Below are 97,206 nucleotides of genomic sequence, written 5' to 3'. Positions count from 1 at the left end.
TCCGGCCTTCCGGCGTTTCCGACTCTATCAGATCCTTTCGGGCCTGATTCCCAGTCAGAGGGGATTGTCTTTGCGGCTGTTGGGCCGTTCCGACGCTCAAACTCTAGCGGATTTCCCGGGCGACTCATAATCGAGTCAATCGAAATAAATTTCGGCATGCCGAAATTCTTCCCGAGTGGGAGATCGTGCTGAGTTGAGTTGCCGCATCAGCGGCGGGAGTGGCTGTCGCAGAACCGTTCCGGCCCCGCGACAACTCGGAGAACACTACGGATACGGGAGGGGTGTGTCAACCCCGGCTCTCCGTGCGGCCGCAGGGCCTGTCAGTCGAGGTCCGTGAGCCGGCCGCCCGCGTCCGGCTGGGTGTGTTCGACCCTGCGCAGGAGGCGGATCAGCATCTCGCCGAGGCCGCCGCGCTCCTCGCTCGTCAGGTCCTGGAGGAGCTCCTCCTCGAAGCCCGTCGCCATGCGCATCGCCTCGAGCCACTTCGAGCGGCCCTCGTCCGTCAGCTCCACGATCACCCGCACGCGGTTGCTCTCGTCGCGGTCGCGGGTGACCAGGCCCTCGCCCGCCATCCGGTCGATGCGGTGCGTCATCGCGGCCGGGGTGAGGCCCAGGCGCTTGGCCAGCTCGCCGGGGCCGAGGCGGTAGGGGGCGCCGGCCAGGACGAGGGTCTTGAGGACCTCCCACTCGGCGTTGCTGATGCCGAGGTCGGCGAGCTGGCGGCCGTACGCCACGTTCATCCGCCGGTTCAGCCGGCCGAGGGCGGAGACGACCTTCTCGACCTGGGGGTCGAGCTCGCGGTACTCGCGCTGGTAGGCCGCGATCTGTTCGTCGAGGCTCGGCTCGGGGGTGTCGGACATGCGGGGAGTATCCCACGGTCGCCGTTGGCATTGAAGTCCTTCCATGTGTACTGTTAACCATCGAACTTTAGTATTGAAGTCTTCAGGGCTCAGTCCTACAGGGCTGAAGCCCTCCTCTTGAAGTGGGTGGGTGTGACCAAGGCGATGGGTGCAGCGATGCGCCGGATCCAGGCAGGCAGCGCGCTGAGCGCGTTCGGACTCGGCTTCACCGTTCCGTACCTCTATGTGTATGTCGCTCAGGTGCGGGATCTGGGCGCGTCAACGGCGGGCATCGTGCTCGCCGTCTTCGCCCTGGCCGCACTCGTCGTCCTGCCCTTCAGCGGGCGCGCCATCGACCGGCGCGGCCCCGTCCCGGTTCTTCTGGTCGCCGCCGTCCTCGCGTCCCTCGGCGCTCTGGGCATGGGGCTCTCGGAGAGCGTGCCGGCCGCCGTCGGATCGGCCGCGCTGCTCGGTGCCGGTACCGCCGTGATGCAGCCGGCGCTCGCGACGATGATCGTCTGGTGCTCGGACCCGTCGACCCGTACGCGGTCCTTCGCCATGCAGTTCTTCCTGCAGAACCTGGGACTGGGCGTGGGTGGTCTGATCGGCGGCCAGCTCGTCGACGAGAGCCGGCCGGACAGCTTCCTCCTTCTCTTCTCGATCGAGGCGGCAATGTTCCTCGTGCTCGCCGGGGTCGTGGTGACCGTCCGGATGCCGGGCTCCCCCGCCCTGCGGAGCACGCGTCCGGCCGGCTCCCAGGGCGGCGGGCTGCGGTCGCTGCTCGGGCACAAGGCCATGGTCCAGCTGTGCGTCCTCGGCTTCGTGCTGTTCTTCGCCTGCTACGGGCAGTTCGAGTCGGGTCTCGCGGCGTACGGCACGGAGGCCGCGGGCATCCAGCCGTCGACGCTCGGGATCGCGCTGGCCGCCAACACGGCCGTCATCGTCGTCGCGCAGTTCGTGGTGCTGAGGTTCGTCGAGCGCCGTCGCCGCACGCGGGTGATCGCGGCCGTCGGTCTGATCTGGGCCGTGGCGTGGGTGATCGCCGGGTACGCGGGGCTCGGGCACGGCAGCCAGGCGATGGCGACCGCGGCCTTCATCTCCACGTACGCCCTCTTCGGGCTCGGTGAGGCGATGCTGTCGCCGACCGTGGCGCCGCTGGTGGCCGACCTGGCCCCGGAGTCGATGGTCGGGCAGTACAACTCGGCGTTCGCTCTGGTCAAGCAGCTCGCGCTGGCCGTCGGGCCGGCCGTGGGCGGGCCCATGGGGGCCTCGCTGCACGGACCGTACATCGTGACCTTCGTGCTCTTCTCGCTCGGGATCACGTTCCTTGCCCTGCGGCTCGGCAAGCAGCTCACGCCGGTGCAGGACCAGCCCTCGCTCGCCGCGAAGACCTCACGGGTCGTCGCGAGGCACCAGCCCGAGAAGGAGACCGCCGCCGCCTAGTCGGGCAGGGCGAACTCGCACCAGACCGCCTTGCCGCCCCCGGGCGTACGGCGGCTTCCCCAGGACGAGGCGATCGTCGCGATGATCGAGATCCCGCGGCCCGCCTCGTCCTCCGTCTCCGCCCTGCGGCGGCGCGGCAGATGGTCGTCTCCGTCCGTGACCTCGATGATCAGGCGCCGGTCGGTGCGACGCAGCCGCAGGCGCATCGGCGGGGTGCCGTGCTTGAGGGAGTTCGCCACCAGCTCGCTGGTGGCGAGAACGCCGAGGTCGCGCAGTTCGACCGGGAAGCGCCAGCTGGAGAGGACGCCTGTCGCGAAGGCACGCGCGCGAGGGGCGGCCTCCACTCCGCCGAGGAGCTCCAGGGCCGCGTTGTGGAAGAGCTCGGCGTCCGCGCCCTCGCGGGCCGGGTGCTGGACCACCAGGACCGCCACGTCGTCGTCGTGCTCGGCGGTGACGCCGAGCGAACGCAGCAGCCGGTCGCAGACGACCTGCGGAGTGCCGAGGGCGCCGGACAGGGCGCGCTCCAGCGCGGCGACGCCTTCGTCGATGTCCTCGCGGCGGCGTTCGACGAGACCGTCCGTATAGAGGACGGCGGTGGAGCCGGGGGGCAGGGCGATCGTGCCGGAGGTGTGCAGCCAGCCGCCGGTGCCGAGCGGGGGGCCGGTGGGGTCCTCGGCGCGGCGGACCGTGCCGTCCTCGTCCCTGACGAGGATCGGGAGGTGGCCGGCGGAGGCGTAGACGAGCCGGCCCTCGTTGGGGTCGTGGACCGCGTACACGCAGGTGGCGATCTGGCTGGCGTCGATCTCGGCGGCGAGGCCGTCGAGCAGCTGGAGCACTTCGTGCGGGGGCAGGTCGAGCCGGGCGTAGGCGCGGACGGCCGTACGGAGCTGGCCCATGACGGCTGCCGCGCGTACGCCGCGACCCATGACGTCGCCGATGACCAGCGCGGTGCGGCCGGCGCCGAGGGTGATGACGTCGTACCAGTCGCCGCCGACCGCCGCGTCCGTGCCGCCGGGCTGGTAAGTGGCGGCGATCCTGAGGTCGTCGGGCTGCTCCAGCTCCTGCGGGAGCAGGGAGCGCTGGAGCGTGACGGCGGTCTCGCGGTGCCGGCGCTCGCTGGCGCGCAGCCGCTCGGCCGCCTCCGCGTGGTCGGTGACGTCGGCCGCGTGGACGAGGACGGCGCCGCCCTCGAAGCGCGGGGAGTCCACGGGCAGGCAGGTGACCGTGTACGAGCCGCCTTCCTGGGTCTTGCGGGACTTGACCGTACGGGGTTTGCCGCTGCGCAGGACCTGGTCCATCAGCGGCAGCAGACCGAGCTCATGGGCCTCGGGGCAGGCGTCGGCGACGGTTGCCCCTGCCGGGCGGGGGCCGAAGGCGGCGGCGTAGGCGTCGTTGACGTACGCGATGCGGTGCTCGGGGCCGTGCACGAGCGCGACCAGACCGGGGAGGCGGCCGATGATCTCGCGTACGGAGAAGTCCTCCAGGGCGGGGACCTCGTCGGGGAGGTGCTCAGGCTGCTGCTCGTACTCCCCGCGGGCCGCGGGCACGGAGCCCTCGGTCCCCCGCGCCGCGGTGCGGCGCTGCGTGCCGGGGAGTCGGGCGCTCCAACGGGTGAAGTTCACGGATTCGTATGCCTCGGGGTGTCGTTGGCCGTGCTGAGTCACTCTGTGCAGGTGTGAGCCCACCTATGGTCACACGTCCAGTGTGACCGACCGCACTGACATCGGTGTCAGCGCGGCTTCGGGCCGTTCTCGGGGCTGCTCGGGGGGCCGTTCCTGGGGCCGTTCTTCGGGGGCGGGGGCGCGGCGGCGAGTTCGAACTCGGCGCGGGGGTGTTCCAGCGAGCCGAGCGAGACGATCTCCCGCTTGAACAGTCCGGACAGGGTCCACTCGGCCAGGACGCGGGCCTTCCGGTTGAAGGTCGGGACACGGCTGAGGTGGTAGGCGCGGTGCATGAACCAGGCCGGGTAGCCCTTGAGTTTGCGGCCGTAGACGTGTGCCACGCCCTTGTGGAGGCCGAGGGAGGCGACCGAGCCGGCGTACGTGTGGGCGTACTCCTTGAGCGGCTGTCCGCGCAGGGAGGCGGCGATGTTCTCGGCGAGCACCTTGGTCTGGCGCACGGCGTGCTGCGCGTTCGGCGCGCACTCCGCGCCCGGCTCCTCCGCCGTGATGTCGGGGACGGCCGCCGCGTCTCCCGCCGCCCAGGCGTGTTCGACTCCGTCGACGGTGAGCCGTGCGGTGCACCTGAGCCGGCCGCGTCCGTCGAGCGGCAGGTCGGTGGCGGCGAGGACCGGTGCGGGTTTGACGCCGGCCGTCCAGACGACCGTACGGGTCGGCAGGCGCGTGCCGTCGCTCAGGACGGCGACCCGGTCCTCGCAGGACTCCAGTCGGGTCTCCAGACGTACGTCGATGTTGCGGCCGCGCAGCTCGCGGATCGCGTACTTGCCCATCTTCTCGCCGACCTCGGGAAGGATCCGGTTCGAGGCCTCGACCAGGACCCACTTCAGGTCCTCCGGCTTGATGTTGTGGTAGTACCGCGCGGTGTAGCGGGCCATGTCCTCCAGCTCCCCGAGCGCCTCCACGCCCGCGTAGCCGCCGCCGACGAAGACGAAGGTGAGGGCGGCGTCGCGCAGGCCCGGGTCGCGGGTGGAGGAGGCGATGTCCATCTGCTCGATGACGTGGTTGCGCAGCCCGATGGCCTCTTCGACGGTCTTGAAACCGATGCCGTAGTCGGCGAGGCCGGGGACGGGGAGGGTGCGGGAGATCGAGCCGGGCGCGATGACCAGTTCGTCGTAACCGAGCTGGACGCTCCCGGTGCCCTCCTCCTCGGTGGCGAGGGTGGTGAGCGTCGCCGTCCGCTTCGCGTGGTCGACGGCGTGGACCTCTCCGATGACGATCCGGCACTTGTCGAGGACGCGGCGGAGCGGGACGACGACATGGCGCGGGGAGATGGAACCGGCCGCCGCCTCGGGGAGGAACGGCTGGTACGTCATGTACGGGTCGGGCGTGACCACCGTGATCTCGACCGCACCGCTTCTGAGCTCGGCCTTGAGCTGCCGCTGCAGGCGCAGCGCGGTGTACATCCCGACGTAGCCACCGCCGACAACGAGAATGCGCACAGGTTCGGTCACTGTCCCATGACGCAACGCCGTTCGGGGTTTGTCCACAGGCCCGGCAAATTGTGTGACCGGCCGGGCGTGGAGGCGTGGGGTGGCGTGCACGGTGTGTAGAGCGCCAAAAGCGCAGGTCAGGATAGGGGTGAAGGGTGGGTCGGGGGGTCAGAATCGGGAGAGTTCAGGCCCTTGCTCCGATCGGGGGGCGCACCGTACGGAACTCCCCCTTCTGAATTGACCCCGACTCAACTATGTTCGTACTTCGTCGGGGTGTCGGATCGCAGCGCGTGGACCAGAGCGTGGAACGGTCCGGAGATCCCGTGTCAGGGCGGGGAGTCTCCGGGGGGAGACATCATGAGCGGGGGAACGCTTATGCACATGCAGGATTCACGTTGGCAGGCCGTCGTCGGGGCGACGGACGGCTCGGTCAACGGACGGATGGGAACGACGGCGCCGGTCGGCCGCTCGGCGCCGCTGCGCGTGGACGCGCAGCGGAACCTGGAGCACGTCCTGCGCGCCGCGCGCGAGGTCTTCGGCGAACTGGGCTACGGGGCGCCGATGGAGGACGTGGCGCGCCGCGCCCGGGTCGGTGTGGGGACGGTCTACCGCCGCTTCCCCAGCAAGGACGTCCTGGTGCGCCGGATAGCCGAGGAGGAGACCGCCCGGCTGACCGAGCAGGCCCGCACGGCTCTCGGGCAGGAGGAGGAGCCCTGGTCGGCGCTCTCCCGGTTCCTGCGGACCTCGGTGGCCTCGGGCGCGGGACGGCTGCTGCCGCCGCAGATCCTCCGGGTGGGCGTGGACGCGGACGATCTGCTGCTGCCGTCGCAGGCGGCGGCGGGCGAGGCGCGGGTGCCGCACCAGCGGGGCTTCGCCCACCAGGCCGAGCAGCGGGTCGTCGGGCCGCGTGCGGTGCCGGACGCCGAGCAGGACGAGAACACCGGCGCGGCGGAGCTCCTGGAGGTCGTCGGCCGGCTGGTCGACCGAGCCCGTGAGGCGGGCGAGCTGCGTACGGACGTGACCGTGGCCGACGTCCTCCTCGTCATAGCCACGGCGGCGCCCGCGCTGCCCGACGCGGCGCAGCAGGCGGCGGCCTCGACCCGGCTCCTGGACATCCTCCTGGAGGGTCTGCGCTCGCGGTAGCGCGCCCTGGTCGGGTCGTCGAGTGGTCCGGGGCGGACCGTTGAGCATTCCACGCACGGGCGAGCGGTTACGCCCGGATACGGGAAGTCGCCCCGGACGAGTGGTAAGTGGACGCGCGGGTTCGGCGCGCCTGCGCTCTGTGGCACTCTTGTCCGGTGTTCGGGTCTGAGCGTGCATACGGGGCTTCCGCGATGAGCGGTGACGGTCGGGACGAGCCGCTGAACAACGGCGGTGCCACGGAGACCGGGGGCCTTTCGCCCCGGCAGGTGCCGAGCCAGGGCGGGCCGGGAGGCTCCTCGGGCGCGCCCGCGGGGGCACCGGCCGCCGGCGTGCCGGTCGCGGCGCCCGGCTCCGTACCGGGGCCCGCCGACCCGAGCGTGCCGCAGCAGCGTGAGGGCGGGGTCTTCCCGGTCCTCGACAGCGACGACGAGCCCGGCACCGTACTGCCGCCGCCGCTCGAACTCCCGCCGTCCGACGCCGACCTCGTCCAGCTGATGCGGGACGGCGACGACACCGCGTACGAAGAGCTGTTCCGCCGCCACTCCGAGGCCGTGCGGCGCTACGCCAGGACGTGCTGCCGCGACGCGCACACCGCCGACGACCTGACGGCGGAGGTGTTCGCCCGCACGCTCCAGGCGGTACGGGGCGGGGCAGGGCCCGAGCAGGCCGTCCGCGCCTACCTCCTGACCACCGTCCGGCGGGTGGCCGCGAACTGGACGCGGACACAGAAGCGGGAGCATCTGGTCGAGGACTTCGCGGTGTTCGCCGCGCAGGCCGCCCGCGGCTCCGAGGTGTCCGATCACGACACCCTGGATCTCGGGGCGGACGTCCTGGCCATGCACGAGGCCGAGCAGTCCCTGGCCATGCAGGCGTTCCGCTCGCTGCCCGAGCGCTGGCAGGCCGTGCTGTGGCACACCACCGTCGAGGAGGAGTCGCCGAGCGAGGTCGCGCCGCTGTTCGGCCTGACCGCCAACGCCACCGCCGTCCTCGCCAGCAGGGCCCGCGAGGGCCTCAAGCAGGCCTACCTCCAGGCCCACGTCAGCCAGTCCCTCACCACCGGCGGGGACTGCTCCCGCTACGCCGACCGGCTCGGCGCCTACGCGCGCGGCGGGCTGCGGATGCGGGCCGAGCGCGGGCTGCGCAAGCACCTGGAGGAGTGCGCCAAGTGCCGGCTCGCGGCCGGCGAGCTGGCGCACGTCAACGCCGGGATCCCGGCGCTGCTGCCGATCGCCGTCATCGGCTGGTTCGCCGCCGGGTACTCGCTCAAGGCCGCGGGCGTCGTGGCCGGCGGGGCGGCGGGCGCGGCCGGTGCCGGAGCGGCCGCCGCCGCGACGGGAGCCGGTTCGTCGACCACGGCCGGGGTGTCCTCCGCCGCCGTGGCCGAGGGGCTCGGCGCCCCCGCGAAGGCTGGTATCGCCGCGGCCGTGGCCGTCGCGGCGACCGCGGGTCTGGTGTGGGCGCTGTCAGGGGACCCTCAGCCGGTCGCGAAGCCCGTACCGTCGCCGCCGACCGTCGCCCCCGCCGTACCGCCGGAGCCGGCCCCACCGCCGAAGCCGAAGCCGTCGCCCAAGCCCACTCCGCCGCCGGTCGTGCGCGTGCAGGCCCCGGAGCCGACACCGACGCCGAAGCCGCCCCCGCCGAAGCCCAGCCCCAAGCCGACCCCGAAGCCCGCCCCGCCCAAGCCGGCCCCGCCGAAGCCGAAGCCGAAGCCGACCGCGCCCAAGCTCCCGCCGCCGACCCCGCCCGCCGTCTACCAGGTCAACCGACTGGACTACGGCATCGCCGGCGACGGCACCAAGCCGGAGGTACGGCTCAGCGACAGCAGCTGGATGTGGCAGCGCGAGGGCCTGTCGATCGGCGGCACGCGGTACGCGCACGGCGTGAGCGTCCAGGCGCCGTCCTCGCTCACCATCGACCTCAACCGCCGGTGCGCCGGCTACGACGCGGTCGTCGGCATCGACGACCTGAGCGCGCCCCTCCGGGTCGGCGGCGTCCGCTTCTCCGTCTACGGAGACGGTGAGCGGCTCTGGCGCTCCGCCGTGGTCCGGCCCGGCGACCCGGCGATCCCGGTCCACGTCGGCATCGCCGGCCGTAAGACGATCCGCCTGGTGGTGGAGGAACACACCCCGTTCGGCCGGGTGGCGGTCGCGGACTGGGCCCAGTCGAGGATCAGCTGCGCCTGACCGGGCGGCGGCCACCCGTCCCGTACGGCTCCGCCGGGGCGGTCACCTCGCCGGTCGGATGACCCGGCCCGACTCCCGAGCCCGTTCCCGCAGCGATTCCGGGTCCGTCGCCGGGCCTCCGCCGTGCCCGGCGGCAGCGTGGCCTGCTCGGTGAGCATCCGCCGAGGAGCGCCGTGACGGGAGAGCGGCCCGCTCGTCCCCAGCCTGTGGACGGACCGGAGCCGGAGGAGAGCCCCGCGGCCCGGCTTCACGCCGACAGCGACCTCGTCGACGGCACCAGCGGTCCCACCACCGCCCGTTGCCGCGGGGGCGCCGCCGTGCCCGTCCAGCAGGTGCCGCGGCGGGCGAGGAGGCGGTGGAGCCAGAGTTCGGTGGAGACCAGGTCGGCGAGGCCGTCCAGCGGGACCGGCTCCCCCTCGGCGGCCGCCTGCAGGGCCTTGCGGACCACGCGGGCCTCGATCAGGCCCGCGTCCGCGAGGAGCGGGGCGGCGAAGAGCTCCATGAGGTCGGGGAGCGCGGCGCGCAGGCCCGCGCGGACGGCCGAGGCCGGGATCGCGGGGTTCGGCGTGCCCCAGCCCGGCGGGAGGTCGTGGATGCCCGCCCCCGCGAGGACCGTGCGCAGGACGGCCGCCCGGGCGCCGGGCTGGACCCGCAGCGGTTCGGGAAGGGCGCGGCAGGCCCGTACCACCTGGTTGTCGAGGAACGGGGCGTGGAGGCGCTGGCTGCGGATCTCCGCAGCCTGTTCGAGCACGCGGTGGTCCGCCGCCGCCCGGGCGAGCGCCGCACGCGCGCGTGCCTCTCCCGGCCGCTGCACCGATGTCGGCAGCGTCGCCGCCCGGGTCAGGCGAACCGATACTTCGGCCAGCGCCTCGCCCGTCAGCCAGCGCGCCGCGGGACCGGGACGCGACCAGGTCAGGGCGGAGAGGGACGCCTCTAGGGGGCCGAAGGCCCCGGGCCCCGGACGGTTCGCCTCCAGGAGCCGCGTCGCCGCCGCCTCCAGACCGGACCGGTAGGGGGTGCGGGCGAGCCGGCGCGCCGCCCGGTAGACCGTCAGCGGCACGAGCAGCGAGCCCGCCGACGGTCCCGTGGCCTTGGCGAGCGCCGCCACCGGGCGCACCAGCGACCTGCGCCGCCGGTCCATCAGCAGGTCGGCGAGGCGCGCCGGGTGCGCGTCCAGGACCTGACGGGCCCCCAGGCCCGTGAAGTGGTCCGCGCTGCCGCCCGCGAGGCGCCGCCGGTGCCTGCCGGCGACGACGAGCGAGGGACCCGGCTCGTCGGTCAGCGGACCGTCCAGCTCCGCGTAGGGCAGCGCCTCCTCGCCCGCCGCCACGACCACATGGTGCAGCCGGGGGTTCGCGGCGATCGCCCGCGCCCGCTCCAGCTCGTCCTCCCGGCTCGGAGAACCGCCGGTCGCCAGGTCGTTGAAGGTGACGGCGAGCAGCCGCTCCCCGGCGCCCGTGCCGTGGCCGAGGATCGTGCCGGGGACGCCGGGCAGGCCGGCGGCCAGCAGGGCGAGCGTCCCGGACGCGCTGCCCCCGGAGAGGTCCGCGCCGATCCCGGGCGCCGGTCCGCCGCCCCGGGCGGCCCGCCGCTCGGCGGGCCCCATGCCGGGGACGGGCCCGGGGTCCGGCAGCGGAGCCTCCGGTGCGTGCCGGGGCGCGGTGAGCCGGGCCCGTACGGCGTCGACCAGTGCGTCCCGTACGCCCTCCACCGCCCGGCGCGGCTCGATCTCTGCGGCGGCGACCGCGAGCGAGGCCACCGGTTCGTACCCGGTGATCTCGCGCGAGCCCTCGCGCAGGATCAACGCGTGCCCGGGCGGCACTCGCTTGACCCCTTCGTACGGCGTGGAGTCGCGTAGCGCCTCCGGGGTCTCGGGGCAGGCGAGCAGCGCGGCCAGGTGCCCGATGTCGAGCTGGGCCTCGATGAGGTCCGCGAGGGGCAGGGCGGCGGTCGCGTACGCCGTGCCCTTCGCCCACGGGGTGTGGAACACGGGCCGGGCGCCCGCCAGATCACCCGTCACGGTGATCCGGCCGCCGACCCGCACGACGGCGGTGTAGCTGCCGGCCCAGGCGGTGAGATGACGCAGCGCGCCTCCGCGCGCGGTGAGCAGCCCGACCCTCAGCTCCTCGTCGCTCGCGGCGCAACACCCCAGTACGGCAAGGCGGGTGTGCGCGTCGACGCTGATCAGCCGCACCTCGTCCGGGCGCCAGTCGCCGACCGCCCACAGCGGATCGGGGTCGCTCCAGAGGAGTTGTGCGCCCACCGGCTGGACCGTGCGCCCCTCGGACGCCATGCCCCCCACGGCTCCGGCCGTACCCGTCGGGCCGAAGCTCGCGGCGACACTGCTCCAGCCCACCAGCCATCGCATCGGCGCCTCCACGTCGGTTCAGTGGAGGAACATGCTGCCACGACAACGGCGCACAGGAGGGGGTCCGGGGTCGCGCGCGCAAAGGCGAATGCGCCCCTGGCATGGGACAGTTGTGGCCGGTTCGCCCACGGTCGTCATTCGGCCATTCTCGACGGCGCGGAAACCGTCCGGCAGTCCGGGAGGCGCTGTTCGCCTCCCGGAGCCGTCCGCCGCCCGCGGGGAATGGGGCGACGGTGTCCCCCGGCCCACCGGTCCACAGCCGGTGGGCCGACCCACGCAGCACTCATGGAAGCGCTCCCCCGCCGACCGGGCGAGAGCGCACGGCCGGGCGCACGGCCACACCACCGGAGCACGCGCCCGGAGGCGCCCCACGCGCCCCGCCCGGGGCTTCCCGCGCCGACGCCACTACGCCATCCGGCCCCCATCCGTCTGTTCACACAACAATCCCGCCATACGGAACTCCGCCCCTTAACGGTAGGGATGCGGCGAACTACGCTGTGTTTACGAATGCCGCACGCCTATGCCCGGCGTCGTGGCGGCCGTCTTGGGTGTCGAGGGGTGGCGTCATGTCCAGGGAGCAACGCGGGCCGAACGAAAAGCTCGGCACGGTTCTCGCCCTCGCGGGAATCAGCAACGCCGGCCTCGCCCGGCGCGTCAACGACCTCGGTGCGCAGCGGGGGCTGACGCTTCGCTACGACAAGACCTCGGTGGCCCGGTGGGTGTCGAAGGGCATGGTGCCGCAGGGCGCCGCCCCGCATCTGATCGCCGCCGCGATCGGCCAGAAGCTCGGCCGGCCGGTGCCGCTGCACGAGATCGGCCTCGCCGACGCCGACCCGGCGCCGGAGGTGGGTCTCGCCTTCCCGCGCGACGTGGGCGAGGCGGTCCGCTCGGCGACGGAGCTGTACCGGCTGGACCTCGCCGGCCGGCGGGCGGGCGGCGGCGGGATCTGGCAGTCGCTGGCCGGATCCTTCGCGGTCAGCGCCTACGCGACCCCCGCCTCCCGATGGCTGATAACGCCCGCCGACTCCTCCGTGGAGCGGCTCCTCGACCCCGCCGGCGGGCCGGCGCCCGAAGGCCCGGAGACCGGCCCCCACGCGCGCGTGGGGCACAGCGATGTCGCCAAGCTCCGTGAGGCGGCCGAGGACGCGCGCCGCTGGGACTCCAAGTACGGCGGCGGCGACTGGCGTTCCTCCATGGTCCCGGAGTGCTTACGGGTCGATGCCGCCCCGCTGCTGCTCGGCTCGTACTCGGACGAGGTCGGCCGGGCCCTGTTCGGGGCGACGGCGGAGCTGACCCGGCTGGCCGGCTGGATGGCCTTCGACACCGGCCAGCAGGAGGCCGCCCAGCGCTACTACATCCAGGCGCTGCGCCTGGCGCGCGCCGCCGCCGACGTACCGCTCGGCGGGTACGTCCTCGCCTCGATGTCCCTCCAGGCCACCTACCGGGGCTTCGCCGACGAGGGCGTGGACCTCGCCCAGGCCGCCCTGGAGCGCAACCGCGGGCTCGCCACCGCCCGCACCATGTCCTTCTTCCGGCTCGTGGAGGCCCGGGCGCACGCCAAGGCCAACGACGGGGCGGCGGCCGCGGCCGCGCTCAAGGCGGCCGAGGGCTGGCTGGAGCGCTCGCGGGAGGGTGATCCGGACCCGACCTGGCTGGGCTTCTACTCGTACGACCGGTTCTGCGCCGACGCCGCCGAGTGCTACCGCGATCTGAAGGCCCCGCGCCAGGTGCGCCGCTTCACCGAGCAGGCGCTGTCCCGGCCGACGGAGGAGTTCGTCCGCTCGCACGGGCTGCGGCTCGTGGTGTCGGCGGTCGCCGAGCTCGAGTCGGGCAATCTGGACGCGGCCTGCGCGGCGGGCACGCGCGCGGTGGAGGTGGCGGGCCGGATCTCGTCCGCCCGGACCACGGAGTACGTACGGGACCTGCTGCACCGGCTGGAGCCGTACGGGGACGAGCCGAGGGTCATGGAGCTGCGGGAGCGGGCCCGTCCGCTGCTGATGGCCCCGGCGTGATCTTTGCGCCCCTTCGACGTGACGCGTGTCCCACCGGGTTTAACGGCATTGTCAGTGGGCCAGTGCACTATCGGGGTGGGAGGTGGCGCTGGTGTTGGACTGTGACGTGCTCGTGATCGGCGGCGGGATCGTCGGTCTGTCGACGGCGTACGCCCTGACCCGCGCCGCGCCCGGCACCCGTGTCACGGTCCTGGAGAAGGAGCACGGCCCGGCCCGCCACCAGACGGGGCGCAACAGCGGGGTGATCCACAGCGGGATCTACTACCGCCCGGGGTCCCTGAAGGCACGGTTCGCGGTCGCGGGCGCGGCCGAGATGGTCAAGTTCTGCGCGGAGTACGGCCTGCCGTACGAGGTCACCGGCAAGCTCATCGTCGCGACGGGGCGCGACGAGCTGCCCCGGCTGCACGCGCTCGTGCAGCGTGGCCGGGAGAACGGCATCCCGGTGCGTGAACTGGGCCCGGCGCAGATCAGCGCGTACGAGCCGCGGGTGCGGGGCCTCGCCGCGATCCATGTCGGCACGACCGGGATCTGCGACTACGGAGCGGTGGCGGCGCAGCTCGCCGAGTCCTCCGGGGCGCGCATCCTGTACGGCTCCGCGGTCACCGCGATCGACCGGCGGCCCTGGGGCGTGGCCGTCCGCACGGCGGCCGGGACCGTGGTGCGGGGCCGGGTCCTGGTGAACTGCGCGGGGCTGCACTGCGACCGGGTGGCACGGCTGGCCGGTGACGAGCCGGGGATGCGGATCGTCCCCTTCCGTGGGGAGTACTACGAGCTGGCGGACCCCTCGCTGGTCCGCGGCCTGGTGTACCCGGTGCCGGACCCGGCCTTCCCCTTCCTCGGGGTCCATCTCACGCGGGGCGTCGACGGCGGCGTGCACGTGGGGCCGAACGCGGTGCCCGCGCTGGCCCGCGAGGGATACGGCTGGTCGGTCGTCCGGCCCGGCGACCTGGCGGGGACGCTCGCGTGGCCCGGCTCCTGGCAGATCGCCCGGGAGCACTGGCGGTACGGAGCGGGTGAGCTGCGCCGGTCGCTGTCGAAACGGGCCTTCACGGAGGCGGTGCGCAGGCTGCTGCCCGTGGTGGAGGAAACGGATCTGCGGCGGGCCCCGGCCGGGGTGCGGGCGCAGGCGGTGCTCCGGGACGGCACGCTCCTGGACGACTTCCTGATCCGGGAGGCCCCGAGGACGGTCCACGTCCTGAACGCGCCGAGCCCGGCGGCGACGGCGTCCCTCCCGATCGGGCGAGAGGTCGCGTCCAGGGCCCTGGCACTCCTGTAGCCGGCCGCTCTTCGTAGGGCCGCCTGTCCCGCATGAGGCTCCCCGGGGAGAGGGACGATCGCCACACGGGGCCGGGTCGCCGGGCCCCGTAGAATTGGCGCATTGTGTCTGAGTCCCGAGAAACCGCCACGCAGCCCGTCGCCGAGCCCTCCGCCCCGCCCGTCGTCTTCCAGCGGGGCAGTCAGAGGTTCGCCGCGGGGGAAGGGCCCCTGCCCGACCCCGCCGGCTCGCACCACGAGCGGCGCATCCGCAGCTTCCAGCCCCGTCGCAGCCGCGTCACCGCGGGTCAGGCCGAGGCGATGCTCAAGCGGTGGCCGGACTGGGGCCTGGACATCGACGGCAAGCGGATCCTCGATCTGAAGGAGATGTTCGGCGGTCTGCCCGTCGTCCTGGAGATCGGCTTCGGCATGGGCGAGGCCACGGCCCAGATGGCCGCCGCCGACCCCGGCACCGGCATCCTCGCCGTGGACGTCCACACCCCCGGCCAGGGCAACCTCCTCGGTCTCGCCGACCGGAACGGACTGGAGAACGTCCGGGTCGCCAACGGCGACGCGATCATCCTGCTCCGCGAGATGCTCGGCGCCGACTCCCTCGACGGCTGCCGCGTCTACTTCCCGGACCCGTGGCCCAAGAAGCGCCACCACAAGCGGCGCCTCATCCAGCCCGAGTTCCTCACCCTGCTCGCCACCCGGATGAAGCCCGGCGCCGTCCTGCACTGCGCCACCGACTGGGAGGAGTACGCCGAGCAGATGCTCGAGGTCCTCTCCGCCCACCCCGACTTCGAGAACACCCAGGCCGACGGCGGCTACGCGCCCCGCCCGGCCTTCCGCCCCCTCACCCGCTTCGAGGGGCAGGGCCTCGACAAGGGCCACGTCGTCCACGACCTGCTCTTCGCCAGGAAGTAGAAGGCCCGGGCGGAGAACGCCCGGAAGCAGAACGCCCGAGGAGAACGCCGGGAGCGGAACTCCCTCGCGGGGTGTCAGTCCACCTCGTTAGGGTCGCTCACGTGTCGAACCACGTTCCCGTCCCGGCCAGGGACACCGAGGAGCCGGACTTCCCGGCCGTGCCGGACCGCGCCCAGTGGCGCTACCGGCCCCGTCGCGCCTTCTGGCGCAGCAAGGTGGTCCGGATCGTCGCCGTGGCCACCCTGCTCGCGATCTGCGCGCTGGTGATCCTGGCGATGGTGCGGGAGCAGACCGGCACCGAGGGCTTCCTCGTCGGCCTGGGCCTGGCCGTCCTGCCCGTCCCTCTGCTCATCGCCGCGTTCCGCTGGCTCGACCGCGTCGAACCCGGCCCCTGGCGGAACCTGATCTTCGCGTTCTGCTGGGGCGCCTTCGCCGCCGCCCTCGTCGCGATCCTCGCGAACTCCTTCGCCGTCCGCTGGATAGCGACGGCCACCGCCGACCCGGCCTCCGCCGACACCCTCGGCGCCACGGTCGTGGCGCCGGTGGTGGAGGAGAGCGCCAAGGCGGCCGCCGTGCTGCTGATCTTCCTGCTGCGCCGCCGCGAGTTCACCGGTCTCGTCGACGGGGTCGTGATCGCCGGCCTCACCGCCAGCGGCTTCGCCTTCACCGAGAACATCCTCTATCTCGGCCGGGCTTTCGGCGAGGACCAGGAGATCGGCACGTCCGGCATCGGCGCGGTGACCGCCGGGACCTTCTTCGTACGGATCGTGATGTCGCCGTTCGCGCATCCGCTCTTCACCGTGCTCACCGGACTCGGTTTCGGCTTCGCCGCGCTCGCCGCCCGGCGTCAGCGCGTGCGGCGCGTCCTGCTGCCGGTGACCGGCCTCGTCCTGGCGATGGGCATGCACGCGCTGTGGAACAGCTCGGCGTCCGTCCTCGGGCCCTTGGGCTTCTTCGTGGTGTACGGCATGTTCATGGCGCCCGCCTTCGGTCTGCTGACCTGGCTGGCGATATGGAGCAGGCAGCGGGAGCTGCGCACGATATCCGGGCAGCTCCCGGCGTACGCGGCGGCCGGCTGGCTCTCCCCTGCCGAGCCCCTCGCGCTGTCCTCGATGCGGGCCCGGTCCGTCGCCCGCGACTTCGCCCGTCGTACGTACGGCGGGCCGGCGGCCACCGCGGTCGGGGAGTACGAGGCGTTCGCGACGACCCTCGCCTTCCTGCGCCACCGCGCGGAGCGCGGAGCGGCCGGCCCGGACTTCACCGCCCGCGAGCAGGAGCTCCTCCACCACCTGTGGCAGCGCAAGGCGGTCGCCTCGCCCGCGCTGACGTACGCGGCACGGGCCACCGGCCGCGTCTGGGCGCCGCCGCAGTACCTGGACTACGGCGGCTACAACCCGTACCGCAGCTAGGACGCCCGGGAGACGGCCGGCGACCCGGCCCGCCGACACCCGCCGGCGACCGAGACCGTCGGCGACCGAGGCCGCCTGCGACTCAGACCGACAGGCCCTTGTCGCGCAGCCAGGCCGCCGGGTCGATGCCGTCGCCACCCGAGGTGTGGACCTCCAGGTGCAGGTGCGGGCCGGTCACGTTGCCGGTCGCGCCGACGCGGCCGATCGTCTCGCCGGTGCCGACGGACTGGCCCACGCTCACCGTCATCGAGGACAGGTGCGCGTACCAGACCTCCGAACCGTCCTCCAGCTCCAGGACGATCCGGTAGCCGTAGGAGCCGGACCAGCCCGCCGAGGTGATGGTGCCGCCGTGCACCGCCTTGACCGGGGTGCCGGTGGGCGCCGCGAAGTCGAGGCCGGTGTGGTAGCCGGAGGACCACATGGAGCCGGACTGCCCGTACGTGGAGGTGAGGGTGTACGAGGAGGTGGGCAGGGCGTAGCTCGCGGCGAGCTTGGCCAGGCGCTCCGCCTCGGCCTTGGCCGCCGCTTCCTCCTCGGCCTTCCGCTTCGCCTCGGCCGCCGCCTTCTCGGCCGCGTCGGCCTTCACCGCCGCCTCGGCCGCGGCCTTCTCGACCGCCAGCCTCTCCGCCTCGGCCTTCGCGGCGGCGTCGGCGGATGCCTGCTGCTGCTCGGCCTGCTGGAGGATGCGCGCGCGCAGCGCCTCGCCGGCGTCGGCGGTGGCCTCGGACGCGGAGCCGCCGTCGGTCTGCGTGGCCGCGTCGGCTTCGGCCGGAACGGTGAGGGAGGCGGTGAGCGGCTGCGGGTTGTTCGTCCCGGAGCCCGTCCCCTGCGCGTCCTCGCCCCCGTCGGAGAGGAGCTCGCCGACGCCCGGCAGTTCGGAGGCGTCCGGGAGGTTCAGGTCGGGGAGGGATATGGAGACCGCGGGCTTGTCCTGGGCGGTGGCCATGCCACCCGCACCGACCGCCGCGATGACACCGACGCCGAGGACGGTGGACGAGCGGGCGAAGCCCGACCGCTGCTTCACGACCCGGTGGCGGCCACCGGAGCGGGACTGCTGACGGAGCGACTCCTCGGTGGGGTTCCACTCCCCCCAGGTCGTGGCGTCGTCGTCCGAACCGGCGGCAGCCGACGCGCCGAACGCTTGGAACCCGTCAAAAGTGTCTTCGGGGGCAGGGGTGTTGGACGCCACGGAGGCGCACTCCTTTCCTTCCTTACCGCCTACCGGGTTAGCTGACGGGTTCGGAGCAGGAAGGTCTCCTACCGGCACGGTCGCACGAGTGCGAAAGTGCCCGATTCACCCCAAGTAGTGGGTCCCCGGTTCCTTTTCAGGATTCGGCGCGTGCGCACGGTGCCGTCTCTTGCGACGGCTGAAACGACCGCGCTGCGTTATCGAACGTTAATAGACACGAGGGCCGGATTCCAAGCCGTTCCGGATGATCATTAACGGGATTGGACAGGTACGGGCCGATTTGGGCCCGCATCCTCGAACAACCAGCGAGACCCGCCAAACTGACGGTGTATCAATTGTTATCGGAGCGGTACGCCGCCACTACGCATGGTCACGGCACCACCGGCATCGTGCGCCGCCGCTCCGGCTGCCCCGCCGCCGGACGGCTCACCGCGAGCAGCGCCATGTCGTCCGTCGCGCCCCCGCCCGTGTACCGGCGGACGTCGTCGACGAGCGCGTCCAGAAGCTCCTCGGGCCCCGGGAAGATCCGCCCGGAGAGCCGCTCGGCGGGATCGTAGAAGTCCCCCGAGGCGTTGCGGGCCTCGGAGAGCCCGTCGGTGTAGAGGAGCAGCGTCGCGCCCGGCGGATACGCGGACTCGTCCGCCCGGTCCGGCCAGGCAGCCAACTCCCCCATGCCCAGCGGCAGCGCCGGCTCGGTCGGCTCCAGCAGCGTCACACCCCCGTCCGCGTACAGCAGCAGCGGCTCGGGATGACCGCGGTTCACCACCCGTACGCGACCGTCGCCGCGCGGGATCTCGGCCAGGACGGCGGTGGTGAACCCCTCGAAGGCGTCCAGGCCGTCACGGCGGGTCCCCTCCCGGGCCAGCGCCCGCTCCAGGCGCTGGGCGACGCCCTCCAGCGACGCCTCCTGCTCGGCCGCCTCCCGGAAGGCGCCGATGACGACGGCGACGGCCTCGACCGCGTCGAGCCCCTTGCCCCGTACGTCACCGACCACGAGCCGTACCCCGTACGGCGTGTCCTGTACGGCGAACAGGTCGCCGCCGATGAACGCGTCCGCCTGCGCCGCCTCGTAACGTGCCGCCACCTGCAGTCCGCCGATCCGCTCGGCCGGCGTCGGAAGGACCGCCTTCTGGGCGGTCTCCGCGATCACCCGGGCCGAGGCGAGGCGCTCGCCACTGCGCCGCACGACCCGGTTCACGAGCAGGGCGAGGGCGGCCACGGTGACGACGGTGAATGTCTCGGTGAGGGAGGGGACATCGGACGCGGTGCCGTTGTAGAGGTGGAGACCGACGCTGGCGAGGATCGCGGCGATGCCGGTGAGCAGCGTCGTCAGCGTCGAGAAGAGCGGGGCCGCGATCAGCGGCGCGGCCGAGAACATCGGGGCCGCCGTGTACGAGGGCGGGGTGGAGAGGTCGAAGACGACACCGCCGAGGATGACGAGCGGGGGCAGGGCGCGGATGAACCGGCGGGCCCGCTCGCCGCGCCGTCGGGGACGCCCGTTCCCCTCACCACCCGCTTCCAGCTGCCCCTGCCCCACCTGTGCTCTCCTGCCCGGTCCGTACACGGCGACGGACGGTACCGCGCCCTCCCCAGGGTGGCGGGAGCCGCGCCGCGTGGCGACCCCCGCTCGGCCGAGTGGGGGACCCGCTCGTCACCACCGCCCCGTCACCGCGTTCGCGACCGACCAGCTCCAGGGCGGGGCTGGACATGGCCCGCAGACGGGTCCATGCGCGCCACCGTCTCGTCACGCATCGTGCGCGTGACCTTACGCGCTACAGGTTCCGCTCCGCGTAGACCTTCATCGCGTCCCGGACGAGGACGGCGGAACCCTCACCGTGCTTGTCGTAGTTCTCGCCGAAGCGCGGGTCGTCGACGTACATCTGGCCGAGGCTGATCAGGTACTCCTTCGACGGCGTCGTGGTGGTCGACAGCCACGCGACGTGGCGCCGCGCGATCGCCTGGACCTCTTCGCTGTCGGCGGCGAGGCCGTTGCGCGCCGCCTGTCCGAAGTCGTGGGCGATGCCGGCCTGCTCGTCCTTGAACGCCTGCTTCCGCTCGGCGCTGAGCGAGCGCCACCAGCGATCGCCCTTCTCGTACGCCTCGCGGCCCCAGCGCGCGGTGACCTCCTCCTCGTACCGCGTGTGATCGAATCCGTCGAACATTTCTTCCGCCATGAGTTCTTCTCCGTTCTCCGTCTTGTGGAGAGTGGTCCGCACGGCCTCGATCTGCCGCCCGATCCGTTCCCGCTCCTGTTCCAGCAGGAGGAGATGGGTGTGCAGGGCGGTGGACGTGTCCCGCTGTCCTTCCAGGACCTCGGCGATGGCGGGCAGGGAGAGCCCGAGCTCGCGCAGCAGCAGGATGCGCTGCAGCCGCACGAGCGCCGCCTGGTCGTAGTACCGGTAACCGTTGGCGCCGATCCGGCTGGGTTCCAGCAGTCCGCGCTCTCCGTAGTGCCGGAGGGTGCGGCTGGTGGTACCGGCCTTCTTGGCGATCTCCTGGATCGACCACTCCATGGGGAAAACGCTAAATCTTGACGTTGCGTAAAGGTCAAGCGGACTTTTCGGGGAGACGACGAAGGCCCGGATCCAGTGAATGGATCCGGGCCTTCGTTGCTACTGAGTAGCGGGGACAGGATTTGAACCTGCGACCTCTGGGTTATGAGCCCAGCGAGCTACCGAGCTGCTCCACCCCGCGTCGGTGAATATGACCTTACGGCATGGTGAGCCGATCCCCTAATCGGTTTACCCGGCACGGGCTCAGCAGCCGCAGTCCTCGGCATCGACCGGGGCCGTCAGCGGGTCCGCCTCCTTCTTCGCGGGGCCCTCCCACGTCTCGTACGGGAAGCCCTCGCGCACCCAGTACTCGAAACCGCCGAGCATCTCCTTCACCTGGTAGCCCAGCTGGGCCAGCGCGAGCGCGGCGCGCGTCGCGCCGTTGCAGCCGGGGCCCCAGCAGTACGTGACCACCGGCACGGACCTGTCGAGCAGGTGCTCGGCCTGCTCGGCGATGAGCGCGGTCGGCAGGTGGATCGCGCCGGGGACGTGGCCCTGGTCCCAGGAGGCGGTGGAGCGCGAGTCGAGGACCACGAAGCCGGGGTCGCCGTCGGCGGCGATGGCGCTCGCGACATCGGAGACGTCGGCGTGGAAGGCGAGGCTGGCGGAGAAGTAGGCGGCCGCGGCGGCCGGGGCGGCGGGCGGGGTGCGAAGTACGGCGTTGACCTGCGCGGTTGTCGTCATGCATGAAAATCTACGGTCGAAGATCACGACGCTGAAGTGGCGATTCCCGGCGTTGGCGCCGATCGGCCGGGGAAATCCGGGCGTTCGGCGGGGGCTGGAAGGGATCTCACGCAGCGGACGGCCGCGGCTCAGGGAAGAGGCTCGTGGCGCCGTCCGGCCGTCACATGTCGCGCCCGTCATGCGTCATCACGATGACGGGCATCAACGAGGAGACACCGATGGACGAGAAGGACCTCCTGGCCGAGCGCTTCCAGGCCGACCGCACCCATCTGAAGGCGGTCGCCTACCGGATGCTGGGCTCGCTCAGCGAGGCCGAGGACGCCGTCCAGGAAGCGTGGCTCAAGCTCAGCCGCTCCGACATCGGCGAGGTGCGCAACCTCAGCGGCTGGCTCACGACGGTCGTCGGACGGGTCTGCCTGGACATGCTGCGCTCGCGCGCCTCGCGCCGGGAGGACCCGCTGGAGTACTACGTACCGGATCCGGTGGTCCGCAGCGGGGACGGCACCCGCGACCCCGAGGAGGAGGCGCTGCTCACCGACTCGGTGGGCCTTGCGCTGCTCGTGGTCCTGGAGACCCTCGGGCCGGCCGAGCGGCTGGCGTTCGTCCTGCACGACATGTTCGCCGTCTCCTTCGACGAGATCGCCCCCATCGTGGACCGCACGCCGGCCGCGACCCGCCAGCTCGCCAGCCGCGCCCGCCGCCGTGTCCACGGCGCGGCGCCGGGCCCCGCCCCGGACGTCACCCGCCAGCGCGAGGTGGTCGACGCCTTCATGGCGGCCTCCCAGGGCGGTGACTTCGAGGGTCTGCTCGCGGTCCTCGACCCGGACGTGGTCCTGCGGGCGGACGGCGGCAGGCTGCTCGCGGCGGCCTCGAAGCTGGTCCGCGGCGCCGAGGCGGTCGTCGACCAGGCGCTCACCTTCGCCCGCTTCCGCCGCGCGTACCGGACGGTGCTGGTCAACGGCGCCCCGGGCATCGTCTCCCTCGTCGACGGCCGGGCGGCGGGGCTCATGGCCTTCACCGTCGTGGAGGACCGCATCGTGGAGATCCAGATCATCGCGGACCCGGAACGGCTGGCGTCCCTGGGCGTCTGACGCCGGTCTATCGTCGGCCCATGACCACCACGGACGACGGCGGGGCCGACGGGGAGCCGGCGGACGAACAGCGCCGCCACTGGCAGGACACGTACACCGCACATCCGGAGATGTACGGGGAGGAACCCTCGGCCGCCGCCGTCCACGCCGCCGAGGTCTTCCGCCGACGCGGCGCCCGCGACGTCCTGGAACTCGGTGCGGGCCACGGTCGTGACGCGCTCCACTTCGCCCGCCGGGGCTTCACCGTCCGGGCCACCGACTTCAGCACGGCCGGACTCGACCGGCTGCGCGAGGCGGCCCGCGCGCAGGGGGTCGCGGACCGGCTCACCACCGCCGTCCAGGACGTCCGGCGCCCCCTGGCGGCCCCGGACGCCTCCGTCGACGCCGTGTTCGCCCACATGCTGATGTGCATGGCGCTGTCCACCCCGGAGATCCACGCCCTGGTACGCGAGGTCCACCGGGTCCTGCGCCCGGGCGGCGTCCTGGTCTACACGGTCCGCCACACCGGCGACGCGCACTACGGCACGGGCATCGCCCACGGCGACGACATCCACGAGCACGGCGGCTTCGCCGTCCACTTCTTCTCGCGCTCCCTGGTCGACGCCCTGACCGAGGGCTGGACCCTGGACGAGGTCCACGCCTTCGAGGAGGGCGAACTCCCCCGCCGCCTCTGGCGGATCACCCAGACGCGGGAAGACGGCCCCTTGGGCTGAACGCCGAAGCGCCCCACCCGGTGGGAACCGGGTGGGGCGCTTCGGTGGAGGTAGGCCGTGTGGGACTCGAACCCACAACCAACGGATTAAAAGTCCGCTGCTCTGCCAATTGAGCTAACGGCCCTCGGCAGGTCACCCCCGAGCATAGCCGCATAGATCCCCGGAGCCGATCGGGTATCCGACACGCCCCGTCCAGACGAAGGGCCCGTACGACACTCATGTGTCGTACGGGCCCTTCCGTGTCAGGTCACACGGTGTCAGCCGTTGCGCTTCCAGCGCGGCTTGTCGTCGCGGCGGCCGAAGGAGCCGCCGGTCGAGCCGGTGCCGCGGTGGTCGCCGCCGCGGTGGTCGTCACGACGGGCGTACGGGCGGTCGCTGCTGCCCGAGCGGAAGCCGCCCGAGGGGCGGTCGTCGCGGCGGTCGCGGTTGAACGGGCGGTCGCTGCCACGGTGGCCGCCGGTCGGGCGGTCGTCGCGGTTGAAGCCACCCGACGGACGGTCGTCGCGACGGAAGCCACCGGAGGGGCGGTCGTTGTCGCGGTTGAAGCCACCCGACGGACGGTCGTCACGGCGGAAGCCACCGGAGGGACGGTCGTTGTCGCGGCGGAAGCCACCACCGGACGGACGGTCGTTGTCACGACGCTCGAAGGAACGGCCACCACGGTCGTCGCGGTTGAAGCCACCCGACGGACGGTCGTCACGACGGAAGCCACCGGACGGACGGTCGTTGTCGCGGCGGAAGCCACCACCCGACGGACGGTCGTTGTCACGGCGGAAACCACCGGACGGACGGTCGTTGTCACGACGCTCGAAGGAACGGCCACCGCGGTCGTCACGGCGGTCGTCGCGGCGGAAGCCGCCACGGTCCCCACCGCGGTCGTCACGGCGGAAGCCACCACGGTCACCACCGCGGTCGCCACCACGGTCACGGCGCTCGTAGTTGCCCCGCTCGTCGCGGAACGCCGGCGTGCGCTCCTCGCGGCGCTCCTGCACCACCGGCTCGGACGCCACCAGGGCGGCGGCGACCTCGGCCTCGGCGGCCTCCGTCACCTCGGCGATCGCGGCCTCCGGGTCCTCGCCACGCTCACGCGCGGAACGGGCGACCAGACGGTCGGCCTCCTCGCGGAGCTCGACGGCGCGGCGGGTCAGACGCTCCAGCTGCTTGGTGAGGTCGGCGACCTCGCGCTCGGCCTGCTTGGCCGCGTTGTTCGCGGAGTCGGCCTGGACCTCGGTCAGCGAACGCGCACCGGTGATCTCGGCGACCTCCGGGTCGAACGCGCCCGCGCTCTGGATGATGTGGCGCGAGGCGTCGACGCCCGCGTCCTCCATCAGCCGGAAGATCTGGCGACGCTGGTGCGGCAGGGACAGCGACACGACGACGCCGGACTTGCCGGCACGGGCGGTACGGCCCGAGCGGTGCAGGTAGTCCTTGTGGTCGCCGGCCGGGTCCACGTTCAGGACCAGGTCGATGCCGTCGACGTGGATGCCGCGGGCGGCCACGTCGGTGGCGACGAGCGCGTTGACGTAGCCCTTCTTGAAGTCCTCGAGGACTCGGGTACGCGCACCCTGGGTCATGCCGCCGTGCAGCGCATCGGCCTTGACGCCCGACTCGCACAGCTGCTCGGCGATGCGGTCGGCGCCCAGCTGGGTGCGGACGAAGATGATCGTGCGGCCCTTGCGGGCGGCGATGGCGGCCGTGACCGGCGCCTTGTCCTTCGGCTTCACGACGAGGACGTGGTGGGTCATGGTCGTGACGTTGCCCTGGGCGCTGTCGACCTCGTGCGTGACCGGGTTGTTCAGGTAGCGCTTGACCAGCGTGCCGATCTCGTTCTCCATGGTCGCGGAGAAGAGCATGCGCTGACCGCCGACCGGGATCTGGTCGAACAGCTCGGTGACCTCGGGCAGGAAGCCCAGGTCGGACATCTGGTCGGCCTCGTCGAGGACCGCGACCTGGACGTTCTCGAGCGAGCAGGCGCCACGGTTGATGATGTCGCGCAGACGGCCCGGGGTGGCGACGAGGATGTCGACGCCGCGCTCCAGGGCGTAGATCTGGTTGCCCATGGACGTACCGCCACAGACGACCTTGATCTTCAGGCCGAGCACGTCGCCGTACGGCTGGAGGGCGTCCGCGACCTGCATCGCGAGTTCACGGGTCGGGGTGAGGATGACCGCGCGGGGCTTCTTCTTCTCGGTGTGGCCGCCGGCGAGCTGCGCCAGGGTGGGCAGACCGAAGGAGAGGGTCTTGCCGGAGCCGGTGCGGCCGCGGCCGAGGATGTCCTTGCCGGCCAGGGCGTCCGGGATGGTCGCCGCCTGGATCGGGAAGGGGGTGGTCACGCCGTTCTGCGCGAGCTTGCGCACGACGCCCTCGGGCAGGCCCAGGTCGCCGAAGGTGACGGTGGGCTCGGCGGCCTCGTCCTCGGAGGACTCGGAGGTGCCGGCGTCGGTGGCCTGAGCGGCCTCGGTCACGTCGGAGGCCTCGGTGGCGACGGTCTCGGTGGCCTCTACGGCCTCGACGATCTCGTCGTTCTCGGGCATGACGGCGTGGTCAGAACTGAAAATGGACATGCGAAATGCGAAACCTTCCGGAGTCTCGGCACGCGCCCGTCAACTCCGTGAAATTCGCAATCGACCGCCTCAATGCGGTCCAGCCACGGCTAGGGAGAGTACGCGCCACACGGCGCTCTTCTGTGTCGGCGCCGGGCAATGGGATCAAACGATCTACCACCATACGCACCCTCCCCCACCTATGGCAAACCGGGCTCCGTCACGCCGGTCCCACCTGCGGCGATGCCTCCGGCTCGGTCTGCCCGCCCGGCCCGTCCGCCGCCTTCATGGCACCCATGTGGGTGTCCGCCCCCGGCGTCGAGGTCGGCGGGTCGGACGGCTTGTCGGTGGGCTCGGCCGTGGGCTCGGAGGTCGGGGTCGGCTCCGGGCTCGGCGTGGGCGTCGGCTCCGGCGGATCAGCCGGCGGGGTGACCTCCCCACCCGGCGCACTGGGCCCGCCCGCCCCACCCGCCCCACCGGGCTCCTGGTCGGGCTTCGGCCTGCTCCCCGGACCCGCGGGCGCGTCCGCCGGAGGCTTCCCGGAGGGCGACGGAGACCCGCTCGGCACCGGCGAGGCCGAGCCGGCACCGTCCGCGTCCGGCCCGCCCTTCCCGGCCGAGCCCCCGACGGTCCCGCCGTGCCGGCCCGACACCCCGACCCCGCCGTCCGACTCGGCCGCCACGCCCTGCTTCCCCGCGGACTTGCTGGGCGCCGGCTTCACGCCCTCGTCACTCACACTCATACAGCCGCTCAGACCGGCGCAGGCGGCGACCGCCAGCGCGGCGGCGGCAGCGGCTCTCACACGGGTGGGCAAAGGGCGCACGGAGGGCACCTCCAGGACACAAGGGGCGGGAAAGCCGGGAAGGGAACGCGTTTCGCTGCCCAACTCCCTTTGTCCCGCGAGGGACACGCCCCCGCGGCAAGAGCCCGCCGAAGCCCTCCACCGGCCCGTCAGCCGTAGCCCAGCGCGTGCAGCCGCTCGTCGTCGATGCCGAAGTGGTGCGCGATCTCGTGCACGACCGTGATCTCCGTCTCCGCGACCACGTCCTCGCGCGACTCGCACATCCGCAGGGTCGGCCCCCGGTAGATCGTGATCCGGTCCGGCAGCACCCCCGCGTACCACTCGCCCCGGTCGGTCAGCGGAGTCCCCTCGTACAGACCGAGCAGGTCGGGGTCGTCCGGCGCGGGCTCGTCCTCGACGAACACCGCGACGTTGTCCATCAGCCGCGTCAGCTCAGGCGGGATCCGGTCCAAGGCCTCGGCGACAAGCTCCTCGAACTCCTCGCGCGTCATCTCCAGCACCCGGCCATTGTCCCCCCAGGGGAAACCGTTTTGGCGATAGCGGTCGGGATCCCATATGCTTCTCACGTCCCCGACGCGCTGAGAAGCGCGCAGGTGAGCCTCTAGCCCTCATCGTCTAGTGGCCCAGGACGCCGCCCTTTCAAGGCGGTAGCACGGGTTCGAATCCCGTTGGGGGCACGCAACATCTGTGCGAGACTGGTGTTCGCACATCGCAAGGTCCTGTGGAGCAGTTGGTTAGCTCGCCACCCTGTCAAGGTGGAGGTCGCGGGTTCAAGTCCCGTCAGGATCGCTGAGGTCAGAAATGATCTCGTGGCTGGGTAGCTCAGTTGGTACGAGCGATCGCCTGAAAAGCGATAGGTCGCCGGTTCGACCCCGGCCCCAGCCACAAACAGAAGGCCCCGTCCATCGGACGGGGCCTTCTTCGTTCTCCTGGACGAAGGCAAGGGGCGGGAGCAGTGGGCGGGCACCCGATCGGCGGAACCGGGTGCCCCCACCCTCAGGCCGTGCGGCTGCGGCCCCGCCATCCCCGTACCGCCAGCACCACCGCCACCACGGCGACCACCGCCACCAGCGCTGCCCAGTCGGGCACCGACCGGCTCACCGACGCCACGCGCTCCTCCACCGCGAACGAACCGTCCACCGACAGCAGCCCGGGCAGGGCCGTCGTGCCGTCGAAGACCAGGAAGAGCGTGCCGAGCACGACGAAGAAGAACCCGGACAGCAGCGAGGTCGTGTGCAGCTCGACGCGGCCGAACCGCAGAGTCCGGCCGCGCAGCCAGCGGCGCCGCCCCAGCTCGTACCGCTCCCAGAGCAGCGCGAGCGGGAAGAGCGGCACCGCCATCCCCAGCGCGTACACCGCGAGGAGCAGCCCGCCGTACGCCGGGCTTCCGCTCAGCGCCGCCACGGTCAGGACGCTGCCGAGGATCGGACCCGCGCAGAAGCCGGCGAGGCCGTAGACCAGGCCGAGGGCGAACACGGAGACCGCCGTCGTCGGGCGGATCCGGCCGGTGACCTCGGCGATACGGCGGGAGGCGAAGCCCATCCCGAGGATCTGCAGCACGCCGAGCACGATGATCACCCAGCCGCCGAGGGTCACGAGCAGGTCCCGGTGCCCGTAGAACAACCGTCCGGCGTACGACCCGGCCGCGCCGAGCGGGACGAGGGTGGTGGCCAGACCGGCGTAGAAGATTCCGGTACGGGCCAGGAGCCGGCTCGTCGAGTCGATCGAGTACGCGAAGAAGGCCGGGAGCAGCAGGGCGCTGCACGGGCTGAGCAGGGCGAGGAGGCCGCCGAGGAGGGCCGCCAGATAGCCGATGTCGGAGGTCATCGGCCGGCCTTCGCCGCCCCGGAGGCCCCGGACGTCCCGGACGTCCCGGACGCCTTCGCCGCCTTCGCCGCCGCGTCGATCGCCTTCGTGAAGGTCTCCATCGGCTGTGCGCCGGCGATCGGCCGGCCGTTGACCAGGAACGACGGGGTCGAGGTGGCCCCCAGCGAGTACCCCTGCTCCTGGTCCTTGCTCACCGCCGCCCGGGCCGCCGCGCCGTCCGTGTCCTTCGCGAACCGCGCGAGGTCAGGGACGCCCGCCTCCTTCGCGAGCGCGGTCAGACGCTCCGTGCCGAAGCCCTCCTCCTTCGCGCCCTCGGCGTACGCCGCCTTGTGGAACTCCCAGAACCGGCCCTGCTGCCCGGCCGCCCAGGACGCCCGGGCCACGGCCTCGGACTCCTCGCCGAAGATCGGGAAGTTCCGCCACTCGATGCGCAGGGTGCCGTTCCGTACGTACTTCTCCACCAGCTCGGGCTCGGTGTCGCGGGCGAACTTCCCGCAGTAGCCGCACTTGAAGTCGGCGTACTCGATCATGACGACGGGCGCGTCGGGCCGCCCCAGGGCCAGCTTGTCGGAGGCGTCGCGGCGGGCGTACGCCTCCAGCTCGGGGTAGACGCCGGCGGACGGGTCGGCGGAGACCTCCGCGACGGCCGACGGTCCGGACGAGCCGGACGACCCGGACGCGGGCTTGGTCGCGGTGTACGAGACGACCCCGAGCAGCACGGCGGCGAGGGCCACCCCGGAGACGATCACGATCGGCTTGGACTTGGACATGCGGAAACGCTCCTGGACGTGGAGGAAGAGGGGTCGGACGGCGACGGCGCTCGGCCCGCTACACGCGCAGGATCGACAGTTCGACAGGGGACGGCGGTACGAGTTCCGGCGGCTCCGGGCCGGGCGCCGGGTCCGTCAGGTCCACGTCCGCGCACCCGTCCCCGCCTGCCGCGCGCTCGCCTGCCAGGGCCGGCAGCAGCTCGCCGAAACCGTTCGGCCGGGGTGGTACGACGGGGCCCGCCGCTCCCTCGTCCCCCGGGTGCCCCTGACCGCAGCCCGGCGACGCGCCGGCCACGACCACGGGGGACGACACCGCCGTCGCCGCCGTACCCGCAGCGCACGCCAGGAATCCGAGCACCACACCCACCAGCGCGGCGAGCACCGCGAGCGCGCGGGCGGTGCGGGACATGGGCGGACACCTCTCGACTCGACGCGTCGGCTCGACGTGCCCGAAATATTACGGGTCGCGCTTCGGGAAATCGGTTCGCCCGTTCTCGGCCCGGGGTGCGATCCTGGATTCCGTATGTCTACTTCCTTCGCCGCCCTCCAGTCCGTCCTGGCCGAGGTCTCGCTGCGGGACGCCCACCGGCTCGGCCGCCGCCTCGAGGGCGCCCGCCGCATCCGCAAGCCCGAGGCCCGTGAGGCCGTCCTGGACGAGATCGCCGCCGAGGCCGGCAAGGCCAAGGAGCGCGTCGACGGGCGTGCCGCACGCGTGCCCGCGATCACGTACCCCGAGCAGCTGCCCGTCTCCCAGAAGAAGGACGCGATCCTGGAGGCGATACGTGACCACCAGGTCGTGATCGTCGCCGGTGAGACGGGTTCCGGAAAGACCACGCAGATCCCCAAGATCTGTCTGGAGCTGGGCCGGGGCGTCCGGGGCATGATCGGCCATACGCAGCCGCGCCGGCTCGCGGCCCGTACGGTCGCCGAGCGGGTCGCGGACGAGCTGAAGACCCCCCTCGGCGAGGCGGTCGGCTGGAAGGTCCGGTTCACCGACCAGGTGAACCCCGACGCGACCTTCGTGAAGCTGATGACCGACGGCATCCTGCTCGCCGAGATCCAGACGGACCGCGAGCTGCGCGCCTACGACACGATCATCATCGACGAGGCCCACGAGCGGTCCCTCAACATCGACTTCCTGCTCGGCTATCTGGCCCAGCTGCTGCCCAAGCGCCCCGACCTCAAGGTCGTCATCACCTCCGCGACCATCGACCCCGAGCGCTTCTCCCGCCACTTCGGCGAGGCGCCGATCGTCGAGGTCAGCGGTCGTACGTACCCGGTCGAGGTCCGCTACCGCCCGCTCCTCGAAGAAGACAGCGAGGAGTCGGACCGCGACCAGATCACGGCGATCTGCGACGCCGTCGACGAGCTCCAGTCCGAGGGCCCCGGCGACATCCTGGTCTTCCTCTCCGGCGAGCGCGAGATCCGCGACACCGCCGACGCGCTGCTGAAGAAGCAGCTCCGCAACACCGAGGTCCTCCCCCTCTACGCGCGCCTGAGCCATGCCGAGCAGCACCGCGTCTTCCAGGCGCACAGCGGCCGCCGGATCGTCCTCGCCACCAACGTGGCCGAGACCTCCCTGACCGTCCCCGGCATCAAGTACGTGATCGATCCGGGCACCGCCCGCATCTCGCGCTACTCCCACCGCACCAAGGTCCAGCGGCTGCCGATCGAGCCGGTCAGCCAGGCCAGCGCCAACCAGCGCAAGGGCCGCTGCGGCCGTACGTCGGACGGCATCTGCATCCGGCTCTACTCCGAGGACGACTTCCTCGCCCGCCCGGAGTTCACGGACGCCGAGATCCTCCGTACGAACCTGGCCTCCGTCATCCTGCAGATGACCGCCGCCGGCCTGGGCGAGATCGAGAAGTTCCCCTTCATCGATCCGCCGGACCACCGCAACATCCGCGACGGCGTGCAGCTCCTCCAGGAGCTCGGGGCGATCGACCCCGCCGAGAAGGATCCGAAGAAGCGGCTGACCCCGCAGGGGCGCAAGCTCTCCCAACTGCCGGTCGATCCCCGCCTGGCCCGCATGGTCCTGGAGGCCGAGCGGAACGGCTGTGTACGGGAAGTCATGGTGATCGCGGCCGCGCTCTCCATCCAGGACCCGCGCGAGCGCCCGGCCGAGAAGCAGGCCCAGGCCGACCAGCAGCACGCCCGCTTCAAGGACGAGACGAGCGACTTCCTCGCCTTCCTCAACCTCTGGCGCTACATCCGCGAGCAGCAGAAGGAGCGCGGCTCGTCCTCCTTCCGCCGGATGTGCAAGCAGGAGTACCTGAACTTCCTGCGCATCCGCGAGTGGCAGGACATCTACGCGCAGCTGCGGACCGTGGCCAAGCAGATGGGCATCCACCTCAACGAGGAGGACGCCCCCGAGCAGTCCGTGCACGTCTCCCTTCTCGCCGGTCTGCTCTCGCACATCGGCATGAAGGACATCAAGGAGGGCGCGAAGAACGAGTATCTGGGCGCCCGCAGCGCCAAGTTCGCGGTCTTCCCCGGTTCTGCGCTCTTCAAGAAGCCCCCGCGCTTCATCATGTCCGCCGAGCTGGTGGAGACCTCGCGCCTGTGGGCCCGGGTCAACGCGAAGATCGAGCCCGAATGGATCGAGCCGCTCGCCCAGCACCTGATCAAGAAGACGTACAGCGAGCCGCACTGGGAGAAGGACCAGGCGGCGGTCATGGCGATCGAGAAGGTGACGCTCTACGGCGTCCCGATCGTCACCGACCGCAAGGTGAACTACGGCCGGATCGACCCCGAGGCTTCCCGCGACCTGTTCATCCGCAACGCGCTCGTCGAGGGCGACTGGCGCACGCACCACAAGTTCTTCGCCGACAACCGCAGACTCCTCACCGAGGTCGAGGAGCTGGAGCATCGCGCCCGGCGCCGGGACATCCTCGTCGACGACGAGACGCTCTTCGACTTCTACGACAAGCGGGTGCCCGAACACATCGTGTCGGGCGCGCACTTCGACTCCTGGTGGAAGCACAAGCGCCGTGAGGAACCGGAGTTCCTCGACTTCGAGCGCGAGATGCTCATCAACGAGAAGGCCGCCGGGGTCACGAAGGACGACTATCCGGACTCCTGGCGGCAGGGGCCGCTGAAGTTCCGGGTGACGTACCAGTTCGAGCCGGGCGCGGACGCCGACGGCGTGACCGTCCACATCCCGCTCCAGGTCCTCAACCAGGTCACGGACGAGGGCTTCGACTGGCAGATCCCGGGCCTGCGGGAGGAGGTCGTCACGGAGCTGATCCGGTCGCTGCCCAAGCCGATCCGCCGCAACTACGTACCCGCCCCGAACTTCGCGACCCGCTTCCTGGACTCGGCCGTCCCCCGGCAGGAGCCGCTGCCGGTCACGCTCGCCCGCGAGCTGCACCGGATGGGCAGGGTCCCGGTCTCCCCGGACGACTTCGACCTCTCCCGCATCCCCGAGCACCTGAAGATCACCTTCCGGATCGTCGACGAGCGGCGCCGCAAGCTCGCGGAGGACAAGGACCTGGAGGCGCTGAAGCTGTCGCTGCGCCCGAAGGCCCGCCAGGCCCTCTCCAAGGCCGCCGCGGCGGCCACGGCGGGCCCGGACGGCTCCGGGCAGTCCCTGGAGCGCTCGGGGCTCACGGAGTGGACGATCGGCACCCTCACCAAGGTCTTCGAGACCAAGCGGGGCGGGCAGCCGGTCAAGGCGTACCCGGCGCTCGTGGACGAGGGCGACACTGTCGCCGTACGGCTCTTCGACACGGAGGCCGAGCAGGCGCAGGCGATGTGGCGGGGCACGCGGAAGCTGATCCTGCTGAACATCCCGGTGAACCCGGCGAAGTTCGCCTCGGACAAGCTGACCAACCAGCAGAAGCTGGCCCTGTCCCGTAACCCGCACGGCTCGATCCAGGCGCTCTTCGACGACTGCGCGACCGCGGCGGCGGACAAGCTGATCGCCGACCACGGCGGCCCGGTATGGGACGAGGAGTCGTTCCGGAAGCTGTACGACACGGTCCGCGCGGACCTCGTCGACACGACCGTCCGGACGGTGGGGCAGGTCCAGCAGATCCTGGCGGCCTGGCAGGCCTGTGAGCGGCGTCTGAAGGCCACCAACAGCCTGGCGCTGATGAAGAACCTGGCCGACGTCCGTGAGCAGCTGGCGTGGCTGATGCCGGCCGGCTTCGTGACCCGGACCGGGCTGCGGCGGCTGCCGGACCTCATGCGCTATCTGGTGGCCGTGGACCGGCGGCTGCAGCAGATGCCGACGGGCGTCCAGCGGGACACCACCCGTATGGAGAAGGTCCACGAGATGCAGGACGAGTACGCCTGGCTGCTCGAGCAGCTCCCGCAGGGACGGCCGGTGCCGCAGGAGGTCACCGACATCCGCTGGATGATCGAGGAGCTCCGGGTCAGCTATTTCGCGCATGCGCTGGGCACGGCGTACCCGGTCTCGGACAAGCGGATCGTGAAGGCGATCGACGCCGCCGCGCCGTAGCCGGGGCCGTCCCGCGGGGCGTCGCCTTGCGCCGGTTCGACCTGACCCTCTGACCTGCTGTACAGTCTTCCTCGCAGCCCCACACAGGCTGCGAGCATGGTCCTGTGGAGCAGTTGGTTAGCTCGCCACCCTGTCAAGGTGGAGGTCGCGGGTTCAAGTCCCGTCAGGATCGCTTTCAGAAGGCCCGCGCCGTTCGGTGCGGGCCTTCTTCGTTGTGTTCCCGTGTATTGACGCCGCCCGCCGGCCCCAGGTACCCAGGCATGAGGGACTCGGGGGCCCACAGGAGGTGGTCGCGCATGGCCGCGGCATCCGCAGCACGTGAGTCGAGGCATGAGATACGCGCCCTGCTGCGCGCCCATCTGGCGGCCGCGTCCCGCTACGGGCACCTCACCCGGCGGTGTTCCGTCTGTCACCGCCTCCTGGCGCTCGCCATCGAGCTGGAGCGCCGCGAGGACGAAGGTCCCACCGACCCATGACCAACGGCGGGTTGGAGCCCGTCCGGGGAGTGGCAGGCTGTTCCTTGGCAAGAGTTGGCCGGTGTGACGGGAGTCACCGAACGGGTTTTCCGAAGTGAGGTATTTAACCCCTCCCTACATGCGCCCCATTTAATATGTGCAATTGCACCGCCCTTCGGGGCGGGTACCGGGACACAAAAAAGATCGCGCTGGACCCGGCGGAGTCCAGCGCGATCGATGACGAAGAGCCTGTTGGGGCAGGCGCCCGTCGGCAGAGCTTGGGGTGGGCGATCCAGGTTGGGGGACCCGGAAATGCCCGGTGGAGCGGGGTGTTGCGCGTACCTCAGGCCTCGCTGCGCTGCTGCGGAATGCCCGCCAGCAGAGCGCGGACCTCAGCCTCGCGGTACCGGCGGTGTCCACCCAGCGTGCGGATGGACGTGAGCTTTCCTGCCTTCGCCCAACGGGTCACCGTCTTCGGGTCCACACGGAACATCGTGGCAACCTCAGCGGGGGTCAGCAGCGGCTCGGCATCAGGGGTGCGAGCGGTCATGAGCGGCCTCCTCGGGAGAACCGAACCTTCTCGGTTCTTTCCTCTAAATTCTGCACCTTGACCCGCGTTGCCCGAAATGGCGGACGCGAGCCGAGTCGGTTATAGGACGAACGGCTTGTCCTCGGCACTACAACTACACCATCCGTCCAGCCACGTCGGCCAAACCGATGGAATTGCCCTCGCAGGTGTTCATCAGCGGCGGAAGTCGATGGACCATGCCATAACGGACAGTCACGCCACTGTGACGATCAGTCACAGAGCGATCGGGAGTCCTCAGACCCCCCATAGAGTGCAATGTCGAGCGTTCCGCCCATAGATGGGCGGAAGGAACCCTCCCCGGACTCCTTGTCCTATTTTGGCACGAGGATGGGTGATGGACGCAAGAGCGCGGTAAGTGCTGTCCGTCACGCTTGAGCCAAAGGCCCGGATCGGGACCTACGTCCCACCGCGGACCACCGACGTCCCCCCAAGGACCCACCGAGGCCCCGCGGCACTCGATGATCATTCTGATCAGTCGGACCCGTCCTGTCGATGATCAATTGGCGAACTGCAGGTTCCGGATCTCCCGCCAGCGCTCCGCGAGCCGGCCGTACGCCTCGCTCGCGCCCTCCCCGTCGCCGTCCCGCAGCGCCGCGAGCCCCTCGGCCACGTCCGCCGCCGACCGGTCCTCCGCGAGCCGCTCCGGCGACAGCGCGTGCACCAGACCCCCGTAGTCCAGCTCCACCAGCGCCCGCGGATGGAACTCCTCCAGCCACCGGCCCACCTCGACCAGACCCTCGGTCAGCGGACCCTCGTCGACCGACTCCCGCAGCGCCCGCAACGCCCGGGCCAGCCGGCGGCGCGCCTGCACCATCGGCGTCCGGTAGCGGAACACCGGCGGCGCCCCCTCGCCCCCGGGGACGTACTCCCGCTCCTCGTCCGCGAAGAGCGTGAACCAGCGCACCGGCACCTGCCAGACCGCCGTACGGATCCACGGGCGGGCGTCCGGGTTCCGCTCCCGCCAGCGCTCATGGTCCGCCGCCACCTGGGCCCGCACCACCGGCGGCAGCATCACGTCGAGCACCGGAGCCGGCAGCGCCCGCTCCGGCCAGGTCCCTCGCGCCTGCCCCAGCTCCTCCAGCGCCAGCCAGCCCCGCAGCCGGGTCCGCCACGGGCAGACCACGACCACCCCGTCGACCTGGGCGACGAAGGCGTCACCGCTCTCGTGGACCGGCACCGGGACCGGCGGCGTCGGCAGCAGGTCCGCCAGCGAGCGACGCAGTTCGTCCTGGGCCGTCGGGACGTCCGCCCGGCGCGCGTACCGCGCCCAGTGCCCCCGTTCCGGCTCGGGGAAGGCCCCCAGCGGCTCGTAGACCCGCAGATAGGAGGCGTACGGGACGAGGACCGAAGAGGCGACCGACATGTCGCGAATCCTTCCACGCACGTACTCCGGGAGGGGGTGATCCTGCGCACTGCGGCGGATCTACGCACGCGTAGGACTTACTCTCTTGCCGAACCGGTCCCGCCACCACCCGCAGGGGGGACCGGCGTAACCGCCGCTTCGTACTTGGGAGTCACCACCGTGACCGATGTGACCGGCGTTCCTGCTGCTGACGTACTGCACACCCTGTTCCAGTCGGAACAGGGTGGCCACGAGCAAGTCGTGCTCTGCCAGGACCGCGCCTCCGGCCTCAAGGCCGTCATCGCCCTCCACTCCACCGCCCTGGGCCCCGCCCTCGGCGGCACCCGGTTCTACCCGTACGCCTCCGAGGCCGAGGCCGTCGCCGACGCGCTGAACCTCTCCCGGGGCATGTCGTACAAGAACGCCATGGCCGGCCTCGACCACGGCGGCGGCAAGGCCGTGATCATCGGGGACCCCGAGAAGATCAAGACGGAGGAGCTGCTGCTCGCCTACGGGCGCATGGTGGCCTCCCTCGGCGGCCGCTACGTCACGGCCTGCGACGTCGGCACGTACGTCGCCGACATGGACGTCGTGGCCCGCACCAACCGGTGGACCACCGGCCGCTCCCCCGAGAACGGCGGCGCCGGCGACTCCTCGGTCCTCACCGCCTTCGGCGTCTTCCAGGGGATGCGCGCCTCCGCGCAGACCCTCTGGGGCGACCCCACGCTGCGCGACCGCAAGGTCGGCGTCGCGGGCGTCGGCAAGGTCGGCCACTACCTCGTCGAGCACCTCCTGGCCGACGGCGCGCAGGTCTGCATCACCGACGTCCGCGAGGAGTCGGTGCGGCGGATCACGGACAGGTTCCCGCAGGTCACGGTCGTCGCCGACACCGACGCCCTGATCCGCGTGGAGGGCCTGGACATCTACGCCCCGTGCGCGCTCGGCGGCGCCCTGAACGACGACACCGTGCCGGTCCTCACCGCGAAGATCGTCTGCGGCGCGGCCAACAACCAGCTCGCGCACCCCGGCGTCGAGAAGGACGTCGCCGACCGCGGGATCGTCTACGCGCCCGACTACGTGGTCAACGCCGGTGGCGTGATCCAGGTCGCCGACGAGCTGCACGGCTTCGACTTCGACCGGTGCAAGGCCAAGGCCACGAAGATCTTCGACACGACTCTCGAGATCTTCGCTCGTGCGAAGTCGGACGGCATCCCGCCGGCCGCCGCCGCCGACCGGATCGCCGAGCAGCGGATGGCCGAAGCCCGCCGCGGCTGATTCCTGACAGGGCCGGCCCGCGGGGCGCTCGTGGGGCCCTCGTGCGGGTGAGCTTTGTAGGTTCACCCCAATCGAGAGATGACTCACCCCGGTCGGCGGGTCGGCCCTCAAGAAGAGGTTAAAATCGCGATTGACCAGCGAGGACGGGGCGCCTCTATGGTTCTGTACCGGGTCATGTGATGCGTGCGGCGTACCGTATGGCCACGGAAGCAGGTACCGTTGAAGCCCTACGGACCGGTCTCTCCACCGAGAGCCCGTTCCGAACCATGAACGCGTGTCAAGACTCTGGGGCCGTCGAGCCCCGTCACCGAGGGGGTCGAGCCATGGGGCGCGGCCGGGCAAAGGCCAAGCAGACGAAGGTCGCCCGCCAGCTGAAGTACAGCAGCGGCGGGACTGACCTGTCGCGTCTGGCCAGCGAGCTGGGCGCTTCGACTTCGAGTCAGCCGCCGAATGGCGAGCCGTTCGAGGACGACGACGAAGAAGACGACCCGTACGCGCAGTACGCGGATCTCTACAACACGGACGACGAGGACGAGGACGACGAGTCCGGTCCTGGCGCGTCGTCCCAGCGTCGCGCTTGACCTCTTAACAGAGCGCTGCTCAACACTGAACCCGGTCCGGGCTACCCGGACCGGGTTTCTGTGCGTGCCGAGTCGGTGGGCGGGCCGGAGCCCACCCACCGTCTCCGATCAGACCGCGTAGTCGCCGACCAGCTCCGCGCCGGTCGTGTGGTCGCCGCGCTCGATGATCTCGCCCGCGACCCATGCCTCGACGCCCCGGTCCTCCAGGGTCGCCAGGGCGACCCCCACGGACTCGGCCGGCACGACGGCCATCATGCCGACGCCCATGTTCAGGGTCTTCTCCAGCTCCAGCCGCTCGACCTGTCCGGCCTTGCCGACCAGGTCGAAGATCGCGCCCGGGGTCCAGGTCGACCGGTCGACCGTGGCGTGCAGCCCGTCCGGGATCACCCGGGCCAGGTTGGCGGCGAGGCCACCACCGGTGATGTGGCTGAAGGCGTGCACCTCGGCGGTCCGGGTGAGCGCCAGGCAGTCCAGCGAATAGATCTTGGTGGGCTCCAGGAGCTCCTCGCCCAGGGTCCGGCCGAGCTCCTCGACACGCTGGTCGAGGGTCATGCCGGCGCGGTCGAAGACCACGTGCCGGACGAGTGAGTACCCGTTGGAGTGAAGGCCGGAGGACTCCATCGCGATGACGGCGTCACCCGTACGGATGCGATCCGGGCCGAGCAGACGGTCCGCCTCCACCACGCCCGTACCGGCGCCGGCGACGTCGAAGTCGTCCGGGCCGAGGAGCCCGGGGTGCTCGGCGGTCTCGCCGCCGACCAGGGCGCAGCCGGCCAGGACGCAGCCCTCGGCGATGCCCTTGACGATCGAGGCGACCCGCTCGGGGTGGACCTTGCCGACGCAGATGTAGTCGGTCATGAAGAGCGGCTCGGCGCCGCAGACGACGATGTCGTCCATGACCATCGCGACCAGGTCGTGGCCGATGGTGTCGTACACGCCCATCTGACGGGCGATGTCGACCTTCGTGCCCACGCCGTCGGTGGCGGAGGCCAGCAGCGGACGCTCGTAGCGCTTGAAGGCGGAGGCGTCGAAGAGACCGGCGAAACCGCCGAGGCCGCCGAGGCCCGCGACCTCCGCGCGCTGCGTCTTCTTCACCCACTTCTTCATGAGCTCGACTGCGCGGTCGCCCGCTTCGATGTCGACGCCCGCGCTCGCGTAGCTGGCACCAGTGGTCTCAGTCATGTGGCTGAAGAACTTTCGTGTCGTACTGCGGGGTGTGCAGCGGGGTCTTACGGGCGGCGCAGGGCGTCGGAGGCCGCGGTCGCGGCGGGGCCGGCGGCCAGCTCGGTCTCCAGGAGCTGCTTGCCGAGCAGCTCGGGGTCCGGAAGCTCCATCGGGTACTCGCCGTCGAAGCAGGCCCGGCAGAGGTTCGGCTTCTGGATCGTGGTCGCCTCGATCATCCCGTCGAGGGAGATGTACGAGAGGGAGTCCGCGCCGAGCGACTTGCCGATCTCGTCGACCGACATGCCGTTGGCGATCAGCTCCGCGCGGGTGGCGAAGTCGATGCCGAAGAAGCACGGCCACTTCACGGGCGGGGAGGAGATCCGGATGTGGACCTCGGCGGCGCCCGCCTCGCGGAGCATCCGGACGAGGGCGCGCTGGGTGTTGCCGCGGACGATCGAGTCGTCGACGACCACGAGCTTCTTCCCCTTGATGACTTCCTTCAGGGGGTTCAGCTTCAGCCGGATGCCCAGCTGGCGGATGGTCTGGGAGGGCTGGATGAACGTACGTCCGACGTACGCGTTCTTCACCAGGCCCGCACCGAAGGGGATGCCGCTGGCCTCGGCGTAGCCGATCGCGGCCGGGGTGCCGGATTCCGGCGTCGCTATGACGAGATCCGCCTCGACCGGGGCCTCCTTGGCGAGGCGACGGCCCATCTCCACGCGGGAGAGGTAGACGTTGCGGCCGGCGATGTCCGTGTCCGGGCGGGCCAGGTACACGTACTCGAAGACACAGCCCTTGGGCTTCGCTTCCGCGAATCGCGAGGTGCGGATGCCGTTCTCGTCGATCGCGATCATCTCGCCCGGCTCGACCTCGCGGACGAAGCTGGCGCCGCAGATGTCGAGGGCGGCGGACTCGGAGGCGACGACCCAGCCGCGCTCGAGACGGCCGAGGACCAGCGGGCGGATGCCCTGCGGGTCGCGGGCCGCGTAGAGCGTGTGCTCGTCCATGAAGACGAGGGAGAAGGCGCCCTTGACCTCGGGGAGGATCTTCGCGGCGCCCTGCTCGATCGTGAGCGGCTTGCCGTCCTCGTCGACCTGGGCGGCGAGGAGCGCCGTCAGGAGGTCGGTGTCGTTGGTGGCCGCCACACGAGTGGTGCGGCCTTCCTGCTTCGGCAGGTCGGCGACCATCTCGGCGAGCTGAGCCGTGTTCACCAGGTTGCCGTTGTGGCCGAGCGCGATCGAGCCGTGGGCGGTCGCCCGGAACGTCGGCTGCGCGTTCTCCCACACGGAGGCCCCGGTGGTCGAGTAGCGGGCGTGACCGACCGCGATATGACCCTGGAGGGAACCGAGAGAGGTCTCGTCGAAGACCTGGGACACGAGGCCCATGTCCTTGAAGACGAGGATCTGGGAGCCGTTGCTGACCGCGATTCCCGCGGATTCCTGGCCCCGATGCTGGAGGGCGTAGAGCCCGAAGTACGTGAGCTTTGCGACCTCTTCACCCGGAGCCCAGACACCGAAGACGCCGCAAGCGTCCTGGGGGCCCTTCTCGCCGGGAAGCAGATCGTGATTGAGTCGACCGTCACCACGTGGCACGTCTCCGAGTGTAGGCGAGGTCGACCACTGGTCCGAATTGGGGAAATCCAGGACCCGTCCGAGTGGTGTGATCGCACAAACTGATCCAGTGACGTGCGTAGACACCCTTTCGCCTAGGCGGGACCGGGCCCCTGCCGACTTGGGCACCGACAAGCGCACGCTCGTACGGCACGGCCGGGAGCCGTTCAGTGTGACGCAGTTCGCACGGGATGCGCCCGCGGACCCCCTACTTCTTGGCGGCGGACGCGCTGGGAGCGGCGGTCGCGGCGAAGCCCTTGCCCTCGGCGTTGACGAGCGACAGGCCGCGGTGGCGCAGCTCGTACGTCGCCGATCCGCCGAAGACCTCGTACACCTGGGTCTCCAGGTCCATCTCCGGGCCACTGCACATCATGCGGGTGGTGGTGATCTGGCCGAAGGTCACCGTCCGGCCGGAGATCTCGGCCGTGGTGGAGAACCTGTTGCAGCCGAGGCTGCCCCTGACCTTGCCGTCCTTGTCGATGACGAAGTGCGCCTTGCCCTCCGTGCCCTTGGGCAGGGAGGCGGCGGTGTCGCCGGAGAGGAGGGAGTCGACGGTCCAGGTGGTGCCGTTCAGCGGAACGGGCGGAATGTTCGACAGGGCGACGACCGTCCTGCCGTCGGGGGCGGTGAGGGTGAGCGCGTCGCCGGCGAGCCTGGCCTTGAGCTTCCCCGTGAACGCCTTGTGGAAGGCCGTCTCGAAGTCCATGGCGTCGCAGGCCATCTCGGTGGTCTCGCCGAGGGCGACCTGAAGGGTGTCGCCGTCGACGGTGACCGTGCCGCCGAAGTGGTTGCAGCCGGAGTTGCCCTTCGCCCGGCCGCTCTTGTCGATCTCGACATAGGTGCCGGCGGGGGCCTGGGCCTTCCTGCCGTCGACGGTCAGACTGTCCACGGCCCAGTGGACCCCTGTGACCGGCACGTCCGGGGCGACCGTGCCCGCGCCGGTATCCGACCCGGCCTTCTCGGTGCCACAGGCGGCGAGGACGAGGAGCGAGGCCACGGCTGCGGTGGCTGCGGTGGTACGTGTCTTCAGCATGGGGATGGGACGGGCGAACGGTACGGGCGGTTCCGTACGGAGCCGGTCCGTCACCCCATCAGCGGCAGCAGGGCGGCGAGGTCCGCCCGCTCCCCGCTCGCGCCGACCCGGGCCGCGTCCAGCTCTTGCGCCCACCGCGCCCGGCCGGTCGCCAGCCGGATCCAGGTCAAGGGGTCCGTCTCGACGACGTTGGGCGGGGTGCCCCGGGTGTGCCGGGGGCCCTCCACGCACTGCACCACCGCGAAGGGCGGGACCCGCACCTCGACCGCCCCGCCCGGGGCCTTCACGGCGAGTGCGTCGGCGAGGAGGCGGGTGCAGGCGGCCAGGGCCTGCCGGTCGTACGGGATGTCGAGGCCGGTCGCCGCGTTCAGGTCGTCGGTGTGGACGATCAGCTCGACGGTGCGGGTGACCAGGTGGTCGCCGAGGCGCATGGCACCGAAGCGCGTCGGGACGAGGCGCTCGTCCGGCACGCCGGCGATCCGCTCCTCGAACCCCGCCGCCGTCCGCGCGTACAGGCCGGGCAGATCGCCCGTGTCGATCGCCCGGGTGTCCTCGTCGATCGTCGCGGCGGCCGTCGCGGTCGCCGCGGGCCAGTCCACCAGCGCGAGTTCGAGCTTCGCCGGCTCGGGTTCCGAGAGCTTGCGCACGACCGAGCCGAGCACCATCGTGATGTGCCCCGCGAGATCCCGTACGGTCCACTCCCCCAGCCGGGTCGGCCCGTCGAGCTGCTCGGGAGAGAGCGTCACCACCGCCTCCCGTACATGCTCGAACTGGGTGAGCACGGCGGCCCGGATCTTGGCGGAGTCGTAGCTGCGGGTGCGCTTCTTGGCCGGTGGCATGGGGGCGAGCGTAGTCGGAGACTGGAGAGGCGGGGCCGCGAGTACACCTACATCCAGGAGAGGGGTCGCAGCCATGGCTGAGCACCCTGACGCCGCCGTGATCCGCCGGAGCTACGAAGCGTTCACCAAGGGCGACATGGAGACCGTACGGTCGATGATGACCTCGGACTGCACCCATCACTCGCCGGGCAACAGCCGGATGTCCGGCCACTTCAAAGGCGCGGACAACGTCCTCGCCCATTTCGGGGAGCTCGTCGAACTCACCCACGGCACCTTCCGGGTCGAGCTGGAGGGCGTGTACCCGGACGGCCGGGGACATGTCATGGCCACCCACAAGTGGCATGCCGACCGCGGTGACCGGGGCATCGAGATGCGCGGCGGGATCTTCTTCACCATCGTCGGCGGCAAGGTCACCGACGGGGACGAGTGCGTCGAGGACATCGACGAGGCCGACGCCTTCTGGGACCAGGCGGAGTGAACGCGGACAGCCCCCGTCCGTGGACGGGGGCTGTCTCACGTAGGCACGAACGTCAGGCCAGCAGGCCCGGGATCGTCGCCTCGTGGACCGTGCGCAGCTCCTCCAGGGAGACGCTGAACTGGCCCTGCACGTCGATCACTTCGCCGTCCACGACGCCGATGCGGGTCGCGGGGAGGCCCCGCGCGCCGCACATGTCGGTGAAGCGGAGCTCCTCGCTGCGCGGGACGGCCACGACCGCACGGCCGGCCGACTCGCTGAAGAGGAAGGTGAAGGCGTCCAGGCCGTCCGGGACGACCAGGCGCGCGCCCGTGCCGCCGCGCAGGCAGGACTCGACGACCGCCTGGACGAGACCGCCGTCGGACAGGTCGTGCGCCGCGTCGATCATGCCGTCGCGGGAGGCCGAGATCAGGATCTCGCCGAGCAGCTTCTCCCGGTCGAGGTCCACGGTCGGCGGCATGCCGCCGAGGTGCTGGTGGATCACCTCGGACCAGGCCGAGCCGCCGAACTCCTCACGCGTGTCGCCCAGCAGGTAGAGGAGCTGGCCCTCTTCCGCGAAGGCGATCGGCGTACGGCGGTTCACGTCGTCGATCACACCGAGCACGGCCACGACCGGCGTCGGGTGGATGGCGACCTCGCCCGTCTGGTTGTAGAGCGACACGTTGCCGCCGGTGACCGGGGTGCCGAGCTGCAGGCAGCCGTCCGCGAGACCACGGGTGGCCTCGGCGAACTGCCACATCACGGCCGGGTCCTCGGGCGAACCGAAGTTCAGGCAGTCCGAGATCGCCAGCGGCTTGGCACCGGAGGCGGCGACATTGCGGTACGCCTCCGCGAGCGCGAGCTGCGCACCCGTGTACGGGTCGAGCTTCGCGTACCGGCCGTTGCCGTCGGTCGCCATGGCCACGCCGAGGTTCGTCTCCGCGTCGATGCGGACCATGCCCGCGTCCTCGGGCTGTGCGAGGACGGTGTTGCCCTGCACGAACCGGTCGTACTGGTCCGTGATCCACGCCTTCGACGCCTGGTTCGGGGAGGAGACCAGCTTCAGGACCTGGTCCTTCAGCTCCTCACCGGTCTGCGGCCGGGGCAGCTTGTTCGCGTCGTCGGCCTGGAGCGCGTCCTGCCACTCCGGACGGGCGTACGGCCGGTGGTAGGTCGGGCCCTCGTGGGCCACCGACCGCGGCGGTACGTCGACGATCTGCTCGCCGTGCCAGAAGATCTCCAGGCGCTCGCCCTCGGTCACCTCACCGATGACGGTGGCGATGACGTCCCACTTCTCGCAGATCTCCAGGAAGCGGTCGACGTGCTGGGGCTCGACGATCGCGCACATGCGTTCCTGCGACTCGCTCATGAGGATCTCCTCGGGCGAGAGCGTCGCGTCACGCAGGTGGACCCGGTCGAGCTCGACGCGCATGCCGCCGGAACCGGCGCTCGCGAGCTCGCTCGTCGCGCAGGAGAGTCCGGCACCACCCAGGTCCTGGATGCCCGCGACCAGCTTCTCCTTGAAGATCTCCAGGGTGCACTCGATGAGGAGCTTCTCCTGGAAGGGGTCGCCGACCTGGACCGCGGGGCGCTTGGTGGGCTTGGTGTCGTCGAAGGTCTCCGACGCGAGGACCGAGACGCCGCCGATGCCGTCGCCACCGGTACGGGCGCCGTAGAGGATGACCTTGTTGCCGGGGCCGGAGGCCTTGGCGAGGTGGATGTCCTCGTGCTTCATCACGCCGATGCAGCCGGCGTTGACCAGCGGGTTGCCCTGGTAGCACTCGTCGAAGACGACCTCGCCGCCGATGTTCGGCAGGCCCAGGCAGTTGCCGTAGCCGCCGATGCCCGCGACGACTCCGGGGAGCACGCGCTTGGTGTCGGGGTGGTCGGCCGCGCCGAAGCGCAGCGGGTCGACGACCGCGACCGGGCGGGCGCCCATGGCGAGGATGTCGCGGACGATGCCACCGACGCCGGTGGCCGCGCCCTGGTAGGGCTCGATGTAGCTCGGGTGGTTGTGCGACTCGACCTTGAAGGTGACCGCGTACCCCTGGCCGACGTCGACGACGCCCGCGTTCTCGCCGATGCCGACGAGCATGGCGTCGTTCTCGGGGGTCTTCTCGCCGAACTGCTTCAGGTGGACCTTGCTGCTCTTGTACGAGCAGTGCTCGGACCACATGACGGAGTACATGGCGAGCTCGGCACCGGTGGGACGGCGGCCGAGGATCTCGCGGATGCGCGCGTACTCGTCCTCCTTGAGGCCGAGCTCCTTCCACGGCTGCTCGCTGTCGGGCGTCTCACCCGCGTGCTTGACGGTGTCGAGAGTCATCAGGCGTTGACCAGCTTCTTCAGGATCGAGGTGAAGAATCCGAGCCCGTCGGTACGGCCGGTACCGACCAGCGGCTCGACGGCGTGCTCGGGGTGCGGCATGAGGCCGACCACGTTGCCCGCGGCGTTGGTGATGCCCGCGATGTCACGGAGCGAGCCGTTGGGGTTCATGTCCAGGTACCGGAAGGCGACCCGCCCCTCGGCCTCCAGCTCGTCGAGCACACGCTCGTCGGCGACGTACCGGCCGTCCATGTTCTTGAGCGGGACCTGGATCTCCTGGCCCTGCTCGTAGTCCACGGTCCACGCGGTGTCCGCGTTCTCCACCCGCAGCTTCTGGTCGCGGCAGATGAAGTGCAGGTGGTTGTTGCGCAGCATCGCGCCCGGCAGCAGATGGGCCTCGGTGAGGATCTGGAAGCCGTTGCAGATACCGAGGACGGGCATGCCCGCCTTCGCCTGCTCGATGATCGTCTCCATCACCGGCGAGAAGCGGGAGATGGCTCCGGCCCGCAGGTAGTCGCCGTAGGAGAAGCCGCCGGCCAGGACCACGGCGTCGACCTGCTTCAGGTCCTTGTCGCGGTGCCAGAGCGAGACGGGCTCGGCGCCCGCGAGGCGGGCGGCGCGCAGCGCGTCCTGGTCGTCGAGCGTTCCGGGGAACGTGACGACGCCGATGCGTGCGGTCACGACTCCACCTTCACGGTGAAGTCTTCGATCACGGTGTTGGCGAGGAAGGTTTCGGCCATCTCATGGATGCGGGCGAGGGCGGCCTCGTCGACCGGTCCCTCCACCTCCAGCTCGAAGCGCTTTCCCTGGCGGACATCGGCGATTCCGTCGAATCCCAGGCGGGGCAGTGCACGCTGCACCGCCTGCCCCTGAGGGTCGAGGATCTCCGGCTTGAGCATGACGTCGACTACGACGCGTGCCACTGGCACTCCCGGTGGTGTGTTGCGTGGGCGGTTCCCTCAGCGTACCTGCCTCCAAACTCTACGCGGGTAGAAGACTGGAGGACCCTACAAAGAGCACCAAAGACCCTCACGGAAAATTCAAGTGAAATATTGCGCGGCCCATTGCGGTGGGACACGCTGATGCAATTGGCTGGGCTTCACAATGCGACGCCTACCGCTGTACAAAGGAATACACAGGAAAGCAGCATTGCCCCGGGACAGCCGAAAAGCCGGTGTCGCCGCACGTCAGAGGCGTTACCCGCGCCGAGGCGACACGGCGGACCGCAGGAAAGGACCGATATCCGTGGCTCAGCGTGTGGTGGTCACTCTCTTCGACGACATCGACGGCGGAGAAGCGGCGGAAACGGTGGCGTTCGGCCTGGACGGGAAGACGTACGAGATCGACCTGAATCCCGCCAATGCAAAGAAACTGCGCAAGGCGCTGGCCCCCTACCTCGCGGCCGGCCGGAAGCTGACGGGCAGGGCCGCGACCGCCCGCACCGGCGGCGCGCCCGCCTCCGTGGCTTCGTACAAGCACACCGCCCTGGCCCCCGACCCGGCGGCGGTCCGCGCCTGGGCGCAGTCCCACAAGATGGACGTGCCCGCCCGCGGACGCATCCCGAAGCGGGTCTACGAAGCCTTCCGCGAGGCCAGTTGAGCCGACGGGCCGATTCCCGCCAGAAGTCGAGTTGCACGGCACCCCGGGTGATCCGCTAGAGTCTGGATCACGCCGAGGGGCGAGGCCGCAGGGCCGGACCTCACGCAGCGTGCGGGTGTAGTTCAGTAGTAGAACATCCCCCTTCCAGGGGGAAGGCGCAGTGTGCAATTCCTGTCACCCGCTCTGCATCGCATGACCGATCCTCCGAAGGATCAGGTACAGTGGTGCTCGCACCGCCCGATGAGAGTCGGTCGGGAGCAATGCGGACGTGGCTCAGTTGGTAGAGCATCACCTTGCCAAGGTGAGGGTCGCGAGTTCGAATCTCGTCGTCCGCTCAGAGAACGAAGGCCCCGGTTCTACGGAACCGGGGCCTTCGTCGTTCGTACCCCCGGGCATCTGACATTTGTCATGAGCAGCGATGACAGCGCGCACTGCCGACCGGCTCCGTCCGCCGGGAAGCTGAAGCCATGACCAACGTGATCGAGGCCGAGGGCCTGCGCCGGACCTACTCCGGCGGCTTCGAAGCCGTCAACGGGATCTCCTTCGCCGTCCCCCGGGGCGAGATCTTCGCCCTGCTCGGCACCAACGGGGCCGGCAAGACCTCCACCGTCGAGCTCCTGGAGGGCCTCACCGCGCCGAGCGGCGGCAGCGTCCGGGTCCTCGGCCACGACCCGTACCGGGAACGGGCCATCGTCCGCCCCCGGATCGGAGTGATGCTCCAGGAGGGCGGCTTCCCCTCCGACCTGACCGTGGCCGAGACCGTCCGCATGTGGGCGGGCTGCACCAGCGGCGCACGGCCCACCGCCGAGGCGCTGGACCAGGTCGGCCTCGGCTCCCGCGCCGGCGTGCGGATCAAGCAGCTCTCCGGCGGCGAGCGGCGGCGCCTCGATCTCGCGCTCGCGCTCCTCGGCCGCCCCGAGGTCCTCTTCCTCGACGAGCCGACCACGGGACTCGACGCCGAAGGCCGGCGCGACACCTGGGCGCTGGTGCGGGCGCTGCGGGACGGCGGTACGACCGTCGTCCTCACCACGCACTACCTGGAGGAGGCCGAGTCCCTGGCCGACCGGCTCGCGATCATGAACCAGGGGCGGATCGTGCTCTCGGGCACCCCGGCCGAGGTCACCGCCGCCCGGCCCGCCCGCATCCGCTTCGTCCTCCCCGAGGGCGTCACGCCGGCCCGGCTCCCGCTCGGACTGAAGGCCGCGGCCGAGGGGCGGCGCGTGGAGATACGTACGCACGAACTCCAGGACGCGCTCGCCGAACTGCTCACGTGGGCCGCCGGGGCCGACGTACGGCTGGAGGGGCTCGACGCCCGCTCGGCCTCCCTCGAAGAGGCGTTCCTGGAGATCGCCTCCCGTACCGACGACGCGCTGGAGACCGCTCGATGAACACGACCGCACGCCGGATGACCTCGCTGGGGCGGGCCGAACTCACCCTCCTCGGGCGGAACAAGAACAACCTCTTCATCGCGCTCCTGATGCCGCTGCTGATGATCTTCGTGCTGCGGTCCTCGCTCGCGCAGATGGGTTCGGACGAGCTGCCCCTGGGCATGGCGGGTGCCACCCTCATCGGCGGGACCGGAATGGTCCTCGTCCTGGTCGTCTACATGGGGCTGGTCTCCGCCCTCGTGGCCCGGCGCGAGGAACTGGTCCTCAAACGGCTCCGTACGGGCGAGGCGAGAGACCTGGAGATCCTCGCCGGCGCCGCGCTCCCGTCCGCCGCCATCGCACTCGTCCAGTGCGCCGTGCTCACCGTCGGCGGCGCCGTCGCCCTCGACGTACCCGCTCCGCGCCGGCCGGACCTGCTCGTGCTCGCGCTGCTCGCCGCCGTCGTCCTGCTCGCCGGACTGGCCGCCGCCACCACGGCCATCACCCGCAACGTCGAGAGCGCGGGCCTCACCACCCTGCCGTTCTTCCTCGTCTCGGCCATGGGCTCGGGACTGATGGTCCCCCGCGACGTCCTTCCGGACCTCGTCGCCGACCTCTGCCTGCTGCTGCCGCTCAGCGGGGTCATGGAACTCGTCCGCGCCGGCTGGCTCGGCGTCGGCGACACGAAGGACCTGCTGACCGCCGTGCTCAACACGCTGGCCTGGGGCGTGATCACCGTGTTTGCTGTCCGTCGGTGGTTCCGCTGGGAACCGCGGCGCTAGGGAGTCGCGCACCAGGCGAGACGTTCCGGACGCGACCTAGGAAAGGGGGGCCGGGCGGATGTCCAGGCTGACGGGGTGGTGGGTCCGCCGCAGCACGGCGGGGAAGATCGAGCTGTACACCCGGTGGACCTTCCACTTCTTCGTCCTGATCGAGATCGCCTCCATCGCCGGCCTGCCCGTCGCGGAGAGGGGAGGCGGTGCGCTCGGTCTGCCGCTCGCGGCCGCCCTCGCCCTGTACGTCTGCACGCACGCCGTCCTGAACGGTGTCCTCTCCTCCCGCGCCCTCGACTGGGTTCTCGACCGGCGTGAGCGGCCGGTCCGGCTCGCCGTCGTGCTGGTCTCCCTGACCACGGCCGGCGGGCTCACCGTCATCGCCCTGCGGGCCACCGGCGTCCTCGCCGACGGAGCGGTCGCCGCCGGTGTCGTCACCGGCACGGTCACCTTCACCCTCGGCAGCCTGGTCATGTGCCTGAACCGGGTCCGGCACATGCTGTACGTCGCACCGCTCGCCGCCCTCGCGACCGGCGCCGCCGTCGCGGCGATGGGCGTCGGACCGGGCGAGGCCCTCGGATACGCGCTGGGCATCCTGCTGGCCGGCGGCGGGCTCGTGGCGGCCTGTGGATTCTCCGCCTGGCTGATGAAGATGGTCTGGGAGCTGGAGCGGTCCAAGGAGCTGAAGGCACGCCTCGCCGTCGCCGAGGAGCGGCTGCGCTTCGGGCGCGACCTCCACGACGTGATGGGCCGCAACCTGGCGGTCATCGCGCTCAAGAGCGAGCTCGCCGTCCAGCTCGCCCGGCGCGAACGCCCGGAGGCCGTCGACCAGATGATCGAGGTGCAGCGGATCGCGCGGGAGTCCCAGCGGGAGGTGCGCGACGTGGTGCGCGGCTACCGGGAGGCCGACCTGCGGGTCGAGCTGGAGGGCGCCCGGGGCGTGCTGAGCGCGGCCGGAATCACCTGCGCGATGGACTCGACGGACGTCGACCTGCCCCCCGAGGTCCAGTCGGCGCTCGGCTGGGTGGTCCGGGAGACCACGACGAACGTACTGCGGCACGGGGACGCCTCGCGCTGCGTGATCTCACTGCGGAAGAAGGACGGTGCGGTGCTGCTGACCGTGGAGAACGACGGCGTACGGGAGGTTCCCGGACCCCGGGCCGGCGGCTCGGGCCTCGCGGGCCTGCGCGAACGGCTGTCCGCGGTGGACGGAACCCTGGAGGCGGGACCGGGCGACGGCGGCACCTTCCTGGTGACGGCGCGCGTCCGCGTACCGGTCGCGGGAGGGGTGCTGTGACCGTCCGTGTCCTGCTCGCCGACGACGAGCACCTGATCCGGGGCGCCCTCGCCGCGCTCCTCGCCCTGGAGGACGATCTCGTCGTCGTCGCCCAGGCCGCCACCGGTCCCGAGGCGCTCGCCATGGCCCGCGCCCACCGGCCCGACGTCGCCGTCCTCGATCTGCAGATGCCGGGCCTCGACGGTGTGAGGGTCGCCACAGCCCTGCGGGACGAACTGCCCGACTGCAGAACCATGATCGTGACCAGCCACGGCCGCCCCGGACACCTCAAACGAGCGCTCGCGGCCGGGGTGCGGGGCTTCGTGCCCAAGACCGTCAGCGCCCAGCGGCTGGCCGAGCTCATCCGGTCCGTGCACGCCGGAAACCGTTACGTCGACCCGGAGTTGGCCGCCGACGCGATCGCCGCCGGAGACTCCCCGCTCACCGCGCGCGAGGCCGAGGTCCTGGAGCTCGCGGCCGACGGGGCGCCCGTCGCGGAGATCGCCGAGCGGGCCTCGCTGTCCCAGGGAACGGTCCGGAACTACCTCTCCTCGGCCGCCGCGAAGCTCGGTGCCGAGAACCGTCACACCGCGGTGCGTCTCGCGCGGGAGAAAGGTTGGGTATAGTTGGCTCCGCGCTACGGCGCATGCGGACGTGGCTCAGTTGGTAGAGCATCACCTTGCCAAGGTGAGGGTCGCGAGTTCGAATCTCGTCGTCCGCTCCATGAAAGAAGCCCCCGATCGATCCGACCGGGGGCTTCTTCGTGTTCCGGATCCCGGCGTTACGCCCAGGCGTGGCCGGTCAGCAGCTCGTACGCCTCGATGTACTTCGCGCGGGTCGCGTCCACGATCTCCTGCGGAAGGGCCGGCGGCGGCTGCTCGCTCGTGCGGTCCCAGCCGGAGGCCGGCGAGGTCAGCCAGTTACGGACGAACTGCTTGTCGTACGAGGGCTGGGCACGGCCCGGCTCCCAGCTCGCGGCCGGCCAGAAGCGGGAGGAGTCCGGGGTCAGCACCTCATCGGCGATGACCAGCTTCGGCCCGTGCTCGGTGGACTCGAAGCCGAACTCGAACTTCGTGTCGGCCAGGATGATCCCGCGCTCGCGGGCGATGTCCCGGGCCCGGCTGTAGACGGCGAGGGTCGTCTGGCGCAGCATGGCGGCCGTCTCGGCGCCGACCTGGCGGGCGACCTGCTCGTAGCTCACGTTCTCGTCGTGGTCGCCGACCGCGGCCTTGGTGGCGGGCGTGAAGATCGGCGCGGGCAGCTCGGAGCCGTCGGTGAGCCCCTCGGGGAGCGCGAGGCCGCAGACCGTACGGGACGCGTTGTACTCGACGAGGCCGGAGCCGGTCAGATAGCCGCGGGCCACGCACTCGACCGGCACCATCGTCAGGGACTTGCAGACGAGGGTGCGGCCCTCCCAGTCGGCGGGGGCGCCGGCCGGGACGTCGGTGGAGATCACGTGGTGGGGGACCAGGTCGGCGAGCCGGTCGAACCACCACAGGGAGAGCTTGGTGAGGACCCGCCCCTTGTCGGGGATCTCGGTCGGCAGCACCCAGTCGTACGCGGACATGCGGTCGCTGGCCACCATCACGAGGTCGCCCGCCTCGTTCTGGTAGAGCTCACGCACCTTGCCCGTGTGGAGGTGGGTCAGGCCCGGGACCTGGACAGGCTCGGGCTTTTCTACGAATCCGGACACGGTTCCTCCGCGTAGGTTGATCCAGGAGCGGTCCGATTCTCTCGCACCGTTCGAGCCGCTCGGCGAGCGGCCCCTCGGACGCCCTGGTCAGTCCCTCTTACAGACTGGTCAGTCCCTCTTACAGATCCGGTCGAGGAGATTCGCGGTGGCGCGCTGGATCCGCGGATCGACGTGGCCCGGCCGGTCCAGGGCGGGCGACCAGGCGAAGGTGCCGGAGGCGAAGACCCAGGCGCCGGACGGCGCCCGGTAGAGGGAGGTCTCCTGGTGGCGCAGGGCGCCGTCGCCGTCCTGGTAGGGCGAGTGGGCGAGCAGGATGCGGCCCTGGTGCTCGGGGAGCGCGGTGCGCGGGAAGTAGCGGTCGGCCTCGCCCGCGACCAGTCCGGGGATCTCGTCCCCGTCCCCGGCCCCCGTCGCGTCCCAGAGCCAGTGCTCCGCGTTCCGTACGACCAGGGGATGCGGCTCGGGGACCCGGCCCGCGTACTGGATCCCCAGCAGCTGCTGCTCCGGGCGGTCGATCTCGCGCCAGAGGGCGGGGCGGCCGGGGCCGCGGCGCTTGCGGCAGGTGAGGAGACGGTCGGGAACCCCGGACGGGGAGGGGCCGAGCTCCACCTGCCAGTACAGGGTGTTCGCGGAGAGGAAGACCAGGGACGTGCCCTGCTCGCGGGCGAGCTCGACGGTCCGGCGCATGGGGAGGGACCAGTACTCGTCGTGGCCGGGGAAGACCAGACCCCGGTACCGGGTCGGGTCGACGCGGCCGGCGTGCAGATCGCGCGTCTCGGCGTAGGCGAGGTCGTAGCCGTACCGCTCGGCCCAGCGGATGAAGTCGTACGCGTGGCCGACGTGGAGGGGCAGCCCGGCGCCCGCGTAGGGGCGGTCGAAGGAGACGGTGATGGCCGCGTCCTCCTCGCCGAGGAGCCGGCCCTGCTCGTCCCAGGCGTGGTAGAGACTCGCGCCGGTGCGGCCGTCCTCCGGGTAGAGGTTGTACGCCTGCCAGGTCACGTCCGGGAGGACAAGGAGCAGGTCCGCGGGGTGGTCGTCGCGGACGGTGAAGGGGATGTGGGAGCGGTAGCCGTCGGCGGTGGTGAGCACGGCGACGTACGCGCCGATCGACCAGAGCGACGGGATCTGCAGGCGCCAGGACTGCCACCAGTGGTGGCAGGAGACGGTCCGGTCGGCGGTGAGCGGAGCGGGCTGGACGATGCCGGAGAGACGCGGGCTGGTGGTGATCTTGGCGGCGCCGTCACCCGCGTAGTGACCGATCCGGTAGATGTCGACCGAGAACTGCTGCGGTGGGTCCACCGTGATGTGGAAATCGATCGCCTCACCGGGAGCGACGGCCCCGTTGGAGGCGAAGCCCTTGATCTGGCCGCGGACGTCGTCGGCCGTGCGGGGACCGCCGCTGCCGCCACGGGCCAGCGTCTCGTCGGCGTACCAGGGGACGACCTGCCCCGTGTCGTCGAAGTAGTTCTCCGAACCGCGCAGCCAGGGCAGTGGCCCTTGGCCGAAGGGGTCCGAGACGGCGTGGGCGAGCGCGCCCGATTCCCACCGCCTGATCTGCTCCGCCCCCATGTCGCACCCCTCCCTCGACTCCCCCGCGCGTCGTCTGCCGTTCATGAGCTGTCATGTGCTGCTGTCAGTGCCGGTCCCCAGCACATCACATAACGCACGCACTCCGTCACCGTTCGTCGCGAATTGACGTGAACGGAAGGCGGGCTTCCGGTGGTGGCGTTCTAGGTGGCGGCGTTCTAGACGAGGCGGACGGGCTTCTCGGGGCGGACGCCCGTCTCGGTGAGCCAGGCCCGCAGGGGCTCGGCATCGCCCTCCTCGACGAGGGCGAGGACCCGGGCGGTCAGATCGGTGTTCCGCTCGCCTCCGACGAGGAGCGCGGGTCCGTCGAGCCAGTCGAGACCGGGGGCGGCGCCGGCGGTGTCGACGGCGGCGCAGCAGACCATCGCCGTCACATGGTCGGCCAGCAGGTCCCGCCCGGTCCGCGGCGGCTGGAGCGGGAAGAGCGGCAGCGTGTCCGCGCCCGGGGCGGCGGTGTGCGGTGCCGGTACGGGGGCGGCGGGCCTGGCCGCCTCCTCGCGGGCGACATGGGCGGTGAGGACGGCGGCGAGCGCGTCGGCGGCGGGGTTGCGGGCGGTGGGTCCGGACTCGGGTTCGGGTTCGGGTTCAGGTTCGGTGGGGTCGTCGGCGGGAGCGGGCTGGGCCTCGGGCTGGGCGGGGGCCGGCTCGGGCTCGGGTTCCGCCTCGGTGGGCGACGCGTCCGTCTCGGGGGCCGAGAGGTGGGACATCACCCGGGTCAGGGTCGGGCCGTCGGCGGAGGCGGTTGCCGCGCCCGCTCCCGTACCTCCACCCGTCCCGGCGGGGAGAACGCCCAGCTCGTCGAGGACCTGGTGGAGACGGGCCGCGTCCGCGCGCCACTTACGGTCGACGACCTCTTCCGGGTACTGCTCCCAGTCCACCGGGGACCAGTCCGGGCCGGACTCCGCCGGGCCGCCGTGGAAGAGGCGGGCGGCGAGCAGCGAGGCGGCCTCGTCGACGACTCCGGGCTCTTCGAGCAGATCGCAGGCCGGGCGCTCGCCGAGCCGGGAGGTGAAGCCCTCGGCGAGGCGGTCCCGGCGGGACAGTTCGGTGAGGGCGGAGACCACGCCCACGTCCAGGCGCGCGGGCCAGCGGCCCATCCGCCAGGCGGGGAGCGCGACCCGCGTGAGGAGCCGGTCCCAGCCCGCGTAGGCGAGGCCCACCTGCTCCTGGGCGACGATCCGGACGCCGTAGTCCACCGCCTGGGCGCGCTCGGAGCCGGCCACGGCGACGCCCCGCTCCATCTCGGCGGCATGTCCGCGGCACAGGCGCAGCAGGACCCGGGCGACGCGCCCGATCCCGTGGGCGCCGAGCCTGCTGACCGGGTCGAGCCCGCTGCGGCGGGGCGCGGCGACGGCCGCGTCGAGGCCCTGCACGAAGCGGCGGGCAGCGGCTATGTCGGGGTGCGCGGCCGGAGCCGTACCGGCGACGACCGGGGCGAGGACCGCCCGGAGCTCGCCGACCCGCATCCACCACAGGAAGGGCGAGCCGATGACCAGGACGGGCGCGTCGGTGGAGCGCCGAAGGCCCGCCGTACGCCCGGAGGCGTGCGCCGGATGCGTACGGTCCTCGAGCCAGCTGTCGCAGTCCGGCGTCAGGGCTATCGCGGAGGGCGCGGGGACGCCGAGCCGGTCGGCCAGGTCCCGGACCATCCGGTAGAGATCGGGGGCCGCGGTCTCGGCGAGTTCCACGGTCGGGGTGACGGCGGGCCGGGAGCGCGCGATCACCAGCGCGACGGCCGCCGTGGCGAGCAGGACGACCAGCGCGAGCACGGTGGTCACCCAGCGGGCGGCGTCCCAGCCGGACCCGGTGAAATGACCGGTGACCCCTCCCGCGTAGAGGATCACGGCCGCGGCGGCCGGGAGCAGCGCGACGGCGAGCGCCCTGCCGCGGATCCGGAGCACCGCGAGGGCCCGGCTGCGCGCGGCGCGCGCACCCATCTCCTCGCCGGCAACGGAACCGGTACCTGACACGCCGTACATCACCCCCTCCTGTCCTCGTCGGGACTGCCCGTGGCGGTGTTGCTCACTCCCCCACTGTGGCACCCGCCACTGACATCGCAATGCCGGTGGGCCAAGTGCCGGAACGCCTGCGCCGCACCCTAGTTGGGGGTTCGGCGGGCGTCATCCGGATGGCCCAGTCGTCACTCGATGGAATGGCTTTGGGTAAAGGTGATGACGTTCGGGCGTCCTTAGGGGTTCACTCCCCCGGCACGCGGAAGGGTCACTCCCCGGCGGCCTTGCGCGCGATGTCCGTACGGTGCTGCGAGCCGTCCAGCCGGATCCGGCCGACCGCCGCGTACGCCCGCTCGCGGGCCTGCGCCAGGTCCTCTCCGGTCGCGGTGACGGAGAGGACGCGGCCGCCGGCGCTCACGATCGCGTCGCCGTCCCGCTTCGTCCCGGCGTGCAGGACGTACGCGTGCGGGGCATCCTGCGCCGCGACGTCGTCGAGACCGTGGATCGGGTCACCCGTGCGCGGGGTCCCCGGGTAGTTGTGCGAGGCGATCACCACGGTGACGGCGGCGTCGTCGCGCCAGTTCAGCGGCGGCTCGTTGTCGAGGGTGCCGTTGGCCGCGTTCAGGAGGACGCCCGCCAGCGGGGTCTTCAGCCGGGCCAGGACGACCTGGGTCTCCGGGTCGCCGAAGCGGGCGTTGAACTCGATGACCCGTACGCCGCGGCTGGTCATCGCCAGACCCGCGTACAGCAGTCCCTGGAACGGCGTGCCGCGGCGGCGCAGCTCGTCGACGGTCGGCTGAAGGACGGTGTCCATGACCTCGTCGACCAGCTTGGGGTCGGCCCAGGGCAGCGGGGAGTACGCGCCCATGCCGCCGGTGTTCGGACCCTCGTCGCCGTCGAGCGCGCGCTTGAAGTCCTGCGCGGGGGTGAGCGGGAGGACGGTGGTGCCGTCGGTGATCGCGAAGAGGGAGACCTCGGGGCCGTCCAGGAACTCCTCGATGACCACGCGACCGCAGGCGAGCGCGTGCGCGCGGGCCTCGGCGAGGTCGGAGGTGACGACGACGCCCTTGCCGGCCGCCAGGCCGTCGTCCTTGACGACGTACGGAGCGCCGAAGGCGTCGAGCGCCTCGTCGATCTCCTCCGGGGTGGTGCAGACGTAGCTGCGGGCGGTCGGGACGTTGGCCCCGGCCATGACGTCCTTGGCGAACGCCTTGGAGCCCTCCAGCCGCGCCGCCTGCTCGGACGGGCCGAAGCAGGGGACACCGGCAGCGCGGACGGCGTCGGCGACGCCCGCGACGAGCGGGGCCTCCGGGCCGACGACCACCAGGTCGGCCTCCAGGCCGATGGCGAGCCGCGCGACGGCGTCGCCGTCCAGCTGGTCGACGGGGTGCAGCTCGGCGACCTCCGCGATCCCGGCGTTGCCGGGCGCGCAGTGCAGAGCGGTGACGTCGGGATCGAGGGAAAGAGAGCGGCACAGGGCGTGTTCGCGGGCGCCGCCGCCGATGACGAGGACCTTCACGCCAGCCAGGGTAGCCCGCGTGGCCGGATGCCCCTTGTGCGGGCCACCGAGCGAGACGGCCCTACTCGTTCGTGTATTCCTCCACAACCGTGGCTCCGAGCTCGCGAACGATCAGCTCGTGGCCGGAGAGGGCGGAGTCGACGAGGTCGGGGTCGTCCTCCTCCGGCACGTCGTCCTCGGGCGCGACGGGCGGCGGCGCGTGGTGGACGGGAGCGGGAGCCGGAGCCGGAGGACGGTTCTGGGGTGCGGGGGCGGCCGCCTGCTGGTGCTGCTGCTGCGCGGGCGGGGCGGACGGCGCCTGCTGGGGCTGCGCGTACTGCGGGGCCTGCTGCTGAGGAGCCCACTGCTGCTGCGGGGGCGCGGCCGGAGCGGGGGCCTGGGCCGGACGGCCACCGCCGAAGTTGGCCGCGGCGGGGGGCGGATTGACGCCGCCCGAGGGGTCGATGATCGCCTCGATCTTCCACTGCACGTTGAACTGCTCGGCCAGCACCTGCCGCAGCACGTCCTCGCTGCCGCTGCTCGCGAAGTTGTCGCGGGCACCGGAGTTCAGGAAGCCGAGCTGGAGGGTGGTGCCGTCGAACCCGGCGACCTGGGCGTTCTGGCTGAGCAGAATCCAGGTGAAGCGGCGCCGGTTCTTCACGGCGTCGAGGATCGGCTGCCACATGTTCCGCACCTGGGCGGCGCCCTGCGCCATGTCCCCGCCGGGACCAGCCGGTGCCGGTGCGGGGGCGGCGGGGGCGGCAGGTGCGGGTGCCTGCTGGGAGGCGGGCGCGGAGGCTCCCGGCCAGGCGCCGGGGGCGGAGCCAGGTGCGGAGCCACCGGGTGCGGCGGCCCCGGGCCAGGCGCCGGGTCGGGAGCCTTCGGCGGCGGCCGGAGCGGGCTGCTGCGCGGCCGGAGCGGGGGCGGCGGGAGCCTGCTGGACCGGCGCGGGAGCCTGCTGGACCGGCGCCGGCGGGGCCATCGGGACGTGGGCCTCGGGCCCGGGGACGTACCCCATGGCGGGCGCGGGCGCACCAGTGGTGAAGACCGGCGCCGGGCCGGCCGCGGCCCCGCGCTCGAGGCGCTCGATCCGCGCCTGGATCGAGCGCTCGTCGTCGAAGGCTGCGGGCAGCAGCACGCGCGCGCAGATCAGCTCCAGCTGCAGTCGCGGCGAGGTGGCGCCACGCATCTCGGTCAGGCCGGTGTTGACGAGGTCGGCCGCCCGGCTGAGCTCGGCCGCGCCGAACACGGACGCCTGCGCCTGCATGCGCTCCACGACGTCCACGGGGGCGTCGATGAGCCCCTTCTCGGCGGCGTCGGGCACGGCGGCCAGGATCACCAGGTCCCGCAGCCGCTCCAGGAGGTCGGCGACGAAGCGGCGGGGGTCGTTGCCGCCCTCGACGACCCGGTCCACGACCTCGAACGCGGCCGCGCCGTCACCAGCGGCGAAGGCGTCCACCACCGAATCGAGCAGGGACCCGTCGGTGTACCCGAGAAGAGAGGTCGCCATGGCGTATGTCACACCGTCCGCGGCGGCTCCGGCCAGCAGCTGGTCCATCACGGACATCGAGTCACGCACGGACCCGGCGCCGGCGCGCACCACGAGCGGCAGCACGCCGTCCTCGACGGGGATGCCCTCGCGGCCGCAGACCTCGCCCAGGTACTCCCGCAGGGTGCCGGGGGGAACGAGCCGGAAGGGGTAGTGGTGCGTCCGGGACCGGATCGTCCCGATGACCTTCTCGGGTTCGGTGGTGGCGAAGATGAACTTGAGATGCTCCGGCGGCTCCTCGACCACCTTCAGCAGGGCGTTGAAGCCCGCCGAGGTGACCATGTGCGCCTCGTCGATGATGTAGATCTTGTACCGGCTGGAAGCGGGCCCGAAGAACGCCTTTTCCCGCAGGTCACGGGCGTCGTCCACACCACCGTGCGAGGCCGCGTCGATCTCGATGACATCGATCGAACCCGGCCCGTTCCGCGCCAGGTCACGGCAGGACTGGCACTCCCCGCAGGGCGTGGGAGTGGGGCCCTGCTCACAGTTCAGACAGCGCGCAAGGATGCGCGCACTGGTCGTCTTGCCGCACCCACGGGGTCCGCTGAACAGGTACGCGTGATTGACCCGGTTGTTCCGCAGGGCCTGCTGCAACGGGTCGGTGACATGCTCCTGCCCGATGACCTCGGCGAAGGACTCGGGGCGATAGCGGCGGTACAGCGCGAGAGACGACACGTATACGAGGTTATAGGCGCCCACCGACAACCCGGGCACTCCCGGAAACGCAAGCGCCCCCCACGCACCCGCCAGAGCCGACCTACCCTTGCTGCCTTCCGGCCCTGGGGGAGTTCAGTCAGATAGCGCCACGTGAGGGGCTGCGCCCAGGGTACCCGATTCCGGAGCCCCCTCGATCCCCCGGGACCGGTCTCGGTGAACCGTTGTGGATCACGTTCGCGAGCACCCCTCAACGTCTTGTATTGTTTGCGGCGGAGGATTCGCCTAGTGGCCTAGGGCGCACGCTTGGAAAGCGTGTTGGGGGCAACCCCTCACGAGTTCGAATCTCGTATCCTCCGCCAGTGCCTCACCGGGCACGATGTCGAAGGGCCCCACCGTTCGCGGTGGGGCCCTTCTTCGTTCCTCAGACCTCGTTGTCCTGGTCTTTGTCCACAGCGGTGGTATCCGGGGCTCCCCAGATGGCCTCAGCGATCTTCCGAGCCACGTCCTTCAGCATGGCGTCCGGCACATGGAGATACCGCGCCCGCATCCGTGAGGACGTACCGGGCTCCCACCCCATGATCTGGTCGATGACGCGGTCCGGGACGCCGAGCAGCATGAGCACGGTGGCCGCCGTGTGCCGCGCATCGTGCAGACGCGCGTCACGCACCCCCGCATCGCTCAGCAGCTTCTTCCAGTCGTGGTAGTCCGTGTTCGGGCTGAGTGGGCCACCGAGCGGCTTGGTGAACACGTAGTCCGAGGCGGTCCACAGGTTCCCCGCCGCCGCCCGCTCAAGGGCCTGTGCCTCCCTGTGAGCACGGAGCATCACGACCAACGGACCGGGCAGCGGTACGGCCCGGCGGCCAGCCCGTGACTTGGTGTTCTTGGTCTCCCGCCGTACCTGCTCACGTTTGGGGCAGTAGCCGGCCTTCCGGCCGCACGGCGACGCCTCGGAGCATCCGTGCGCGTACTTAGGCCGCAGGCGGTTACGGCGCAGCTTCAGATACTCGTTGTCCAGGTCCACGTCGGACCACCGCAAACCGAGGGTCTCGCCCTGCCGCAGTCCGAGAGCGAGCGCGAGCATCCAGCGGGCGCTGTTGCGGCGCTTGTTCACCGCGATCAGCAGGCTCTGCACCTCTTCGACGGAGTAGGGCTCGATCTCGTCTTCGTCGCCCTCCATCCGGGGCGGCTTGGCCAGGGCGGCGGCGTTTTTCGCCGCATAGCCGCGTCGCACGGCCTCACCCAGCGCGGTACGAGCCGTGCGGTGGGCCTGATGAGCCGTGGCGGGCTTGCTGCCGTTCTTCTGCATCCGGCGGTACAGGCTTTCCAGGTGCTCGGGCTCCAAGCGGTCCATGCGGTGCTTCCCGATGCCGGGAACGAGGTGAACCCGCACTGCCACTTCGTAGCCGTCGTAGGTGTTCTCGCTGACAACATCCTTGGCGATGTTCTCAACCCAGTGGCACAGCCACCTCTCGACGGTCCATAGCTTTCCGGGCTGCTGGGCGGTTCCCTGGTCGCGCTGCTTCTCCAGCCGCTTGACCTCATCCTTCAGGGCGTCTTCCGTAGGCCGCGTGATGTGCCTGCGGTAGGGCTCCCCGTTGTCCTTGTAGCCCATCGGTACCCGGGCGTGCCAACGGCCGTCCTTGCCGAAGTAGATGGACGTCTCGCCGTTCGCCCGACGGGTGCGCTTCTTCTGTTCTCCCACGGTGATCCTCATTAGGCGGCCGGCCGATGGGCACGGCGGAGTCGGGTGGCGAAGTCGATGACGGCGTCGGCGGGGACGCGGCGGAGTCGGCCGAGCGGTACAGATTCCAGCTCGCCGGTGCCGATGTACCGGTAGCAGAGAGTCCGGCCGATCTGGAGGCGGCGGGCTGCCTCTTCGACGGTGAGCAGAACGAGCGTGGAGTCAACGGTCACTTCGGAAAGGGCCGCGTCCATGCGGTGCTCCTTTGACGTAGTGGGTCGGGGCTCTCGGGCCCCTCCTGGGAAGTCCGCTACATCCGCTACATCCGCTACATCGCAGGTCAGCGGCTTGTGTGGTGTAGCGGATGGGCGGGATGTAGCGGCTACGGCGCCGGAACGTGCCGTGATCCGTAGCCGCTACATCTGGGGTTTGCCGCTACGCGGGCACCCCTTCTGAGCTGGGGTGTAGCGGCTGTAGCGGATGTAGCGCTTGCTGGGGAGCGGGCGGGCAGTAGCGGGCCCATGCGTCGGCCAGGTCGGCGGCGAAGTAGCCCTTGAGGATGCCGCCAGCGGTGCGGATGTTGCGGGTCACGATCGGCTCGTTGTCGCCGGTCATGTACTCGCGCAGCATCTTCGACAGCCGACGGGAGTCGAGCGGCCGGCCGCCCATGTCGGCCCAGGGCGCGTCGTCGAGCGCGTTGAGGCGGTCGATGACGGCGATGGTGGGCAGCCGATCGACGCCGACCATGACGTGGTCGCGCAGGTCGGTCAGCAGCCGGATGCCGAGGCTGCCCTTGTCGTCGACCTGCGCGGCTGCCACCAGCTCCACGCACGCCTTACGAGCCCGCTTGGGCCACTCGCCCCCAGCCGCGTCGGCGACAGCAAGCAGCGGCTCCCACACGTCGGCGGGGCGGTCGGTGACGCCGTCGGGCATCTCGGGCCAAGCTCCGGTGACCTGCTCGCGGACCTGGTCGGCCCATGCGGCGAGGCTGTCGCGCAGCGCGTGGCCTTCCTTCTCGTGGATCCGCTGCCGGAACGCTTCGACCTTCTCGTTCCTGGCTCGGCGGCGCATGCGGATGATGACGGAGCGGGTCAGGATCGTGTCCGGCAGCGAGCCGAGTCCGGCGACCGCGACAGCGGTGTAGGACGGGAAGGCCTGCACGGTCTGGTTGCCGCCGTCGCCGATGCATCGGTAGGTGACTCCGGAGCGGCGGTGGCCAGCGTTGAGGAAGCCGCGGAGTTCCTCGTTGTCCCCGGCCTTTGGGCCGAAGACGGTGTCGATCTCGTCGAACAGGATCGTCGGGCGTCCCTCGGGGTTGGAGACGGCCCGGAACAGGGCCGCTGCGCTGGCGTTGACCGCGACCATCGGGTTCGGGGTCAGCGTCTCCACGATCTCCAGGCCCCGGGACTTGCCCGATCCCGGTTCCGGGGAGAGGAACGCCAGACGCGGGGTGGAGTCGAAGCAGTCGATCAGATGGGCGTGGGCGTCCCACAGGGCGACGGCGACGTAGGCGGCCTCGCGAGGGAAGACGTTGAACCGGCGGTGGAAGTGCTCGACCTCGTCGAGCAGGGCGGCGCCGTCGATGGGCTGCGCGCTCATGCGGCATCCCTCCCTTCGGTGGGGTTGAGCAGCGGGCACAGGTCCCGGTGGGCGATGTGGTCGTCGACGAGGGCGAGCACCTGGTGCTGACCCACGGTGCTGCGGTTGCGCCCGCACTCGCACCTCGAGGTGGCGGTGGGCACGGCGCGTCTGCCGGGCGCGCTGATGTGGAGCATCCCGACGATCCGAGGCCCGTTTGCGGGGTGCGGCTCAGAACCAGAAGGGACGGCCCAAGGGCCGACGACCTTCGAGGCGCCCACGGTCCGCAGGTACCGCGGCCGTTCGGCGACGCCGGGACCGTCCGGGGTGCGGGTGTGGCTCTTCAGACGGGGAGGCGGTGGGGTGCTCATGCCGCCCTCCGCTGCGGGTTGTGGGCGATGGACCAGTTCAGGCCGCTGCGAATGGTCGCTGCACAGGCACGTGTCGAGAGGCCGGCCGCCTCGCCCGCCTGTTGAAGAGCCTCCTCGACCACGTTCCTGGGGAGGTCGCCCCACGCGATGAACCGCCCCAGAGCCCGCGCGGCCGAGAGCAGGGTCGTGTTCCGTTCGCCCTGGAGGGCGTTCTGCACGCTCGCCGTCTCCAGGTCCAGCGCCCGCAGCGCGTACCGGGCTGCCCGAACGCTCCGGTCGGCCACAGCGGCCCTGGACGGCGCCGAGGCGCGGCGCGGAACGAGCAGGGCGTGCAGCCAGTCCGGCAGCGGGACGGGATCCCGGTTGTCGAGGACGGTGTAGGCGCCAGTGCGGGTGAGGCTGCCGGGGGCTACGACGTACCCGCCCCACGCCCGGGAGTCGATCAGCCGCCCGAGCTTGCCCGCGCTGTTGACCATCCGGGCCCCGTCGGGGGCGGTGAAGTACAGGTGCTCTCCACCGCTCGCGGTCCGCACCCGGTAGGTGTCGGGGACGGCCTGCCCGGCGCGCTCGCAGAGCGCATGGAAGGTCGTCGCGCCGTCAGGTGCGTCCCAACTGCTCTTCCGCTTGGGTCTGTCGAGGTCCACCACGAGCAACCCGGACGGGCCGGTGGCGATGCCAATGTTGAACGGACGATCGGCCCACGCGCGGCGGATGCGGTCGGGGTCCACGGTGGCCCGCTCCTCCCACTTGCGGTGCCCGCCGGCGCAGTCCCGGATCCGCGGGCACTGCTCCTCACCGTGGAGCGCGGGTCGCTTGTCGCCGGGGCGGAGGGGGAACACCGACCAGCCCCGCTCAGCAGCGCTCAGTGCGGCGTAAAGGAGGTGGTTGTTCATGCCGCCACCCCCAGCCGGGCCTGCGTCAGGAACGCGCGGCCGATCCACTGCGAGTAGGCGGGAGGGATGGCCTCGGTCAGTTCCTCGCGGACGTCGGTCCACGTGATGCCCATCGCGGCCTGAAGCTCGGCGATGGTGGGCTTTCCACCGCCGTTGCCGTAGGCGGCGACGTACGGGCCGTCGAAGAACTCACCGTGCCGCCACCCACGCACCCGGCCCCGGTGCGGCAGGTGCTCGGGCTTCTGGACGCTCCAGCGGCCGAGTTCGAAGTTGCGGTGCCGAATCACACCGAGACCGAACATTTCCCCGCAGAGGGTCAGGTCCTTGCGGATCTCCGCCTTCCCGTTGGGCTGCTCAATGACGTACGGCAGCCCGGACGCTTCCAGCAGTTCTCGGGTGGGTGCCACGAGGTCGACGTGCGTGCCGCCCCAGCCCTGGGACCGGTTCGTACCGACCGTGAGTGCGCACTTTCCCTGGCAGGGCGGAGAGGAGTGGATGAACGCGTACCGCTCGATCTCCCCGGACGCGATCAGGGCAGCAAGGTGTTCGAGGGCGTCGCCCCGGTGCATCGGGAAGGGGTAGTTGCGGCGGGAGGCGATGTCGACACCGTGGACGTCGAATCCGGCGCGGCGGTAGCCCATGGCCGCGCCGCCGGCGCAGCAGAACAGGTCCAGGAGTAACGGCCGGTGGCCGTCTCGCCGGATGAGGGACGGATGGGTCATGCTGGATGTCTCCAGTTCTCTTCGTTGGCGCTGGTGTGAGGGCGGCCCCGGACTTTGGCGAGACGGGGGCCGCTCTCGGCGTTTCAGCGGTGGTTGATGGTTCCGCTGGCCCGGCCGAACAGGCCGGTCGCGGTGATGTTCTGCGTGACGTGCGTCGACGACCCGCTTCCGCCGCCGGCGGCCCGCCGGGCCCCTCGAAGGAGCAGCGGTACGGCGATGACGGCGGCAACCAGGAGTGCGGCGGCGGACCAGAGGGCTTGGCTCATGGCGATGAGTCCCGGGGCTGCGTAGGAGAGTCCGATCCCGGCGGCAGCGATCCCGCCACCGACGGTGGGGGCGAGCAGGGCGGTGGTCTTGGCCCATGCCGGAATGGGCTGCGGGGCCGTAACCGGAATGGGCGGCGAGGGTGCGGGCTGGGTGTAGGCGAGGGTGCGGACCCCGTTGGGGAGGGTGACCCAGTCGACGCCGGGCGGGATCTCCGCCGGGAGGATCACCGGCCGGTTCGTGGTGGCCGGCGGCGGGGTCCAGCGGTGGGGGGTGGTGATCTCGTACGCGGTCGGTTCGTGCACAAGGTGCCCCTCTCAACGGGCCGGGCAGCACCCCGCTGGTGGGGTGCTGCCCGGTGGCCTGCTTGTCGTGTCGCTTGTCGTCTGGCTTGTCGTGCGGCTTGTCGCTTGTCTTGTCTTGTCGCTTGTCGTCTTGCAGGTCACAAGCCGTTTCCGGCCCTCTGAGAGCCGCCCAGGGCCCTTCATCGGGTGGGGGCGACAAGCCCGTGATACTCCGTGTCGGGGACGCCGGTGTCGGTCGTATCGTCAGCGCATGACTGACGACGCAACCGGTTCTGTGGACCTTGACTCTCATGCCGAGTTCAGCCTGTGGATGGCCGACGTGGTGGTGCTCTACCACTGGCTCATGGAGCTGGACTTCGACAAGCTCCCTGTCAGCCACCGGGCGGAGAAGCAGGCACTGACCGACCTCCTGGCGCAAGTGGAGGACTGGGGTCTCGGAACCACGGAGAAGGATCTGGAACGAGCCCGGGAGATGGTCGCCCGCAACATGGGCTGGGAGTAGAGGCGACGGAGATCAGTCCGCGGCAGGGTTGTCGGGGGCGTGGCGGTGGTGGACGTAGCGGGTCTTGGTGCCGGTCCCGATCCGCACGGCGATGCCCTCCTCGGCCCACTCCTTCAGCCAGCCGACGACGGTCTGACGGCTGGTGCCGTGCTCCTCGGCGAGCGCGCGGGCGATCGCCGACGCCCCCGTCCCCTCGGCGCCGGCGGCAAGCAGCACATCGAGCGCGGCCTGCTGGGCCGCGCCCTCCTTCTGCCCGTTCCGGAACGCGCTCAGGTTCAGCCCGGGACGCTCCCCGCGCTCCTCCCCCTCATCCGGGGTGGGCTCGGTGGTGGTGCCGAACTGGGCGTCGATCTGCTCGCGAAACTTCCGGGCGAGCGCGTCCGCTTCGGACTCCGCGACGGGCGGCTGCTCGGTGCGGAGGGCGAACAGGTTCAGCCCGCCTGTACTGGCCGCCTCGGCCGGGGTGCCCGCGCTGGGGGTGTGGTCGTGGATCCAGGCGGTGCGGGCGTGGTCCCAGCGGCGGGCGTAGTCGGGCCCGGCGGCCTTCGCGGAGACGGCGTCCAGGGCGGGGTGGCGGTCGGAGGTGGCGGCGACGATGTCGCGGATCTGGTTGGGGAGGATCCGCCAGGACTTGAACAGGGCGGCGGGGGATTCGGGGGTGCCCATGAACCCGGAGCCCTTGTAGGGGGCTTGGTCCACGCGCAGTCCGCGTGAACCGGGGAACTGCTTGCTCAGGTCCATGCCCTCGGTCTCGCCGCCGGTGAGGGCGACGCGGACTTTGGCCTCGCGGCGGATCATCAGGTCGCCGAGGACGGAGCCGGTGGCGCCGAGGGCGGTCAGGACGGTGCGGATGCCCATGGCGCGGGCGATCCGGATCACTTCCAGGATCTTCCTGGCCAGGACCTTGGACGGGCGGTCCATGCTCGCGAGGATCTCGGCGCCCTCGTCGATCACGAGCATGATCTGAGGGATCTGCGCGGAGACGGGCAGCAGGTCGGTGTTCGCCTTGGACATGAGGTCCTGGTAGGCCATCTTGCGATGCTTCGCGATCCGCACGGCCGCATCCAGCATCAGTGCGGCTTCCTCGTGGTTGGAGGCGAGCCAGTCGACCCCCGGCCGCATACCGGCACCGTCGCCGTTTCCTGTGAGGGCGGGGCGGACCCAGGGCAGGCCGGCGGATCCGGCGTTGAGGTCGATCACCCAGGTCAGGACGTCGGTGGTGCGGGCGAATCCGGCGAGGATCGTGTGAACCATGTTCGTCTTGCCCGACCCGGTCGGCCCGACCACGAGAGCACACTGCTCGCGCAGGTAGGCGCGGACCTCGTCCGCGTTCGTCCGCAGACCCCACGGAATCCCCGTGAGCAGGGACAACGGCCCGTAGTCGGTCGGGTAGGTGACCTCCTCGGCGAGCACGTTCACGGTCGTGACGTCGATCAGGACGCGGCCTTGATCGATGCCCTGCGACGCGCTGGCGGTGCAGCCGTGCGGCAGCCGCGCATCCGCCGACAGCCGGGCCGACTCCCGAGCGATTCGGTCGTAGGTCGTTCCGCCCGCGGGGAGTTCGGCGTCGATCGTGAACCCGGTGCCGGTCGGCCACTGCTCGACGGCCAGCACCCGCACGGTGATGCCGCAGACGCGCTGGATCCGGTCGACCCACTCGGCCGCGATCGCGCGGCGCTCGGCCGAGAGTTCGCGTGCGACCTGGCGTTCCGCCTGTGCGAGGGCTTCGAGTTCGCGGGCTTCCTCGTGGAGGAGGGTGGAGCGGGCGGCGGCGCCGAGCCCGACCCCGAGGGTCGCGAGGGAGCCGAGGGCGGCCCAGGTCAGCGGGCCGGTGGTCATGGCCCAGGTGGTCCATCCGGCGCCGACCAGCCAGGACGCGGCGCGCATGGAGACGGTGCGGGCGGACAGGCGGTCGCGGAGGCTGGTGACGGTGTGGCCGATCGCGCCGGCGGCGCCGACGGCGAGGGCCCAGCCGGGGGGCATGCCGGTGGCGGCTCCGGTGGTGGCGACGGCGAGGGCGCCGGTGGTGGCGGACAGAGCGCCGGTCACGGGTCCGTGACCAGCCGCCCAGTCCCACACCGGCCCCGTAGAGGCGGTGTTGTTGGTGGTCATGGTCAGACGTTCCATCCCTTCTCGGCCTGGGTCCCGTTGCGCGGGTCCTCGTGGCGGGCGATGTCCTGCTCGTGTGCGGTGCGGAACAGCGGGCCCATGTCCTCCGCGACTGCGACCGCGGCCATGAGGGCGCCGAAGATGTCGTTGAAGCCGCCCGCGACTTCCTTCTCCAGCGGGAACTCCGAGTCGGACCGCTCGGCGAGGATCTTCATCACGTTCGCCACGCTCGTGAGCGCGGCGGGCAGTCCTTCGACCATGGCCAGGATCTCCATGGCGTTCTCGGGGTCGTAGCTGTTGGCCGCGGCCTGCATCTCCGCCGCGTACTCCTCGAACCGGAATCCCGACACGGTCTCTCCCTCGATGCTGTCGTTGCTGGTGGTGGGTGCTGCCGGGACCAGCCCAGCCGGACGCTCGACCTGGTCGCCGATCTGCTCGGCGTTCTCCTCGGCCGCCTCGGCGTCGGCGATGGCTTCCTTGATGAGCAACTCGGCGCGCGTGATGCTGTCCCGGCCTTCGCGCTGTTCGGCTGCGGTGCGCATGAGGCGGGCGTAGAGGCGGCGGCCGGGGTGGACCAGCCACGGCAGATTCAGCTTCCGCCCGATCGGCGACGTGATCAGCCCGACGATGCCGAGCGCCCCGGCGAGCAGGGCCGCGAGCAGCCGACGGCGCTGGAACCGGGCCGCCGACCTGCGCAAAGCCTTCCGGGCCTGCTTCCGGGCGGGCGCCTTGCGAACCTGATCACGCCGAGCGGCGACCTGCCCGGACGCTCGGCCGTCCCGGGTCTCGCGGGCTCGCTCTATTGCCGCGCTGCGGGCCTTGCCGATGCGTCCGGCGGCCTTGCCCACGGCCCGGCCAACCGCCCCCTTCCTCGGCAGCGACGCGGCCCGCTGCTCGGCCCTGGCCTGGCGGCGGGCGTCCGCCACTGAACGGCGAGCGCCCGTGGTGTCCTTGCGGCGTGTAGCGCGGGACGGCGACGTCTGCCTGGCCGCATCCCTCAGGGCCCTGACCTGCCCCAGACGGCCCGCAGAACGGCGCGGAGAGGCGGAAGTACCCGACGAAGACAGACCGTTCGCGGGCGACTCCCGCGTGCTGCTCAGCCGGGCAGGCTTCTTCCCGGCCGGGGAGGATCCGCCAGTGGTCCGGGATCCGGTGCCGCGCCCGCGACCAGCGGTCTTACCGGTGCCGGCGTTTCCGTTACGGGCCTGCGTCGGTACGCGTCCCGTACTGCGGCGACCGGTCGATCCCGTCCCGGCCGTGGTACCCGTACGGGTTGTACGACCGCTGCCGGTCTTGGCGTTGGTCTTGCGGTCGCGTCGATGGCGGGTGGCTGCGGCGGCGGTGCCGAGGACGACCGCGCCGGTCGCGGCCACCGCGAGCGCGGCCGGACCTCCCACCAGCGCGGCAGCCGCCAGGAGAGATGCGGTGGCGTTCGTGCCGGTCACCGCGAGCGGGACGACCGGCCACCCGCCCGGGGTGTGGTCGACCGCGGCGGCGGCCGGGGCCGGGGCGGGTTCGGGTGTGGGGGTCGGGGTGTTGTCCGGAGGGGCGTCGGGGCCTGCTACCGGAGCGAGGGTGGTGTCCGTCATGCTGATGTGCACTCCTTCGCGGAGAACAACAGGGCCCACACGACGCGCCTACCAAGCTTGCGTGTGGGCCCTGCTGGGCGAGGTGTCGCAGGTCAGAGCCGGTTCGGCTCCAGGGAGAAGAAGACGACGTTGGCCCCGGTGAACTCGGGGTTCTCCGCCCTGATGCGCTCGCGCAGCCACAGGAACATGTCGTTGCGGGTGCTGGTCGGGCCCGGAGTGACGGTGCCGTGCCAGGTGCCGGCGATCCGGCCGGGCATGTCGAGGGTGAGCACATAGTGGTGGGAGCCGTACTGCTGGGTGGCCGGCGTGGTGTTCTGTTCGGTCTGGCTGCTCACGCGGTGTCTCCTGTCGCAATCAGGTGGTGGGTGAGTCGGCGCAGGGGGTGCACATGCCGAGCGAGCGCGGGATGCGGTATCCAGCGTCGCGGCGGCAGTTGGGGCAGATGCGCTGGGCGGCGTTCGCCCGCTCCAGGGCCGCCCGGCGTGCGGGGGTCATGGGGCGGACGGGCTTGGCCTGGTCGATGCGGTAGAGGTAGGCGACCAGCGGGCCACGGCGGCGGCGGGAGCGCTGCAGCTCGGCGGCGACGTCCTGCCCACCGGGGCGGAGCCCGAGCGCCCGGAGCTGGCGGTAGGTGGCGTAGCCGTCGGGGGCGAGGCGCCACCGGTAGACGGGGATGGTGCCCATCAGGAGACCGCGACCGGGTCAGGGGCCTGCTCGGCGGTCCGCTCGGCCCGCAGGGTCTCCCGCAGCATCCGGGCCTTGTCCGGCGACGTCCGCAGCGCCTTACGGATCCCCTCGGCCGTCAACTGCTCGACCGGCCACGACCCGGTCAACTGCCGTGCCTCCATCAGGAGTTCATCGACCGTGCGGCGCGGGTGAGTCGATCGGGCCGCGTCGGGGACCCGACCGGTCGCCCGACGCGGAGCCGACTGCTCGGCCGCGACCTCACGAACGGGGACCCGATCGATCGGCTCCACCTCGGCGGAAGAATCGACCGGGGCGGCCAGTTCGAGCGTCACCGGCTCGACCAGCGCGGGGACCGGCTCAGGAGCAGGTTCAGCCACCTCAGAGGTAGACCGTTCCGTGTCGATCTGGGTCGATTCCTCCGCATTCGTCGGGTCGATCGGTCGATGATGCAGCACCTTGGCGACTAGATCGGAACCGAAGTAGATCGACCCGACCGGAAGCGACGTCGCGAGCAGGACAAGCAGCCAGTTGACCGCGTCCCAGTCGGCCAGCCGCGTCCAGTCGACCGACTCGCCGTGCAGCTCCGGAACGAGACCGTGCACGAAGTTCAACACCAGCGAGGCGGCCGTGTAGGCGGCCAGGACCCGCAGGGCGAACCGCTTGTCGGCCCGATCCGTCAGCACCAGCGTGGCGACCAGCGCCAGGGCCATCAGTCCGTCGACCACGAACGGATACAGCCTCGCGCCGGTCTCGTCCGCCCCGACCGCCGTAGCCACGTCCCGCAGTGCGTTCCAGGAGACACGGAACGCCATGCCGACCACGGCGACCAGCGCGAGGACGAGCAGAGCTTTTCCGATGCGGTTCACGCCGCCTCACCCGAGCCGAGGCGGTTGGTCAGATCGCGGCGGGCCGCCACGACCCGGTTGCGGGCCCTGCGGATCCGGCGGGTGTCCAGCTCGGTGGCCGGCCGGTCGATGGTCATGATCTGCGCGTCGAGCAGGTCGACCTCCGCCAGGATCAGCGGCATCTCGTCCTCGATCGCGTCCAGCTCCGCATCCGACGGCTCACCGTCGAACGGGGTGGCCGTAACAACGGCCTGAAGTGCAGCGATGGACTTCATTGGGTGTGTTCCTCTCTCACAGGAACGGCCCGGAACGAGGCCCCGGTGTGCTACCACCGGGGCCTCTCGCCGTTGGAACCATCCGGCTCCCCTCGACCCCGCCCGTACGACCCAGCGGGCCGGACGGGCAGAGGAGGCAACCGGCCGCAGAGGGTGGCTGCGGCGAGATGAGTAGTGCTATGTCCCCTTCAGGTCTGCGACTCCCGTGTCAGGTAGAGCCGCCATGCCTGGCGAAGGCGTATGGGGACGGGACCTTTCGGTCTAAGCCCTCCGGTGAATGACCAGGACCCGGGCGCCCTCGGCCCGCTCTGTCCCGGGCCCCTTGACCTCAAGCGACCCTGGTTCCGGGCGCGTTGAGGTCCCGCACCCGTTGGTCAGCGAACCGGCCGACGAGCACGTCCCTAAGGTTCCCTAGGGTTCCCTGCGGTGTCAAGCAGTACGCTAGGGAACCCCAGGGAAGTCACGACAGGGAGTGAGCGACATGCCAGGCCAGACCGACAATCGGGCGCCGTACGCGAGGATCGCCGCCCACTACACGGAACTGATTACGTCCGGTCAGCTACAGCCGGGCGCCCTCTTGCCGAGCATCAAAAACCTTTCGGAAGAGTGGAAGGTGAGCACGGCGACAGCAGAGAAAGCCTTGCGCAAGCTGCGCAACGACGGGCTGGTCCGAGGCATCCACGGCATTGGCACTGAGGTCCTGGACCTGCCGGCTCCCATGTCTTCTGGGTCCCAGCGGCAGGACCGGGGGCGCCGTACCGGGTCGAGCTGGGGCGATGGTGAAAGGTCCGACTCGCATCAGGCGGCCGTAGTTCCCGCACCTGCTGAAGTAGCACAAGCTTTGGATCTTCAACCCGGCACTGACGTGGTCCGCCGCAGCCGCGTGTACAGGGATCGGCACGGCATCGTCGCTCACAGCACGTCGTGGATCCCCGCTCGATACGGCAAGCTAATCCCTCAGCTTGCGGCGAGTGAGCGGCTGACAGGAGGAACCTCGCTCCAGCTCATCGCCCACGCGACCGGCCACCCAATCAGCCACCGCATCGACACCGCCTCAGCCTCCCTGATGACGCCGGAATACGCGCGGCTCTTGGAGCTGGACCCTGAGAACCTACCTGCGGAACCGGTGGTCGTCATGACAGCCAAGTTCGTCGACAGCGAGGGCAATATCGTTGAGTATGGCGTAGACCTGGGAGGGCCCGGCCGGACGTGGCGGACGGAATCGGAGGTCTCCCCGTGAGGGGCATGGACGACACGCTCACGAACGTGCTTGAAGACCGGCTGGGGGCACTGCTCGCGGCCCGCAGGGCTGGCGCAATCTCGCCCGAGGCGGAAGCGGAGGTGGCTGCCATCTCCCGGATCCTGACGAGACCGATGCCCGCACGCCCACCTTTCTGCGTCCTGATGGCCGGACTTCCCGGCTCTGGAAAGACAACCCTTTCCCGCGCTCTCACTGGTCGCGGGTTCGTTCGGCTGTGCCCGGACGAGGAGATGTTCCGCCGGCATGGTGTCTACGGGGTGGACTTCCCGCGGGGCGTCTTCCCCACGCTTGAGCGGCCAGTCCTGGAAGACGTGGCGACTGATCTGAGGGAGCAGCTCAGAGCAGGGCGCGATGTCGTCGTTGATCACGGCTTTTGGACCCCGGAGGACCGAGCTAAGTGGCGTGCAATCGCCACCGATGCCGATGCCATCCCTGTACTCGTCTACCTCGAAGCCAGTCACGACGAGCTGTGGGCGCGGATCAGTGTGCGTAACGAGTTCCACGCGAATGATCCGAACTCGATCTACTTCTCTGAGAGCGACCTGCAACGGTATCGCACCCGCTTCATCCCCCCTCAGGCAGATGAAGCGCACCTGTTGTACGACGGTGATCCTGGGACCGTGATCGCCGCCCTGGACGCCTCTCGCCCCTGACACGGGAGGCCGAAGCCGCGCCCCGGGCTACTTGACGAGGTGCAAGCGTGGCCTTTGCAACTCCGAGCCCTGGCCCTCGCCAGCAGTCGCAGTAACAATCAATCCGAAAACCCAGCTATTCAGCTCGCTTAGGTTTGTATTGAGTTCATGTGCGACATGGCGAGGCATGGTCCCCTGTTCACGCAGGAAGGCGAAGACCTTTTGCAACAACATCGAGGACTCGCGAGGACCTCCATTCGGCTCCCCAGTCCTGTAGCCGAGGCGGCCCAGTTCAATTACAGATTGCCTGTACTGCCAATCCGTAATCCTTCCGAGCGCGTGGAGGCGATAAGTGAGCGCTAGCGCAGAAACGTTCCAGTGCTTCTTTAGACGAATCACTTGATCGGTTGTTGGATTCTCGGGAATTTTCGCAGCCAGGCTCCGGCGAGGCATTAGCAAGTTCGAGGCAAATTCGTCAGCCTCTTTCTCTGCGGCCCTGGTTCGAACCCCCGCGTCATCATCGACGTGCATGATTAGGTGGCCGAGTTCATGAGCCACGTCAAAGCGACTTCTAGGGGCAGATTTCATGGTGTTGAGAAAGATGTAAGGTCGCCCATCCCGCCAGAAGGAAAATGCATCAACTTCTGGATATTCGGGCGCAAGGGAAAAGATGCGGACCCCGTGCGCCTCAACAAGGTGGATCATGTTCCTAATGGAGGCGTCTTCGCCCAGCCTCCAGGCTGATCTCAGATACTCCGCGGCGAGCGCTGGCGCCATCTTCCTGCCTGGGGTCGGAAGATTCACCGATGGGAGCTTGAAGCGTCCATCAATCCAGTTGCTCAGCTCAACAGCGAGTCGTGACTCTGCTAGTGCGGCTTCGCGGGTCGACGCCGCAAGCTTGCTTCGGGCGCGAAAGTTTACAGACTTTCCATCGATTTCATCCACTTCGGGCGCGGAGAAGAAGCTGAGTGGGAAATCGAGTACTTCAGAGAGAGACCTCAGCGTGGGCGCAGAAGGTGTTTGCCGTCCTCGTTCGTAGTTCGAGAGGCTCTGGCTGGTCACTCCAACCCGGTCCCCCAGCTCAACGAGAGTCATGCCTCGTCGCTTGCGGGCGAGAGCCAACCGGGAAGGAGTGAACATGACCTCATCTTTCGGGTGGTGCGGATGGTGAGCTTAGAGCGGCTCGACCGCAACGACGTCCGGGGGGCCGAACCCATCGTTAGGGTCGTCCCCGTCGATCTCGAAGTCGTCGGCTGCCACAGAATACGGTTCCGGCGGCGTGATGCGGGCGTACCAGTCCTTCACATATCCCTTCGCGCTCAGCCGCTCAGGGAGGGAAACCTCATACCTGATTTCCTTCTTGTCCTGGTCAAAGTAGACCAGGACAAGCCAAAGGTTGTAGCCGGCCAGTTCGTCCTTAGGCTCGTCCGCCATGAAGGCAGATCGGGCGAGGAACTCGATCTGGCTGGGCGACACGTTACGCCCCACGAGCTTCCGGGTCAGCTCCCCCTTGGGGTAGCGGGAGCTCGGCTGGAGGCGCCCCTTACGGAGGCCGGTCAGATAGTTACCGCTAGTCACGCCGAGTGCGACCCGGGTGCTCGGGTTCAGCATGATCGGAAGGACACCGGCCAGATTGACCCTGTCCCAGCCCTCATCCCCGAGCTGAGCGCTCAGGCTGGTCACCAGCCCGTTGTAGGCGTAGATGCCGGGCGCGATCGGGGCAGCATGCTTCTTCGAGCAGAGCGCGCGTTCGGTGTTGCTAGCCCCGATGGCCTGCCTGAGAGTCTCCCCTCGGACACCGAGCTGCGCCAGGTCGGCGGCGTATCCGCCGGGCTCACCGACCGCTTCCAGATTGATCATCCTGCCTCCAGGGGCGCTTATGGATGCGAGCCCTCGGATGAGGGCTCAAATCTATAAGGGAAGGGTACACACCCGCACTGACAACACGCGGATGAGTGGCTGCCCCTTGGCCGTACGGTTCCTCAGGCTTGGGTCCGTCACCCCCCGAGTCGGCGTCGGGCAGTGGCATCAACACCCGACGGCTGAGGCCGCGCTTGTCCTGTTCTTTGTCCAGTGCGCTGATGGATGCTGCGATTCGCCACGGTCCACGCCCCTCGCTGGAGCTGCTGCGCGAACGTCCACGAACGTCCCGGAACGGCCGTGCGGACAGTTGGAAAGCGTGTTGGGGGCAACCCCTCACGAGTTCGAATCTCGTATCCTCCGCCAGTGCCTCACCGGGCACGATGTCGAAGGGCCCCGCAGCTTGCTGCGGGGCCCTTCTTCGTTTCTCAGACCCCGTTCATGTGCAACCTTACGGTTGCGGCTCCCCGGCTTATGTGCAACTCTGAGGTTGCACGGACAAGCGACGTCGAAGGAGCCCGTCATGAGCGAGGACCGGATCGAGCGCGACACCCTGATCGAGGCATCCCTGGAGCGGGTGTGGTCACTGGTGGCCCAGCCCGGATTCTGGGTGGCCGACAAGGCGAGCCTGCCTGGCACTGTGGCCAGGGAGGGTGAGTCGATGGTGGCGAAGAACCCCGAGCACGGCGACTTCCCGGTACGAGTGGAGAAGGTCGAGCCGCCGACGTACCTGGCGTACCGCTGGACCAGCGCGTTCCCCGGGGAAGAGCTGCGCGAGAACAACAGCACCCTCGTGGAGTTCATGTTGACCCAGGAAGGCGACAAGACACGGCTCCGCGTCGTCGAGAGCGGGTTCTCGGCGCTGGCCGGGTCCGAGGAGCTGCGCAGCCAGAACCTGAAGGAGCACAGCGGAGGCTGGCCCCTGGAGCTCGGCGCGCTCAAGACGCGCGCCGAACAGGCCGCCACGTGACGGAGGGACCTTCCGGGGCCGCCGACGCCGTCGACAGCGTCCTCGCCGCGCTGGCCGACCCGACTCGGCGTCAGCTGCTCGACCTGCTCGCCGCACAGGGCGAGGCCACCGCGACGACGCTCGCCGAACGGCTGCCCGTCTCACGACAGGCGGTGGTCAAGCACCTCGCCGTCCTGGACGCCGCCGGACTGGTCTCCGGCGGCCGGGTCGGCCGCGAGGTGCGGTACGCCGTGCGCCCCGCCGCTCTGGACGCCACCGCACGGTGGATGGCCTCGCTGGCCGCCGACTGGGACCGGCGTCTGGCCCGCATCAAGAGCGTCGCCGAGGAGGCGGAGCGGACCGACCCCGAGGAGCGACGGCCGTAGATCGAGGGAAAACCCCGCGGAGGCCCCGGCCGGTACACCGGCCGGGGCCTTCGGCGTGCCGCCCGGTCACGCCGCCCGGTCATGCCGTCGGCGCGTGGACCGTGCGCCGGACGACCGCGAACTCTTGCACTGGAGTGGACTCCAACTCCTAGAGTCACGCGCCGAGAAGGAGGTCTTCATGCGCTATCGCGTACTCGGCGGGACCGGCATCGAAGTGAGCGCGTACTGCCTCGGCACCATGATGTTCGGCGCCGTCGGCAACCCGGATCACGACGACTCCGTACGGATCATCCACGCCGCCCTCGACCAGGGCGTCAACTTCGTCGACACCGCCGACATGTACTCCGCGGGCGAGTCCGAGGAGATCGTCGGCAAGGCGCTGCGCGACCCCCGGCGGCGGCAGGACACCGTCCTCGCCACCAAGGTGCACTTCCCGATGGGCGAGGGCCGCAACCGCAGCGGCAACTCGCGCCACTGGATCACCCGGGCCGTGGAGGAGAGCCTGCGGCGGCTCGGCACCGACTGGATCGACCTCTACCAGGTCCACCGGCCCGACCACCGTACGGACATCGAGGAGACGCTCGCCGTCCTCGGCGACCTCCAGACCCAGGGCACGATCCGGGCGTTCGGCTGCTCCACCTTCCCCGCCGAGGAGATCGCCGAGGCGCATCACGTCGCCGAGCGGCGCGGCCTGCGCCGTTTCCGTACCGAGCAGCCGCCGTACTCGATCCTCGCGCGGGGCGTCGAGGCCTCGGTGCTGCCGGTGGCGCAGCGGTACGGCATGGGGGTGCTGACCTGGAGTCCGCTCGCGTCCGGGTTCCTCAGCGGGAAGTATCGCAAGGACCGGCCGATCGATCTCACCAGCGGGCGCGCCGCGCTCACCCCGCACCGCTTCGACCCCACGATCGCCGGCAACGCCGCCAAGCTCGACGCCGTCGAGCGACTCGTCGCGCTCGCGGAGGAGATCGGCTGCTCGCTGCCCGAGCTGGCGCTCGCCTTCGCGGCCGCGCACCCGGCCGTGACCTCCGTGATCATCGGCCCGCGGACGGGGGAACAGCTGGAGGCGCTGATGAAGGGCGCCCCGCTCGTCCTCGACGACGCGGTCCTCGACCGTATCGACGAGATCGTCCCGCCCGGCACGAACCTCTATCAGCCGGACGGGGTCTGGCGCCCGCCGTCCCTCGACGACGCGACGCTGCGCCGCAGGCCGGTCGCGGACCGCGCGGCGGGCTGAAACCGGATCGCCGGTCCCGCCGTTGGTCCATGCTTGCCCGCATGGGGATCGACAAGGTCAGTACAGGGACGGGCAGGGCTCGCACGGGGGCCGCCGGCGCTCACACAGGGACCGGCAGGAAGCGCCGTATCGATGCGGACGAGCGCAGGGCCCGGCTCGCCGTACGGCACCGGCTGGCCGGGGCGGCGCGGGCGACGAGCGTGGAAGAGGTGGCGGGGTCGCTGGTGGCCCTGCACGCGACCGACCCGGCGAGCGTGTTCCTCTCCGTGGGGGCGCGGCTGAGCGGAAAGGCGGGCGTCGAAGGGCCGGTACGGGAGGTGGAACGGGCCCTGTACGAGGACCGGTCGCTGACCCGGATGCACGGGATGCGGCACACGATCTTCGTCTTCCCGACCGACCTCGTGCCCGCCGTGCACGCCTCCACCACGCGTGACGTCGCCACCCGCGAGCGCGCCATGCTGCTCAAGGACCTGCGCAAGGGCAGCGCGTACGACGAGGAGTGGCTGGCGGAGACCGAGCGCCTGCTGACCGCGGAGCTGGCGGCCCGGGGCGAGGCCACCGGCGCCGAGCTGGGCCAGGCCGTCCAGCGGCTGCGCGTGCAGTACGTGTACGGGGTCGGCACGCGCCAGGAGGGGAACCAGCCGCTCTCCAGCCGGCTGCTGCGGGTCCTCGGCATGGAGGGCCGGATCGCCCGCGGCCGGCCGCAGGGCACCTGGACCTCCAGCCGCTTCCGCTGGACGCTGACCCCGGAACGCCCCGATCCGGGCGACGAGGACGCGCATGCCGAGCTCGTACGGCGGTGGCTTGCGACGTTCGGGCCGGGGACCGAGGCCGATCTGAAGTGGTGGACCGGCTGGAGGGTCTCCGACGTCCGCAAAGCGCTGGCGGCGCTCGGCGCGGAAGCGGTGGAGCTGGCGGAGGGCACGGGGTACGTCCTGCCGGACGACACCGATCCCGTACCGGATCGCGTACCGGATCCCGAGCCGTGGGCGGCGCTGCTGCCCGCGCTGGACCCGACGGCGATGGGCTGGCTGCACCGCGACTGGTACGTGGACCCGGCCCACAAGCCGCTGCTGTACGACCGCAGCGGGAACATCGGCCCGACGGTGTGGTGGAACGGCCGGGTCGTCGGTGTGTGGGCCCAGCGCCCGGACGGCGAGTTCGTCCACCGGCTGCTCTCCGACGTGGGCGCGGAGGGCAGGGCGGCCATCGCGGCGGAGGCGGAGCGGCTGGCGGGCTGGGTGGGGGACGTACGGGTGACACCCCGCTTCCGCTCGCCACTGGAGAGGGAGCTGTCGGGCGGGGGCACAGCTGCGGACGCCGCCGGAGGCACGACCGGCGTGGTTGCCCGGGAGGCTGCCGGTGGGTGAGACGACGGTGCTGCTGACCTCGCCGCAGCGCACGTCCACGACGCTCCTGCTGTCCGAGGCGGCCGCGCGCCGGGGCATGGGGGTACGGGCCCTGGACGGTCCGCCCGCGCCGCTCGCGCCCGGGCAGCCGGCGCACCACTGGTACGGCGGGCCGCTGCTGGCCGACCGGATCGCCGCGTCGTTCGGCCTGGGCCTGCTCGAACCGGCGGACGCCTGGCTCGCAGACCTCCCGGAGGAGTTCACCGCCCGCCGCGTCACCCTGACGACCATGGGCGACGCCCGGGCGAGCCTGCGGTGCCCCGCGTTCGTGAAGCCGCCGGGCGACAAGTCGTTCCCGCCCGCCGTGTACGAGGACGGCGGGCGGCTCGCGCAGGGGGCGCCGGGACGGCTGCCGCCGGACACCGCGGTCCTCGTCTCGGACGTGGTGAGCTTCGCCGCCGAGTACCGGTTGTTCGCACTCGACGGCGGGATCGTCACGGGGAGCCGGTACGCCGTGTACGGCCGCCTGGACACCGGTCCTCTCGCGGCCGGGGCCCGGGACTTCGGGGAGCACCTCCTCGCGGCGGCCGGCGACTCGCTGCCGAGCGCGGTCGCGGTCGACGTCGGCCTGGTGAGGGACCAGGTCACCGGCCTGGAGCGGTGGGCTGTGGTGGAGGCGAACATGCCATGGTTCGCGCACAGCTACGCGGCCGAGCCCGACGGCGTCCTGGACGTCGTCCTGCGCGCGGCCGGTCCGCTGCGCGACGTGACGGAACGGGACCGCCGCTTCCTGCGCCCGTCAGGGACAGGGCCACGGGGCGCGGGATTCGACCGTGGTTCCCGCGGGTGAATCCGAGAAGAATTCGGAACGGCCCCCGCGAGGTGTCGAGAATCGGCTCCCTGCTCCGACGTCCCCTGTGAAAGGCAGTCGAGAAACCACGAACCACGGAGGACGACATGAAGTACCTCGTCATGGTGCAGGGCGCCCAGGTCGACTACGAGGCCATGACCGGCAAGGGCTCCGCGCAGAGCCCGGTCTGGAGCGAGCAGGACCTGAAGGCGATGTTCGAGCACATGGAGGCGATCAACAACGACCTCGCCGAGTCGGGTGAGCTCGTCGACGCGCAGGGGCTCGTCGAACCGGCGCGGACCCGGTTCGTGAGCGTCGACAAGGACGGCCGGCCGGTGATCACGGACGGGCCGTACGGGGAGACGAAGGAGCTGCTCGCCGGGTACTGGGTGCTCGACTGCGCGAGCCTGGAGCGGGTCACCGAGATCGCGGCGCGCGTGGCGCGGTGCCCGCAGCCGGCCGGTGCGCCGGAGTACCCGGTGGTGATCCGGCAGATCGACGAGCGCCCCGAGTCCGAGCTCTTCACCTCCTGAACGTGAGCGACCCGCCGCACACCAGTGGCGGAGCGCCATTACCTGCGCACGAGGGCGTGCCGGCTCGGTCAGTGAACGTGCGGCCCGCCCGACGTGCGGGGCTTGCCGTGGGGGACGAAGGCCGGGGCGGCCAGGGCCGCCGCCGTGGCAAGGGCCGTGCAGAGGGTGAAGGCCGCCGTGAAGCCGGTCGTCGTGCCGGGTGGGCCCTGGATGCTCGTCGCCGCGAGGGTGGAGACAAGGGCCACGCCGATCGAGCCGCCCACCTCGTGGAAGGTGTTGACGATGCCCGAGGCGAGGCCGGCCTCGTGCGGGGCGATCAGGCCCAGGGCCGTGGTGGTGGCCGTGACGAAGACCGCGCCCAGGCCGAGCGAGGCGACCGAGAGAGCCGGCAGGAGCGTGGCCCAGGCGTTGGTGCCGGGGGTGACAAGGGCGAGCGGGAGGCAGCCGAGGGCCGCGATCGTCATGCCGACGGTCGCGCAGGCGCGGGGGCCCACCGAGCCCACCAGGCGGGAGGCGAGGTGCGCGCCGATGGCCGTGGTGACGGCCACCGGGAGGAAGACCAGACCCGTGCGGAAGGCGCTGAAGCCGTGGAGCCGCTGGAGCTGGACCGAGCCGAGGAAGAAGAAGGCGATCAGCAGCGCGGTCGCGACGAGCATCAGGAACGAGCCCGCGAGGACCGGGCGCCGGGTGAACATCCGCAGGTCCATCAGCGGGGCGCGGCTCGCCCGTTCGACCGCGGCGAAGATCCCGTACAGGAGGACCGAGCCGAGCAGGGGCACCAGCGTGGCCGGGGAGGCCCAGCCGGTGTCGCCCGCCTGTACCAGGCCGTAGATGAAGGAGCCGGTGGCGGCCGTGACCAGCAGCGCGCCCGGGACGTCGAGGCGGGCGGGTGTGCGGACCGAGGCGGGCACGATCACCGGGAGGGCGGCCAGCAGGGCGAGGCCGACCGGGACGTTGACGTAGAAGATCCAGGGCCAGCCCGGTCCGTCGGTCAGCGCGCCACCGAGCAGCACGCCGACGGCGGAGCCGGTGCCGCCGATGGCGGCCCACACGCCGAGGGCCTTGGCGCGTTCGGCGCCGTGGAAGGAGGTCGTGACCAGGGCGAGCGCGGCCGGGGAGAGCAGCGCGGCGCCGACGCCCTGGGCGATGCGGCCGCCGATCAGCATCGGGGCGTTCACGGCGAGGCCGGACACCAGGGACGCGGCGGTGAACAGGGCGAGCCCGGTGAGGAGGGTGCGGCGGGCGCCGAGGGCGTCCGCGAGCCGGCCGCCGAGCAGCATGAGGCCGCCGAAGCAGAGGGTGTACGCGGTGACCACCCAGGTCAGGGAGGCGCGGGCGAGGTCGAGGTCGGCGGCCATCCGCGGCAGGGCGACGTTCACGACCGTGACGTCGAGGATCAGCATGAACTGGGCCACGCAGATCAGCGCGAGGGCGGTCCAGCGGCGGGGGTGAGCGTGGGCAGGGGGGTGGTGGTGCGCACGGGTCTCGGCATGAGTCATACATGAACTGTACCGTTCAGTTCAATTGAACTCAACGGTACAGGTGTTTCGGTAGGGTCGGATCATGAGCGACCGGACCTCCAAGCCCGCACCCACCGGGCCCCGCGCCGCCCGCAAGCGGGAGGCCATCGTGCACGCCGCCCGCGGCCTCTTCCTCCGCGAGGGCTTCGGGGTCGGCATGGACGCCATCGCCGCCGAGGCGGGCGTCTCCAAGGTGACCGTCTACAACCACTTCGGCAGCAAGGAAGCGCTCTTCACCGCCGTCGTCGCGGGCGCGCTCGACGAGCCGCTGCGGGCCGGCGCCGACGACGCCGGCCCGGACCTCGCGGGCCTGGCCGACGCCGACGACCTGCGCGCCGCGTTCGTCCGCGCCGCCCACGCCTGGGTCCGGGCCGTCCGCGAGAACGACGAGGTCCGCGCGCTGCGCACCCTCGTCGCGGCCGAGCTCCACCGCTTCCCCGAACTGGGCCGCGCCTGGCGCGAACACGGCCCGGCCGGCCACCACCCCGCGGTCGCCGACGCCCTGCGCACGCTCGCGGACCGGGGCCGGCTGGAGATCCCGGACCTGGAGGTGGCGGTCATCCAGCTCTACTCGCTCCTGGTCTTCCCGCAGATGGTCTTCGACCAGTACGGCACCGAGCTGAGCGAGGATCTCACCGAGCGCCTCGTACGCGAGGGGGTCGACATGTTCCTCGGCCGGTACGGAACTTCCGTGCCCGGCACAGGATCTGACGGGGCCTAACCGCGCCTAGCCGCGCCGCAGCCGCTCCAGCGTCGCGTCGAGACCGGCCCCGGCCGCCGTTCCCCGGTTGTACGGGAGCTTCCCGAGCACCACGGCCATGCCGCAGGTGTTCGTGAGCGCCGAGAAGACGAGCCCGCCGGCGATGCCGGCCGACAGCAGCTGCCAGGCGGGGTGCAGGAGCAGGCCCAGGGCCAGGCCGATCAGGACGAGCGAGCCCGCGGCGAGGCGCACCTGGCGCTCCATCGCCCACACCGGCTTCGCCGGTCCGCCCGCCGGACGGACCAGCTCGTGGCCGCGCGCCGCCCAGTCGCTGGTGCCGCCGGCCAGGTCGAGCGTGGGCACGCCGCGCGCGGAGAGCTGTGCGCGGGCGGCGGCGGACCGGCTCCCCGACTGGCAGACGATCAGCACCTCGCCGCGCCCGGCCGCCTCCTGGAGCGCGGGCAGGGCCCGGCCGAGCCGGTCGAGCGGCACGTTGAGCGCACCGGGCAGGTGCCCCGACGCGTACTCGGCCGGGGTACGGACGTCGACGACGGTCAGGTCGTCGAGGCGAGCCCGGACCTGGTCGGCGTCGAGGGAGTCGGGTGTGGGGGCAGGGTTCATGGCGGGCGCCTTCTCTGCTCGTCGACGGACCCCCGTACGGGAAAGAAGGTACCCGGCGCGACGGGAGGACGAAGAAGGGCCGGGACCCCGTCTCGTACGGAGTCCCGGCCTTGATCGGGCAGAACCGACCGGTTCAGTCGACCGCGAGGCCCTTCAGCCGCTTGGCGATCTTCGTGAGCCGCTCACCCTGGTAGCGCGCGGCCTGCAGCACGTTCTCCTCCGGGGCGCCGTTCGCCCCCGGGTGCGCCGTGCCGTAGGGGTTGCCACCCGCCGCGTAGACCGCCGGGTCGGTGAAGCCGGGCGAGACGATGACCGAGCCCCAGTGGTGGAAGGTGTTGTAGAGCGCGAGCAGCGTCGACTCGTTGCCGCCGTGCACGTTGTGGGCGCTGGTGAAGGCGGTCGCCGCCTTGTCGGCCGTGACGCCCCGCTGCCACAGTCCGCCGGTCGTGTCGATGAACTGCTTCAGCTGCGCGGCGACGTTGCCGAACCGGGTGGGCGACCCGAAGGCGTAGGCGTCGGCCCACTCGACGTCGTCGAGCGTGGCGATCTCGACGTCACCGGTGGCGTCGACATGGGCGCGCCAGGCCGGGTTCGCATCGATGGCGGCATCGGGCGCGAGCTCGGGCACCCGCCGCAGCCGAACCTCCGCACCAGCCTTCTCGGCACCTTCGGCAACGGCCTGGGCGAGCTCGTGCACGTTCCCCGTGGCCGAGTAGTAGATGACAGCAACCTTGACGGACATGACGAGGCCCCTTAAGCGGATTCTGTTCCGGTTCAACGAGTCAGACTCTAAGCGGATACGGATCCACTTTGCAAGAGGAAGCAATGAAGAACCGGATAGCGCTCCGTTATGCTCGTGTCACGGGCGGACCGAGGGGGCTTGGACGAAGGGCAGGCGGGCGAGATGAACGCGAAGAAGCCGGGATCGGAAGCAGGTCCGGGAGCAGGACCACAAACAGGTCCCGGTACGGGAGCGCAACAGCAAGGACCCGCACCGCAGGCCCTTCCCGGGGTCACCCTTCTCCCTGTCGCCGGGCGTGCCGTGCCCGAGCGGGCCGATGCCGCCCGGAATCGGCGGAAGATTCTTGACGCGGCCGCGCGGATCGTCGCCGAGGTGGGGCCCGAGGCCGTCACCATGAATCAGGTCGCCCACGCCAGCGGCATCGGCGTCGGCACCGTCTACCGCCGCTTCGGCGACGTGTCCCAGCTCCTGTGGGCCCTCCTCGACGACCGGGAGCGGCAGTTCCAGGAGGCGTACCTGAGCGGGCCGCCCCCGCTCGGACCCGGCGCACCCGACGACGAGCGGCTGCACGCCTTCCTCGACGCCCTCGTCGACCGGGTCATCGAGCAGCGCGAACTCCTGCTCGCCGCCCAGGCCGCCGCCCCCAGCGCGCGCTACACGAGCGGCGCGTACCTCGCCATGCACACGCACGTCGCCGTGCTGCTCGGCCGGCTGCGGCCCGAGGCGAACAGCGCGCTCCTCGCCCACCTCCTGCTCGCGCCGTTCTCGCCGAGCCTCATGCACCACCTGTCGGTCGAGCGGAAGATCTCCGCCGGCGAGCTCAAGGCAGGGCTCGACGAGCTGCTGCGCCTCGGGCGATGAGCGCCGCCAGCCCGTCCAGTACGCGGGCGAGGCCGAAGGCGTAGGCATGACCGGCGTCGTACAGGCCCTGGTACGCCACGGCCGACGCCTCGCCCACCCGTGACGCCAGCGGGAAGCGGTCCGGGTCGAGCATCCGGTTCAGGAGCGGCTCGTGCGCGGCCCACCACTCGTGGTCGGACAGCACGCTCTCCCGCTCCACCGCCCGCGCGTCCAACTCCGTCCGCGCCACGGACTGGACGAAGCCGAGGACGTGCGTCAGCGCCGAGTCCATGGCCACCTCGTCGAGCCCGACGCCCTCCAAGGCGCCGAGTTCGTGCTCGTACTTCGTCATCACCCCCGGGCCGAGCGGCGGCCGGTGGACGCGCAGCTCCGCCAGCCACGGGTGGCGCAGATACAGCGCGCGGTTGGCGTCGGCGACCGCCGTCACCCGCTCCCGCCAGGGCTCGTCCGCCGTGAAGGCGGCCCGCGGCATCCGCAGAAAGACCGTGTCCAGCATCAGATCGAGCAGCTCGGCCTTGCCCGGGACGTACGTGTAGAGCGTCATCGGGGTCACGCCGAGGCGCTGGGCGACCGCGCGCATGGTGAGCGCGTCGAGTCCGCCCTCGTCGGCCAGACCGATGGCCGCGTCGACGACCGCGTCGACGGTCAGCCCCTGCCGGGGCCCGCGCCGGCTCCCCGGCACCGCCGCGCCCTCCCGCCACAGCAGCTCCAGGGTCCGCGCCGGATCGCCCGCGCCGCTGCTTCGCTCCTTCGCCATGCCACCCATTTTCGCAGGTCAGGATCCAGCTCAGAAAAATCCGACTACTTCGTACGCCGTATAAAGTACCGTGTACGGAGATTGGGATCACCATCGGAGGCGCACACATGACCACCCCCGCCGCAGCGGACAGCCACCACGTCATCCAGGTCCGTGGAGCCCGGGAGAACAACCTCAAGGACGTCTCCGTCGACCTCCCCAAGCGCCGCCTCACCGTCTTCACCGGTGTCTCCGGCTCCGGGAAGTCCTCCCTCGTCTTCGGCACCATCGCCGCCGAGTCGCAGCGCCTCATCAACGAGACCTACAGCGCCTTCCTCCAGTCCTTCATGCCGAGCCTCGGCCGGCCGGACGTGGACGGACTCCACAACCTCAGCGCCGCGATCGTCGTCGACCAGGAGCGGATGGGCGCCAACTCCCGGTCCACCGTGGGCACGGCGACCGACGCGTACACGATGCTGCGCATCGTCTTCAGCCGCCTCGGGACCCCGCACATCGGCACCTCCGGCGCCTTCAGCTTCAACCTCCCCGAGGGCATGTGTCCGCGCTGCGAGGGCGTCGGCGAGGTCTCCGACATCGACGTCGACCAGCTCGTCGACCGGACCAAGTCCCTCAACGAGGGCGCGATCACCGTCCCCAACTTCGCCGTGGACTCCTGGTACTGGCAGATCATGGCCAACTCCGGCTTCTACGACCCCGACAAGAAGCTGCAGGACTTCACCGAGGAGGAGTGGGCGGACTTCCTGCACAAGCCCCAGGTCAAGGTGAAGGTCGGCAGCAACAACTTCACCTACGAGGGCCTGGTGGTGAAGGTCCAGCGGACCATGCTCGCCAAGGACCGCGACGCCATGCAGGCCCACATCCGCGCCTTCGTCGACCGGGCCGTCGTCTTCCGTGCCTGCCCCGAGTGCGAGGGCACCCGCCTCACCCGGGCGGCGCTCTCCTCCCGTATCGACGGCGTGAACATCGCCGAGTGCTCGGCGATGCAGATCAGCGACCTGGCGGAGTTCGTCCGCCGGATCGAGGACCCCTCCGTCGCCCCGCTCCTCGCCAACCTGCGCGAACTCCTCGACTCCCTCGTCGAGATCGGCCTCGGCTATCTGAGCCTGGACCGGGCCTCCGGCACGCTCTCGGGCGGCGAGGCGCAGCGCGTGAAGATGGTGCGCCACCTCGGCTCCTCGCTCACCGATGTCACCTACGTCTTCGACGAGCCCACCACCGGACTGCACCCGCACGACATCCAGCGCATGAACGACCTGCTGCTGCGGCTGCGCGACAAGGGCAACACCGTCCTGGTCGTGGAGCACAAGCCGGAAGTCATCGAGATCGCCGACCACGTGGTGGACCTGGGCCCGCGGGCCGGCTCGGCGGGCGGCGAGATCTGCTACTCCGGCGACGTGCCCGGCCTGCGCACCTCCGGGACGCTGACCGGCGACCACCTCGCCCACCGGGCGAAGCTGCGCCCCGAGGTACGGCCCCGGACCGGCTCGCTCTCCATCGAGGGGGCGAACCAGCACAACCTCCGGAACGTGAGCGTCCAGATCCCGACGGGCGTCCTGACAGTCGTCACGGGCGTGGCCGGCTCCGGCAAGTCCTCCCTCATCCACGGGAACCTGCCGGGCCGGGAGGGCGTCGTCGTCGCCGACCAGTCCCCGATCCGCGGCTCGCGCCGCTCGAACCCGGCGACGTACACGGGACTGCTGAACCCGATCCGTACCGCCTTCGCCAAGGCCAACGGCGTCAAGGCGGCGCTCTTCAGCGCCAATTCGGAGGGCGCGTGCCCGACGTGCAACGGGCTCGGGCTCGTCTACACCGACCTGGCGATGATGGCGGGCGTCGCCTCGGTCTGCGAGGAGTGCGAGGGCAGGCGCTTCACCAGTGACGTGCTCTCCTACACTCTCGACGGGAAGAACATCCACGAGGTCCTGTCGATGTCGATCGAGGAGGCGTACGACTTCTTCACGGCGAAGGGCCAGGCGCGGACGATCCTCGGCCGCCTGAACGACGTCGGCCTCGGCTACCTCCGGCTCGGCCAGCCCCTGAACACCCTCTCGGGCGGCGAGCGCCAGCGCCTGAAGCTGGCGATCCACATGGCCGAGAAGGGCGCGGTCTACGTCCTCGACGAGCCGACCACGGGCCTCCACCTGGCCGACGTCGACCAGCTCCTGGCCCTCCTGGACCGGCTCGTCGAGGCAGGCAACACGGTCGTGGTGATCGAGCACCACCAGGCGGTCATGGCCCACGCCGACTGGCTGATCGACCTGGGCCCGGGCGCGGGCCACGACGGCGGCCGGATCGTCTTCGAGGGCACCCCGGCCGAACTGGTCGAGAAGGGCGACACCCTGACGGCACGCCACCTCAAGGCGTACGTGGGCGCCTGAGGCCCGCCCGCTACAGCGGCTGCGAAGGTGTCGAGACCGGTACGTACGCCAGGCCGTCGTACGCCTCCGCCGGAACCGTCGGGGTGAGGTTGCGGCGGTAGACCCAGCGGGAGACGTACGCGCCGTGGGTCCGGGTCATCAGGGTCTCCCGGGCCCACGGTTCACCCGTGCTCCGCAGATCAAGGACGTGCGCCCCCGGGTCCCGCGCCGCGAGGAACGCCTCCAGGGTGCCTTCCGGCGCGGGCCCGATACGGTTCACGGCCACCCGCGAGGGCCGCCGCACCGGCGGCCCCCACGGCCCCGGCCACCTCCGCCGCGCCCGGAAGGCACCCTGACCGAAGACGAGCCCGAGGGCGTAGTACGCGGAGCCGTACCGCTCGCGGAGGTGCGCGCCGAGCGCCGCACCGACCGTGGCCACATGACCGTTGTGCGCCCACAGCGCGACACCCGCGTCCGTACCGGGCAGGAGCTCGTCGACGGCGTCGGCCATGTACCCGTCTCGCGCCGCGTACACCTCGGACCGCTCCCGCGTCACCAGGTCCGCCGCCCGCACCAGGATCCGCGCGTGCCGTACGGCCTCCGGCTCCGTGGCCCCGGCGGCCACCGCCTCCGCCGCCGGCATCAGGACGTCCCGGAGTTCCGGATGCTGCCCCGGGTGCGCTTCCGCGAGGACCGAGAGACCGCGCCCCCGCTCCCCGAAGTACGCCACCGACGCCCCGCACCGCTGCGGATCGATCCCGGCGAACCCGACCTGGTCGTCCGCCGGGCGCCCCCGGTTGTACGCCCGCATCCACTCGATCATGTCGAGCACCTCCCGGGTCCGCCAGGTCCAGAAGCCGAGCCCGGCCAGCACGGCGGCCCCCTCGCCCTCGCCCCGCCGTACGTACGCGTCGACCGCCGGGGCCGCCGAGGCGCTCGCCTCCATCGCGACCGTACGGAAGCCGTGCTCGACGACGAGAAACTCGATCAGCCGGTGCTTGAGCCGGAAGAACTCGGCCGTGCCGTGCGTCGATTCCCCAAGACCGACGACCCGTACGCCCGCGAGGGCCGCGCCGAACTCCCGTAAACCGTCCATCCCCCGAAACTACCTGGACCCGCCCGGCCCCCACATCGCACGATCACGCCCATGACGACCTTCCTCCTCCTCCACGGCTTCCAGAACCACCGCCCGCCCGGCCACTGGCACCACTGGCTCGCCGGCCGCCTCGCCGAGCGCGGCCACGAGGTGCGCTACCCCCAGCTCCCCGAGCCGGACGCACCGGTCCTGGACGACTGGCTGGCCGCTCTGCGCGAGCACCTGGAGCCGCCCGCCGACGGCGGGTTCGTGGTCGTCGCCCACAGCCTCTCCGTCCTCCTCTGGCTGCACGCGGCGACCCGCACCCCGGACGACCTCCCCGTCGACCGGGTCCTGCTCGTCGCCCCGCCCTCCCCCGCCGTGACGGCCTCGATCCCCGAGATCGCCGGCTTCGCCGAGGGGCTCGACCTCTCCGTCGTACGGCTGAAGGCGCCGGCCCGGCTGGTGTACGCCGCCGGGGACCCGTACTGCCCCGAGGGCGCCGACGTGCCCTACGGCATCCCGCTCGGCCTCGACTCGGACCTCGTCCCGGGCGGCGGACACCTCACCCCGGACTCCGGGTACGGCGAGTGGCCGTCGGTCCTCCGGTGGTGCGAGGACCCGGCGACGCGAGTGGGCCCTCGGTAGGGGCCGCCTGGACGGCGTACCCCCATATGGAGGCGGGCGGAGGGTGACCGGCCGTGCACCACCCCTTCCCCGGCGAGATCATCGGTCCATGACCACCGAGATCCACCTCGCCCAACAGCCCGAGGCCGACGAGCTGCTCGGCCGCTCCCCGCTCGCCGCGCTCGTCGGCATGCTGCTCGACCAGCAGGTCCCCATGGAGTGGGCGTTCTCCGGGCCGTACACGATCGCGCAGCGGCTCGGCACGGACGATCTCGACGCGGGGCAGATCGCCACGTACGACCCCGAGGCCTTCGGCGCGCTGCTCTCCGAGAAGCCCGCCGTGCACCGCTATCCCGGCTCGATGGCGAAGCGGATCCAGCAGCTGTGCCAGTTCCTCGTCGACGAGTACGGCGGTGACGCCGAGGCCGTCTGGGCGGACGCGGCGACCGGGAAGGAGCTGCTGGCCAGGCTGAAGGCGCTGCCCGGCTTCGGGGTGCAGAAGGCGCAGATCTTCCTCGCGCTGCTCGGCAAGCGGTACGGCGTACGCCCCGAGGGCTGGCGGGAGGCGGCGGGCGCGTACGGCGAGGCCGGCGCGTACCGTTCGGCCGCCGACATCACCGGGCCGGAGTCGCTGGCGAAGGTGCGGGCCTTCAAGCAGGAGGCGAAGCGCGCCGCAAAAGCGGCCAAATCATCCGGTAATTGAACGGTCTGGATATCAATCCTGCTCAACCCGACAGGAATTGTCGCGCAACTGTTCACAGGAAGCACCCGAGATCGCTAGCTTCCCCTCAACCTCGTTCATTTCGGGAAGGACCTCTGTGAACGCATCCTCTCGCAGAGCCGCGGCCACCCTGGCCGCAGCCGCACTCGCCACCCCGCTCCTGCTGGCCGCCGCCTCTCCCGCCACCGCCACTTCGGACCCCGGGGCCAAGCCCGCCCGGGACGCCGCGAAGCTGGCGAAGAAGCTGGTCCGTGAGACGTCCGCCCAGGGCGCCTACAAGCACCTGCAGCAGTTCCAGGCGATCGCCGACTCGGCCGGCGGGCACCGCGCGGCCGGCTCGCTCGGACACGACGCCTCGGCGGCGTACGTGTACCAGCAGCTCAAGAAGGCCGGCTACAACGTCTCGTACCAGAAGTTCGACTTCATCTACACCGAGACGCTCGCCGAGAAGGCGTCCGTCATATCGCCGGCGCCCCGCGACCTCGTGATCGCGGCGATGACCTACACCAAGTCGACCCCGGTCGGCGGCATCAAGGCCGACCTGGCGGCCGTCCCGGTCGACGCCGACGGCACCACCGGCTGCGAGCCGGGCGACTTCGCCTCCTCGGCCTTCACCGGCAAGATCGCCCTGATCAAGCGCGGTGGCTGCACCTTCGCGGTGAAGCAGCAGAACGCCGCGGCGGCGGGCGCCGCGGGCGCGATCATCTACAACAACACCGACGGCACGCTCTCCGGCACGCTCGGCGACCCGGCGGCCGGCAAGATCCCGACCGGTGGCGTCAGCAAGGCCGAGGGCGAGAAGCTCGCCGCGGACCTGGCCAAGGGCCCGGTCAACCTCTCCTTCGAGATCCGCCAGCTCCAGGAGACGCGCTCCACCAACAACGTCATCGCGGAGACGAAGGGCGGCAACGCCGCCAACACCGTGATGCTCGGCGCGCACCTCGACTCCGTCTCCGCCGGCCCCGGCATCAACGACAACGGCTCAGGCTCCGCCGGTCTCCTCCAGGCCGCCCTGGAACTGGCCGAGTCGAAGGCGAAGGTCCACAACAAGGTCCGCTTCGCGTGGTGGTCGGCCGAGGAGAACGGCCTGCTCGGCTCCGAGCACTACGTCGCGAACATGAGCGCGCTCGACAAGAAGGAGGTGAAGCTCTACCTCAACTTCGACATGATCGCCTCGCCGAACTACGGCCTGTTCGTGTACGACGGCGACAACTCGGACAACGTCGGCGCGGGCGCAGGACCGGAGGGCTCCGCCCAGCTCGAGCGCGACATCAACGAGTTCATGGACAAGCAGGGCCTCCCGCACGAGGGCACCGACTTCACGGGCCGCTCGGACTACGGCCCGTTCATCGAGATCGGCATCCCGTCGGGCGGCACCTTCACGGGTGCCGAGGGCATCAAGACGGCCGCGCAGGCGGCCAAGTTCGGCGGGACGGCGGGTGTCGCGTACGACGTGAACTACCACGCGGCCGGTGACGACCTGTCGAACATCAACATGACGGCCTTCGACGCCAACATCGACATCATCGCCAACGCGGTGGGCACGTACGCCCACGACATCAGCTCCCTGAAGAAGCCGGTCGTCTCGGTCCCGACGGACGGCGACGCCGGCAGCGGCGGCGGCCTCCACGACGGCCACGACCACGAGGTCACGGAGTAGCCCCTTCCAGCTCCTCGGCCCCACCCCGCCCCCGGCCTGCACCACGCGGCCGGGGGCGGTCCCACTCCCGCGACGGGCGGGGGACCCCCGCCCCGGGCCCTACCTCCGTCGCCGGGCCGTGCCGAAGATCGACCGGGTGATCTCACGGCCCAGCTGCGTCCCGATCGACCGCGCCAGCGACGAGAAGACCCCGCTCCCGACCACCTTCTCGGCGAGCGAAGGCTCCTCACGGCTCTCCCGACGGCTCTCCTCACCGCGCTCCTCGCGCGGCGCCGCCGCCTCCTCCGCCTTCGCCTCCGCCGCCCGCTGCTCCGCCGTCAGCTTCTCGTACGCCGACTCCCGGTCCACCGCCTCCGCGTACCGCCCGTACAGCGATGACCCCTTCACCGCCGCCTCCAGCGCCTCCGCCCCGATCGGGCCCATCAGCGACTCCGGCGCCCGCAGCCGGGTCGCCGCCACCGGCGTCGGCGCGCCCGACTCGCTCAGCACGGTCACCACCGCCTCGCCCGTCCCCAGGCCCGTCAGGACCTCCTCCAGGTCGTACGCCGAGTCCGGGAACGTCCGTACCGTCGCCTTCAGCGCCTTCGCGTCGTCCGGCGTGAACGCCCGCAGCGCGTGCTGCACCCGGTTACCCAGCTGCGCCAGCACGTCCGACGGCACGTCCTTCGGCGTCTGGGTCACGAAGAAGACGCCGACCCCCTTCGAGCGGATCAACCGCACCGTCTGCGTGATCGACTCCAGGAACGCCTTCGACGCCCCCTTGAACAGCAGATGCGCCTCGTCGAAGAAGAACACCAGCTTCGGTTTCTCCAGGTCCCCCACCTCCGGCAGATCCCCGTACAGATCCGCCAGCAGCCACATCAGGAACGTCGAGAAGAGCTGCGGCTTGTCCTGCACCGCCGGCAGTTCCAGTACGGACACCACCCCGCGCCCGTCCGGCGCCGGCGCCGTCCGCAGGAACTCGGCCGTGTCGAACTCCGGCTCCCCGAAGAACCCGCCCGCGCCCTCCTGTTCGAACGCCGTGATCGACCGCAGGATCACCCCGGCCGTCACCGTCGAGAGCCCGCCGATCCCCTTCAGCTCGGCCTTCCCGGTGTCCGAGACCAGGAAGGCCACCACCGCCCGCAGGTCCTTCAGGTCCACCAGCTCCAGACCCTTGGAGTCCGCGTAGTGGAAGATCAGGCCCAGCGACTGCTCCTGCGTCCGGTTGAGCTGGAGCACCTTCGACAGCAGTACGGGACCGAAGCTGGTGACCGTCGCCCGCACCGGGATGCCGGGACCGATGCCCCCGAGCGCGTAGAACTCGCAGGGGAAACCCTTCGCCGCCCACTCCTGCCCCACCTGCCCGGCCCGCTCGCGGACCTTCTCGCCCGCCTGGCCCGGCGCCGCGATCCCGGAGACGTCCCCCTTGATGTCGGCGAGGAAGACGGGCACGCCGTTCGCCGACAGCTGCTCGGCGATGAGCTGGAGCGTCTTCGTCTTGCCCGTGCCGGTCGCGCCGGCGACCAGACCGTGGCGGTTCAGCATCGGGAGGGGGATGCGGATCCGCGCATCCGGGTGAACCGTCCCGTCCCAGAGCAGAGCCCCCAGATCGAGTGCGGCTCCGGTGAAGCCGTACCCCGCCGCGATCTCGCCCGCCGGAGACTGTTCGCTCACGCTCATCAGGGGACCCCAATTCCGGGTTTGTCGAGGTTTGCCCCAGCATCCCATCGGGTGCGCGTGGCTGCGCCGGTAGCCGCTTGCCCGGTAGGCTTTCCGTGTGATCTTCAAGCGCATCGGAAACGGCCGGCCGTATCCCGACCACGGCCGGGAAAGCACCCGGCAGTGGGCGGACGTCGCCCCGCGCCCGGTCCGCCTCGATCAGCTGGTCACCACCAAGGGCCAGCTGGACCTGGAGACGCTGCTCGCCGAGGACTCCACCTTCTACGGCGACCTCTTCGCGCACGTCGTGAAGTGGCGGGGCGATCTCTACCTCGAGGACGGGCTGCACCGCGCGGTGCGCGCGGCGCTCCAGCAGCGACAGGTGCTGCACGCCCGCGTCCTGGAGATGGACTGACCGCAGGGCGTCGGACGCAGGACCGCCGAACCGCCCGGCGCAGAACCGCCGAACCGCCGACGCGGAACCGCCGAACCCCGGCGACTGATCCTTTCGGGGGCACTTCCCGCCCATCCGGACGCGATCACATGATCATCCAGTAGGCATCCTCGACCAGCGGCATTACGCTGCGTCCATGAGCATGCTCACTCCCCCCGGAATGGGCGGAAAATACCGCATCACGGGCGACACATACCCGCGCATGCGCCGCCCCCGCAGTCGGCGCAGGATCGTCGTCGCAGCCGGGGCCGCCGTGGTCCTGCTCGGCGCGGCCGGGTGGGGAACGCTGCAGCTCGTCGACGTCTTCACCGGCGGCGACGACACGAGGACGACGGCCGGTCGCGGCGCCGACTGCAAACCGGTCGTCAAGGCGACGACGGCGCCCGTCGCCGCGCTGCCCAAGCCCGGTCAGATCACGGTGAACGTCTACAACGCGACCCCGCGCAGCGGCCTCGCGAAGTCGACCGCCGACGAGCTCAAGAAGCGCGGCTTCACCATCGGCAAGGTCGGCAACGCGCCCCCCGCGTACGACAAGAAGGTCCCCGGCGCCGGACTCCTGCTCGGCGCCCCCGGCGCCACCAAGGGCGCCTTCTCCGTCCTCGGCACGCAGCTGAAGGCCGCCACGACCAAGACGGACACCCGCGCCACGGCGGACGTGGACCTCATCATCGGGACCGCCTTCAAGAACCTGGACCCGAAGACGACGGCGGACGCGGCCCTGGTCGCTCTCAACAAGCCCAAGCCCGCGCCCACCGGTAAGTGCTGACGTACCCGCCCGGCTAGTCGGCGGTCCCGTACATGCGGTCGCCCGCGTCACCGAGGCCCGGCACGATGTAGCCGCTCTCGTTGAGACGCTCGTCGACCGAGGCGGTCACGACGGTCACCGGCGTGCCCGCCAGCTCGCGCTCCATGATCTCGACGCCCTCCGGGGCGGCGAGCAGCACGACGGCGGTCACATCGTCCGCGCCGCGCTTGATCAGCTCCTGGATCGCCGCGACGAGCGTGCCGCCCGTGGCCAGCATCGGGTCCAGGACGTACACCTGGCGGCCCGAGAGGTCCTCCGGCATCCGCGTCGCGTAGGTCGACGCCTCCAGCGTCTCCTCGTTACGGATCATGCCGAGGAAACCGACCTCGGCGGTCGGCAGGAGCCGCACCATGCCGTCGAGCATCCCGAGGCCGGCGCGGAGGATCGGGACCACCAGCGGCCGCGGGTACGACAGCTTCACGCCGGTCGTGGGCGTGACGGGGGTCTCGATGTCGACCTGCTCCGTACGCACGTCCCTGGTGGCCTCGTAGGCGAGCAGGGTGACCAGCTCGTCGGCGAGACGGCGGAAGGTCGGGGAGTCCGTGCGCTTGTCGCGCAGCGTGGTGAGCTTGTGGGCGACCAGCGGGTGATCGACGACGTGGAGACGCATGGCTCCCACAGTAGCCCGCACTGGCATCAACCTACGCCGTGGAGGGAAGGTGGTGGCACAGGACCCAGTCGTGGGGTGGTGTGGCCCATGCCCGACCCGGCAGACCCGGCAGACGCAGGACGCGGCGAGACGCCGCCGGAGACGGACGCGGAGCGCCGCAGGCGCCGCGCCCAGTTCCTGCGCGAGCTGCACGAGGCGAAGGCGCTGCGCGAGCGCGTCCAGCCCCGGCGCGCGCGGGCGGCCAGGATGCGCCAGGCCATGCGGATGCGGACCTTCCGCTGGTGAGGGTCGCCGCGCCCGCCGACGCGTGTGCGCCGCCTGTGCGCCGGGGCCGTGCGCCGGTGCGGCGCGCCCGTCCGTTCACCGTCTCGACAGACTGATGCACGACGCAAGAGCCGAAGACCTCTCCTGAAGCGACTGTTTCTGCCACGATGCCGATTGGGCGGGGCGCCAGGAGGGCACCGCCAAATCGTCACACCTCTGATCAGTGGGAGAGTCACGGTGTACTTGGCCGCACTGCTCGCGCGCACCGAAGACGGGTGGGAAGCGAGCGACACAGAGATCGACGATGTGGAGACCCTGTCGGATCTGATCGAACTGGCCCGCGAGGCCTCGGTCGACGACGACACGGTCATCGTCTTCATCGAACAGGAGGACGCCTGGTTCGGCCTTCTCCGCGTCGAGGGCGAGGACGACCCTCGCATCTACGTGTCGGACGGGGCGGCCGCCGCCCGCTCCTCGTACGGGGAGATCCTCACCAAGGAGCTCCTCGGTGACGACCAGGACGACGACACGGCCGACCTGGACGCGCTGGACCTCGACGGCACGGAGGACGGCGAGCCTCTGGACCGCGAGGACGAGGAGCCCACGGGTCCGGCCGCCGACGCGGTACCGGCCGCCCCGGTCGGCGACAGGCTGATCCTCGCGGACCTCGGCCTGGCGGAGAAGGAGCTGCTGGCGCTCGAGAGCGACGCGCTGGCGGAGATCGCGGACGCGCTGGGCGCCGCGGAGGTGCTGGAGACCGTTCGCTAGTGACCGAAGCAGTACCCGACCCCGTACCCGACCCTGTGTCCATCCCCGACCCCGGGCCTGCCCCAGGGCCCGGCCCCGGTCCCGTACCGGATCGGACGCCCGATCCCGTACGGGATCCCTGGCGGGAGACCATGCGGCTCGCCCTCGCGGAGGCCGAGCAGGCCGTGCCGGCCGGTGACGTACCGGTCGGCGCGGTCGTGCTGTCCCCGGACGGCACGGTCCTCGCCGTCGGCCACAACGAGCGCGAGGCGACCGGCGACCCGACGGCCCACGCCGAGATCCTGGCCCTGCGCCGGGCCGCGGCGAAGACCGGCGAGTGGCGGCTGACCGGCTGCACGCTCGTCGTGACCCTGGAGCCCTGCGTGATGTGCGCCGGCGCGCTCGTGCAGTCCCGGGTCGACCGGGTGGTCTTCGGCGCGCTCGACGAGAAGGCGGGCGCCGCCGGTTCGCTCTGGGATCTCGTACGGGACCGACGGCTGAACCACCGCCCCGAGGTGATCCACGGCGTCCTCGCCGAGGAGTGCTCGGCGCAGCTCACGGCCTTCTTCCGAGCCCGCTGACCTCCGCGGCGATACGGATTTCATCGCCGGGGCCTCTTTGGGCTAAGCTCTCTCTCGGTAGCGTGTCCGAGCGGCCGAAGGAGCTCGCCTCGAAAGCGAGTGTGGCGCAAGTCACCGAGGGTTCAAATCCCTCCGCTACCGCCAGTAACACCCCGCTGAACTGCAGGAATGCAGCTCAGCGGGGTGTTTTGCGTAGAGATCCGGATGGTCCGTGCAACGGTCCCCGCAACGGTCCGTGCAGGGACAGGAGTTCGCTACCGGTTCCTCGGCCCCGCGGGCTCCGCCAGGTCCGCCGGGCTCGACATCCATCCTGCTCCGCCGTCACCCTTCCGGTGGTCGGCAAAAGGCCCCGATCTCCGGGTCCTTGGTCCGTAAAGATCCCGTGAGGCGGCCGAAGCGGCTCGGTTAGACTCACGCGTCCACGCAGGGGTGCAGACAGGGGAGGGCGCGGCAGATGGCGCAAGCGAAGAAGGTCGCGCTGTATGCGGTCGTGGTCTTTGTGCTGTACACGATCATCAATTCCCCCGACAGGGCCGCCGATCTCGTCCAGGTAGGGTTCGAGGGCATATCGTCCGCCGCACAGGGCGTCGGCGAGTTCATGACCGAACTCGTCAACTAGAACCACCGACGAGGAGTCCTGCTGTGATCCG

91 protein-coding genes, 11 tRNA genes, 1 other RNA gene and 1 riboswitch (1 of these 104 only partly in view) are annotated in these 97,206 nt (G+C 71.1%); of the genes, 50 read left to right on the top strand and 53 right to left on the bottom strand.

Annotated elements, in window-relative coordinates; genetic code table 11:
• Positions 1 to 320: 320 nt before the first annotated feature.
• Positions 321 to 860, bottom strand: coding sequence for a MarR family transcriptional regulator (locus tag ACFYV5_RS16595; RefSeq protein WP_355110973.1), 540 nt, complete (start codon positions 858 to 860; stop codon positions 321 to 323).
• Positions 861 to 1,004: 144 nt separating this feature from the next.
• Between ACFYV5_RS16595 and ACFYV5_RS16590 the strand changes: the two genes are divergently transcribed.
• Entirely contained in the window at positions 1,005 to 2,282 is a 1,278-nt protein-coding gene (locus ACFYV5_RS16590; RefSeq protein ID WP_389168910.1) for an MFS transporter, read from the top strand.
• Here the strand turns inward: ACFYV5_RS16590 and ACFYV5_RS16585 are convergent.
• Both ACFYV5_RS16585 and ACFYV5_RS16580 read right to left on the bottom strand, forming a co-directional pair.
• Entirely contained in the window at positions 2,279 to 3,904 is a 1,626-nt protein-coding gene (locus ACFYV5_RS16585; RefSeq protein ID WP_355110971.1) for a SpoIIE family protein phosphatase, read from the bottom strand. The two genes, ACFYV5_RS16590 and ACFYV5_RS16585, sit on opposite strands and share 4 nt — an antisense overlap.
• 107 nt (positions 3,905 to 4,011) lie before the next feature.
• Positions 4,012 to 5,412, bottom strand: a complete 1,401-nt coding sequence (locus ACFYV5_RS16580) for an NAD(P)/FAD-dependent oxidoreductase (RefSeq protein WP_389168908.1) — start codon at positions 5,410 to 5,412, stop codon at positions 4,012 to 4,014.
• A gap of 354 nt (positions 5,413 to 5,766) precedes the next feature.
• Between ACFYV5_RS16580 and ACFYV5_RS16575 the strand changes: the two genes are divergently transcribed.
• Together ACFYV5_RS16575 and ACFYV5_RS16570 are read left to right on the top strand one after the other, a co-directional pair.
• Positions 5,767 to 6,534 (top strand): TetR/AcrR family transcriptional regulator, encoded by a 768-nt coding sequence (locus ACFYV5_RS16575; protein WP_389168966.1) that lies wholly within the window; start codon positions 5,767 to 5,769, stop codon positions 6,532 to 6,534.
• Positions 6,535 to 6,725: 191 nt separating this feature from the next.
• Positions 6,726 to 8,717, top strand: a complete 1,992-nt coding sequence (locus tag ACFYV5_RS16570) for a sigma-70 family RNA polymerase sigma factor (RefSeq protein ID WP_389168906.1) — start codon at positions 6,726 to 6,728, stop codon at positions 8,715 to 8,717.
• A 247-nt stretch (positions 8,718 to 8,964) separates the two neighbouring features.
• On the opposite strand, the gene ACFYV5_RS16565 is transcribed toward ACFYV5_RS16570, so the two are convergent.
• Positions 8,965 to 11,085: an asparagine synthase-related protein gene (locus tag ACFYV5_RS16565; RefSeq protein ID WP_389168905.1), complete on the bottom strand. Its 2,121-nt coding sequence runs from the start codon at positions 11,083 to 11,085 to the stop codon at positions 8,965 to 8,967.
• Between the two features lie 566 nt (positions 11,086 to 11,651).
• Here ACFYV5_RS16565 and ACFYV5_RS16560 point away from each other — a divergent pair.
• From ACFYV5_RS16560 to ACFYV5_RS16545, 4 genes are all read left to right on the top strand, one after another.
• On the top strand, positions 11,652 to 13,097 hold the full coding sequence (locus ACFYV5_RS16560; protein ID WP_389168903.1) for an MFS transporter: 1,446 nt from the start codon (positions 11,652 to 11,654) through the stop codon (positions 13,095 to 13,097).
• 91 nt (positions 13,098 to 13,188) lie between these two features.
• Positions 13,189 to 14,373 (top strand): L-2-hydroxyglutarate oxidase, encoded by a 1,185-nt coding sequence (lhgO, locus tag ACFYV5_RS16555; RefSeq protein ID WP_389168901.1) that lies wholly within the window; start codon positions 13,189 to 13,191, stop codon positions 14,371 to 14,373.
• A 104-nt stretch (positions 14,374 to 14,477) separates the two neighbouring features.
• The gene (trmB, locus tag ACFYV5_RS16550; protein ID WP_389168899.1) at positions 14,478 to 15,278 is read left to right on the top strand and encodes a tRNA (guanosine(46)-N7)-methyltransferase TrmB; all 801 of its coding nucleotides are present in this window, start codon (positions 14,478 to 14,480) and stop codon (positions 15,276 to 15,278) included.
• 101 nt (positions 15,279 to 15,379) lie between these two features.
• The gene (locus ACFYV5_RS16545; RefSeq protein ID WP_355110960.1) at positions 15,380 to 16,687 is read left to right on the top strand and encodes a PrsW family intramembrane metalloprotease; all 1,308 of its coding nucleotides are present in this window, start codon (positions 15,380 to 15,382) and stop codon (positions 16,685 to 16,687) included.
• Between the two features lie 82 nt (positions 16,688 to 16,769).
• Here the strand turns inward: ACFYV5_RS16545 and ACFYV5_RS16540 are convergent, their stop codons facing one another.
• From ACFYV5_RS16540 to ACFYV5_RS16520, 5 genes are all read right to left on the bottom strand, one after another.
• Positions 16,770 to 17,876, bottom strand: a complete 1,107-nt coding sequence (locus tag ACFYV5_RS16540) for a M23 family metallopeptidase (protein WP_389168897.1) — start codon at positions 17,874 to 17,876, stop codon at positions 16,770 to 16,772.
• Positions 17,877 to 17,887: 11 nt separating this feature from the next.
• Positions 17,888 to 18,035: riboswitch (cyclic di-AMP (ydaO/yuaA leader) on the bottom strand.
• A 211-nt stretch (positions 18,036 to 18,246) separates the two neighbouring features.
• Positions 18,247 to 19,440 carry a PP2C family protein-serine/threonine phosphatase gene (locus tag ACFYV5_RS16535; protein WP_389168895.1) on the bottom strand — a complete coding sequence of 398 codons (1,194 nt, stop codon included), beginning with the start codon at positions 19,438 to 19,440 and terminating at the stop codon, positions 18,247 to 18,249.
• A 208-nt stretch (positions 19,441 to 19,648) separates the two neighbouring features.
• Positions 19,649 to 20,389, bottom strand: a complete 741-nt coding sequence (locus ACFYV5_RS16530; protein WP_389168893.1) for a MerR family transcriptional regulator — start codon at positions 20,387 to 20,389, stop codon at positions 19,649 to 19,651.
• 107 nt (positions 20,390 to 20,496) lie between these two features.
• A tRNA-Met gene (locus ACFYV5_RS16525) sits at positions 20,497 to 20,570 on the bottom strand.
• Positions 20,571 to 20,632: 62 nt separating this feature from the next.
• A complete protein-coding gene (locus tag ACFYV5_RS16520) occupies positions 20,633 to 21,112 on the bottom strand; it encodes a rhodanese-like domain-containing protein (RefSeq protein ID WP_389168891.1) in 480 nt (159 codons plus the stop codon).
• Positions 21,113 to 21,330: 218 nt separating this feature from the next.
• Between ACFYV5_RS16520 and sigJ the strand changes: the two genes are divergently transcribed.
• A complete protein-coding gene (gene sigJ, locus ACFYV5_RS16515) occupies positions 21,331 to 22,203 on the top strand; it encodes an RNA polymerase sigma factor SigJ (protein ID WP_355110954.1) in 873 nt (290 codons plus the stop codon).
• A 20-nt stretch (positions 22,204 to 22,223) separates the two neighbouring features.
• On the top strand, positions 22,224 to 22,916 hold the full coding sequence (locus tag ACFYV5_RS16510) for a class I SAM-dependent methyltransferase (protein WP_389168889.1): 693 nt from the start codon (positions 22,224 to 22,226) through the stop codon (positions 22,914 to 22,916).
• Positions 22,917 to 22,967: 51 nt separating this feature from the next.
• Here the strand turns inward: ACFYV5_RS16510 and ACFYV5_RS16505 are convergent.
• The 4 genes from ACFYV5_RS16505 to ACFYV5_RS16490 all read right to left on the bottom strand — a co-directional run bounded on the left by ACFYV5_RS16505 (position 22,968) and on the right by ACFYV5_RS16490 (position 26,761).
• A tRNA-Lys gene (locus ACFYV5_RS16505) sits at positions 22,968 to 23,040 on the bottom strand.
• A 133-nt stretch (positions 23,041 to 23,173) separates the two neighbouring features.
• Entirely contained in the window at positions 23,174 to 25,480 is a 2,307-nt protein-coding gene (locus tag ACFYV5_RS16500; protein WP_389168887.1) for a DEAD/DEAH box helicase, read from the bottom strand.
• Positions 25,481 to 25,679: 199 nt separating this feature from the next.
• The gene (locus ACFYV5_RS16495; RefSeq protein ID WP_389168885.1) at positions 25,680 to 26,261 is read right to left on the bottom strand and encodes a hypothetical protein; all 582 of its coding nucleotides are present in this window, start codon (positions 26,259 to 26,261) and stop codon (positions 25,680 to 25,682) included.
• 149 nt (positions 26,262 to 26,410) lie between these two features.
• On the bottom strand, positions 26,411 to 26,761 hold the full coding sequence (locus ACFYV5_RS16490; RefSeq protein ID WP_389168884.1) for a metallopeptidase family protein: 351 nt from the start codon (positions 26,759 to 26,761) through the stop codon (positions 26,411 to 26,413).
• 104 nt (positions 26,762 to 26,865) lie between these two features.
• Between ACFYV5_RS16490 and ACFYV5_RS16485 the strand changes: the two genes are divergently transcribed.
• The 3 genes from ACFYV5_RS16485 to ACFYV5_RS16475 all read left to right on the top strand — a co-directional run bounded on the left by ACFYV5_RS16485 (position 26,866) and on the right by ACFYV5_RS16475 (position 27,146).
• Positions 26,866 to 26,938, top strand: a tRNA-Glu gene (locus ACFYV5_RS16485).
• Positions 26,939 to 26,976: 38 nt separating this feature from the next.
• Positions 26,977 to 27,050 (top strand) — tRNA-Asp (locus tag ACFYV5_RS16480).
• A gap of 22 nt (positions 27,051 to 27,072) precedes the next feature.
• Positions 27,073 to 27,146 (top strand) — tRNA-Phe (locus ACFYV5_RS16475).
• A 111-nt stretch (positions 27,147 to 27,257) separates the two neighbouring features.
• Here the strand turns inward: ACFYV5_RS16475 and ACFYV5_RS16470 are convergent.
• Genes ACFYV5_RS16470 through ACFYV5_RS16460 form a run of 3 tightly spaced genes read right to left on the bottom strand, consistent with a single transcriptional unit; the run spans position 27,258 to position 29,267 of the window.
• A complete protein-coding gene (locus tag ACFYV5_RS16470) occupies positions 27,258 to 28,088 on the bottom strand; it encodes a cytochrome c biogenesis CcdA family protein (protein ID WP_389168882.1) in 831 nt (276 codons plus the stop codon).
• Positions 28,085 to 28,858 carry a DsbA family protein gene (locus ACFYV5_RS16465; RefSeq protein ID WP_389168880.1) on the bottom strand — a complete coding sequence of 258 codons (774 nt, stop codon included), beginning with the start codon at positions 28,856 to 28,858 and terminating at the stop codon, positions 28,085 to 28,087. Before ACFYV5_RS16465 ends, ACFYV5_RS16470 begins: the two co-directional genes overlap by 4 nt.
• Before the next feature lie 58 nt (positions 28,859 to 28,916).
• Positions 28,917 to 29,267: a hypothetical protein gene (locus ACFYV5_RS16460; protein ID WP_389168878.1), complete on the bottom strand. Its 351-nt coding sequence runs from the start codon at positions 29,265 to 29,267 to the stop codon at positions 28,917 to 28,919.
• A 114-nt stretch (positions 29,268 to 29,381) separates the two neighbouring features.
• Here ACFYV5_RS16460 and hrpA point away from each other — a divergent pair, with 114 nt between their 5' ends.
• From hrpA to ACFYV5_RS16445, 3 genes are all read left to right on the top strand, one after another.
• Positions 29,382 to 33,320, top strand: a complete 3,939-nt coding sequence (hrpA, locus tag ACFYV5_RS16455; protein WP_389168876.1) for an ATP-dependent RNA helicase HrpA — start codon at positions 29,382 to 29,384, stop codon at positions 33,318 to 33,320.
• A 98-nt stretch (positions 33,321 to 33,418) separates the two neighbouring features.
• Positions 33,419 to 33,492, top strand: a tRNA-Asp gene (locus ACFYV5_RS16450).
• Positions 33,493 to 33,616: 124 nt separating this feature from the next.
• The gene (locus ACFYV5_RS16445; protein ID WP_355110938.1) at positions 33,617 to 33,796 is read left to right on the top strand and encodes a DUF6274 family protein; all 180 of its coding nucleotides are present in this window, start codon (positions 33,617 to 33,619) and stop codon (positions 33,794 to 33,796) included.
• A 322-nt stretch (positions 33,797 to 34,118) separates the two neighbouring features.
• Here ACFYV5_RS16445 and bldC read toward each other — a convergent pair whose 3' ends face one another.
• Positions 34,119 to 34,325, bottom strand: coding sequence for a developmental transcriptional regulator BldC (bldC, locus tag ACFYV5_RS16440; protein WP_003949541.1), 207 nt, complete (start codon positions 34,323 to 34,325; stop codon positions 34,119 to 34,121).
• A gap of 535 nt (positions 34,326 to 34,860) precedes the next feature.
• Positions 34,861 to 35,727, bottom strand: a complete 867-nt coding sequence (locus ACFYV5_RS16435) for a hypothetical protein (protein ID WP_389168874.1) — start codon at positions 35,725 to 35,727, stop codon at positions 34,861 to 34,863.
• 159 nt (positions 35,728 to 35,886) lie between these two features.
• On the opposite strand from ACFYV5_RS16435, the gene ACFYV5_RS16430 reads away from it, so the two are divergent.
• Positions 35,887 to 36,981: a Leu/Phe/Val dehydrogenase gene (locus tag ACFYV5_RS16430; RefSeq protein WP_389168872.1), complete on the top strand. Its 1,095-nt coding sequence runs from the start codon at positions 35,887 to 35,889 to the stop codon at positions 36,979 to 36,981.
• Between the two features lie 323 nt (positions 36,982 to 37,304).
• The gene (locus tag ACFYV5_RS16425; RefSeq protein WP_158988715.1) at positions 37,305 to 37,562 is read left to right on the top strand and encodes a DUF3073 domain-containing protein; all 258 of its coding nucleotides are present in this window, start codon (positions 37,305 to 37,307) and stop codon (positions 37,560 to 37,562) included.
• Positions 37,563 to 37,670: 108 nt separating this feature from the next.
• Here ACFYV5_RS16425 and purM read toward each other — a convergent pair whose 3' ends face one another.
• The 4 genes from purM to ACFYV5_RS16405 all read right to left on the bottom strand — a co-directional run bounded on the left by purM (position 37,671) and on the right by ACFYV5_RS16405 (position 42,208).
• A complete protein-coding gene (purM, locus tag ACFYV5_RS16420) occupies positions 37,671 to 38,744 on the bottom strand; it encodes a phosphoribosylformylglycinamidine cyclo-ligase (protein WP_389168870.1) in 1,074 nt (357 codons plus the stop codon).
• A 47-nt stretch (positions 38,745 to 38,791) separates the two neighbouring features.
• Positions 38,792 to 40,318, bottom strand: coding sequence for an amidophosphoribosyltransferase (purF, locus tag ACFYV5_RS16415; RefSeq protein WP_355110931.1), 1,527 nt, complete (start codon positions 40,316 to 40,318; stop codon positions 38,792 to 38,794).
• 226 nt (positions 40,319 to 40,544) lie between these two features.
• Positions 40,545 to 41,369 carry an META domain-containing protein gene (locus ACFYV5_RS16410; protein ID WP_389168868.1) on the bottom strand — a complete coding sequence of 275 codons (825 nt, stop codon included), beginning with the start codon at positions 41,367 to 41,369 and terminating at the stop codon, positions 40,545 to 40,547.
• 50 nt (positions 41,370 to 41,419) lie between these two features.
• Complete coding sequence (locus ACFYV5_RS16405) at positions 41,420 to 42,208, bottom strand: sterol carrier family protein (protein WP_389168866.1); 789 nt, start codon at positions 42,206 to 42,208, stop codon at positions 41,420 to 41,422.
• Positions 42,209 to 42,281: 73 nt separating this feature from the next.
• Between ACFYV5_RS16405 and ACFYV5_RS16400 the strand changes: the two genes are divergently transcribed.
• On the top strand, positions 42,282 to 42,686 hold the full coding sequence (locus ACFYV5_RS16400) for a nuclear transport factor 2 family protein (RefSeq protein WP_355110927.1): 405 nt from the start codon (positions 42,282 to 42,284) through the stop codon (positions 42,684 to 42,686).
• Positions 42,687 to 42,738: 52 nt separating this feature from the next.
• Here the strand turns inward: ACFYV5_RS16400 and purL are convergent, their stop codons facing one another.
• Genes purL through purS form a run of 3 tightly spaced genes read right to left on the bottom strand, consistent with a single transcriptional unit; the run spans position 42,739 to position 45,910 of the window.
• On the bottom strand, positions 42,739 to 44,988 hold the full coding sequence (gene purL, locus ACFYV5_RS16395) for a phosphoribosylformylglycinamidine synthase subunit PurL (protein ID WP_389168864.1): 2,250 nt from the start codon (positions 44,986 to 44,988) through the stop codon (positions 42,739 to 42,741).
• The gene (gene purQ, locus ACFYV5_RS16390) at positions 44,988 to 45,668 is read right to left on the bottom strand and encodes a phosphoribosylformylglycinamidine synthase subunit PurQ (RefSeq protein ID WP_355110925.1); all 681 of its coding nucleotides are present in this window, start codon (positions 45,666 to 45,668) and stop codon (positions 44,988 to 44,990) included. Before purQ ends, purL begins: the two co-directional genes overlap by 1 nt.
• On the bottom strand, positions 45,665 to 45,910 hold the full coding sequence (gene purS, locus ACFYV5_RS16385; protein WP_137994413.1) for a phosphoribosylformylglycinamidine synthase subunit PurS: 246 nt from the start codon (positions 45,908 to 45,910) through the stop codon (positions 45,665 to 45,667). Before purS ends, purQ begins: the two co-directional genes overlap by 4 nt.
• Positions 45,911 to 46,232: 322 nt before the next feature.
• Here purS and ACFYV5_RS16380 point away from each other — a divergent pair, with 322 nt between their 5' ends.
• From ACFYV5_RS16380 to ACFYV5_RS16345, 8 genes are all read left to right on the top strand, one after another.
• Complete coding sequence (locus tag ACFYV5_RS16380; RefSeq protein WP_389168861.1) at positions 46,233 to 46,586, top strand: Lsr2 family protein; 354 nt, start codon at positions 46,233 to 46,235, stop codon at positions 46,584 to 46,586.
• A 111-nt stretch (positions 46,587 to 46,697) separates the two neighbouring features.
• Positions 46,698 to 46,769: transfer RNA gene (locus tag ACFYV5_RS16375), tRNA-Gly, on the top strand.
• A gap of 79 nt (positions 46,770 to 46,848) precedes the next feature.
• Positions 46,849 to 46,921, top strand: a tRNA-Gly gene (locus ACFYV5_RS16370).
• A gap of 132 nt (positions 46,922 to 47,053) precedes the next feature.
• Positions 47,054 to 47,974 (top strand): ABC transporter ATP-binding protein, encoded by a 921-nt coding sequence (locus tag ACFYV5_RS16365; protein ID WP_389168859.1) that lies wholly within the window; start codon positions 47,054 to 47,056, stop codon positions 47,972 to 47,974.
• Positions 47,971 to 48,735, top strand: coding sequence for an ABC transporter permease (locus ACFYV5_RS16360; protein WP_389168857.1), 765 nt, complete (start codon positions 47,971 to 47,973; stop codon positions 48,733 to 48,735). Before ACFYV5_RS16365 ends, ACFYV5_RS16360 begins: the two co-directional genes overlap by 4 nt.
• A 58-nt stretch (positions 48,736 to 48,793) precedes the next feature.
• The gene (locus ACFYV5_RS16355; protein WP_389168855.1) at positions 48,794 to 50,023 is read left to right on the top strand and encodes a sensor histidine kinase; all 1,230 of its coding nucleotides are present in this window, start codon (positions 48,794 to 48,796) and stop codon (positions 50,021 to 50,023) included.
• Positions 50,020 to 50,628, top strand: coding sequence for a response regulator transcription factor (locus ACFYV5_RS16350; RefSeq protein WP_355110918.1), 609 nt, complete (start codon positions 50,020 to 50,022; stop codon positions 50,626 to 50,628). Before ACFYV5_RS16355 ends, ACFYV5_RS16350 begins: the two co-directional genes overlap by 4 nt.
• Before the next feature lie 22 nt (positions 50,629 to 50,650).
• Positions 50,651 to 50,726, top strand: a tRNA-Gly gene (locus ACFYV5_RS16345).
• Positions 50,727 to 50,783: 57 nt separating this feature from the next.
• Here ACFYV5_RS16345 and ACFYV5_RS16340 read toward each other — a convergent pair.
• The 6 genes from ACFYV5_RS16340 to ffs form a co-directional block, all read right to left on the bottom strand.
• On the bottom strand, positions 50,784 to 51,695 hold the full coding sequence (locus ACFYV5_RS16340) for a phosphoribosylaminoimidazolesuccinocarboxamide synthase (protein ID WP_389168853.1): 912 nt from the start codon (positions 51,693 to 51,695) through the stop codon (positions 50,784 to 50,786).
• 108 nt (positions 51,696 to 51,803) lie between these two features.
• Entirely contained in the window at positions 51,804 to 53,264 is a 1,461-nt protein-coding gene (locus tag ACFYV5_RS16335) for a N,N-dimethylformamidase beta subunit family domain-containing protein (RefSeq protein ID WP_389168851.1), read from the bottom strand.
• A 176-nt stretch (positions 53,265 to 53,440) separates the two neighbouring features.
• Positions 53,441 to 55,261 carry a hypothetical protein gene (locus ACFYV5_RS16330; RefSeq protein WP_389168849.1) on the bottom strand — a complete coding sequence of 607 codons (1,821 nt, stop codon included), beginning with the start codon at positions 55,259 to 55,261 and terminating at the stop codon, positions 53,441 to 53,443.
• 241 nt (positions 55,262 to 55,502) lie between these two features.
• Positions 55,503 to 56,753 carry a phosphoribosylamine--glycine ligase gene (gene purD, locus ACFYV5_RS16325; protein ID WP_355110911.1) on the bottom strand — a complete coding sequence of 417 codons (1,251 nt, stop codon included), beginning with the start codon at positions 56,751 to 56,753 and terminating at the stop codon, positions 55,503 to 55,505.
• 61 nt (positions 56,754 to 56,814) lie between these two features.
• Positions 56,815 to 58,956 carry a DNA polymerase III subunit gamma and tau gene (locus tag ACFYV5_RS16320; protein ID WP_389168846.1) on the bottom strand — a complete coding sequence of 714 codons (2,142 nt, stop codon included), beginning with the start codon at positions 58,954 to 58,956 and terminating at the stop codon, positions 56,815 to 56,817.
• A gap of 46 nt (positions 58,957 to 59,002) precedes the next feature.
• Positions 59,003 to 59,101: signal recognition particle sRNA small type (gene ffs / locus ACFYV5_RS16315), an RNA gene on the bottom strand.
• A 108-nt stretch (positions 59,102 to 59,209) separates the two neighbouring features.
• Here ffs and ACFYV5_RS16310 point away from each other — a divergent pair.
• Positions 59,210 to 59,297: transfer RNA gene (locus ACFYV5_RS16310), tRNA-Ser, on the top strand.
• Between the two features lie 62 nt (positions 59,298 to 59,359).
• Here ACFYV5_RS16310 and ACFYV5_RS16305 read toward each other — a convergent pair.
• The 7 genes from ACFYV5_RS16305 to ACFYV5_RS16275 all read right to left on the bottom strand — a co-directional run bounded on the left by ACFYV5_RS16305 (position 59,360) and on the right by ACFYV5_RS16275 (position 64,752).
• The gene (locus ACFYV5_RS16305; RefSeq protein WP_389168844.1) at positions 59,360 to 60,640 is read right to left on the bottom strand and encodes a tyrosine-type recombinase/integrase; all 1,281 of its coding nucleotides are present in this window, start codon (positions 60,638 to 60,640) and stop codon (positions 59,360 to 59,362) included.
• A gap of 11 nt (positions 60,641 to 60,651) precedes the next feature.
• Positions 60,652 to 60,873, bottom strand: a complete 222-nt coding sequence (locus tag ACFYV5_RS16300; RefSeq protein WP_389168842.1) for a helix-turn-helix domain-containing protein — start codon at positions 60,871 to 60,873, stop codon at positions 60,652 to 60,654.
• A 181-nt stretch (positions 60,874 to 61,054) separates the two neighbouring features.
• The gene (locus tag ACFYV5_RS16295) at positions 61,055 to 62,218 is read right to left on the bottom strand and encodes a DUF3631 domain-containing protein (protein ID WP_389168840.1); all 1,164 of its coding nucleotides are present in this window, start codon (positions 62,216 to 62,218) and stop codon (positions 61,055 to 61,057) included.
• On the bottom strand, positions 62,215 to 62,568 hold the full coding sequence (locus ACFYV5_RS16290) for a hypothetical protein (protein WP_389168838.1): 354 nt from the start codon (positions 62,566 to 62,568) through the stop codon (positions 62,215 to 62,217). The genes ACFYV5_RS16295 and ACFYV5_RS16290 overlap by 4 nt, the downstream gene beginning before the upstream one ends.
• On the bottom strand, positions 62,565 to 63,461 hold the full coding sequence (locus ACFYV5_RS16285; protein WP_389168836.1) for a bifunctional DNA primase/polymerase: 897 nt from the start codon (positions 63,459 to 63,461) through the stop codon (positions 62,565 to 62,567). Before ACFYV5_RS16285 ends, ACFYV5_RS16290 begins: the two co-directional genes overlap by 4 nt.
• Positions 63,458 to 64,183: a DNA methylase gene (locus tag ACFYV5_RS16280; RefSeq protein ID WP_389168834.1), complete on the bottom strand. Its 726-nt coding sequence runs from the start codon at positions 64,181 to 64,183 to the stop codon at positions 63,458 to 63,460. The genes ACFYV5_RS16285 and ACFYV5_RS16280 overlap by 4 nt, the downstream gene beginning before the upstream one ends.
• Positions 64,184 to 64,266: 83 nt before the next feature.
• Positions 64,267 to 64,752, bottom strand: a complete 486-nt coding sequence (locus ACFYV5_RS16275; protein WP_389168832.1) for a hypothetical protein — start codon at positions 64,750 to 64,752, stop codon at positions 64,267 to 64,269.
• A gap of 250 nt (positions 64,753 to 65,002) precedes the next feature.
• Between ACFYV5_RS16275 and ACFYV5_RS16270 the strand changes: the two genes are divergently transcribed.
• Positions 65,003 to 65,254 carry a hypothetical protein gene (locus ACFYV5_RS16270; RefSeq protein ID WP_389168831.1) on the top strand — a complete coding sequence of 84 codons (252 nt, stop codon included), beginning with the start codon at positions 65,003 to 65,005 and terminating at the stop codon, positions 65,252 to 65,254.
• A gap of 12 nt (positions 65,255 to 65,266) precedes the next feature.
• On the opposite strand, the gene ACFYV5_RS16265 is transcribed toward ACFYV5_RS16270, so the two are convergent.
• From ACFYV5_RS16265 to ACFYV5_RS16240, 6 genes are all read right to left on the bottom strand, one after another.
• The gene (locus tag ACFYV5_RS16265; protein ID WP_389168829.1) at positions 65,267 to 67,366 is read right to left on the bottom strand and encodes a helix-turn-helix domain-containing protein; all 2,100 of its coding nucleotides are present in this window, start codon (positions 67,364 to 67,366) and stop codon (positions 65,267 to 65,269) included.
• Between the two features lie 2 nt (positions 67,367 to 67,368).
• On the bottom strand, positions 67,369 to 68,952 hold the full coding sequence (locus tag ACFYV5_RS16260; RefSeq protein ID WP_389168827.1) for a hypothetical protein: 1,584 nt from the start codon (positions 68,950 to 68,952) through the stop codon (positions 67,369 to 67,371).
• A 92-nt stretch (positions 68,953 to 69,044) separates the two neighbouring features.
• Positions 69,045 to 69,287, bottom strand: a complete 243-nt coding sequence (locus tag ACFYV5_RS16255; protein ID WP_389168825.1) for a hypothetical protein — start codon at positions 69,285 to 69,287, stop codon at positions 69,045 to 69,047.
• 19 nt (positions 69,288 to 69,306) lie between these two features.
• Positions 69,307 to 69,636: an RRQRL motif-containing zinc-binding protein gene (locus ACFYV5_RS16250; protein ID WP_389168823.1), complete on the bottom strand. Its 330-nt coding sequence runs from the start codon at positions 69,634 to 69,636 to the stop codon at positions 69,307 to 69,309.
• Complete coding sequence (locus tag ACFYV5_RS16245) at positions 69,636 to 70,505, bottom strand: DUF2637 domain-containing protein (protein ID WP_389168821.1); 870 nt, start codon at positions 70,503 to 70,505, stop codon at positions 69,636 to 69,638. The genes ACFYV5_RS16250 and ACFYV5_RS16245 overlap by 1 nt, the downstream gene beginning before the upstream one ends.
• Positions 70,502 to 70,759 (bottom strand): DUF6284 family protein, encoded by a 258-nt coding sequence (locus tag ACFYV5_RS16240; RefSeq protein ID WP_389168819.1) that lies wholly within the window; start codon positions 70,757 to 70,759, stop codon positions 70,502 to 70,504. The genes ACFYV5_RS16245 and ACFYV5_RS16240 overlap by 4 nt, the downstream gene beginning before the upstream one ends.
• 481 nt (positions 70,760 to 71,240) lie before the next feature.
• Here ACFYV5_RS16240 and ACFYV5_RS16235 point away from each other — a divergent pair, with 481 nt between their 5' ends.
• A complete protein-coding gene (locus ACFYV5_RS16235) occupies positions 71,241 to 71,999 on the top strand; it encodes a GntR family transcriptional regulator (protein ID WP_389168818.1) in 759 nt (252 codons plus the stop codon).
• Complete coding sequence (locus ACFYV5_RS16230; RefSeq protein ID WP_389168817.1) at positions 71,996 to 72,673, top strand: AAA family ATPase; 678 nt, start codon at positions 71,996 to 71,998, stop codon at positions 72,671 to 72,673. The genes ACFYV5_RS16235 and ACFYV5_RS16230 overlap by 4 nt, the downstream gene beginning before the upstream one ends.
• Before the next feature lie 27 nt (positions 72,674 to 72,700).
• On the opposite strand, the gene ACFYV5_RS16225 is transcribed toward ACFYV5_RS16230, so the two are convergent.
• Positions 72,701 to 73,792 (bottom strand): helix-turn-helix domain-containing protein, encoded by a 1,092-nt coding sequence (locus tag ACFYV5_RS16225; RefSeq protein WP_389168815.1) that lies wholly within the window; start codon positions 73,790 to 73,792, stop codon positions 72,701 to 72,703.
• 33 nt (positions 73,793 to 73,825) lie between these two features.
• Positions 73,826 to 74,512, bottom strand: coding sequence for a hypothetical protein (locus ACFYV5_RS16220; protein WP_389168813.1), 687 nt, complete (start codon positions 74,510 to 74,512; stop codon positions 73,826 to 73,828).
• Positions 74,513 to 75,035: 523 nt separating this feature from the next.
• Between ACFYV5_RS16220 and ACFYV5_RS16215 the strand changes: the two genes are divergently transcribed.
• The 6 genes from ACFYV5_RS16215 to ACFYV5_RS16190 all read left to right on the top strand — a co-directional run bounded on the left by ACFYV5_RS16215 (position 75,036) and on the right by ACFYV5_RS16190 (position 79,813).
• A complete protein-coding gene (locus tag ACFYV5_RS16215; protein WP_389168811.1) occupies positions 75,036 to 75,482 on the top strand; it encodes an SRPBCC domain-containing protein in 447 nt (148 codons plus the stop codon).
• Positions 75,479 to 75,847 (top strand): ArsR/SmtB family transcription factor, encoded by a 369-nt coding sequence (locus ACFYV5_RS16210; RefSeq protein WP_389168810.1) that lies wholly within the window; start codon positions 75,479 to 75,481, stop codon positions 75,845 to 75,847. Before ACFYV5_RS16215 ends, ACFYV5_RS16210 begins: the two co-directional genes overlap by 4 nt.
• A gap of 178 nt (positions 75,848 to 76,025) precedes the next feature.
• Entirely contained in the window at positions 76,026 to 77,081 is a 1,056-nt protein-coding gene (locus ACFYV5_RS16205) for an aldo/keto reductase (RefSeq protein ID WP_389168808.1), read from the top strand.
• A gap of 41 nt (positions 77,082 to 77,122) precedes the next feature.
• The gene (locus ACFYV5_RS16200) at positions 77,123 to 78,451 is read left to right on the top strand and encodes a winged helix DNA-binding domain-containing protein (RefSeq protein ID WP_389168806.1); all 1,329 of its coding nucleotides are present in this window, start codon (positions 77,123 to 77,125) and stop codon (positions 78,449 to 78,451) included.
• Between the two features lie 76 nt (positions 78,452 to 78,527).
• Complete coding sequence (locus ACFYV5_RS16195) at positions 78,528 to 79,280, top strand: ATP-grasp domain-containing protein (protein ID WP_389168964.1); 753 nt, start codon at positions 78,528 to 78,530, stop codon at positions 79,278 to 79,280.
• Between the two features lie 107 nt (positions 79,281 to 79,387).
• The gene (locus ACFYV5_RS16190; protein ID WP_355110900.1) at positions 79,388 to 79,813 is read left to right on the top strand and encodes a YciI family protein; all 426 of its coding nucleotides are present in this window, start codon (positions 79,388 to 79,390) and stop codon (positions 79,811 to 79,813) included.
• 68 nt (positions 79,814 to 79,881) lie between these two features.
• On the opposite strand, the gene ACFYV5_RS16185 is transcribed toward ACFYV5_RS16190, so the two are convergent.
• Positions 79,882 to 81,312, bottom strand: a complete 1,431-nt coding sequence (locus ACFYV5_RS16185; protein WP_389168804.1) for a DHA2 family efflux MFS transporter permease subunit — start codon at positions 81,310 to 81,312, stop codon at positions 79,882 to 79,884.
• Positions 81,313 to 81,376: 64 nt separating this feature from the next.
• On the opposite strand from ACFYV5_RS16185, the gene ACFYV5_RS16180 reads away from it, so the two are divergent.
• Positions 81,377 to 82,054, top strand: coding sequence for a TetR/AcrR family transcriptional regulator (locus ACFYV5_RS16180; RefSeq protein WP_389168803.1), 678 nt, complete (start codon positions 81,377 to 81,379; stop codon positions 82,052 to 82,054).
• A 6-nt stretch (positions 82,055 to 82,060) separates the two neighbouring features.
• Here ACFYV5_RS16180 and ACFYV5_RS16175 read toward each other — a convergent pair whose 3' ends face one another.
• Positions 82,061 to 82,654 (bottom strand): rhodanese-like domain-containing protein, encoded by a 594-nt coding sequence (locus ACFYV5_RS16175; protein WP_389168801.1) that lies wholly within the window; start codon positions 82,652 to 82,654, stop codon positions 82,061 to 82,063.
• Between the two features lie 133 nt (positions 82,655 to 82,787).
• Positions 82,788 to 83,396 (bottom strand): NAD(P)H:quinone oxidoreductase, encoded by a 609-nt coding sequence (gene wrbA / locus ACFYV5_RS16170; protein WP_355110892.1) that lies wholly within the window; start codon positions 83,394 to 83,396, stop codon positions 82,788 to 82,790.
• A gap of 300 nt (positions 83,397 to 83,696) precedes the next feature.
• Here wrbA and ACFYV5_RS16165 point away from each other — a divergent pair, with 300 nt between their 5' ends.
• Complete coding sequence (locus ACFYV5_RS16165) at positions 83,697 to 84,257, top strand: TetR/AcrR family transcriptional regulator (protein ID WP_389168799.1); 561 nt, start codon at positions 83,697 to 83,699, stop codon at positions 84,255 to 84,257.
• On the opposite strand, the gene ACFYV5_RS16160 is transcribed toward ACFYV5_RS16165, so the two are convergent.
• Positions 84,217 to 85,014: a TetR/AcrR family transcriptional regulator gene (locus tag ACFYV5_RS16160; RefSeq protein ID WP_389168797.1), complete on the bottom strand. Its 798-nt coding sequence runs from the start codon at positions 85,012 to 85,014 to the stop codon at positions 84,217 to 84,219. The genes ACFYV5_RS16165 and ACFYV5_RS16160 overlap by 41 nt on opposite strands.
• A 107-nt stretch (positions 85,015 to 85,121) precedes the next feature.
• Between ACFYV5_RS16160 and ACFYV5_RS16155 the strand changes: the two genes are divergently transcribed.
• Positions 85,122 to 87,392: an ATP-binding cassette domain-containing protein gene (locus ACFYV5_RS16155; protein ID WP_389168795.1), complete on the top strand. Its 2,271-nt coding sequence runs from the start codon at positions 85,122 to 85,124 to the stop codon at positions 87,390 to 87,392.
• 10 nt (positions 87,393 to 87,402) lie between these two features.
• On the opposite strand, the gene ACFYV5_RS16150 is transcribed toward ACFYV5_RS16155, so the two are convergent.
• Positions 87,403 to 88,467, bottom strand: coding sequence for an erythromycin esterase family protein (locus tag ACFYV5_RS16150; RefSeq protein WP_389168793.1), 1,065 nt, complete (start codon positions 88,465 to 88,467; stop codon positions 87,403 to 87,405).
• Between the two features lie 51 nt (positions 88,468 to 88,518).
• Here ACFYV5_RS16150 and ACFYV5_RS16145 point away from each other — a divergent pair, with 51 nt between their 5' ends.
• The 3 genes from ACFYV5_RS16145 (at position 88,519) to ACFYV5_RS16135 (ending at position 91,454) form a co-directional block, all read left to right on the top strand.
• Positions 88,519 to 89,094, top strand: a complete 576-nt coding sequence (locus ACFYV5_RS16145) for an RBBP9/YdeN family alpha/beta hydrolase (RefSeq protein ID WP_389168791.1) — start codon at positions 88,519 to 88,521, stop codon at positions 89,092 to 89,094.
• 88 nt (positions 89,095 to 89,182) lie between these two features.
• The gene (locus ACFYV5_RS16140) at positions 89,183 to 89,776 is read left to right on the top strand and encodes an HhH-GPD-type base excision DNA repair protein (RefSeq protein ID WP_389168789.1); all 594 of its coding nucleotides are present in this window, start codon (positions 89,183 to 89,185) and stop codon (positions 89,774 to 89,776) included.
• A gap of 115 nt (positions 89,777 to 89,891) precedes the next feature.
• Complete coding sequence (locus ACFYV5_RS16135; RefSeq protein ID WP_355110879.1) at positions 89,892 to 91,454, top strand: M28 family metallopeptidase; 1,563 nt, start codon at positions 89,892 to 89,894, stop codon at positions 91,452 to 91,454.
• A 99-nt stretch (positions 91,455 to 91,553) separates the two neighbouring features.
• On the opposite strand, the gene ACFYV5_RS16130 is transcribed toward ACFYV5_RS16135, so the two are convergent.
• Entirely contained in the window at positions 91,554 to 93,116 is a 1,563-nt protein-coding gene (locus ACFYV5_RS16130) for a helicase HerA-like domain-containing protein (RefSeq protein ID WP_389168788.1), read from the bottom strand.
• A 97-nt stretch (positions 93,117 to 93,213) separates the two neighbouring features.
• Between ACFYV5_RS16130 and ACFYV5_RS16125 the strand changes: the two genes are divergently transcribed.
• Both ACFYV5_RS16125 and ACFYV5_RS16120 read left to right on the top strand, forming a co-directional pair.
• Entirely contained in the window at positions 93,214 to 93,510 is a 297-nt protein-coding gene (locus tag ACFYV5_RS16125) for a type II toxin-antitoxin system VapB family antitoxin (protein WP_009067182.1), read from the top strand.
• 175 nt (positions 93,511 to 93,685) lie between these two features.
• Positions 93,686 to 94,315, top strand: coding sequence for a LytR C-terminal domain-containing protein (locus ACFYV5_RS16120; protein ID WP_355110875.1), 630 nt, complete (start codon positions 93,686 to 93,688; stop codon positions 94,313 to 94,315).
• Between the two features lie 13 nt (positions 94,316 to 94,328).
• Here the strand turns inward: ACFYV5_RS16120 and upp are convergent, their stop codons facing one another.
• Positions 94,329 to 94,964, bottom strand: coding sequence for a uracil phosphoribosyltransferase (upp, locus tag ACFYV5_RS16115; RefSeq protein WP_355110873.1), 636 nt, complete (start codon positions 94,962 to 94,964; stop codon positions 94,329 to 94,331).
• Between the two features lie 87 nt (positions 94,965 to 95,051).
• Between upp and ACFYV5_RS16110 the strand changes: the two genes are divergently transcribed.
• From ACFYV5_RS16110 to ACFYV5_RS16085, 6 genes are all read left to right on the top strand, one after another.
• Positions 95,052 to 95,249 (top strand): hypothetical protein, encoded by a 198-nt coding sequence (locus tag ACFYV5_RS16110; RefSeq protein ID WP_355110872.1) that lies wholly within the window; start codon positions 95,052 to 95,054, stop codon positions 95,247 to 95,249.
• 216 nt (positions 95,250 to 95,465) lie between these two features.
• Positions 95,466 to 95,996: a hypothetical protein gene (locus ACFYV5_RS16105; protein ID WP_355110870.1), complete on the top strand. Its 531-nt coding sequence runs from the start codon at positions 95,466 to 95,468 to the stop codon at positions 95,994 to 95,996.
• 131 nt (positions 95,997 to 96,127) lie between these two features.
• The gene (gene tadA / locus ACFYV5_RS16100; protein ID WP_355111006.1) at positions 96,128 to 96,556 is read left to right on the top strand and encodes a tRNA adenosine(34) deaminase TadA; all 429 of its coding nucleotides are present in this window, start codon (positions 96,128 to 96,130) and stop codon (positions 96,554 to 96,556) included.
• A gap of 56 nt (positions 96,557 to 96,612) precedes the next feature.
• A tRNA-Ser gene (locus ACFYV5_RS16095) sits at positions 96,613 to 96,700 on the top strand.
• Positions 96,701 to 97,010: 310 nt separating this feature from the next.
• A complete protein-coding gene (locus ACFYV5_RS16090) occupies positions 97,011 to 97,175 on the top strand; it encodes a hypothetical protein (protein WP_355110869.1) in 165 nt (54 codons plus the stop codon).
• Positions 97,176 to 97,198: 23 nt separating this feature from the next.
• On the top strand, positions 97,199 to 97,206 hold the start of the coding sequence (locus ACFYV5_RS16085) for a Dabb family protein (protein ID WP_389168785.1). The gene runs 286 nt beyond the window's last position; 8 of the gene's 294 nt are visible here — the first part of the coding sequence; its start codon is at positions 97,199 to 97,201; its stop codon lies off the right edge, out of view.

This window comes from Streptomyces sp. NPDC003035 (assembly GCF_042888285.1).
Taxonomy (GTDB): domain Bacteria; phylum Actinomycetota; class Actinomycetes; order Streptomycetales; family Streptomycetaceae; genus Streptomyces.
Note: the sequence above shows the minus strand (reverse complement) of the source record. Positions and strands in the feature narration are given on the sequence as shown.

Excerpts from the sequence above, each read along its gene's own strand:
- ACFYV5_RS16595 (WP_355110973.1), bottom strand. The coding sequence starts at position 860 with ATGTCCGACACCCCCGAGCCGAGCCTCGACGAACAGATCGCGGCCTAC.
- ACFYV5_RS16590 (WP_389168910.1), top strand. The coding sequence starts at position 1,005 with ATGGGTGCAGCGATGCGCCGGATCCAGGCAGGCAGCGCGCTGAGCGCG.
- ACFYV5_RS16575 (WP_389168966.1), top strand. The coding sequence starts at position 5,767 with ATGCACATGCAGGATTCACGTTGGCAGGCCGTCGTCGGGGCGACGGAC.
- ACFYV5_RS16570 (WP_389168906.1), top strand. The coding sequence starts at position 6,726 with ATGAGCGGTGACGGTCGGGACGAGCCGCTGAACAACGGCGGTGCCACG.
- ACFYV5_RS16565 (WP_389168905.1), bottom strand. The coding sequence starts at position 11,085 with ATGCGATGGCTGGTGGGCTGGAGCAGTGTCGCCGCGAGCTTCGGCCCG.
- ACFYV5_RS16560 (WP_389168903.1), top strand. The coding sequence starts at position 11,652 with ATGTCCAGGGAGCAACGCGGGCCGAACGAAAAGCTCGGCACGGTTCTC.
- ACFYV5_RS16530 (WP_389168893.1), bottom strand. The coding sequence starts at position 20,389 with ATGGAGTGGTCGATCCAGGAGATCGCCAAGAAGGCCGGTACCACCAGC.
- ACFYV5_RS16520 (WP_389168891.1), bottom strand. The coding sequence starts at position 21,112 with ATGACGACAACCGCGCAGGTCAACGCCGTACTTCGCACCCCGCCCGCC.
- sigJ (WP_355110954.1), top strand. The coding sequence starts at position 21,331 with ATGGACGAGAAGGACCTCCTGGCCGAGCGCTTCCAGGCCGACCGCACC.
- ACFYV5_RS16510 (WP_389168889.1), top strand. The coding sequence starts at position 22,224 with ATGACCACCACGGACGACGGCGGGGCCGACGGGGAGCCGGCGGACGAA.
- ACFYV5_RS16500 (WP_389168887.1), bottom strand. The coding sequence starts at position 25,480 with ATGTCCATTTTCAGTTCTGACCACGCCGTCATGCCCGAGAACGACGAG.
- ACFYV5_RS16470 (WP_389168882.1), bottom strand. The coding sequence starts at position 28,088 with ATGACCTCCGACATCGGCTATCTGGCGGCCCTCCTCGGCGGCCTCCTC.
- ACFYV5_RS16465 (WP_389168880.1), bottom strand. The coding sequence starts at position 28,858 with ATGTCCAAGTCCAAGCCGATCGTGATCGTCTCCGGGGTGGCCCTCGCC.
- ACFYV5_RS16460 (WP_389168878.1), bottom strand. The coding sequence starts at position 29,267 with ATGTCCCGCACCGCCCGCGCGCTCGCGGTGCTCGCCGCGCTGGTGGGT.
- hrpA (WP_389168876.1), top strand. The coding sequence starts at position 29,382 with ATGTCTACTTCCTTCGCCGCCCTCCAGTCCGTCCTGGCCGAGGTCTCG.
- ACFYV5_RS16445 (WP_355110938.1), top strand. The coding sequence starts at position 33,617 with ATGGCCGCGGCATCCGCAGCACGTGAGTCGAGGCATGAGATACGCGCC.
- bldC (WP_003949541.1), bottom strand. The coding sequence starts at position 34,325 with ATGACCGCTCGCACCCCTGATGCCGAGCCGCTGCTGACCCCCGCTGAG.
- ACFYV5_RS16435 (WP_389168874.1), bottom strand. The coding sequence starts at position 35,727 with ATGTCGGTCGCCTCTTCGGTCCTCGTCCCGTACGCCTCCTATCTGCGG.
- ACFYV5_RS16425 (WP_158988715.1), top strand. The coding sequence starts at position 37,305 with ATGGGGCGCGGCCGGGCAAAGGCCAAGCAGACGAAGGTCGCCCGCCAG.
- purM (WP_389168870.1), bottom strand. The coding sequence starts at position 38,744 with ATGACTGAGACCACTGGTGCCAGCTACGCGAGCGCGGGCGTCGACATC.
- ACFYV5_RS16410 (WP_389168868.1), bottom strand. The coding sequence starts at position 41,369 with ATGCTGAAGACACGTACCACCGCAGCCACCGCAGCCGTGGCCTCGCTC.
- ACFYV5_RS16405 (WP_389168866.1), bottom strand. The coding sequence starts at position 42,208 with ATGCCACCGGCCAAGAAGCGCACCCGCAGCTACGACTCCGCCAAGATC.
- ACFYV5_RS16400 (WP_355110927.1), top strand. The coding sequence starts at position 42,282 with ATGGCTGAGCACCCTGACGCCGCCGTGATCCGCCGGAGCTACGAAGCG.
- purL (WP_389168864.1), bottom strand. The coding sequence starts at position 44,988 with ATGACTCTCGACACCGTCAAGCACGCGGGTGAGACGCCCGACAGCGAG.
- ACFYV5_RS16365 (WP_389168859.1), top strand. The coding sequence starts at position 47,054 with ATGACCAACGTGATCGAGGCCGAGGGCCTGCGCCGGACCTACTCCGGC.
- ACFYV5_RS16360 (WP_389168857.1), top strand. The coding sequence starts at position 47,971 with ATGAACACGACCGCACGCCGGATGACCTCGCTGGGGCGGGCCGAACTC.
- ACFYV5_RS16355 (WP_389168855.1), top strand. The coding sequence starts at position 48,794 with ATGTCCAGGCTGACGGGGTGGTGGGTCCGCCGCAGCACGGCGGGGAAG.
- ACFYV5_RS16335 (WP_389168851.1), bottom strand. The coding sequence starts at position 53,264 with ATGGGGGCGGAGCAGATCAGGCGGTGGGAATCGGGCGCGCTCGCCCAC.
- ACFYV5_RS16330 (WP_389168849.1), bottom strand. The coding sequence starts at position 55,261 with ATGTACGGCGTGTCAGGTACCGGTTCCGTTGCCGGCGAGGAGATGGGT.
- ACFYV5_RS16300 (WP_389168842.1), bottom strand. The coding sequence starts at position 60,873 with ATGGACGCGGCCCTTTCCGAAGTGACCGTTGACTCCACGCTCGTTCTG.
- ACFYV5_RS16295 (WP_389168840.1), bottom strand. The coding sequence starts at position 62,218 with ATGAGCGCGCAGCCCATCGACGGCGCCGCCCTGCTCGACGAGGTCGAG.
- ACFYV5_RS16290 (WP_389168838.1), bottom strand. The coding sequence starts at position 62,568 with ATGAGCACCCCACCGCCTCCCCGTCTGAAGAGCCACACCCGCACCCCG.
- ACFYV5_RS16285 (WP_389168836.1), bottom strand. The coding sequence starts at position 63,461 with ATGAACAACCACCTCCTTTACGCCGCACTGAGCGCTGCTGAGCGGGGC.
- ACFYV5_RS16280 (WP_389168834.1), bottom strand. The coding sequence starts at position 64,183 with ATGACCCATCCGTCCCTCATCCGGCGAGACGGCCACCGGCCGTTACTC.
- ACFYV5_RS16270 (WP_389168831.1), top strand. The coding sequence starts at position 65,003 with ATGACTGACGACGCAACCGGTTCTGTGGACCTTGACTCTCATGCCGAG.
- ACFYV5_RS16265 (WP_389168829.1), bottom strand. The coding sequence starts at position 67,366 with ATGACCACCAACAACACCGCCTCTACGGGGCCGGTGTGGGACTGGGCG.
- ACFYV5_RS16260 (WP_389168827.1), bottom strand. The coding sequence starts at position 68,952 with ATGACGGACACCACCCTCGCTCCGGTAGCAGGCCCCGACGCCCCTCCG.
- ACFYV5_RS16250 (WP_389168823.1), bottom strand. The coding sequence starts at position 69,636 with ATGGGCACCATCCCCGTCTACCGGTGGCGCCTCGCCCCCGACGGCTAC.
- ACFYV5_RS16240 (WP_389168819.1), bottom strand. The coding sequence starts at position 70,759 with ATGAAGTCCATCGCTGCACTTCAGGCCGTTGTTACGGCCACCCCGTTC.
- ACFYV5_RS16235 (WP_389168818.1), top strand. The coding sequence starts at position 71,241 with ATGCCAGGCCAGACCGACAATCGGGCGCCGTACGCGAGGATCGCCGCC.
- ACFYV5_RS16225 (WP_389168815.1), bottom strand. The coding sequence starts at position 73,792 with ATGTTCACTCCTTCCCGGTTGGCTCTCGCCCGCAAGCGACGAGGCATG.
- ACFYV5_RS16220 (WP_389168813.1), bottom strand. The coding sequence starts at position 74,512 with ATGATCAATCTGGAAGCGGTCGGTGAGCCCGGCGGATACGCCGCCGAC.
- ACFYV5_RS16215 (WP_389168811.1), top strand. The coding sequence starts at position 75,036 with ATGAGCGAGGACCGGATCGAGCGCGACACCCTGATCGAGGCATCCCTG.
- ACFYV5_RS16205 (WP_389168808.1), top strand. The coding sequence starts at position 76,026 with ATGCGCTATCGCGTACTCGGCGGGACCGGCATCGAAGTGAGCGCGTAC.
- ACFYV5_RS16200 (WP_389168806.1), top strand. The coding sequence starts at position 77,123 with ATGGGGATCGACAAGGTCAGTACAGGGACGGGCAGGGCTCGCACGGGG.
- ACFYV5_RS16195 (WP_389168964.1), top strand. The coding sequence starts at position 78,528 with ATGGGGGTACGGGCCCTGGACGGTCCGCCCGCGCCGCTCGCGCCCGGG.
- ACFYV5_RS16190 (WP_355110900.1), top strand. The coding sequence starts at position 79,388 with ATGAAGTACCTCGTCATGGTGCAGGGCGCCCAGGTCGACTACGAGGCC.
- ACFYV5_RS16185 (WP_389168804.1), bottom strand. The coding sequence starts at position 81,312 with ATGACTCATGCCGAGACCCGTGCGCACCACCACCCCCCTGCCCACGCT.
- ACFYV5_RS16180 (WP_389168803.1), top strand. The coding sequence starts at position 81,377 with ATGAGCGACCGGACCTCCAAGCCCGCACCCACCGGGCCCCGCGCCGCC.
- ACFYV5_RS16175 (WP_389168801.1), bottom strand. The coding sequence starts at position 82,654 with ATGAACCCTGCCCCCACACCCGACTCCCTCGACGCCGACCAGGTCCGG.
- wrbA (WP_355110892.1), bottom strand. The coding sequence starts at position 83,396 with ATGTCCGTCAAGGTTGCTGTCATCTACTACTCGGCCACGGGGAACGTG.
- ACFYV5_RS16160 (WP_389168797.1), bottom strand. The coding sequence starts at position 85,014 with ATGGCGAAGGAGCGAAGCAGCGGCGCGGGCGATCCGGCGCGGACCCTG.
- ACFYV5_RS16155 (WP_389168795.1), top strand. The coding sequence starts at position 85,122 with ATGACCACCCCCGCCGCAGCGGACAGCCACCACGTCATCCAGGTCCGT.
- ACFYV5_RS16150 (WP_389168793.1), bottom strand. The coding sequence starts at position 88,467 with ATGGACGGTTTACGGGAGTTCGGCGCGGCCCTCGCGGGCGTACGGGTC.
- ACFYV5_RS16145 (WP_389168791.1), top strand. The coding sequence starts at position 88,519 with ATGACGACCTTCCTCCTCCTCCACGGCTTCCAGAACCACCGCCCGCCC.
- ACFYV5_RS16140 (WP_389168789.1), top strand. The coding sequence starts at position 89,183 with ATGACCACCGAGATCCACCTCGCCCAACAGCCCGAGGCCGACGAGCTG.
- ACFYV5_RS16130 (WP_389168788.1), bottom strand. The coding sequence starts at position 93,116 with ATGAGCGTGAGCGAACAGTCTCCGGCGGGCGAGATCGCGGCGGGGTAC.
- ACFYV5_RS16120 (WP_355110875.1), top strand. The coding sequence starts at position 93,686 with ATGAGCATGCTCACTCCCCCCGGAATGGGCGGAAAATACCGCATCACG.
- upp (WP_355110873.1), bottom strand. The coding sequence starts at position 94,964 with ATGCGTCTCCACGTCGTCGATCACCCGCTGGTCGCCCACAAGCTCACC.
- ACFYV5_RS16110 (WP_355110872.1), top strand. The coding sequence starts at position 95,052 with ATGCCCGACCCGGCAGACCCGGCAGACGCAGGACGCGGCGAGACGCCG.
- tadA (WP_355111006.1), top strand. The coding sequence starts at position 96,128 with ATGCGGCTCGCCCTCGCGGAGGCCGAGCAGGCCGTGCCGGCCGGTGAC.
- ACFYV5_RS16090 (WP_355110869.1), top strand. The coding sequence starts at position 97,011 with ATGGCGCAAGCGAAGAAGGTCGCGCTGTATGCGGTCGTGGTCTTTGTG.